Below are 115,343 nucleotides of genomic sequence, written 5' to 3'. Positions count from 1 at the left end.
ATGCTGCCCGAGTCCGGCTGCTCCTTGCCCATCAGCATGCGGAACAGGGTCGACTTACCGGCACCGTTACCCCCGATCACACCGACGATGGCGCCCTTGGGCATGGAGAACGACAGGTTGTCGATCAGCACGCGGTCGCCGTAGCCCTTGGTGACGTTCTTGAACTCGATGACTTTGTCGCCCAGGCGCGGACCGGCCGGGATGTAGATCTCGTTGGTCTCGCTGCGCTTCTGGAACTCTTGGGACTGCATCTCTTCGAAGCGTGCCAGACGAGCCTTGGACTTGGACTGGCGGGCCTTGGCGCCTTTGCGCACCCATTCCAGTTCTTCCTTCATGGCGCGTTCGTGGGCGCTCTGCTGCTTGGATTCCTGCTCCAGGCGCGCCGACTTGGCTTCCAGCCAGCCCGAGTAGTTGCCTTCGTACGGAATACCGGCGCCACGGTCCAGTTCGAGAATCCAGCCTGCAACGTTGTCCAGGAAGTAACGGTCGTGGGTGATCGCCACCACGGTCCCGGGGAAGTCGTGCAGGAAGTGCTCCAGCCAAGCCACCGAGTCGGCATCCAGGTGGTTGGTCGGTTCGTCCAGCAGCAGCATGTCGGGGGCCGACAGCAGCAGGCGGCACAGGGCCACACGGCGCTTCTCACCACCGGACAGGTGCTCGATCTTGGCGTCCCATGGCGGCAGACGCAGGGCGTCGGCGGCGACTTCCAGCTGGCGCTCCAGGTTGTGGCCGTCGGAGGCCTGCAGGATCGCTTCGAGCTTGGCCTGCTCGGCAGCCAGCTTGTCGAAGTCGGCATCCGGCTCGGCGTAGGCGGCGTAGACCTCGTCCAGGCGTGCCTGGGCATCCTTGATCACGCTCACCGCTTCCTCGACGACCTCGCGGACGGTCTTGCTCGCGTCCAGCTGCGGCTCCTGGGGCAGGTAGCCGACATTGATGTCCGGCATCGGACGGGCTTCGCCGTCGAACTCCTTGTCGACGCCGGCCATGATGCGCAGCAGGGTCGACTTGCCCGCGCCGTTGAGGCCGAGCACACCGATCTTCGCGCCGGGGAAGAACGACAGGGAAATGTTCTTCAGGATTTCCCGCTTCGGCGGCACGACCTTGCTCAGCCGATGCATGGTGTAGACGTATTGAGCCAAAACCAAGCCCTCTATCAGAAAGGTAAAGACAACGACCCCGGCATGGGCCAGGGGGATGTGTTTACGGGGTGTCGTTGAACAAAGTGGGCCATTCTACGCCAAGTCGTGGCGTTTCACAGATGGCGGGGCGTCGAATGGGTGCATTGAAGGGCCAGTGCTCTGGCGAGGCCGTTCCCATCCGTACACGGGCTGTGCCGGAGGGAGCGGCCTTGAAGCCGCGACCGAGGGGCGCAGCCTGCGGCCAGGCAAGCTTAGACGTGAGCTTGTTTGGCCTTGCCGCGTGGCAGACGGCAACGGTCGTTCTGCTCGGCCAGGCGCGCAGCCCAGGCGGCCTTGACGCTGAAACCACCGGTGCGTGCCGGCTTGCTCGCACCTTGCTTGGCGGCTGGCTGGGCACCCGGTTTGGCGGCAGGTCTTGCCGAAGGCACAGCCACGGCAACCGACTCGACAACCGGCTCGACGGTCGCCTTGGCCGACTTGCGCAGCTCAGCCAGCGAAGGGCTCTTGCGCACCGCCGCGTTGGCAGCATCTGGCTTTGCCAGCGAACGCTGGCAGGACTTGCAGGATACGTCGTCGGTCACGGCAGTGCTGACCAGGGTCTGACTGCTGCGCCCACAGGCGGAATCGAGGCCATTGGTGGAATAGTGAGTAACCAAAACCGTACATCTCCAGAAGCGTTGACTATGAAGCGGCGCGCATTCTCGCACAGCTTGAAGGGTCTTGCCGAACAGGATGTCGACCATCGGCAGGGGACAGAAGAGTGGCACTTTGCCATAATTCAAGGCATGCTAGTCGGCTTGATGCGCCACTCTATAATAGTGCGCCCGGCGATATGCCCAGGCACGCCCCATGCATGTTCAGCCCCTGCCATCGCCAGCCCAATCGCAGGATCAACGCTTGACCAATCTCACTCAACCGCCCTCCCTGCGCCCTGCTGAAGCTGCCTCGGCTGGCAATCCGCGTGGCTCGCTCAAAGGCGCCCTGGCCTTGTTGGCCCTGGTCCTGCTGGCGTTGCTCCTGTGGCAACTGTTCTCGCAATACCGCCATACCCAAAACGACCTGCACCGCCAGAGCTTGGCAGCGAGCGCCCAGCTAGCCGATCACTTGAGCCTGAGCATGGCCCTGAAGGCCGAACAGGCCGGGAACATTCTGCAACCTTACGTCAACGCCCCGACACCGTCGGCATTGCCTTCGGTGCTGCACGCGGTTCGTGACCGGCTTCCCAACCTGCAACAGCTGGCCTGGCTGGACGACAGCGGCAGGGTGGTGGCCGACAGTCTGGTCGGCAGCCCGGACCGTCAATCGATTGACGAGCTGCTGCAATTGAGTCAAGGCCGCCCGTACTTCTTCAGCAACACTGCAGACAATAACCAGATCTACCTGCTGCTGCGCCAGCCAGACGACCGCGGCTACTGGTTGTTGCGGCTCGCCCCTCGCTACTACCAGCAACTGTCCGAACACCTAAACGGCACGAGCCACCTCCTGTGGCTGCTGGAAAACAGCCGCAGCGGCACGGTTCTGGAGCGGCACGGAGCAGTACCGCCGCCTAGCGAGCCGCTACAAAGCGTGATGCTGGCCTTCATCGACAACAGTGCCTGGCAACTGCGCGGTCTGTTCGACGCCGAGCAGGCACGTGCCGATCTGCTCCCTCCCCTGATCGGAAAGTGCTTGCTGGTGCTGTTCTGCGCCCTGCTGCCGGTGCTGGCCCTGATCAACATGCGTCGCCGCCATCGGGCGCTGCAAGAGGACCGCCGTCGCTACCAGGAAATCTTCGAAGGCACTGGCGTGGCATTGTGCGTGCTCGATCTGTCCAGCCTGCCTGGTCAGCTCGACCGTTACCACCTGCGCAACCATGCCGCCCTCAAGCAGAGCCTGGCCCTGGATGCCAATTTGCGCCGCTCGCTGCTGCAAGAGCTGAAGATCACCGAAATCAACGAAGTCGCACGCCAGCTGCTCAACGTGCATTGCCACGAGGGGGCCTGGCAGCGCCTGATCGACGGTAGCGGCGATGGCCGTGAAAGCGTCGGCATGCAACTGATCGATGCGCTGATCGAACAACGCAGCCTGCTGGAACTGGAAGTGCGCCTGCCCACGTCCACCAGTGGCGAGTTGCACCTTTGGCTGATGGCCCGCCTGCCTCAGCAGCGCCGGGACTACCAGGCAGTGATCCTGAGCATCAGCGACATCACCCGCCGCAAACAGGTCGAGCTGTCCCTGCTCGAACGTGAGAGCTTTTGGTCGGACGTGGTGCGCACCGTTCCCGACCAGTTGTACGTGCAGGATGTGCATAGCCAACGGATCATCTTCAGCAATCGCCACCTCGGCCAGACCCTGGGCTACGACCGCGCAGAACTTGCACAGATGGGGGACCGCTTCTGGGAACTGCTGCTGCATCCGGAGGATGCCGAACACTACGAAACGCTACGCCAGCAGCAGCGTGAGACCGGTCACGGCCAGACCCTGCATTGCCAACTGCGCTTCCGCCACCGTGACGGCGGCTGGCGCTGCTACGAAATCCGCGAGCAGGTCCTGACCCGCGAGGCCAATGGCCAAGTGACACGCATCATCGGGGTGGGCAAGGACGTCACGGTGCAGATCGAAGCCAGTGAATCGCTGCGCGACAGCGAGCAGCGCTACCGCATGCTGGCAGAAAGCATCAGCGATGTGATCTTCTCCACCGACAGCCAGTTGCAACTGAACTATGTCAGCCCGTCGGTGCAGGCGGTGCTGGGCTATCAGGCCGACTGGATCTTCGAGCACGGCTGGCAATCGATCGTCGCCAACCCGGCCCAACTCACGGGCGTCTACACCCTGCTCGAGCGGGTCAGCAAGGCATTGCACGACAGCGAGCAGCTCGCCCAACTGCGCAGCCAGCTGCCCACTCAGTTGTTCCTGTTCGACTGTCTGCGCGCCGATGGCCGCAAGATTCCCATCGAGCTGCGCCTGGTGCTGGTCTGGGACGAGCACGAACACTTCGAAGGTGTGCTCGGTGTCGGGCGTGACATCAGCCAGCAGCGCCGCGCCGAAAAAGACCTGCGCATGGCCGCGACGGTATTCGAGCATTCCACCTCGGCCATCCTCATCACCGACCCTGCCGGCTACATCGTGCAAGCCAACGAAGCATTCAGCCGGGTCAGCGGCTATGCGGTCAGCGAGGTGCTCGATCAACTGCCCGGCATGCTCACGGTCGACGCCCAGCAAGAGGCGCACCTGCGCTATGTGGTCAAGCAACTGCATCAGCGCGGTAGCTGGGAAGGCGAAGTCTGGCTCAAGCGTCGCAACGGCGAGCACTACCCGGCCTGGGTCGGCATTACCGCCGTGCTCGACGACGAGGGCGACCTGGCCAGCTATGTGTGCTTCTTCACCGACATCAGCGAGCGCAAGGCCAGTGAACAGCGCATCCACCGCCTGGCCTACTACGATGCCCTGACCCACCTGCCCAACCGGACCCTGTTCCAGGATCGCCTGTTCACCGCGTTGCAACAGGCCGAGCGCCACAAGTCCTGGGTGGTGTTGATGTTCCTGGACCTGGACCGTTTCAAGCCGATCAACGACTCCCTCGGCCACGCCGCGGGCGATCGCATGCTCAAGGACATGGCCCAGCGCCTGCTGGCTTGCGTCGACGATGACGATACCGTTGCGCGCATGGGCGGCGATGAGTTCACGCTGCTACTGCAACCCAAGGCCAGCCGCGAGATGGCCCTGAACCGCGCTATTCACGTGGCCGAGAACATCCTCGGCAGCCTGGTGCGCCCGTTCGTCCTGGAAAACCGCGAGTTCTTCGTCACTGCCAGTATCGGCATCGCCCTCAGCCCGCAGGATGGCGGTGAACTGAGCCAGTTGATGAAGAACGCCGACACCGCGATGTACCACGCCAAGGAGCGCGGCAAGAACAACTTCCAGTTCTACCAGGCAGACATGAACGCCAGCGCCCTGGAGCGCCTGGAGCTGGAAAGCGATCTGCGCCATGCCCTGGAGCAGAACGAGTTCATCCTCTACTACCAGCCGCAATTCAGCGGAGACGGCAAACGCCTGACCGGAGCCGAGGCCTTGCTGCGCTGGCGTCACCCGCGCCGAGGCCTGGTTCCACCGGGCGACTTCATTCCGGTCATCGAGGAGCTGGGCCTGGTGGTGGACGTCGGCGACTGGGTGCTGCGAGAAGCCAGCCGCCAGCTCAAGGCTTGGCACAAAGCCAAGCTGCGGGTGCCGAAGGTGTCGGTGAACATCTCGGCGCGGCAGTTCTCCGATGGCCAGTTGGGTACGCGCATCGCCACCATCCTCGAGGAGACCGGACTGCCCCCGGCATGCCTGGAGCTGGAACTGACCGAAAGTATCCTGATGCGCGAGGTCAGCGAGGCCATGCAGATTCTCGACAGCCTGAAGAACCTCGGCCTGAGCATCGCGGTCGACGACTTCGGCACCGGCTATTCGTCGCTCAACTACCTGAAGCAGTTCCCCATCGACGTGCTGAAGATCGACCGCACGTTCGTCGATGGCCTGCCGGAAGGCGAGCAGGACGCCCAGATCGCCCGGGCGATCATCGCCATGGCCCACAGCTTGAACCTGGCGGTCATCGCCGAGGGGGTCGAGACTCACGAGCAGTTGGAGTTCCTGCGTGAGCACGACTGCGACGAAGTGCAGGGCTACCTGTTCGGCCGCCCCATGCCAGCTCACCAGTTCGAGGCGCAGTTCAGCCACGAGACGTTGTTCGTGTTCCAGTGAGCGAGGCGGTTCGCAGGTTTACCCACAAAAGCGTCGCTTGACCGCCCCAGGCCAGCCGAAGGCAAAACCGGACTTTCGAGTCAACCTGCACAGGTGCGCAGCCCAGTCAGGGCGCGGGTTGCAACATGAACCCCATTGGTCTGCTACGTGACACCACTTCATATGCCAGTGGCGAATCAATCGGTTAGAATGCCCACCCAATTCAGCCCGATCCTTGAGGACCGCCATGTTCAGCCGTGATTTGACCATTGCCAAGTACGACGCCGAGCTCTTCGAAGCCATGCAGCAAGAAGCTCTGCGCCAGGAAGAGCACATCGAGCTGATCGCTTCGGAAAACTACACAAGCCCCGCCGTCATGGAAGCCCAGGGCTCGGTACTGACCAACAAGTACGCCGAAGGCTATCCAGGCAAGCGCTACTACGGTGGCTGCGAGTACGTCGACGTCGTCGAGCAACTGGCCATCGACCGTGCCAAGCAGCTGTTCGGCGCCGACTACGCCAACGTCCAGCCGCACGCCGGCTCCCAGGCCAACGCAGCCGTCTACCTGGCCCTGCTGTCTGCCGGTGACACCATCCTGGGCATGAGCCTGGCCCACGGTGGCCACCTGACCCACGGCGCCGCCGTGAGCTCCTCCGGCAAGTTGTACAACGCCATCCAGTACGGCATCGACAGCAACGGCCTGATCGACTACGACGAAGTCGAGCGCCTGGCGGTCGAGCACAAGCCGAAGATGATCGTCGCGGGCTTCTCGGCCTACTCGCAGGTCCTGGACTTCGCCCGCTTCCGCGCCATCGCCGACAAGGTCGGTGCCTACCTGTTCGTCGACATGGCCCACGTTGCCGGCCTGGTCGCCGCTGGCGTCTACCCGAACCCTGTTCCGTTCGCTGACGTGGTCACCACCACCACCCACAAGACCCTGCGCGGTCCACGCGGCGGCCTGATCCTCGCTCGCAAGAACGAAGAAATCGAGAAGAAGCTCAACTCGGCTGTCTTCCCAGGCGCCCAGGGCGGCCCGCTGGAGCACGTCATCGCTGCCAAGGCGATCTGCTTCAAGGAGGCACTGCAGCCTGAGTTCAAGGCTTACCAACAGCAGGTCGTGAAGAACGCCCAGGCCATGGCCAGCGTGTTCATCGAACGTGGCTTCGACGTCGTTTCCGGCGGCACCCAGAACCACCTGTTCCTGCTGTCGCTGATCAAGCAGGACATCTCCGGTAAGGACGCCGACGCCGCCCTGGGCAAGGCCTTCATCACCGTCAACAAGAACTCGGTCCCGAACGACCCACGCTCCCCGTTCGTCACCTCGGGCCTGCGTTTCGGCACCCCAGCCGTCACCACCCGTGGCTTCAAGGAAGCTGAGTGCCGCGAGCTGGCCGGCTGGATCTGCGACATCCTCGCCGACCTGAACAACGAAGCGGTGATCGACGCCGTTCGCGAGAAGGTCAAGGCCATCTGCAAGAAGCTGCCGGTGTACGGCAACTGATCGGCAATCGCCTGATGTAAAAAAGCCCGGCCTTGTGCCGGGCTTTTTCATTGTGCGTAAGACGGGCGATGCTTTCGGCTTGCCCAGCGATCAGTTGCGGGCTCAGTTGCTAGCCTTGGCTCAACGCCTCGAACCCCGCCCGGATCTTCTCTTCCGGCAGCTCATCGGCAATGAACACTATCACGCTTTCCCGCTTCTCGCCCTCGGCCCACTCGGCGTCCCAGTCGAAGCCATACAGCTTGAGCACGCCCTGGAACACCAGACGGCGGTCCTCACCGGCGATGTTCAGCACGCCTTTGTAACGCAGCAATTGCTTGCCATGGCTTTCCAGCAGCTCGTTCATGAAGTCGCTGAGGCGGTCGATGTCCAGCGGGGTGTCGGTACGCAGCACGAGGGTCGAAATACGATCCGGGGTCGCGGGCTTGAGCACCGGGCGCAATGCGGGCTTTAGGTTGGCGCCCAGGTCGGTATTGAGGTTGAAGCCGCGCACATCCAGCAACTCGGCCAAATCGATGCGGCCATGCTCGACCACGCGGACCGCGGCACGGCCGTTGATGCGGGACAGGCGCTGCTCCAAAGCTTTCACGCCCTCAGGCTCGACCAGGTCGGTCTTGCTCAGCAGCAGGCGGTCGGCGAAACCGACCTGGGCCTGCGCGATGGCCTGGGTGAGGTGCACCTCGGCGTGCGCGGCATCGACCAGGGTAATGATGCCGTCCAGCAGGTAGCGCTCGCGCAGGTCTTCGTCGATGAAGAAGGTCTGCGCCACCGGAGCCGGGTCAGCCAGCCCCGTGCATTCGATCACCAGGCGGTCGAAAGCGATCTCGCCGGCATCCAGGCGCTCAAGCAGCAAGTACAGAGCCTTGGTCAGGTCGGTGTGGATGGTGCAGCACACGCAGCCGTTGGCCAGGGTCATGACCTGTACCGGCTCGTCACCAAGCAGCTGGCTGTCGATGCCTGCTTCACTGAACTCGTTTTCGATCACAGCGATCTTCATGCCATGTTCGGCCTTGAGCATGTGCTTGAGCAGGGTGGTCTTGCCGGCGCCGAGAAAGCCGGTCAGCACCGTCACGGGAATAGGCGTTTGCACGCGGTCGTCTCCTGAAGCTGATAAGAATTGCGCGAGGCCTCAAGCAATAAACCTGTGGGAGCGGGCTTGCCTGCGAATGCGCCAGTGAACTCACCGACGTTTTCGCGGGTAAACCCGCTCCCACAGGTTCTGCTACTCAATGAGGGGCGTGATGTTCAATGGGAGGCCGGAGCCGACCTCCCAAGGGTTGCGTCAACAGCACTTGGGGCCGGACTTGCCACCGTAACGGGCCTCCTGACGCTCACGGAAGAACGCCTCGTAGCTCATCACCGGTTTGTCCGGGTGCTTGGTCTGCATGTGCTCGACATAGTTGTCGTAGTCAGGCATGCCGACCATCAGGCGGGCTGCCTGCCCTAGGTACTTACCCAGTCGCCCCAGGTCGTTGAACATCACTGCATTCCTCTTCGGTTACGCGTCAGGCAAGGCCTGGAACGGAGTTTCCTTGTCGCTGCGCTCCTTGCGGCCCAGGGCGGCGATGCCGACCTTGATCGCGAAGATCAGCACGCTGAACACCACCACCAGGAACAACACGGTCAGGCCCGCGTTGGTGTAGGCGTTGTAGATCACGTGCTGCATCTGGCCAATGTCCTTGGCCGGCGCCAGCACCTGGCCTGCGTCCAGCGCAACGCTGTACTTGTTGGCCAGGGCCAGGAAGCCCACTGCCGGGTTCGGATCGAACAGCTTGATCAGGCCCGCGGCGGTGGTGCAGATCAGCAGCCAGGCCGCCGGCAGCAGGGTGACCCAGACGTACTGCTGGCGCTTCATCTTGATCAGCACCACGGTGCCGAGCATCAGGGCGATACCGGCCAGCATCTGGTTGGAAATGCCGAACAGCGGCCACAAGGTGTTGATACCACCGAGCGGATCGATCACCCCTTGGTACAGCAGATAGCCCCACAAGGCCACGCAGCCTGCGGTACCCACCAGGTTGGCACCCCACGAGTCGGTACGCTTGAGGGCTGGAACGAAGCTGCCCAGCAGGTCCTGCAGCATGAAGCGACCGGCACGGGTACCGGCGTCCACCGCGGTGAGGATGAACAGCGCCTCGAACAGGATCGCGAAGTGGTACCAGAACGCCATGGTGTTATCGCCCGGCAACACCTGGTGCAGGATCTGGGCGATCCCCACCGCCAGGGTCGGCGCACCACCGGCACGGGCCAGGACAGTGTGCTCGCCGATGTCACGGGCGGTGGCCTCGAGCTGCTCGGGAGTGATCAGGAAGCCCCAACTGCTGACGGTCTGGGCGACCGACGCAACGTCGGCACCGACTACCGCAGCCGGACTGTTCATGGCGAAGTACACACCCGGCTCGATCACCGAGGCGGCGACCATGGCCATGATGGCGACGAACGACTCCATCAGCATGCCGCCGTAGCCGATGTAGCGAGCGTTGACTTCGTTGTCCAGCAGCTTGGGTGTAGTCCCCGAAGAGATCAGCGCATGGAAGCCGGACACCGCGCCACAGGCAATGGTGATGAACAGGAACGGGAACAGGGTGCCCTTCCAGACAGGGCCGGTACCGTCGGTGAACTGGGTCAGGGCCGGCATCTTCAGTTCCGGCGCGATGATCAGGATACCGATGGCCAGGCCCACGATGGTGCCGATCTTGAGGAAAGTCGACAGGTAGTCACGCGGCGCCAGCACCAGCCATACCGGCAGCACGGCAGCCACGAAGCCATAACCGACCAGCATCCAGGTGATCTGCACGCCGGTGAAGGTGAACGCCGGGCCCCAGACCGGATCGGCCGCCACCTGGCCCCCCAGCCAGATCGACAGCAAGAGCAGTACCACGCCGATGATCGAGATCTCGCCGATGCGTCCCGGACGGATGTAGCGCATGTACACGCCCATGAACATCGCGATCGGGATGGTCGCCATCACCGTGAACATGCCCCATGGGCTCTCGGCCAGGGCCTTGACCACGATCAGCGCCAGCACCGCAAGGATGATGATCATGATCAGGAAGCAGCCGAACAGGGCGATGGTGCCGGGGATGCGGCCCATTTCCTCACGGACCATGTCCCCAAGGGACCGGCCGTTACGGCGAGTGGACAGGAACAGGATCATGAAGTCCTGGACCGCACCTGCCAGCACGACGCCTGCAATCAGCCAGAGCGTGCCGGGCAGGTAGCCCATCTGCGCGGCAAGCACCGGACCGACCAAGGGGCCTGCGCCGGCAATGGCCGCGAAGTGGTGACCGAAGAGAATGTGTTTGTTGGTCGGGACGTAGTCCAGGCCATCGTTGTTGAGCACCGCCGGTGTGGCCCGACGGGGATCGAGTTGCATCACCTTGGTGGCGATGAACAGGCTGTAGTAGCGATAGGCGACCAGGTAGATGGCCACTGCCGCGACCACGATCCACAAGGCGTTGATCGCCTCGCCGCGACGCAGGGCGACCACACCCAGCGCGCAGGCTCCTATGACTGCCAGCGCCAGCCACGGAATGTGGCGTAGCAGGCTATTATTGTTGTTCATGGTTTACTTCCAGCTGGTGGATTGGAAAAAGACCGCCCATCGAGTCTAGGGCGTGTCATCGCGCATTGCCACACTTGCTTTGGTCTAGAGCCTTTGCGGCCCGATTCAGGTACCGGTAGGACATACACAATCAACTATAGTCAGGAAGTACCCCCGGAGGGCCTGCCCCATGAGCGAACACGACGAACGCCGCCGTTTCCTGCGCATAGATTTCGACGCCCCCACCGAACTGCGCCAGGGCCTCAAACGCTGGCCGGTAAAGCTGCTCGATCTCTCGCTGAAGGGCCTGTTGATCGAAAGGCCAGAACCCTGGGATGCGGATCTGACCCAGGATTTCGACGCCATCATCCACCTCGACCCGAAAAATCACGTGAGCATGCAGGTCGAATTGCGCCACGAAGAACCCACCCGCCTGGGCTTCGTCTGCCTGTATATCGATATCGACTCGATGACGCATTTGCACCGTCTTGTGGAGCTGAACGTGGCCGACGGCACCGAAATGATGCGCGAGCTGCGCGAACTCATCGAATATTGATATCTCTTAGCCTGCTAACGTTCTAGCCTCAATGTGTTTCCTGTCTACCCAGACAGCTTTCTGTCGGCTGGTGGACAGGATGTACACACCCCTCTAGCACCGCCTCTGACACTTTGGAACACAACCTGCATTCACTTGTAGCGCACGTGGCGGTTACCTGCGTCCGTGCTCCGATCAAAATCTTGTATACAATTCATATGGTATTTGGTTGTAAGAATTGTCTACAGTAGCGGCACAACAATAAACAAGTGAGCCTGCTCCATGACTACGTCCCCTAGCACGTCTCCCACCAAACGTCCCGAAGACGAAAATCTCGGGCTTGGTGCCAACTTGGCTTATGGTCTGCAACACGTATTGACCATGTATGGGGGCATCGTTGCCGTACCCCTGATTCTCGGACAGGCCGCAGGCCTGGCACCTGCGGAAATCGGTATCCTGATCGCCGCATCGTTATTCGCAGGCGGTCTGGCGACCTTGCTGCAGACCCTGGGCCTGCCGTTCTTCGGCTGTCAGCTACCGCTGGTGCAAGGGGTTTCGTTCGCCGGCGTGGCAACCATGGGCGCCATTCTCAGCAGCCAGGACGGCGGCGGTCTTCCAGGTGTACTCGGTGCGGTCATGGCGGCGTCGTTCATCGGCTTCCTGATCACGCCGGTGTTCTCGCGCATCACCAAGTTCTTCCCTCCGCTGGTGACCGGCATCGTCATCACCACCATCGGCCTGACCCTGATGCCCGTCGCCGCACGCTGGGTCATGGGCGGCAACAGTGCCTCGCCGGAGTTCGGCAGCGTGGCCAACATCGGCTTGGCAGCACTGACCTTCGCCATCGTCCTGGTGCTGAGCAAGCTGGGCAGCGCGACCATCTCGCGCCTGTCGATCCTGCTGGCCATGGTCATCGGCACCCTGATTGCCTGGTCGCTGGGCATGACCGACTTCAGCAAAGTCACCGAAGGTCCGATCTTCGCCTTCCCCACCCCGTTCCACTTCGGCATGCCGACCTTCCACATCGCCGCGATCCTGTCGATGTGCATCGTGATCATGGTGACCCTGGTGGAAACCTCGGCAGACATCCTCGCCGTGGGTGAGATCATCGACACCAAGGTCGACTCCAAGCGTCTGGGCAATGGCCTGCGCGCCGACATGGCCTCGAGCATCCTGGCGCCTATCTTCGGCTCCTTCACCCAGAGCGCCTTCGCCCAGAACGTCGGCCTGGTAGCCGTGACCGGGGTCAAGAGCCGCTATGTGGTGGCTACCGGTGGCGTCATCCTGGTGATATTGGGCCTGCTGCCAATCATGGGCCGCATCATCGCTGCGGTACCGACCCCAGTCCTGGGCGGCGCCGGCATCGTATTGTTCGGCACCGTGGCAGCCAGCGGCATCCGCACCCTGTCGACAGTCAGCTACAAGAACAACGTCAACCTGATCATCGTCGCTGCCTCCCTGGGCTTCGGCATGATCCCGATCGCTGCGCCGACCTTCTACCACAACTTCCCGAGCTGGTTCGAAACCATCTTCCACTCCGGCATCAGCTCCGCGGCGATCATGGCGATCTTGCTGAACCTGCTGTTCAACCACCTCAAGACCGGCAACTCGGACCAGCAGTCGGTATTCGCCGCCGCTTACGAACGCACCATCCAGTACTCTGACATCTCCTGCCTGCGTGATGGCGACTACTTTAAAGACGGTAAGCTGTTCGACGCCGACGGCAACGAAGTGCCTGTGATGGAGCTCGATGAACATGGCAACGAGGCGCCCCGGCGCAAAGCGTTAGCCGAGCACTGATCGCCCGCCGAGGTGGTCGAGGGGAGCCGATGCGCATCGTCGGCTCCCCTTTTTCTTTGCGAACAGGCCCGATGTCGCGGTGTGCTCTTCGCGGGTAAACCCGCGATAGGGCCGCCGCGATGTCACTCGAACAATGCATCCAGCGCCTGCTCCAGGCGCGTCACGGCAATGACCTGCAAGCCCGCCGGCGCCTCCTTCGGCGCATTGCCCTTGGGCACGATGGCGCGCTTGAAGCCATGCTTGGCCGCCTCCTTGAGGCGCTCTTGGCCGCTGGGTACCGGACGCACTTCGCCAGACAGGCCGATCTCGCCGAACACCAGCAGCCCATGGGCCAGCGGGCGGTTGCGCAGGCTGGACATCACTGCCGCGAGCAACGCCAGGTCAGAAGCCGTCTCCAGCACCTTCACCCCACCCACTACGTTGAGGAACACGTCCTGGTCATGGGTGGGAATCCCGCCGTGTCGATGCAGGACCGCCAGCAACATGGCCAGGCGGTTCTGGTCCAGGCCCAGGGTGACCCGCCGTGGGTTGGCCAGGTGGCTGTCGTCCACCAGCGCCTGGACTTCCACCAGCATCGGCCGGGTGCCCTCCCAGGTCGCCATCACCACGCTGCCCGGAACTTCCTCCTGGGTGCGGTTGAGGAAGATCGCCGACGGGTTGGAGACCTCCTTGAGCCCACGGTCGGTCATGCCGAACACGCCCAGTTCGTTGACCGCGCCGAAGCGGTTCTTCACCGCCCGCAGCAGACGCAGTCGGCCATCGGATTCGCCCTCGAAATACAGCACGGTATCGACCATGTGCTCCAGCACCCTCGGGCCGGCGAGCGAGCCTTCCTTGGTGACATGGCCCACCAGGAAGATTGCCGTACCGCTTTGCTTGGCATAGCGCACCAGCAAGGCCGTGCTTTCGCGCACCTGGGCAACGCCGCCGGGGGCTGACTGCAACTGTTCGGTGAAGATGGTCTGGATCGAGTCGATGACCATGACCCGGGGTTTTTCCACCCGTGCGGTGGCGATGATCGTCTCGATACAAGTCTCGGTCATCACCTTGAGCTGCTCCTGGGGCAACCCCAGGCGACGCGAACGCATGGCTACCTGCTGCTGGGATTCCTCCCCGGTGACGTACAGGGCCGGCATGCGGGTGGCGATGTTGCACAGGGTCTGCAGAAGGATGGTCGACTTGCCGATGCCCGGATCGCCGCCGATGAGCACTACCGAGCCATCCACCAGGCCCCCGCCCAGCACTCGGTCAAGCTCGGTGCTGCTGGTGGTGAAGCGTGGGATCTCCTCGACGCTGACTTCGGCCAGGGTCTTGATCTGCGCCTGCTGCCCGGCCCAGCCGGTACGCCCGGCCGGGGCTGCGGCGCCACCGCTTTCGATCATGGTCTCGACCAGTGTGTTCCAGGCCCCGCATTCGCCGCATTGGCCAGCCCATTTGGGAAAGGTTGCGCCGCACTCAGTGCAGCCATACAAGCGCTTGGCCTTGGCCATGGGCTCAGTCTCCTGGAAAAAATCGCCATGATAGCCGAGCCGGACGTGTCTCGAATGCGCCGGGAGGCGACAAAACTATTCGCTCTAAGCGAAGTCTGTAATCGCGATGCAACGCATGAAGCGCATTGCTGGCTTACACTGCGATTACCTCTCCATTTGTTACAAGGAATAAACCATGGGCATGCTCAGTGAATTCAAGGCCTTCGCGGTCAAGGGAAATGTCGTCGACATGGCAGTCGGTATCATCATCGGAGCGGCCTTTGGCAAGATCGTATCGTCCTTCGTCGGCGACGTGGTCATGCCACCGCTGGGTCTGTTGATTGGCGGCGTGGACTTCAGCGACCTGGCCGTCACCCTCAAGGCGGCCGAAGGTGACGTGCCGGCGGTAGTGCTGGCGTATGGCAAGTTCATCCAGACGGTGATCGACTTCCTGATCGTTGCCTTCGCCATCTTCATGGGCGTCAAGGCGATCAACCGCCTCAAGCGCGAAGAAGCCGCGGCGCCGAGCGCACCGCCCGTGCCGAGCGCCGAGGAAACTCTGCTGACCGAGATCCGCGACCTGCTCAAGGCGCAGAACCGGCAGTAAGCTGCAAGCTGCAAGCTGCAAGCGAACAGGGTGGATTCCACACTCACTTGCAGCTTGAACCTTGCAGCTTGACGCTTCCAACTACCAGTAATTCTCCACGGCCACCTGCCCCGGCCGCTTGCTCAGGCTCAACTGCAGGTCCCGTGCTTTCAGAGCCTTGCGCGTGTCATCGATCATCTGCGGGTTGCCGCACAGCATGATCCGCGAATGCTCCGGCGACAGCGCCAAGCCCGCCGCCCTTTCCAGCTCACCGTTTTCGATCAGCGTGGTGATCCGCGCATTCAGCGCCCCGGGGTACGCCTCACGAGTGACCACAGGGATGAACTGCAACTTGCCCGCGAACTCGGCAAGATACTCCCGTTGCTCGAGGCCTGCGATCAGATCCAGGTAGGCCAGCTCCTTCGCTTCACGCACCGAGTACACCAGCTTGATGTGCTCGAAACGCTCCCAGGCCTCGAAGTCTTGCAGGATCGACATGAACGGCGCGATACCAGTGCCGGTCGCCAGCAACCACAGGTCGCGACCGCCAACGAAGCGGTCGAGGGTCAGGTAACCGAAGGCCTGGCGGTCGATCAACAAGGTGTCGCCCTCCCCCAGACGGCTCAACTCGCTGGTGAACTCTCCTCCTGGCACGACGATGGAGAAAAAGTCCAGATGCTCGTCATGAGGTGCGCTGACCATCGAGTACGCCCGCCACACCACACTGCCGTCGGCCTTGGTCACGCCCAGTCGGGCGAACTGCCCGGAGCGGAAGCGAAATCCAGGATCGCGAGTGACCCTCAGCGTGAACAGGCTGGGGGTAAGCGGCTGAACGTCAAGCAGTGTCTGGCGGGTGAACTTGTCGGCGCTGGCGGTCATGACGGACTCCATCGAGCAGGTGCGCCCAGTGTCGCGCAAAGCGCCAGGGATGAACACCGATGGTTTGTAGGGCCTCCATCGTACAAGCGGACGACAAAGCCCTGTAGAATCGCGCCTTTGAAGCTCGACGTGGCCTGCGTCGAGCAGATTGGTACCCGAGCCCTACGCCATGCCCCTGCTGACCAGCCCTTTCGCCGAACTCGACCTCATCCGCCAGCCCGAGCAGGCCAACGACCCCTTGCAGGCCTTCGACGCCGCCGACCAGTACCTGCTGGAGCACCTGGCCAGCCAGGCGCCTGCCGCCGATTGCCGGGTACTGGTGCTCAACGACAGCTTCGGCGCGCTGGCCGCCAGCCTGGCAGGCCGTTTGCCGGTAGTCAGCAGCGGCGATTCCCACCTGGGCCGCCTGGCGCTGGAGAAGAACCTGGTGCGCAACGGCAAGCCCTTCGACAGTGTGCCCTTCATTCCCGCCAGCGAGGCCTGGCAAGGCATGTTCGACCGGGTCCTGGTGCGGGTACCCAAGACCCTGGCCCTGCTCGAGGAGCAACTGATCCGCCTGCAAGGCCACCTGGCCCCCGGCGCGGAGGTGATCGCGGGCGCCATGATCAAGCACCTGCCGCGAGCGGCAGGTGACCTGATGGAAAAGTACATCGGCCCGGTCCAGGCATCGCTGGCCCAGAAAAAAGCCCGGCTGCTGACCGCCACCGTTGCCGAGCGCCCGCTCGCCCGCTCACCCTATCCCACCCGTTATCGCCTGGATGCGCCGGCCCTGGAGCTGATCAACCACGCCAATGTGTTCTGCCGCGAAGGGCTGGACATCGGCACGCGCGCCTTCCTTCCACACCTGCCGCACAACCTGGGGCAGGCGCGGGTCGCGGACCTTGGCTGCGGCAATGGCGTGCTTGCGATCGCCAGTGCCCTGGCCAATCCCGAGGCGCATTACACGCTGGTGGACGAGTCGTACATGGCTGTGCAGTCTGCCCGTGAGAATTGGCAGGCGGCGCTGGGTGGGCGGGACGCGGAAATCCGCGCCGCCGACGGTCTGGCGGGGCAGGAAAAACAGTCGCTGGACGTGGTGCTGTGCAACCCGCCGTTCCATCAGCAACAGGTGGTCGGGGACTTTCTAGCCTGGCGCATGTTCCAGCAGGCCCGTGAAGCGTTGGTGGTAGGAGGGGCGCTGTACATCGTCGGCAACCGCCACCTGGGCTATCACAGCAAGCTGGGGCGGTTGTTCAGAGGGGTGGAGCAAGTGGCGGCGACCCCCAAGTTCGTGATCCTCAAGGCACGCAAGTAACCTGATTGGGGCCGCCTTGCGGCCCCAGGGTTCAGTGGGTACTCAATCCAGCCGCACTCATGAACATCCGCATCAGCCAGGCCACCACACCGAGGGCGGCCACGCTGCCCGCCCAGATCAGCACCAGCCAGCCCAGGCGTTGCCACAAGGGCTTCTTCTGTTCAGCCATCATTGCCCGACCTCCTAGTGATAGCCCTGGTCATGGGTCACCTTGCCGCGGAACACGTAGTAGCTCCAGAAGGTGTAGCCCAGGATGAATGGCAGGATGAACAGCGTCCCCACCAACATGAAGCCCTGGCTTTGCGGTGGTGCCGCGGCATCCCAGATGGAAATCGACGGCGGGATGATGTTCGGCCACAAGCTGATGCCAAGGCCGCTGTAACCCAGGAAGATCAGCACCAAGGTCAGCAGGAACGGGGTGTAATGCGCATTGCGCGCCACCGCCCGCAACAGGCCGTAGAAGGTCACCAACACCAGGATCGGCACCGGCATGAACCAAATCAGGTTGGGCATGCTGAACCAGCGGTCGGCGATCTGCGGGTAAGCCAGCGGTGTCCACAGGCTGACGATGCCGATCACCGCGAGCAACACCAGCGCCAGGGGCTTGCCCAGCGTGTGCATCTGCTCTTGCAATGGTCCTTCGGTCTTCATGATCAGCCAGGTGCAGCCGAGCAAGCTATAGGCGACGATCAGCCCCAGCCCAGAGAACAGACTGAATGGGGTCAACCAGTCGAAGGCCCCGCCCGCATAGTGACGATCGACCACCTTGAAGCCTTCGATGAAAGCGCCCAGGGCCACGCCCTGGAAGAAGGTCGCCACCAGCGAGCCCCAGATGAACGCCTTGTCCCAAAGATGACGCTTGTGCGCCGTGGCCTTGAAGCGGAACTCGAACGCCACGCCCCGGAAGATCAACCCAACCAGCATCAGGATCAACGGCAGGTACAGCGCTTCGAGCACCACCGAGTAGGCCATCGGGAAGGCACCGAACAGCCCCGCCCCACCCAGCACCAGCCAGGTCTCGTTGCCGTCCCACACGGGGGCAACGGTGTTCATCATCACATCCCGGTCACGCTCTGCCTTGACGAAGGGGAAGAGCATGCCGATCCCCAGGTCGAAGCCGTCCATCACTACATACATCATCACGCCGAAGATGATGATCACGGCCCAGATCAACGGAAGGTCGATACCCATGGCTCAGTTCCCCTTGCTCAGACTGGCGGAATCGGCCGGATGGCCTTCATCGGCGGCGGACAGCGGCCGCGCCGGCGTACGTTTCTGGCCAGGCCCGCCAGGATTGTGCTCGTCACCCTCGCCAGTCTTCGGCCCTTTGCGCACCAGACGCATCATGTAGCCCAGGCCGGTGCCGAACAGCGCGAAGTAGACAACCACGAAGATCACCAGGGTCAGGCCCAACTGGCCGTAGCTGTGGTTGGAAACCCCATCGGCGGTGCGCATCAGGCCGTAGACCACCCAGGGTTGGCGGCCGATTTCAGTGGTGAACCAGCCCGCCAGCAAGGCGATCAGACCCGAAGGCCCCATCCACAACACCATGTGCAGGAAGGGACGCGAGCTGTACAGCGTGCCGCGCTTGCGCAGCCACAGGCTCCAGAAACCGACGGCGATCATCAGAAGGCCCAGGCCGACCATGATCCGGAACGACCAGAACACGATGGTCGAATTGGGGCGGTCTTCGGGCGGGAACTCCTTCATCGCCGGGACTTGCTTGTCCAGACTATGGGTGAGGATCAGGCTGCCCAGTGCCGGGATCTCGATCTTGAAGTGGGTGGTCTCGGCCTTCATGTCCGGGATGCCGAACAGGATCAACGGTGTCGGCTCGCCAGGCTTGTTCTCCCAGTGACCCTCGATGGCGGCGATCTTCACCGGCTGATGCTTGAGGGTATTCAAGCCATGGAAGTCACCGATCACCGCCTGGATCGGCGCAACGATCAGCGCCATCCACATGGCCATCGACAGCATCTTGCGTACAGCCGGATTGTCACGCCCGCGCAGCAGGTGCCAGGCAGCCGAGGCACCGACGAAGAAGGCCGTGGAGACGAACGCGGCAGTGGCCATGTGCATCAGGCGGAAGGGGAAGGACGGGTTGAAGATCACCGCCAGCCAGTCCACCGGGACCACCCGGCCATCGATGATCTCGTGGCCCTGTGGCGTCTGCATCCAGCTGTTGGACGCCAGGATCCAGAAGGTCGAGACCAGGGTCCCGAGCGCCACCATGACCGTGGAGAAAAAGTGCAGGCCACGGCCGACACGGTTCCAGCCAAACAGCATGACACCCAAGAAGCCCGCCTCGAGGAAGAAGGCAGTGAGCACTTCGTAGGTCAGCAGAGGGCCGGTGATGGAGCCGGCGAAGTCGGAGAAGCGGCTCCAGTTGGTGCCGAACTGATACGCCATGACCAGGCCTGAGACCACGCCCATGCCGAAGTTGACGGCAAAGATCTTGGACCAGAAGTGGTAAAGGTCGCGGTAGGTGTTGTTGCCGGTCCTGAGCCAAAGGCCCTCCAGAACCGCCAGGTAGCTCGCCAGGCCAATGGTGATGGCCGGGAACAGGATGTGAAAGGACACGGTAAACGCAAACTGGATTCGGGCGAGCTCCAAGGCCTCTAAACCGAACATAGTGCTTCCTCTTCAGGTAATCCGGCGTCCGGGCTCGTGGCCCTGACGCCCACTGCCCCCACGGTTATCGAGTGCGCTGTCTTGGAATTGTTCTGTTCGATCGCAGGGATTGCGGCCGATGGCCGGATCGTTGCATTTGGAACGATTGACCCAAATCAACGATTGTTGGGAAGCATAGACCCGAATACACAGGCGAGCCGTGCGGTTGATTGCCGCGTGACCGGTTGTCCCACCGTCTTGAAGGGGTGTGAAAAAGCTGTCTGCCCCGGCAAACAGCAACCATTTGTTACAAACAGGTGATACCCTGCAGCGCCTCCACGTACCGAGGCCAAGGCTCACCGATGTCCGACCCCACCCCGCTTCTGCTCCGCCAGCATCGCCCCTTTTTGGCGTTCTGGCTGGCCCGTGTGTTCACCGCCAGCGGCTTTCAGATGCTCACCGTGGCCATTGGCTGGCACCTCTACCAGTTGACCGGCAATGTGCTGGACTTGGGCTTGGTCGGCCTGGTGGAATTTGCCCCGCGGGTGCTGTTCATGCTGCATACCGGCCACGTCGCCGACCGCTATGACCGGCGCCGTGTCGCCGCCCTGTGCCAAAGCCTGCAGGCGCTGATCGCATTGGCCCTGGCCGTGGGCAGCGCCACCGACAACGTCAGCCGTGAGCTGATCTTCGTGCTGGCCTTCCTGCTCGGTGCCACCCGCTCCTTCGAAATGCCGGCCACCCAGGCCCTGCTGCCCAATGTCGTACCGCCAGGGCTGTTCCCGCGGGCCGTGGCAGCATCGGCATCGGCAACCCAGGCGGCGACCATCGTCGCTCCGGCCGTGGGTGGCTTTCTCTATGCCTTCGGCAGCATCTGGGTGTACGGACCGACCGTGGCGCTCTACGTCATCGCCTGCCTGCTGACCTTGAGCCTCGATGCCCGCCAGCAAGTGGCCCAACGTGGGCGCGCCAGCCTGGAGTCCCTGTTGGCTGGGATCCGCTTCATCCGTAGCCGCCCGGACATCTTCGGAGCGATCTCCCTGGACCTGTTCGCCGTGCTGCTCGGTGGTGCCACAGCCCTGCTGCCGGTGTTCGCCAAGGACATCCTGCTCACCGGCGCCTGGGGCCTGGGCCTGCTGCGCTCGGCGCCGGCGGTGGGGGCGCTGCTGATGTCACTGTGGCTGGCGCGCTTCCCGGTGGAGCGCAAGGTGGGTCTGACGATGTTCACCGCCGTGGGCGTGTTCGGCGTGGCCACCATCGCCTTCGGCCTGTCGACCTCGTTCTGGTTCTCCCTCGCGGTGCTGGTGGTACTGGGTGCGGCGGACATGATCAGCATGGTCATCCGTGGCGCCTTCGTGCAGTTGGAGACGCCGGACGAGATGCGCGGCCGGGTCAGCGCGGTGAACGGCCTGTTCATTGGCGCCTCGAACCAGCTCGGCGAGTTCGAGTCCGGCGTGACGGCCCACTGGTTCGGTACCGTGCCGGCGGTGGTGCTCGGTGGCGTGGGCACGCTGGTGGTGACCGGCACCTGGATGAAGCTGTTCCCGACCTTGGCCAAGCGCGACAGGCTGCACGGTGAGTGATACGGTCCATTCGTGGGTAAACCCGCTCCCTCACGGGTTACGTCGGCTTCTGTCTCGAGGCCCTGCAGGCCCTCTTTAGGAGCGGACTCCCCCGCGAACGGGCCAACGCGGCCAGCGGCCTTCCCACCGGCCATAGGCCCTCGCCCCCCATACTGGTATCATGCGCGGCTTTTTTGTGCCCCACACAAATGCAGGCATCGTCGACGGTCTGTGCTTTGCTGATTGGGGACGATTCAATCGCGGCGCCGGGGGCGCCTTGGGGAGCGGGCATGCTGGACAGGCTGTTTCAACTAAAAGCACACAACACCAACGTGCGCACCGAGATTCTCGCGGGCGTCACCACCTTCCTGGCCATGGCCTACATCCTGTTCGTCAACCCGAGCATCCTCGGCGAGACCGGCATGGACAAGGGCGCGATCTTCGTCGCCACCTGCCTTGCCGCAGCCATCGGCTCGGTGACCATGGGCCTGATCGCCAACTACCCTATCGCCCTGGCACCGGGCATGGGCCTGAACGCGTTCTTCACCTACACCGTGGTCCTGCACATGGGGCACACCTGGCAAGTGGCGCTGGGCGCGGTCTTCCTCTCGGCAGTGCTGTTCTTCCTGTTGTCGATCTTCCGCATCCGCGAATGGATCGTGAACAGCATCCCGCTGCCGCTGCGCTCGGCCATCGCTGCCGGTATCGGCCTGTTCCTGGCGCTGATCGCCCTGCACAACGCCGGCATCGTCGTGGACAACCCGGCCACCCTGGTGGGCCTGGGGGACCTCAAGCAACCTGCACCGATCCTGGCGACCCTGGGCTTCTTCCTGATCGTGGCCCTTGAGGCCATGAAGGTCCGTGGCGCGGTGCTGATCGGCATCCTGGCGGTGACCCTGGCCTCGATCCTGATGGGCGTGACGCCCTTCGGCGGCGTGGTGTCCATGCCGCCATCGCTGGCCCCGACCTTCCTGCAACTGGACATCAAGGGCGCCTTGGACGTCGGCCTGATCAGCGTGATCTTCGCCTTCCTGTTCGTCGACCTGTTCGACAACTCCGGCACATTGATCGGCGTGGCCAAACGCGCCGGCCTTATGGGCAAGGACGGCCACATGCCGAAAATGGGTCGCGCCCTGATCGCCGACAGCACCGCTGCCATGGCCGGCTCGCTGCTGGGCACCTCGACCACCACCAGCTACATCGAATCCGCGGCCGGCGTGAGCGCCGGTGGCCGCACGGGCCTGACCGCAATCGTGGTCGCCATCCTGTTCCTGCTGGCGTTGTTCTTCGCGCCGCTGGCCGGTAGCGTACCGGCCTTCGCCACCGCCCCCGCGCTGCTGTTCGTCGCGGTGCTGATGGCCTCGGGCCTGGCGGAAATAAACTGGGACGACGTCACCGAAGCAGCGCCCGTGGTGGTCACCGCCCTGGCCATGCCGCTGACCTACTCCATCGCCAACGGCATCGCCTTCGGCTTCATCGCCTGGACCGCCATCAAGCTGATCTCCGGTCGCTACCGCGACCTGAACTCGGCATTGGTGATCCTTTCCATCCTGTTCGTCATCAAGCTGGGCTGGTTCAACGCATGAGTGCTGTCTTCGACCCTTCCGCCTATTCCACGCAGCTCGAGGGCAAAGTCGCCCGGCTGCGTGAGCTATTGGCGCCGTTCGGCGCGCCGGAGCCCGCCGTCTTCGATTCGCCGCGCGAGCACTACCGCCTGCGCGCCGAGTTTCGCCTGTGGCGCGAAGAGGGCCAGCGCCACTATGCGATGTTCGCCCCAGGCGAAAAACACAAGGCGATCCTGATCGATGACTTCCCTATCGCGAGCGAACGGATCAACGCATTGATGCCACGCCTGAAGGCCGCCTGGCAGGCCAGCGAGGAACTGGGCAACCGACTGTTCCAAGTGGAGTTCCTCACCACGTTGGCCGGCGACGCCATGATCACGATGTGCTATCACCGCCCGCTCGATGACGCCTGGGAAGTCGCTGCTCGGCAATTGTCCGAGGATCTGGGCGTCAGCATCATCGGCCGCTCCAAGGGCAAGCGCTTGGTCATCGGTCGCGACTATGCCGTGGAAAAACTCAACGTGGCCGGCCGCGTGTTCAGCTATCGCCAGCCAGAAGGCGCTTTCACCCAACCCAACGGCGCGGTGAACCAGAAGATGCTGAGCTGGGCTTACGAGGCTATCGGCGAGCGTGACGATGACCTGCTGGAGCTGTATTGCGGCAACGGCAACTTCACCCTGCCGCTGGCCACCCGCGTGCGCCAGGTGCTGGCCACCGAAATCAGCAAGACCTCGGTCAATGCCGCGCTGAGCAACCTGGATGAGAACGCCGTGGAAAATGTGCGCCTGGTGCGCTTGTCGGCCGAAGAGCTGACCCAGGCACTGAACGAGGTGCGCCCGTTCCGTCGTCTTGAAGGCATCGACCTGAAAAGCTACGACTTCGGCACCGTGTTCGTCGACCCGCCGCGCGCCGGCATGGACCCGGACACCTGCGAGCTGACTCGCCGCTTCGAGCGGATCCTGTACATCTCGTGCAACCCCGAGACGCTGGCAGCCAACATCGCCCAGTTGCAGGACACTCACCGCATCGAGCGCTGCGCGCTGTTCGACCAGTTCCCTTACACCCACCACATGGAAAGCGGCGTACTGCTGGTTCGGCGTTGAGTTTCAGGGCCTGGGGCTGCACTGCAGCCCCAGAGTTCACTCAGAAGTCGAAGAACACCGTCTCCCCTTCCCCCTGAATACGGATATCGAAACGATACGCCGTCTTCCCGTCCACCTCGCAACGCCGAGCGATCAGCGTCTCGCGCCGTTGCGGCTGCTCGATCAGGTTGAGCACCGGGCACTGGGCATTGGCCTGGGCCTCATCGTCGAAATACAACCGGGTGTGCAGGTGGATGTTGATCCCCCGCGCGAACAGGCTGAGGTTGATGTGCGGCGCCATGGGCACCCCGGCGGCATTGTTCACCACGCCTGGCTTGACCGTGTGCAGGGTCCACTCACCGGCATCGAAGGTGGTGGCGGTACGGCCAAAGCTGTTGAAGGCGTTCTCGTGGTGGTACTGGTCCTGGTATTCACCGTTGGCATCGGCCTGCCAGAACTCCAGGAACGAGTCGCGCACCAAGTGCCCATTGCCGTCGTACACATGACCGATCAACAGGATGTGCTCACCTGGCGCGTCAGGCTTGGCCAGGCGATTCCAGATTTCCTGGTCGCGGGTGGGGTTGCCGGCCGCTTCCAGGGCCAGGCCAATGTGCACATAGGGGCCGGCGGTCTGAGAAGGGGTTTCCGGCAGCAGTTCGATAGGCATGACGGGGTCCTCAGCAGTTTTCGAAGTGGGTCTTGCGCTGGCCGCGCAGCACGATGTCGAAGCGATACGCCAGGCAGTCCATGGGGTTGGCGTTGCTCATGTCGAGCTTGGCGATCAGGCGCTGCACCGCGTCGGGGTTGGCGATCGACTTGACGATCGGGCACAGCGGGATCAGCGGGTCGCCTTCGAAGTACAGCTGGGTGATCAAGCGGGTGGCGATCGACGGGCCACTGACCGACACGTGGATGTGCGCCGGGCGCCAGTCGTTGGGGCCATTGCGCCACGGATAAGGCCCTGGCTTGATGGTGCGAAAACTGTAGTAGCCGTCACGGTCGGTCAGGCTGCGGCCGACACCACCGAAGTTCGGGTCCAGCGGCGCCAGGTAGCGGTCATTCTTGTGCCGGTAACGGCCACCGGCGTTGGCTTGCCACATCTCAACCAAGGTGTTGGGCACCGGCTGGCCATACTGGTCGACCACCCGGCCTGCGACGATGATGCGCTCACCGATCGGCAGACCGCCGTGGTTGAAGTTGAGCAACAGATCGTTGTCGTGAGGGCCGAAGCCCAGGTGGGAAAAGTCCGGCCCGGTGCTTTCGCTGATCGACTGCGGGATGCTGACCAGCGCCTGGCGTGGCGAGCGGGCCACGGAGGTTTTGTAGTCAGGCGTGAGGGCTTTGGGGTGCCAGTTGCGATCACGGATCACGAAGCGGCTGGTGTCCTGGGCGGGCATGCCGTGTTCCTCTCTTGGAATTGTCGGGCACCTGTGCGTGGCAGGTGGACATGCAGTTTCAGATAGGTCACGGGGCATGAACATTGAAAACAACGTGACCTTACTTAACCAAATGGTTATGCATCTACAGATTGGCTGACACCCGAAACAGCCCTGAACTAATCTTTGTGCTCATGTTTCAGGCTCCGGAGAACATTACATGGAATGGCGAAAAGGCCGACGCAGCGACAATGTGGTCGATGCCCGAGGTGAAGGCGGTGGCGGCGGCATGCGTTTTGGCGGTGGCAAAGGGCTGGGGCTGGGCGCCATCCTGCTGATCGTCGGCATCGGCTGGATCACAGGGCAAGACCCGCTGCAGATCCTCGGCCAACTCGCCGGCCAGATGGAGCAGCAGCAACAGGCGCCGTCGGGCGCGGGTGGCAAGGCGCCACCGGCCAACGACGAGCAGGCCGAGTTCGTCGCCTCGATCCTGGGCGACACCGAGGATACCTGGAAGGCCTTGTTCGCCCAGGCCGGCAAGCAGTACCGCGATCCCAAACTGGTGCTGTTCAGTGGCCAGGTGAATTCCGCCTGTGGTTTCGCCTCCTCGGCGGTCGGGCCGTTCTACTGTCCGGCAGACCAGCGGGTGTATCTGGACATGACCTTCTTCCGCGAGATGGAAACCCGTTTTGCCGCCGCCGGTGACTTCGCCCAGGCTTATGTGATCGCCCACGAGATCGGCCATCACGTGCAGACCTTGCTGGGCGTCTCGGCCAAGGTCGACGCGGCGCGGCGCAACGGCCAACGCATGGAAGGCGACAACGGCCTGCTGGTGCGCCAGGAATTGCAGGCCGACTGCCTGGCAGGCGTCTGGGCCTACCAGGCGCAAAAGCGCCTGAACTGGCTCGAACCTGGCGATGTGGAAGAAGCCCTGAATGCCGCCAACGCCATCGGCGACGACCGCCTCCAGCAGCAGGGCCAGGGCCGTGTGGTGCCAGACTCCTTCACCCATGGCACCTCGCAGCAGCGGGTGCGCTGGTTCAAGACCGGCTTCTCCAGCGGGGACGTGAACCGCTGCGATACCTTCGGCTCACGCAGCCTCTGACAGACAGGGCCGCCCTGCGGCCCCCTCTCAGGCTTCGCCCTTTCCCACGAACTTCCAGCCATCTTCACCGCTGTAGAAGCTGCCAAAGCCTTCGATAGGCTGCGACGTCGCCGCCTGCCATCTCCAAAACGCAAACGTTTTCAGTAGGTTACAAATCTGCTGAAAAAGCGTTTCAGCTTCGCTCGATCTTGCCGATAACCCCTGGCATGAATCAGCGGGCGCCGATAACAACAATGCCCAGCGATTGGAGATCAAGCGAGCGAAATCAATTTTCTGGAGAGCGTGCCATGAACGGCTGGTTTGCCAATATCAGCGTCAACCTCAAACTCGGATTGGGCTTCGGCCTGGTCCTGCTTCTGACCGGCCTTCTGGCCCTGACCGGCTGGACCAGCCTGGGCAGCCTGATCGACCGCAGCAACTGGATGAGCGACATCACCAAGCTCAACAGTGACCTGACCAACCTTCGCGTGGCGCGCCTGCAGTACATGCTGACCAACGGCGACGACACCTCGGCCGCCAACGTGCTGGACAAGCTCGATGCTTTCGGTGCCCAGCAACAGCATCTGGTCAATACCTTCAAAAGCCCAGAAAACCTCAAGCTGCTGCGCGAGCAGGGCGAGACCATCGCCAAGTACCGGGTCTCGCTGGAGAAGATGCGCAAGGCCTACAAAACCGGCCTCGCCGCGCGAGAAGCCCTGAACCAGAACGCCCGCCAGGCCAGCGAGGCGCTCGCCGCCATCGAGGCCGTCAGCCGCGACGCGTTGGCGCGCACTTCCGGCGACACAGCCACCCTGCAGCAGTTCCTGGCCATCAGCCAGGCCAAGGAACAGCTCGTCCAGCTGCGCCTGGACGTGCGCAGCTATATCGCGGACCTCACCAGCGATGCCGAACAGACCGTCACCCGTCAGGTTGAAAAAACCTTAGTGGAGATCGACAACCTCAAGCGCCACCTGCCTGGGGAGACCGCCCGAATCCAGGCGTTCGAGTCGGCCATGAGCGGCTACCGCGATGCACTGCGTCAGTTCCGCGATGCCAACGCCGAAGTCGGCGTGGCCCGTGCGGAAATGACCGTAGAAGGCGCCGATATCGTCAAACGCAGCGACCAGCTGTACCAGATCCAACTGGACCGTCGCGACAGCGAAAGCGCCCAGGCCCGCAGCCTGCAGACCATCGCCACCTTGCTGGCCCTGCTGGTCGGCGTGCTGGCAGCATTCCTCATCACCCGCCAGATCACCCGCCCCCTGCGCGAGACCTTGGACGTGGTGGAAAAAATCGCCAATGGCGATCTGACCCAGAACCTGCGTGTCACTCGCCGCGATGAACTCGGCGCGCTGCAGCAAGGCATCGCGCGCATGGGCACGACCCTGCGCGAGTTGATCACCGGTATCCGCGATGGCGTCACCCAAATCGCCAGCGCTGCCGAGGAACTGTCGGCGGTGACCGAGCAGACCAGCGCCGGCGCCAACAGCCAGAAAGTCGAGACCGACCAGGTGGCCACCGCCATGCACGAAATGGCGGCCACCGTACAGGAAGTGGCACGCAACGCCGAGCAAGCCTCCCATGCCGCGACTGGCGCCGATCAAGAAGCCCGCGCAGGTGATCGCGTGGTAGGCGAGGCGATCAACCAGATCGAACGCCTGGCCTCGGAAGTGCACCGTTCCACCGAAGCCATGAGCCTGCTGCAGCAGGAAAGCCAGAAGATCGGCAGCGTCATGGACGTGATCAAATCGGTGGCCGAGCAGACCAACCTGCTGGCGCTGAACGCCGCCATCGAAGCCGCACGCGCCGGGGAAGCCGGCCGCGGTTTTGCGGTGGTCGCCGATGAAGTCCGCGGCCTGGCCCAGCGTACCCAGCAGTCCACCGAGGAAATCGAAGGGCTGGTGGCAAGCCTGCAAAATGGCACCCAGCAGGTGGCTGATGTGATGAACGACAGCCGCAGCCTGACCGACAGCAGCGTTGAGCTGGCGCGCAAGGCTGGCGCTTCGCTTGAGAACATCACCCGTACGGTGTCGAACATTCAGTCGATGAACCAACAGATCGCCGCCGCCGCCGAGCAGCAGAGTGCCGTGGCCGAAGAAATCAGCCGCAGCATCCTGAATGTGCGTGATGTGTCGGAGCAGACCGCTACCGCGAGTGACGAGACCGCCGCCTCGAGTGTCGAGCTGGCGCGCCTGGGCGGACATCTGCAGACACTGGTCAGCCAGTTCCGCGTCTGACCTGAGATTCATAGAGCCCTCTTCGCAGGTGAGCCCACTTCCACAGAGGCAGCGGTGTCGTTAGAACAGCGCACCCTGTGGGAGCGGGTTTACCCGCGAATGCGTCAGGCCAGGCAATCTTGCATGACCTGACGCACCATCGGCTTACTTGACGATCATCCCTACCCCTCGCCCACGCGGGTCAGAGGCAGTCTCGAGCTTCTCGCCGGTCACCCGGATCGCCTGGATGTCGCCCATCTCCCAGCCTTGGTCCTCCAGCACATAACCCATTTTCTTCAGCTCATCGGCCACCTGGCCAGTCAGTGGCGCATAGCTGTCGAAATAGATGGTGTCCTTGGGCAGCAGTTGGTGATGCACGCGCTGCGCCGCCACGGCTTTTTCAAGCGGCATGTCGTAGTCGTACAGGTTGTTCATCACCTGGAAGATCGAGGTGAAGATCCGCGAACCACCGGGTGTGCCGAGCACAAGCGCCACCTTGTCGTCACGGGTCACCAGGCTGGGACTCATCGACGACAGCATGCGTTTGCCCGGCTCGATGGCATTGGCATCGCCGCCTACCACGCCGAAGGCGTTGGCTGCGCCCGGCTTGGCGCTGAAGTCGTCCATTTCGTCGTTGAGCAAGAAGCCCGCGCCCTTGACCACCACGCCGCTGCCGTAATCGAGGTTCAGGGTGTAGGTGTTGCTCACCGCATTGCCCTGCTTGTCCACGATGGAGAAGTGCGTGGTCTGGTGCGGCTCCAGGCCCGGCTTGACCTTGTCGGTGTCGGAGATGGCGTTTGGGTTGACCTGGGCGGCGCGCTTGGCGAGGTAGTCCTTGGCGATCAACTGGTCGACCGGCACCTTGGTGAAAGCCGGGTCACCCAGATAGTCGGCACGGTCGGCGAACACACGCTTCTCGATCTCCGAAAGCAGGTGGATGTACTTGGCCGAGTTGTGCGCCACACCCTTGAAGTCCGCCGCGCGGTCTTCTTTGATGCCCAGCAACTGGGCCAGGGCCACACCTCCAGAGCTAGGTGGCGGTGCGGTGTAGACAACATTGCCACGCCAGCTGATCGCCATTGGCTGACGCCACACGGCTTTGTAGTCCTTGAGGTCGGCCTTGGTGATCAGGCCTTTATCGGCCTGCATCTGCGCCACCAGCAAGTCGGCGGTCTTGCCCTGGTAGAACTCGCTGACGCCCTTGTCGGCGATTCGCTCCAAGGTCTGGGCGAGCTCAGGCTGCTTGAACAGCTCACCTACCTTCATGTTGCCGAAGTAGTCGTTGAAGTTGGTGGCGGTCTTGAACATGCCTTGGGCATCGTTGCGGTACTGGTACTGCTTCTGGGCGACCTTGAAACCGTTCTTGGCATAGCCGATGGCGGGGGTCAGCAGTTCGCTCCAGGGCAGCTTGCCGAACTTCTTGTGGGCCTCCCAAAGCCCCATCACCGTACCTGGCACACCAGCGGCTCGGGCTCCGACCAGGCTGAGGTTCTCGATGACCTCGCCTTTTTCGTCGAGGTACATGTTGCGACTGGCCGCCTTGGGCGCCACTTCGCGGTAATCGAGGAAATACGGCTTGCCATCGACGAACAGGGTCATGAAGCCGCCGCCACCGATGTTGCCGGCTTCAGGGTAGGTCACCGCCAGGGTGAAGGCCGTGGCCACGGCGGCATCCACTGCATTACCGCCCTTCTTCAGAATGTCGGCGGCCACCTGTGCGCCATATTGATCGGGCGCGGCCACCGCGCCACCCTCCAGGGTGACCGCAAAGGCGGACGAACAGCTCAGGATCGCGGCCCCGAGGGCCATGGACTGGAACATGACGATACGCATGCGCACTTCCTTGGTGTTGTTTTTGTTGATCAGTCATTAAGGCCGAAGCCGTTCGACTAAGCAAACACCCGGGGAAGATTGCGCCGCCCCTGCACAGGTCCTGTCGTGTTCAGGCAACTCAGCAGGCGTACATCGCCAGCTTCTTCTGAATGAAATCCAGGAAGCATTGGATACGCAGGGCCAACTGGGTATTGCGGTAGTACACCGCATGGATTGGCTGGCGATAACCGTTATTGAACTCGCCCAGCACCACCTGCAAGCGGCCGGTGCGGATGTCCTCATGGGTCATGAAGTGCGAGAGGCTGACAATGCCCTCTCCCGCCAAGGCCAGCTGACGCAAGGTTTCGCCGCTGGAGGCAATCAGACTGGGACGGATCTGCCAGTAATCACCTTGGGCATGGCGCAGCGGCCAGCGATTGAGCGACTCCGGCTGGCTGAAACCGAGCAGGGAATGCGCGTTCAGGTCCTCGACCTTTTCTGGCGTGCCATGGCGCGCCAGGTACTCGGGGCTCGCCAGCACTTGGATCGGGCTGCACCCCAGGGCGCGAGCATGCAGGCTGGAGTCAGCAAGGTCGCCGATGCGGATGGCAACGTCGGTGCTTTGCTCGAGCAGGTCGATGATCAGATCGTCCGTGTTGAGTTCCAGCTCGATGCCAGGGTACTGGCGACGAAACTCACCAATCCACGGCAGGATGGCATGCAGCATGAACGGCGCCGCGGCATTGATGCGCAGACGCCCGGAAGGCGTCTGGTTATGCATCGACAGGTGCTCTTCCATGTCGTCCATTTGCTCGAGGATCTGCCGCGAACGCTCCAGAAAAAAGCGCCCTTCCTCGGTCAGGTCCATGCGCCGGGTGGTGCGGTTGACCAACGTGGTGCCGAGCTTACCCTCGAGCCGTGACAACGTGCGGCTGACAGCCGACGGCGTCTGGCCGATCTGCTCGGCAGCGGCGGAAATCGAGCCGCAGTCGATCACAGCGACGAATACCTGGAGCTCTTCGGATCGGGTTTTCACGTATCAGGCCTGTATCGGAGAATGCCGTGATTGATAGCGGGTGACAGAGATTCATGCAAGGCGCCCATCGCAGTCCAGGGCTGCTTCCGACGCACGTGGAGAGCGCTGACCGAGCCTGCGAGGGGCTGCACCACAGCCTTAGCCCTTCACTGGGCCTTGCCGAACACCTTGTCCAGATGGGCTTCATAGGCTGCCACCGCCGCCGGCACATCCGGACGCTTCATCACGTCCACTGCCAGGAAAGTCGGCAGGCCGGTCATGCCCAGGAACTGGTTGGCCTTGTGGAACGGGAAATACACCGCATCCACACCTTTGCCCTCGAAGAAGTCGCTCGGGTCGTCGAAGGCTTGCTGCGGGGCATTCCAGGTGAGCGAAAGCATGTACTGCTTGCCCTGGATCAGACCGCCGCTGCCGTACTTCTGCGAGGCGTCGGAGCGGGTGCGGCCATCGTTGGCGTACAGGCTGCCGTGGCCTGCGGTGAGACTTCATCGATGTACTGCTTGACGGTCCACGGCGCGCCCATCCACCAGCCGGGCATCTGCCAGATCACGACATCAGCCCAGAGAAACTTGTCGACTTCTTCCTGAACGTCGTAGCCACCATCGATGAAGGTCTGCTTCACGTCGAAACCTGCGCGGTCCAGATGGGCCAGGGCAACCTCGTGCAGGGTCGTGTTGAGACGACCGTCGGAATGGGCGAAGCGTTTGCCGCCGTTGAGCAGAAGAATCTTTTTCATGGGAGCCTCCGATAAGGGGACCCGAGGCTGTCGGCCACCGGTCACGTCAAGTTCGATGGCGGCAGATTAGGCATCCGGGAAGCTGAGAAAAAGCGCTCGATCGGCAAAATACATTTGCGCTCGAATCACGAATTGAACACACATTATTGCTTTAAAATTCTTCCCATCTTTTAACCCACGAGGCCAGTCCATGACCGAGCAATACGCGTTCATTCTCAAAGCTAAGACCCGCCCAGAAAAAGCCGAGGCTTTCGAGCGGTTGTTCCGCGCCTATGTCGAACCGAGCCGCCAGGAGCCGGGCTGCATCGAGTACCACATGCTGCGCGACAAGCAGGATCCCAGCCTGTTCGTGTTCTATGAGGTCTGGGCCAGCAAGGCCGATCTGGATGTGCATTCGGCCCTGCCGCACATGCGCGAATTCTTCGAACAGCGCATGGATTACCTGGAGCGCGATTTCGACATCCAGCTGATCGAGATGCTCAGCCCTTGCTCGGCTAGCCGTTGAGCAACAGGTGCCCGCCCAGCAGCGCCAGGCCGATGAAGAAACAGCGCTTGAACACCTGCGCGCTGATGCGCTGACGCAACCACTGGCCGCCAAGCATCCCCAACAGGGCGGGCACCAACATCAACAGTGATGCGCCAAGCGTCTGTCCGCCGAGGGCATCCTGACCGGCCAGGCCCAAGGCCAGCGCCAGCGTGGACACCGTGAACGACAGGCCCAGGGCCTGGACCATCTCGTCACGCGACAAGCCCAGGCTTTGCAGGTAAGGCACCGCCGGCATCACGAACACGCCCGTCGCCGCCGTCACCAGGCCGGTCACCAGGCCGCACAACGGTCCCAGCCACACTTCCCATGCGGGCCGCACCTTCATCGTTGGCCCCGACAGCCCATATACGGCATACAGCAGCAACGCCCCACCCAGCGCATGAGCGGCCCAAGGTCCACTGTCGATACCCAGCCAAGCACTGCCGATCAGGGTGCCGGCCAGAATCATCAGCAACAACGGGCCCAGGCGACGCAGCAATCCACGCAAATGCCCCCCAGAGGCCAACTGCCAGAGGTTGGTGACGGTGGAAGGAAGGATCAGCAGTGCGGCAGCCTGCGACGGTGCCATAGCCAGACCGAGCAGGCCCATAGCGATGGTCGGAAGGCCCAGGCCAATCACTCCCTTGACCGCACCGGCCAGCAAAAAGGTCATCGCCACCAGCAACCACAATGCCGGGCCCATATCCTGATAAAACGCCAAGAAAGTCTTCATGGCGCCAGAATGACGTCTCGGCGCCTGGCTGAAAATCTGCCATATACTCAGCCAGACTCTTGCCAGGACAGAGGCTGATGCATTTCGACCTGACCGACCTCCAGCTGTTTCGCCACACCGCCGAGTGCGGCAACATCACCGCCGGCGCGCGTCGCAGCCACCTGTCGCTGCCCGCCGCCAGCGCCCGCATCCGCGCCATGGAAGCCTCGCTCGGCATCGCACTGCTGGAGCGCAATCGCCGTGGCATACTGCCCACACCCGCCGGCCAGGCCCTGTTGCAGCATGCCCGGCTGATCAGCCAGCAGGTCGAACGCCTGCAATACGATCTGGCCCAGTACGCCCAAGGCCAATATGGCCAGGTGCGCCTGTTGTGCAACACCGCCGCGCTGACCGAATACCTACCCGAGCTGCTGGCCGCCTATCTGTGTAGCCATCCCGGTGTCAGCGTCGATGTTCAGGAAATGCCGAGTCTGCGCATCGTGCAATCGATCACCCAGGGCATGGCCGACCTGGGCATCATCTCTACCGCCGCACCCAACGAGCACCTGCAGACTCGTCCCTTTCGCGACGATCCGCTGGTGCTGGCGATGCCCATCGCTCATCCCCTGATCGAGCAGGCCGCGCCGACTTTCATCGATAGCCTTGCCCACGGCCATGTCGGGCTGGGTGCCAACAGCGCCCTGGCCCTGCATCTGGAGGAACAAGCCCTGCGGGAAGGGCGGCGCATGCAGGTACGGGTGCGGGCAGAAGGATTCGACGGGGTGATTCGCATGGTTGCCGGCGGCGCCGGGGTAGCGGTGGTGCCGTTGGCATCGGTGCGACGCTGGGAAGGGGTATTGCCACTGCGCTGGATCGCATTGCCCGAGCCTTGGGCCAACCGTCGACTGTTACTGTGCGCCCGGGATTTCGGAGCGTTGCCAGGGTATGCCGCCGCTTTGGTGAAACAACTGGAGGACAGCTGAAACCCGCGCAGGCTGCAACCCCATCACCCCCACCGCGAAATCGAGACTCAACCTACAACCAACCCGGCACGGTCCTGGCGCGCCTGGCCCGGCATCTACGTTAAAACCCTGAGCGAACGCGATCTTTCGTTTCCACGGGATGCCTTCATGAATCGACACGACAATCGCCTGTGTTCCAGTGACGATCTGGAGCGCCTGCTGCAGACGTTCGCACAGCGATATATCCGCAAGACATTCATCTCGCGCTTCATGCATGAAGCGAAGAAAAAACCCGAACAGCTGCACGCCCGGGTTTGCCATAGCCCTGAGCAGCTGTTCCATGGCGGCCTCAGAGGCTCCCCGCAATGCTTGCCTGCCACAGGTGAATTCCTGACATTGGAGAATACGGGCTTCAAGGTCGGTACCTGGGAGCACTGCGAGGCGGACCTTCTGATTTGCTTCGGCGGCCTGGTCATTGCGCAGGGAGGTGCCTGGTTCTGGGCACGCAGCGAACCGACAAGGCAACGGCCGGGCAACGAATACCACGGCATGCCGCACCGTTGAAGGTCATCAACGTCCCCCCTTGCCGCCCACCTGGCTCATTCCTCACAATCGGGTCATGTCGCGCCATGAAAGGGAGTTCAACGTGCCGTCGATCTATCAACTCAAACCCCGTTTCCAGGCCCTGTTGCGCCCTGGCGTAAAGCGCCTGCATGCGCGCGGCGTCACCGCCAATCAAGTCACCGTGGCAGCCGCATTGGTGTCGGTACTGCTGGGCCTGTTGCTGGCCTGGCAGCACGATGTGACCGGGCTGTTCATCCTGGTGCCGGTGTGGATGCTGCTGCGCATGGCCCTCAATGCCGTCGACGGCATGCTGGCGCGGGAGTTCGGCCAGCAATCGAAGCTTGGGGCTTACCTCAACGAGCTGTGCGACGTGGTCGCCGATGCGGCGCTGTACCTACCATTCGCCCTGTTGCCGGGGGTATCACCGGCGCTGGTGGTGCTGGTGGTCGTGAGCGCGGTCATCAGCGAGTACGCCGGCGTGATGGGGCCGCTGGCGGGGGCTTCGCGGCGATACGACGGGCCCATGGGCAAGAGCGACCGGGCCTTCGCCTTTGGTGTGCTGGGCACCGGGATCGCTTTCGGGGTGCTGAGCGCAGCATGGATCGACGGCCTGCTGCTGGTCATCCTCGCACTCTCGCTCTATACCCTCTACAACCGGGTTCGCCAAGGCCTGGCCGAAACTCGCTGACCTCTTCGCCGCCGGACAAGGACCTTCGCCATGCGCCAAGCGCAATCGCTGCACTTCTGCACCCATGATGGCGTCGAGCTGCATTACCGCTATTGGCCCGCCACCCGTAACGAATACCAGCCACGCCGGGCGGTGGTGATGTTCCACCGCGGCCACGAACACGGCGGGCGCATGGCCCATTTGGCCGATGAGCTGGACATGCCCGGCTACGACTTTTTCGCCTGGGACGCCCGGGGCCATGGCCAGTCACCCGGAGCACGTGGCGACAGCCCAGGCTTTGCCACCAGCGTGCGGGACGTGCAGACCTTCATCGAGCATGTCCGCGACAGCCATGGCATCGCCGAGGCGGACATGGTGGTACTGGCCCAGAGCGTGGGGGCGGTGCTGGTGGCGACCTGGGCCCATGACTACGCGCCGAAAGTGCGCTGCCTTGTGCTGGCCTCGCCGGCCTTCAAGGTCAAGCTTTACGTGCCGTTCGCTCGCCCAGGCCTGAAGCTGCTCAAGGCATTGCGCGGCAATTTCTTCGTCAACAGCTACGTCAAGCCACGCCTGCTGACCCACGACCCGGAGCGGGTCATGTCCTACCTGGCCGACCCGCTGATCAGCCGGCCGATCTCGGTGACCATGCTGCTGGGCCTGTATGAAGCGGCCGACCGAGTGGTCGCCGATGCCCAGGCGATCCAGGTGCCGACCCAGATGCTGGTGTCCGGCGCCGACCTTGTGGTCGAACGCAAGCCCCAGGAGCGCTTCTTCGAGCGTCTGGGCAGTGCGCGCAAAGAGATGCATGTTTTGCCGGGCTTTTTCCATGACACCCTCGGCGAGCGCGACCGGGCCCATGCCCTGGCAAGGATCCAGCGCTTCGTTGCGCACTGCTTCGACAGGCCTTTACCGGTGCCCTCGTTGCTCGATGCCGACAAGAGCGGCGCCAGCTGCGCTGAAGCCGAAAGCCTGGCCGCGCCGCTACCTCGCAACTCGCCCCGCGACCTTTACTGGCGGGCCACCCGTGCCGGACTGCGCTTGGGCAAGGGCTTCTCGGAAGGGGTGAAGCTGGGCTTCGACACCGGCTTCGATTCGGGCAGTACCCTGGACTACGTGTATCGCAACCAGCCCAGCGGCAAAGGCAAGCTGGGCGAACTGATCGACCGGAACTACCTCAACGCCATCGGCTGGCGCGGCATCCGCCAGCGCAAGCTGCATGTGGAGGAACTGCTGCGCGAAGCCATCCGCCGCCTGCGCGAGCAGCAGCGCCCGGTACACATCGTCGACATCGCGGCAGGCCACGGTCGTTACATCCTCGAAGCGCTGCAGGAGCAGATGCCCGACTCGATCCTGCTGCGCGACTACAGCGAGCTGAACGTCCAGCAAGGCAGCGCCTTGATCGCCGAGAAGGGCCTGACCGAGGTGGCCCGCTTCGTCCAAGGCGATGCCTTCGACCGCCAGAGCCTGGCCAGTCTCGATCCGCACCCGACCCTGGCAGTGGTGTCTGGTCTGTATGAGCTGTTCGCCAGCAATGACCTGGTGGGCAGTTCCCTGGCGGGCCTGGCCGATGCTGTTCAGCCGGGCGGCTATCTTGTGTACACCGGCCAGCCCTGGCACCCGCAACTGGAGATGATCGCCCGTGCCCTCACCAGCCACCGCGATGGCCAGGCCTGGGTAATGCGTCGGCGCAGCCAGGCGGAGATGGACCAGTTGGTGGAGGCGGCAGGCTTTCGCAAGGTCGCTCAGCGCATCGATGAGTGGGGCATTTTCAGTGTCAGCCTGGCGCAACGGGTGGATTGATGACGCGCGAACCCGGCTTGATCCGCCGAGGCGTGCTCTGGCTGTTGCTGCTGGGGCCGTTCTTCTTTCTCAGCTATGGGCTGGTCAACAACCACACCGCTACCCGCGACGACGTCGGCAGCCTGGTGTTCGGCTGGGAAGGGCAAACGCCACTATGGCCGTGGACGATCGTGCCCTACTGGTCGATCGACCTGCTGTACGGGTTGTCCTTCCTGTTGCCGACCACCCGCCGGGAGATGGACCGCCACGCCCTGGCCCTGCTGACCGCGCAAGTGATCAGCGTCGGCTGCTTCTTGCTGTGGCCACTGCGCTTTACCTTCGAACGCCCAGCGCTGGACGGCCTGTTCGGTTGGCTGTTCGATGTGCTGATGGGGTTCGACAAGCCCTTCAACCAGGCCCCGTCACTGCACATCGCGCTGTTGGTGATCATCTGGACAATGTTTGCCCGTCATGTTCATCGCCAGCCTTGGCGCGGGCTGATGCATGGCTGGATGGCTTTGATCGGGGTATCGGTGCTGACCACCTGGCAGCATCATTTCATCGATCTGCCCACCGGGGCACTGGCGGGACTGGTATGCGTCTGGCTGTGGCCGAGGGAGGGCGAGCTGCCGCTGCGGGCAGCACGCCTGGCCCGTGATCCTCGACGCTGGCGGCTTGCCCTGTATTACGGGGGCGGCGCGCTGTTGTGCGCGGTGCTGGCGCTGCAGTTGGCGGGCGCCTGGCTATGGCTGCTGTGGCCGGCGGTTTCGCTGCTGATGGTGGCGCTGAACTATGCCGTGTTCGGTGCCGGTGGATTCCAGAAAGGCGCGGATGGACGGCTATCCAATGCCGCCACTGGGTTGCTGGCGCCCTATTTGTTAGGGGCCTGGATCAACTCGCGGCTCTGGACCCGCAAACGGCCACAGGCCGATGAGGTGTGCGATGGGGTATTTCTGGGGCGCATTCCCGGAGCCGGCGAGGCCTCCTCATTCAATGCCGCGCTGGACCTGACGGCTGAACTGCCGTGCTATGCCTGTGCCGGCGCTTTCGCGGGTAAACCCGCAAATGGGCCAGGCCAGACAATGCAGATGCCCGCACATTACACCTGCCTGCCCACCCTGGACCTGATCGTCCCGGATGCCAGCTTGCTCAGACAGGCCGCCGAGGCCATCGAATGCCTGCGTCAGCAGGGCCCGGTCCTGGTCTGCTGCGCCCTGGGCTACTCCCGCAGCGCCAGCGCGGTGGCCGCCTGGCTGGTGCACAGTGGCCGTTGCGCCAACGTTACCCAGGCCGAAGCGCTGATCCGCAAAGCCCGACCCTCTGTCGTGTTACATCCAGGCCATCGCATGGCACTCGAACAGCTGGAGGCCCAGCCATGAACCTGCATCTGGTGGCCAGCCTGCTGGGCCGTGGTCGACAGCTCGAATGCTTGTCCGATGGCATCACCCTGTTGGCCCTGGCCTACGGCCTGGCACCCCTGGTGACACACCTGCCCCCGCTGGCCAGTGCGGTGTGCGCGGTGTTGCTGGGGCTGGGGCTGCTGCACAAGTACTGGGCAATCCGCGTAGCCTTGGACGCCGCGCTGTTCGCCCGGCTCGCCAGCAGCGCAGACCTCACCGCCGACACCCAAGCCTTGGATCGCGCCCTGTTTGACTTGAACCTCAAGCCCCACGCCCACGACGCACGCGACTGGCCCTCGCGCAGCCAGGGCGCGCTGGGCCTGCTGCGACGCCAGGCGCTGTGCTTCGCCGCGCAAGTCGTGCTAGCCCTGACTACCCTGCTGATACTCTCTTTCACCGGATAACCACCGCGCCATGTTCGCCGCCTTGACCGCCTTTGCCATCACCTCTGCCGCACGCCTGATCACCGGTGCCCGGGCTCTCTGGCTCGGCTGCACGCCGCACCCCAGGCAACGCCTGTATTTTGCCAACCACAGCAGCCATGGCGACTTCGTGCTGCTCTGGGCCTCGCTGCCCGAACCACTGCGCCGCCGTACACGCCCGGTCGCCGGGGCCGACTATTGGGCCAAGCCGGGCATCCGGGAGTTTCTGATCCGTAACGTGTTCGACGCCGTACTGATCGACCGCCAGCGTGGCGAGTCCAACGACAACCCACTGCAACCGGTGCTCGATGCCTTGGGCCAAGGCGATTCGCTGATCTTCTTCCCTGAAGGCACCCGCAATCTCAGCGATGAGCCACTGCTGCCGTTCAAGAGCGGCCTGTTCCACCTGGCCTCGGCCAACCCTGATATCGAGCTGGTGCCAGTGTGGATCGCCAACCTCAACCGCGTCATGCCCAAGGGCCGCGCCCTGCCCTTGCCGCTGCTGTGCACCTTGAGCTTCGGCGAACCCCTGCACCTGCTGCCTGACGAGAGCAAGCAGGCCTTTCTCGAGCGGGCCCGCCAGGCCCTGCTGAACCTGGCCCCGAAGGATGCCTGAGATGGACGACAACACCCTTTCCCTGTTCGCCGGCATCGGCGCCCTGCTCCTGCTCGCCAGCGTGATCGGCCGTCTACTCAAATGGCGCGCCGGCCCCGCGCCGCACGCAGTGATCGACAACCTCAACGCCCGCATCAACGCCTGGTGGGTGATGGTGCTGGTGATCGGCATCGCTTTCGTGTTCGGCAAGTACGGCGTGATCGCCCTGTTCTACTTCGTCTCGTTCTATGCCCTGCGCGAGTTCATGACCCTCACGCCCACCCGGCGCAGCGATTACCCGGCGTTGGTGGCGGCGTTCTACGTGGCGCTGCCGGTGCAGTACCTGTTGATCGCCATGGACTGGTACGGTTTGTTCAGCATCTTCATCCCGGTGTACCTGTTTCTGTTCCTGCCGATCCTGGCGAGCTTCGGTGGCGACACCACGCGCTTTCTCGAGCGCGCTTCCAAGGTGCAGTGGGGGCTGATGATCGCGGTGTACTGCCTGTCCTCGGTGCCGGCATTGATGACCTTGGACATTCCCGGTTATGAAGGCCGCAACCTGTTGCTGATCGCTTGGCTGATCCTTGTGGTGCAGATCAGCGATGTGTTGCAGTACGTCTGCGGCAAGCTGTTCGGCAAACGCAAGGTGGCGCCTAACCTGTCGCCCTCCAAGACCGTCGAAGGGCTGGCCGGCGGCGTAGCTTTGGCCACCCTGGTGGGCGCCTTGCTGTGCTGGATCACCCCGTTCAACTTCTGGCAGGCAGCGCTGATGGCGCTGACCGTCAATGCCATGGGTTTCTTTGGCGGGCTGGTGATGTCGGCGATCAAGCGCGACCGCGGGGTGAAGGACTGGGGACACATGATCGAAGGCCACGGCGGCATGCTGGACCGCATGGACTCGGTGTGCTTCGCGGCGCCGGTGTTCTTCCACTTCGTACGGTACTGGTGGGCCTAGAAAAATACCCCCAGGGGGTATTCAGAACTGCGGCCTGGGCTTGCCGAATCGCCAAGCCTGCGATGGGCCGCAACGCAGCCCACACTGGTTACTTGAGGTAAGAGCGCAGCAGCGAGGCCACCTTGTCGGCCTCCTCCTGGCGCTGCTCGGCACTCAGGTCATCGGCCACCAGATGCTCGCGGATGTGCCCTTCCATCACCTCGGCCATCAACCCATTCACCGCACCTCGTACGGCGGCGATCTGCTGCAGGATCGCCAAGCAGTCCTTGTCCTGCTCCAACGCGCTTTCCAGGGCTGCGGCTTGGCCCTTGATCTTGCGCACACGGGTCAGCAGTTGCTTCTTGCTCTTGATGGTATGTGCCATAGGGTTCTGCATCACTCTAGGTATACAGGGGTATAGTATATTTCGCCTATCTACCGGAGCATGATAAACCATGGTTGCGCAAACCTCAGACAAGTGGCTGCACAGCCATCAGTTCCATACCGGCAACCTCGGCGCCGAGCGCAAGACACGCCTGGCCGTGTGGCTCACGGCGGTGATGATGGTGGCGGAGATCGCCGGCGGCTGGTACTTCAACTCCATGGCGCTGCTGGCCGACGGCTGGCACATGAGCTCCCATGCCCTGGCCCTGGGGCTCTCACTGCTGGCGTACGCTGCCGCACGGCGCTACGCCCGCGACCGTCGCTTCGCCTTCGGCACGTGGAAGATCGAGATCCTCGGCGGCTACTCCAGCGCTTTGCTTCTGCTGGGCGTAGCCGGGCTCATGGCCTTCCAGTCGGTCGAGCGGCTGCTGACACCTGGGCCGATTCACTATGACCAAGCCATCACCCTTGCGGCACTCGGGCTTGCCGTGAACCTCGCCTGTGCCTGGCTGCTGCGCGACGATCACCATCACGATCACCACCATGGCCATCACCACCACCACCACCACCACCACCACCACCATGACCTGAACCTGCGATCGGCCTACCTGCACGTGATGGCCGACGCCGCGACCTCGGTGCTGGCGATCATTGCCCTGCTGTCCGGCAAGTTCTGGGGCGCCGGCTGGCTCGACCCGGTGATGGGCCTGGTGGGAGCGGTGCTGGTGGCGGTGTGGGCCAAAGGCCTGCTGCGTGACACCGGCCGGGTATTGCTGGACGCCGAGATGGACGCGCCCGTGGTCCAGGAGATCCGCGACGCCGTGGCGCAACTGTCGGTACCGGCCACCCTCACCGACTTGCACGTGTGGCGTGTCGGCAAGGACCAGTACGCCTGCATTCTCAGCCTGGCGGCGACGGGCTGTCTTAGCGCCGACACCGTACGCCAGGCACTGGCGGTCCATGAAGAACTGGCGCACATCACGGTCGAAGTCAACGCAATGGCCAACGCCTGAGGGTGATTGCTATGGTGTGCCCTCAGGAGGCGCACCATGACCGACCCACAACTGCTCGCTGCCCAGCAACTGCTTGCCCAGCACCTTGGCGACGCCTTGCAGGCCATCCACCTGTACGGCTCGGCCGTGGCCGGTGGATTGAGGCCGCACAGCGATCTCGACCTGCTGGTGACTGTGTCCCGACCGCTGTCCGACGCCACACGCCAGGGGTTGATGCGCGCGCTGCTGGATGTTTCCGCACCACCGGGAGCAGACCCCAACCTGCGCGCCCTGGAGGTGACGCTGTTGGTACGCGACGACATCCATCCCTGGCGCTATCCGGCCCGCCGCGAGCTGCAATTCGGTGAGTGGCTGCGAGCATCGCTGCTGGCAGGCGAGGTCGAACCTGCCCAGCTCGACCCGGACCTGGCCATTCTGCTGACCAAGGCCCGCCAGCACAGCCTTTGCCTGGTGGGCGAAGCGGCTGCGAGCTGGTTCGACCCGGTGCCGCCCGCCGACCTGAAACAAGCCTTTGCCGACACCCTGGCCCAATGGAACACGCCCGAGGACTGGACCGGCGACGAGCACACCGTGGTGCTCGCCCTGGCGCGCATCTGGTACAGCCTGGCGACGGGGTCGATCGCAGCCAAGGATGTAGCCGCCCAGTGGTTGCTGGAGCGTTTGCCAGACGCGCACCAACCGGTGCTGGCCAACGCGCGCGCCGCCTACCTGGGTACCGCGCCGGACCTGCTCGCCCAATGGCCGGAACAGGTCAACGCCTTCGTTCTTCATTGCAAGTCGCATATGCCCACATAGCGCATCCAGACACCTGGACGTCGAGCCCAGGCAACTCCAGCGCCTGCGCAGGCCCTATGGTGACGTGTCATTCAGCCACTTACCTGGGAACCTGCCATGTCCGACTTCATTACCGTCCTGCGCGAAACCTGCCCGACCCCGGCCCTGAACGCCACCCCGTGGAAGCGCATCGGCGGCAACCCGCAGACCGTCAACCTGAACGCCTATCTCTCTGCCGATGGCAGCAAGATCATGGGCACCTGGATCTGCACTCCCGGCAAGTTCGAGATCAACTACGAGAAGTGGGAGTTCTGCCACTTCCTCGAAGGCTACGTGATCATCACGCCGGAAGGTGAAGAGCCCAAGCACCTGAAGGCAGGCGACGTGTTCATCATCGAGCCAGGTCTCAAAGGCACCTGGGAAGTGGTCGAGACCGTGCGCAAGTACTTCGTCTTCGCCTGATGCCAAAGCCCTTTCGCAGGGCTTTGAATGGCGCAGCCAGGTCAACACGGCGCGTCCCTGTGGGAACGGGTTTACCCGCGCCCACAGACTGCACCACACCTGAAAAATCGAGCACGAAAAAAATCGCGAGGCAGGTGCCCTTCCCTCTGGTGCGCAGTTACAGAGGGAAGGCCACCTGGCCCGCGATAAAATTCACCTCGCTCGTCAATCCTTCTTGCGATAACTCTCGACGATCGCCGAAAAGTCCTTGCCGCCCTCGCCACGCAGGCTCATGGCCTGATAAAGCTGCTGCGCAACGGCGCCGAGGATCACCGGCTGGTGCGCCAGACGCGCAGCCTCGGTGGCCAGCCCCAGGTCCTTGAGCATCAGCTCGGCGCCAAAGCCGCCGGTGTAGCCGCGCGAAGCCGGGGCGGTCTCGATGATGCCTGGCCAGGGGTTGTAGGTATCCGAACTCCAGCAACGCCCGGTGGAGCTGTTGATGATGCCGGCCAGCACCTTGGTGTCGATGCCCAGCGCATTGCCCAGGGCCATGGCTTCGGACACACCGATCATCGAGATACCCAGCAGAAGGTTGTTGCAGATCTTGGCGATCTGTCCGGTACCCACCTCGCCGCAGTGCACGATGTTGCGCCCCATCTGTTCCAGCACCGGCTTGAGCGTGGCGAACAGCTCGGCGCTGGCACCGACCATGAAGGTCAAGGTACCCGCTGCCGCGCCACCGGTACCACCGGACACCGGCGCATCGCCCATGTCCACGCCCTTGGCCGCTGCGGCTTTGGACACTTCGCGGGCGGTCTGCGGATCGATGGTGCTGCAGTCCACGGTCGGTGTGCCCGGCCGTACACCCGCCAGCACGCCATCGTCACCCAGATAGACACTGCGCACGTGGGCCGCCGCCGGCAGCATGGTGATCACCAGATCACTGCTGGCCGCCGCCTCCTTCGGCGATGCGCTGACCTGCCCGCCCAGTTCGGCGAGCTCGGCCAGCACGGTCTTGTTCAGGTCGAACAGGTTCAGTTGATGCCCGGCCTTGATCAGGTTTCGGGCCATGGGCGCGCCCATGTTGCCCAGGCCGATGAATGCGATACGCATGACGAGCTCCTTAGCGCAGGCTGATGGTGGTGTTCACACCGTCATTGACGCTGTCATCGTCGAACCAGCGGGCGGTGACGGTCTTGGTCTGAGTGTAGAACTGCACCACCTGCTTGCCGTACGGGCCCAGGTCGCCCAGCTTGGAGCCGCGCGAACCTGTGAAACTGAAGAACGGCACCGGCACGGGAATCGGAATGTTGATGCCAACCTGGCCGATGTCGATCTCGCTCTGGAACTTGCGCGCTGCCGCACCGCTCTGGGTGAACAGGCCCGTGCCGTTGCCGAACGGGTTGGCATTGACCAGGGCGATGGCCTCGTCGAGGGTGTCGACTTCCAGGGTCACCAGCACCGGGCCGAAGATTTCCTGGGTGTAGATCTGCATGTCGGTGCGTACCCCAGAGAACAGGGTTGGGCCGACAAAGTTGCCCTGCTCATAGCCCGGCACCTTGACGTCACGCCCGTCCAGTTCGAGCTTGGCGCCTTCTTTGATTCCGCTTTCGATCAGCCCCAGCACGCGCTCCTTGGCACGCTTGGAAACCACCGGGCCGACGTCGGTGCCCGGCTCGCAACCAGCATTGACCTTGAGCTTGCTGGCGGCTTCCCTGATGTCCGGCAGCCATTCGCGGGCCTTGCCTACCAACACCGCCACCGAGGTGGCCATGCAGCGCTGACCGGCCGCGCCGAAAGCAGCACCGACCAGGGCATTGATCGTCTGGGTACGGTTGGCGTCCGGCAGCACCACGGCGTGGTTCTTGGCGCCCATCATCGACTGCACGCGCTTGCCGTGCTGGCTAGCCAGGTTGTACACGTGGGTGCCGACCTCGGTGGAACCGACAAAGGAAATCGCCTTGATGTCCTTGTGGGTGCAGATCGCATCCACCACCTGCTTGCCGCCATGCACCACGTTCAGCACACCGGCCGGTATGCCGGCTTCCAGGGCCAGTTCCACCAGCATCATGGTCGACAGTGGGTCCTGTTCGGACGGCTTGAGCACGAAGGTGTTGCCGCAAACGATGGCCATCGGGAACATCCACAGCGGAATCATCGCCGGGAAGTTGAACGGGGTGATGCCAGCGCATACGCCGATCGGTTGGCGCAGGGTATAGGTGTCCACGCCACCTGCGACGTTTTCGGCGAACTCGCCCATCTGCAGGGTGCCGATCGAGGCCGCGTGCTCGACCACCTCCAGGCCGCGGAAGATATCGCCTTCGGCATCGGCGAGGGTCTTGCCCTGCTCGGCACTGAGGGTCTGGGCGATACGCTTGGTGTGTTCGCGGATCAGCGCCTGCAGCTTGAGCATGATGCGCATACGCGCGCCGATGGGGGTGTCGCGCCAGCTGGCGAAGGCTCGCTGGGCCGCAGCCACGGCGGCGTCGACTTCCTCTACGGTGGCGAACGGCACCCGCGCCAGCACCTGCTGGGTGGCCGGGTTGACGATGTCGCGCCACTCGGTGGTCTTGGACTCGACCCACTGGCCGTCGATCAGCAGCTTGACCTGCTCGACCTTGGCCTGATCGGGGGTATGGGGTGCGTTCATCTGCGCTCTCCTTGGAATTATTGTCGGAACGAGATCGCCAGCGCGCCGAGGCGGGGTGGCGCCGTGGGGCTTTTTTCGAGTATAGATGTGCAAACATCCAACAAGAACGCACAAAAAAACCGGATCATCATGCAAAAAGACCTCACCTCCCTGAGTTCACTGAACTGGGACGATTTGAAGTTCTTTCTTGAAGTGGCGCGCACCCGCAAGGCCAGCAGCGCGGCCAAGCGCCTGGCCGTTGACTACACCACGGTGTCGCGACGCATCAGCTCGCTGGAAGGCGCGCTGGGCACGCTTCTGTTCGAAAAATCCCGGACCAACGGCTTTGTCCTGACCTCTGAGGGTCAACGCCTGCTGGGCTACGCCGAATCGATCGAAAGCACGCTGCACATGGCCTGCGAGCAGGTCTCAGGCTCAGGCGTGGCACTTTCGGGCCATGTTCGCATGGGCTGCACCGAGGGCTTCGGCAGCTTCTTCGTCACTCCGCAACTGAGCCACTTCGTCGATGCCTACCCGGCAATCTCGGTGGACATCCTGCCCCTGCCACACTTCATCAGCCTGTCCAAGCGCGAGGCCGACATCGTCATCGCCTTGGAGCGGCCCGAGCATGGGCCCTATGTGTGCTGCAAGCTGTGCGACTATCGCCTGCGGCTGTACGCGACCCAGGAATACCTGGACAACCACCCGCCAATCCGCCAGGCCGCCGACCTGACCCAGCACCGGTTCATCAGTTATGTGGACGACTTGGCGTTCAGCTCCGAGCTTTTGTACCTGGCCAACCTGATCCCCAATGCCAACGCCCACCTGCGCAGCACCAGCGTGATCGCCCAATACACCGCGGCCTTGCAAGGCCGGGGCCTGGCAATCCTGCCGTGTTTCCTGGCTGCGCAGGATGCACGATTGATCAATCTATTGCCTGAAGAGGTGGAGATCACTCGGCAGTTCTGGATGTACTGCCGGGAGGACCTGCGCAAGTTGAAGCGCATCACCTTGCTGTGGGACTACATTCGCGATGTGACCGAGGCCAACGCGCCGTTGCTGATGGGCAACAGCCGGGAGATGAAGTTCGCGTGATGCCGGATGGGCGCATCTGCGCCCAATTACAGGCGCCAGCGCGTGCCTCAGTAGGACGCTACCACGATCGATACGCGGCGGTTCTCCGTTCGCCCGCTGGCGGTGCGGTTGTCCGCCACCGGCTGGCTGCTGCCCAGGCCAACGGTGCGGATGTTCTGAGGCTGCATGCCGATGCCGATCAGCGCCTGGGCGACGCTCTGCGCACGGCGTTCGGACAACTGCTGGTTATACGCCTCCTTGCCCGAGGCATCGGCATGGCCGTCAACCCTCACCCGCTGGATATCCACCGACAGCAAGGCTTTGCCGATGCGCTCGACGATCGCGCGGCTCTGGCTGTTCAGGCTGTCCAGATCGCTGCCAAACAACACCTTGCCAGAAAGATCGAACGCCCAACCTTCGTCAGTCGGCGCGAAGCCTTCACGCTTGAGCACGGCGATCTGCTCTTCACTCAAACCCTTGGGAACGCTCTGGCAACCGCCGAGCGCCAGCAACGTCAGCAATGCCAATATCAGCGTGGGAAAACGCAGTGCAACGACACGGTGAATCACGGTTCAGCTCCTGTTATCAACGTCAGTGGCCGAATGCTCCGTCTGCGCCACTTGCCAATGGCCACGGCGCATGCGCTTGGCCTGATACATCGCCCCATCGGCGGCATTGAGCAGCCCTGCCGGGTCCAGGCCGTCGTCGGGGAAGTAAGCGATGCCTACGCTCAACGAGGTGGTGATGCTGTTGCCGGTTTCCAGATGAATCGGCAGCTGCATGCTAGCGATGATCTTTTCAGCGATGCGCTCGGCGTCGCCTCGCGACTGCAAGGGCGTCAGCAGCACCGCGAACTCGTCCCCGCCGAGGCGCGCCACCAGGTCGTGTTCGCGCAATTGCGCGCGGATCCGACTGGCCACGCTGATCAGCACCTCATCCCCCGCCGAGTGGCCCAGGCTGTCGTTGATCTGTTTGAAATGGTCGCTGTCGAGGAACATCAGCGCCAGCCGCTCCTGCTGGCGGACGGCATTGCGTAGGCTACGGCTCAGGCGCCCCTCGAAGAATGCTCGATTGGGCAGGCCGGTAAGGCTGTCATGGGTCGCCTGGTGCGCCAGGTTCTCGTTCTCACTGCGCAGGTGACTGTCCCAGGCCTCCAGTTCGTCGAGCAGTGCATTGAAGTCGTTGCCCAGCTCGTTGAGCTCGGCGATCTGCGTTTCGGGTACGCGCCGGTCGAAGGTACGATCGCGGCGGGCGGCGTGAGCCACGCTGGCAAGGCTGCGCAACGGGCGAATGATGTCGCCGAACAGCCGACGCGACAGATAGAGAGCCACCACTGCACTGAGCAACGTGCAGAACACGATCCCCGCCAGGCCACTGAACAGGAAGCGCAGCAAGTTGCCGCCCTGCCCGGACACTTCGATGTGCCCGACCTTCTGTTGCTGATGCATCACCGGCAGCGTGATCGGTTCCTCCAGTAGCGCGCTGGCCACTTCCGCCTCCAGCTGGGCAAACATGCCATCATCGTCACGGTGCCAATGGGCCAGTTGCACGCCTTCGTCATTGAACACCTTGGCATCGGCCACCTCTTCGGTGGCTGCGATCAACGCCAGGGCTTCCTTCGCAGCAGGAGCATCGTCGAACACCACAGCCGCTTCGACGGTGTAGTTGATCGAGCGGGCAATCAGGTGCAGGTTGTGATTGGCATAGACGCGCAAGGCGAGCACACCGAGCAGGGTCAGGGAGACGCCTGCCAACCCTACCGCCAGCAAGGCCAATCCCAGATGGCCGCGGCCAAGTACCGAACGCAGGGTTGGGCGAACGCCAGGCTTGATGCACCTTCTCATGGCTGCACCGCCCGTCGACGAGACAACTGCAACACACTGGGATGGATTCGCACACCGCTGCGAGCGACTGAATCCAGGTTTACGTCAAAGGCCACCTGCTCGTCACTGACCCGCAGGCAAAACAGGCTGCCCACGGTGCAGGGATCGTCCGCCTCGCTGATGCTGAGCACCGGATGGCCGCTGACCGACTGGAACAGCCGCTCCCGCTCACCTTGGTCGAGCTTGCCGATATAAAGTGCGTCGCAGGCGCTGGCGACACGCTGGTCGTTCACCAACAAGCGCCGCACCTGCAAGGGCTGGCCGGAGTTCTGCACATTGCCCTTGATCAGGTCATCGGCGTATTCGGTCGGCCCTACCAGGCACAAACGCAGCGGCACTGGCTCTGCCGGCCAGCGCGCATAGCTGAGAATGCCCAGCACGACTTGGGTCACGGCCTTGGCCCGCTGTTGGACCTGAGCAGCGCTCGCAGGGGTGTCCGCCCGTGCAGGGCCTGCGAGCAGCAAGGCGGCCATCAACAGCGCAAGCGCACGGCCCATCACGCGTCCCCGAGGCGAGACAGCCACCATTTAGGAAATCCCACAAAGTCCCTTCAGATTTGGCGCAACGATAGCACAAGGCCTGCCGCTCAGAAATGTGCGCTACGTCACACTTGCTCGAGCATCAAACCGGAGATCCGTCGCACCCTGCGCGCCACCGCCTCTTCGAAAACGCCGGTGCGCGGCTCGATCAGGCTGAAACAGTGCTTGGCGCGGGTGATACCGGTATAGACCAACTCCTTGGTGAGCACCGGGTTCAATGCATCCGGCAACACCAAGGCCGTATGGCTGAACTCCGAGCCCTGGGACTTGTGCACGGTCATGGCAAACACCGTTTCCACCTCGTTGAGCCGGCTCGGCAACACAAAACGCACCCCGCCTTTGCCATCGTTGCGCGCAAAGGCCACGCGCAGTACCGGCTCGCCCAGATCATCCGGCAGACGCAAGGCAATGCCGATGTCGCCGTTCATCAGGCCCAAGCCATAATCGTTGCGCGTGACCAGCACTGGCCGGCCTTCATACCAGGGTTGCTGGTTGTCGATCAGCCCGGCGTTGCCAAGCACACGCGCCACACGTTCATTCAGACCCGCAACCCCCCAAGGGCCCTTGCGCACTGCGCAGAGCAACTGGAAGTGCTCGAAACTCTGCAGCACCTTGCTGGCCCACTGCTCCCAGCGCGGGTCATCGACGGGTGTGCCAGGGGGCGGACGATGACGACCAATGGCACGCAGATAGCTGCGGTAACCCTGGGGCCCATCGTCGCCACGGCCCAGGCCGTCCAATAGCAAGCGATCAAAAGCCCGGTCCTGTTCACCGCGCAGGGTCAGACCGAACACATCGCTCGGCGGCAGGGTCAGCAAATCACGTGCCTGCTGTGCCTGCTGGCGGTTGACCAGGCGGGCCAGCTGGCCGATGCCGCTGCCTTCGCCGAAACGGCGCGAGTAACGCAACATCACCACCTGCTGGGCCAGCGGATTGCGCTGCGCATCCCCGGGCGTGAGACCACAGCCCTCCAGCGATTGGCCGCCGACTTGCTCCAGCCAGGCCCGGGTAGCCGGGGAATAACAGCCCTCCTCGGCATCGCGACACAAATCACCCAACACCGCGCCGGCCTCGACCGAGGCCAACTGGTCCTTGTCGCCCAACAGCACCAGACGTGCCTTGGGCGGCAAGGCGTCGAGCAGGTTGGCCATCATCTCCAGGTCGATCATCGAGGCTTCGTCGACCACCAACACGTCCAGCGGTAACGGGTTGCCCGTATGGTGGCGGAAGTGCCGGGACCCCGGTCGGCTGCCCAGCAGACGGTGAACGGTGCTGACCTCGGTCGGGATCTGTGCGCGCACCTCACCGCTGACCTTCAGCCGCTCGACCTGCTGGCCGATCGACTCGGTCAAGCGGGCGGCGGCCTTGCCCGTGGGCGCCGCGAGGCGAATGCGCAAAGGGCGCCCCCTCTCCACGGCAGGCGCCTGCAACAACGCCAGCAAACGCACCACGGTGGTGGTCTTGCCGGTGCCAGGGCCGCCGGTGATGATGCTGAACGCCGCCCGCGTGGCCAGCGCACACGCAAGTTTCTGCCAGTCCACCTGCCCTGCCGGGGCGCCGCCTTCGAACAAGTGATCAAGCCGTGCGGGCAGATCCGCCGGCATGGCTTCGCTCTGGGTCAGGCGCTGGCGCAAGGCGTCGTCGATGCGCCGCTCATAGCTCCAGTAGCGGCGCAGATAGAGACGCTGGCCGCTGAGCACCAGCGGCCGGGCACCTTGCCCCGGGCTATTGCCCGCGGCCACCAGAGGGCTGGCGGCAATGCGCTGCAGCCAGGTGTCCAGGGGCAGGCTGGCGAGCAGTTGCGAGGGCAGCAGCAAAGGCCCGGCCAGTGCGTCGCCCTCCGGCGGCAGCGACAAGGCGAAATCAGGCTCGGCGAGGGTCTGCTCCAGATCGAGGCAGACATGACCATGGCCCAACTGATGACTGGCCAGGGCCGCTGCCAGCAACAACAAGGTGTCGCTGCCAGGGGCGCGCTCTTCGAGAAAATTCACGAAGGCACGGTCCAGTGCCCGCAGCCAGCCTCGCTCGACCCAGCGATCGAGCAGCACCAACAGGTCACGGCTCTCGCGCAGGGGCGCCAGAGCCGTCAGTTGTTCGGCATCTACAGGGGTAGGCAAGAGGTCATCGAGGCATCGGCTCATGGCGCGACTCCGGCAAACAGGTCCTGCTGTTCCGGCTCATGGGCACCGCGGAACAACGCATCGAGCGCCTCGATCAGCGCCCGCGGCGGCTTGGCGAAATACAAGCCATGGCCGGCGCTGTCGGCACCACGCAGGAAGATGAACACAGCACCGCCCACATGACGGTCGTAATCGTAGTCCGGCAACCGTGCCCGCAGTTGGCGATGCAGGGCCAGCAGATAGAGCACGTACTGCAGATCGTAGCGATGCTCCAGAATCGCCTGCTCCATGGCCAGGCCGTTGTAGGCCTGGGTGTCCGGACCGAGCCAGTTGGATTTGTAGTCGGCCACGTAGTAACGGCCGTCCAACTCGAATGCCAGGTCGATGAAGCCTTTGAACATGCCGTTGAGCACCGTGGGCAACGCCGCAGGACGCGCCGCTGCGCCATGGGTATGGCGGGCGACCAGATGGTCAAGGCGCACGGCATCCACTTGATGGCTGGCGAACCAGAACTCCATCTCGATCTGATAGTGACGCAGCTCGGCGAGGATCAGGCTCGGGCCGTCGGCGTGCAAGGGAAGCGGCTGGTTCAGCAACTGCCCCAGCCACTGCTCCAAGGCGGGAATCCAGCCGGTCCAGCCCCGGCGGTTACAACGTTCCCCCACGGTGCGCTTGATCAAATCCGGCTTGCCGCTGACCTCGGCGAACCCTTCCCGGCCGGCCCACTCCAGCAGGCCGTGGAGGAAGGTGCCGGGATTCGGCCCGCGAGGGAAGCGGTGAATATCGCCGCCCTCGGCGGGCACCTCACGCAATGCCTGGGTATCGACTATTTCGTCGTCCAGCAATTGCTGGGCTTGGGAACTGTCGGCGCTCAAGGTCTGATCACCGACTCGCAGGGCACTGTAGGAGGCGATCCACCAATGCTCGGCGGCGGCCCGCCGTGGCTTGCGCGCCGGCAACAGCTCGCGCTCGTCACGAGGGGGGTGGTAGCGCTGGGCGTCGGCTTCGGGCAGTACGCTGCATGTGATGTCCGCACTCGAGCCCTGCAACTGCGCAAGCCATTCGCCCAGTTCGCTGGAAGCTGCCAGAGGCAAGCCTGCGCCGAGCAGATAGCCCAGTGCACAGCGGTGCAATTGCGAGGTCTTCTGACTGCCGCGCTTGAGGTCGGCGACACCCAGCCAGCAGGCATACTGTGCACGGGTCAGGGCCACGTAGAGCAGGCGCAGATCTTCGGCCAGGCGTTCATCATCGGCGCGGGCGATCTGTGTTTCGTCGGGTGTCAGGGTGAGGTGGATCCGGCCTTGGCTATCGTGCCAGGTCAGAGGCAGGCGCTGACCATCCACCGGTTTGCTCGTGCAGATGAACGGCAAATAGACCAAGGGGTATTCCAGCCCCTTGGATTTGTGAATGGTCACTACCTTGACCAGTTGCTCGTCGCTTTCAAGGCGCAGGATTTGCTCTTCGCCGGCGTGACCAGCATTGGCCAGGTGTTCGGCCAGGTGGCGGATCAAGGCCTGCTCACCGTCCAACTCACTCGCCGCCTGCTGCAGCAACTCCGCCAGGTGCAGCAAGTTGGTCAGCACCCGCTCGCCGTCGCTGCGGGCCATGAGCATGCGCGGCAGCTGGAAGTCATGCAGCAGGCGGCGCAGCATCGGCAACACGCCCTGACGCTGCCAGGTCTCGCGGTACTGACGAAAACGCATGACCCAACCTTCCCACACGCGCTCGTCCTGGTTCAGGCGGTCCAGATCGGCGAGTGGCAGGTCGAGGGTCAGGCTGGCCAGGGCGCCCTTGAGCAGACGCTCGGAATCCGGCTCGGCACAGGCCTTGAGCCAGACCAACAAGTCATGGGCTTCTTGGGCGGCGAAGACCGAGTCCTTGTCCGACAGATACACGCTGCGTACATCGCGGGCCGCAAGCTCGGCGCGTATCAACTGGGCCTCTCGGCCATCGCGTACGAGGATGGCGATGTCCGACGGCAAGCAGGGGCGAAGCGTGCCCTGGCTGTCGAGCAGTCCGCTCATGCCTTGCTGGCCGCCATTGAGCAGGCCGACGATATGACTGGCGCAACTGGCCGCCAGTTGCTGGCGGTAGAGCGTGCTGGAGACCGGCTCCTCGCTTTGCAGTTGCCAGCATTGCAACGCCGCAGCGGGCTGGCCGTCGATCATCAATCGCTCATCGCGCCCCTTGGCACGGACCTCGACGAAGGGCAAGGGGTTGTCCTGGCCCTCGCGGAACAGGAAGGCGCCGCGCCCCTGGCGGCGCTCTTCGGCCTGGAGAAACACGCGATTGACCGCCGTTACCATCGCCTGGCTGGAACGGTAGTTGGTATCCAGACTGTGCAAGCGCCCTGCCGTGGCGCGGCGGGCGGCCAGGTAGGTGAAAATGTCGGCCCCACGGAAGGCGTAGATCGCCTGCTTGGGATCGCCAATCATGAACAGACCGGTCTCTCTATGGTTCTCGCTGATCCGGTAGATGCGCTCGAAGATGCCGTATTGCACCGGGTCAGTGTCTTGGAACTCGTCGATCAGCGCTACCGGGAACTGCTCGCGAATCAAACCGGCCAGACGCTCGCCAGACTCGCTGGTCAACGCTTGCTCCAAACGCAAGAGCATGTCGTCAAAACCCATCTCGGCGCGCTTGCGCTTCTCCACCTCGAAACGGGCCGACACCCAGGTCGCGGCGTGCTCCAGCAGCCGCGCATCGGGGCTGGCCAGCCCCTGCAATTGCTCACGCAGGCTCTGCATGGCATGCAGGGCGGGATGATCAGGCGGCTCGCCGGACTTCCAGGCTTCTGCCATGCCCGCAGGCGTCAGTCGGGTGAAACCGGTGCCCAAATCCAGCTCAAGTACTTGATCGTCACCGGCCCAGGCCCGCAGCTTGTCGAACCAAGGCTCGAAGAAGCGTGCCTGCAGCTTGCGGCCGTCCGCCAGTTTTCCGGCCACAGCCGCCTGGCAAATCCGGTGCAGTTCATCGGCCCATTGCCCCCAGGGCGCCTTGAGCTGGCACAGCTGCGCGGCCCGCTCGCGCAAGGCCTGCTCGATCAACGCTTGCGGCTGAGCATCATCCACCTCACCGCGCACCCGCCCAAACAATGGGCGGATACGTGGCAGCAACGCGTCGGGGCTGCCCCACTGGTTGCGTACCCAGGCCAGGGCTTCGCCTTGCATGCTGTAACAGAAACGCCGCCAGTAATCGCGCATGACCTGACCCAGCAACTCGCTGTGATCGGTCTCCAGGCTCTGGGTGAACAAGCTTCCGCTGTCGAAGGCGTGCTCGCGCAACATACGCTGGCACCAACCGTGGATGGTCGACACCGCGGCTTCGTCCATCCACTGGACCGCAACGTCGAGGCGACTGGCGCAACGCGCCCACTGCTCGGCGGGATAATCATCGCGCAACATCTGCAGCAGCGGATCAGCTTCGGCCAGCTCACCGCGGAAGAACCGTGCCGCTTCGGCCAGGCGAGCACGGATCCGCTCACGCAACTCTTTGGTGGCAGCGTCGGTGAAGGTCACCACCAGGATCTGTGGCGGCAGCAGCTCACGGCCAAAGCCTTGCTCGCCGCCATGGCCTAGGATCAGGCGCAGGTACAACGCCGATATGGTGAACGTCTTGCCGGTGCCAGCACTGGCCTCGATCAGTTGGCTGCCGTGCAATGGAAAGCTCAGGGCCAAGGGGCGGGCCTGGGTCATGCGGCATTCTCCGGATTGCCCAGGGTCTGCCAGGGCGCTGCGAACAAGGGGCGGTACAGGGTCTCGCACCAACCTTCGAAGGTTTCATCGGCGCACAGCGCGGCGAAGTCAGGGAACTGACGTGCCAAGGCAAGGCTCTCGCCGCGCTCGCCGGTGGTGTTCTGCCCATCGCCCTCGTAGGCGCGGACTGCTGAGGCCAGGGCTTTGTCCGGATCGCTCTGGGCCAACCAGGCGAACGCGGTCTTGGCGGCCACGGGCAGCGGCGCATTCATGGCCGCCTGGCGAGCCACGATCAGGTCGCCCAAAAGCTCCGCCGCCTGGGGCTGCGGCAGCGGGTCGAGCAACAATGTCAGGTCGCTGGCGACCATGGCGGTATGCAATGGATAGCCTGCGGCACAGGCCGCCAGATGTACGACCCAGGCAGGGATCAGGCGATGCCATTTACGGCTATTGCGTCCGGCACTCAGGGTGTTGGGTACGGTGGTGATGCTCAGAAGGCTCAGGTCCTGGGCTTGGTACACCCTCCCCAACCAGCCTTCCAGACGCTGCGTTGCGTGGTCGAAATGAATCGGCAGCGCCCCATCGACCACGGTAGGCCAACGTTGCAGCAACTGGCGATGACGCTGCAGCAGGTCAGGTAGGGGCTGGATCAGCTCGGCCTGGAGGATTTCGCCGAACCCCGCCAGCGGCAGCAGGCCGCAGGCCTGAAGGCGACGAGCCTGGCTCAGCAGCGCGTGATCGGCGTTGTCGGGATCGGCCAGCGCGGCGCCGAGCAGGCTTTCGCTCAGCCCGTAGCGCTGCAAAGCATCGAGCACGAAGGGTTCTTCATCCGGCGTTGGCGTTTCCAAGGCCTCGAAGAACACTTTCAGACGCTGACTGAAGAAGTGCCGCACAGGGTGACGCAGAAAATCCTGCAACTGGGTGAGGCTCAACGCCTCCTCGGCTACATAGGGCGGCAGCGTGTCACGACAGGCCACAGGATCCGTGTCGAGCTGGTGCAATACCTGCCACTCATGGGCGTAGCTGAACAACGCGCTGCCTTTCTGGAAATAACGTTGGCTGAAGGGTTGGAGGGGATGCTCCTGGGTCAGGGCATGCAGCAACTGCTCACCAGGGTTTTCCCGCAGCCCCTCCTTGGCGCCCGCCAGACGCCAACCTGCGGCGAGGTGGTCGCGCAACTGGCCGATCAACACCGATGCGGGACGCTCGCTGTTGTCACGAATGCTGCGCCCGACCCAACTGATATAGAGCTGGTCACGCGCCGAGAGCAGGGCTTCAAGCAACAGGTAACGGTCATCTTCACGGCGGGAGCGATCACCAGGGCGGTAGTCGCTGGCCATCAGATCGAAGTCCAGCGGCGGCTGGGCACGTGGGTAGTCGCCGTCATTCATGCCCAGCAGGCACACCACCCGGAAGGGGATCGCGCGCATGGGCATGAGCGTGCAAAAGTTCACCGAACCTGCCAGGAAACGTTGGGACAACTTGCCTTGGTCCAGCCCCGACAACCAGGCCTCACGAACCACCGTTAGCGGCAACACGTCTTGCAAGCCAACCGCTTCGCACGTGGCCAACCAGGTGTCGCGCAAATCCTGCAGCTGCATCAACAGGAACTCGTCCTGCTCATCCTCGGCGAGGAAGAACACTTGTAGCAGCGCTTGCAGACGCTCGCCCCACTCGCGCGCCGTAGCCGGCTGCGACAAGGCTTCGCATGCCACATCGAGCGCGTCGAGCAGGGCCACGAGCGGGCCGATCAAGGCAGCATCGAGGCCACCGATTTCATCATAGGGCTCGATCTCGTCGAAGCCCTCCCCGACACCGACGGCATACCCTAGCAACATGCGTCGCAGGCCAAACCGCCAGCTGTTCTGCTCCAGGCCTTCAGGCAGTCCCAGGGTCGCACGTTGTTTGGCGCTCAGTCCCCAGCGGATGCCGGCGCCCTCGATCCAGCGATGCAAGGTCGGCAAATCGCTCTGTGCGATGGCAAAGCGCGCACGAAGCGCAGGGACGTCCAGCAGGTCGAGCACTTCGCTGACGGCAAAGCGACTCTCGGGCAACTTGAGCAGATGCTCCAGAGCGATCAGCAGCGGTTCTCGACCACGCTGGCCTTGGTCGGTGAGAGTGAAAGGAATGTAGCGAGGGTCGTTGCGCTCAAGTTGGCCGAAGACCGCGCGGATATGCGGTGCATAGTCGTCGATGGCCGGCAGCATGACGATGACATCACGCGGGCGCAGCGTGGGATCTGCACTGAAGCGGGCCAGCAACTGGTCATGAAGGATCTCCACTTCTCGCTGCGGACTGTGGGCCACATGGAAGCGCACCGAGCGATCCTTGGCGGGATCGACAGGAGCCCACTGCTCGCGGGTTTCGGCCAGTGGGCGCAACTCGAGAATGTCATCCTGCAACTGGCGAAGCAGGCAGTTTGGCTCAGACTCTTGGAAAAGGTCGATGCGACCCTCGCTGAATACACCGCGGTAGCTGCCGGGGTCATCATAACTGTCGAGAAGGTTGATGTAGTCACGGCCCTGCTTGCCCCAGGCAGCCAGTAATGGATGAGCATGCTGATGCAGGCTTTCGTCATCCAATTGCAAGGGGGTGCCGTGCTTGCGCTGCTGACGCTTGTACTGATGACGTAGCAGGTCCTTGTCTGCAACGATATCTGCCCAATGATGGCGGCATGGATTATGCACGCACAGCAGCACCTGACTGAAGCGAGCAAGCCCCGCCAGCGCCTCGAGTGCTTGGGCAGGTAAGGACGAAATGCCGAAAACGATCACCCGTTTCGGCAAGCCGGAGGGCGCTTGGTCCAGGCTGTTGATACGTTCGATGAAACGCTGGTGCACCCCGGCGCGACTCTGCGCCATGCCCGCCTCGCCGACATCCTCGAGCAAAGCTCGCCATAGCTGCGCCTGCCAGCGATTACCGGCGGGTAAGGGCTTGCGTTCGCCACGAGCGCTATTGAGTACATGCTCGCCTACTGCCCAATCCTTGAGCCAGTCGGCGCGATAGACTTGGTATTGGTCGAACAGGTCCGCCAAGCGCTCGGCCAATTGGTAACGCTTGCGCAGATCACCATCGTCCGTGAGGAAACGGCGCAGCGGTTCGAAATGGGGGCGCTCGATCAACTCAGGAAGCAGGCGCATCAAGCGCCAAGTGAGGGGAGCTTTGTCCAGCAACGAAACCTCAGGAATTTCATCGCGCCCCAGAACACGGCGATACAACTGCCACATGAAACTGCCCGGCAACTGGACATCGATAGCAGCCGCAATCCCACATCCGCCTTGATCGCCCTCCTGCGGGTCTTCGGCCAGGGCCAACTTGAGCCATTGGGCGATGCCATTGCTTTGAACCAGCGCGATCTCGTTCTCCAGCGGTGCCAAGGGATAACGACGCATCACACCCACTACCAGATGGCGCAAGTCATCCAGACGGTTGCCTTGAACGATCATGAAACCTGGATGCAGGGAGGATGTGTCGGTCATTGAGCGTCTCAGCCGGGGAGGTTCTGGTAGGGAACCATATCACAGGGGCTGCGCATCGCCCGAGGTGTTGCAGGCCCCATATCGCTGTAGGAAGCGCCTTTCTGGAAAGTACTGATTGGGCTGCCAATATGGCTGCAGAAAAGACAAAACCCCTACCTGCTCACGCAGATAGGGGTTTTGCGAAATGAATCTTGACGATGACCTACTCTCACATGGGGAAGCCCCACACTACCATCGGCGATGCATCGTTTCACTACTGAGTTCGGGATGGGATCAGGTGGTTCCAATGCTCTATGGTCGTCAAGAAATTCTGTTGCCAGACTGTCTTATGACACTCCAGCCAATTCGGATATGTGATCGTTGTGGTTGCGAACTTTCGGTTCTTTCGTCTTCACCACCGCAATCTGCAGAAGCAAATTGCTTGGGTGTTATATGGTCAAGCCTCACGGGCAATTAGTATCGGTTAGCTCAACGCCTCACAGCGCTTACACACCCGACCTATCAACGTCGTAGTCTTCGACGGCCCTTTAGGGGATTCAAGATCCCAGTGAGATCTCATCTTGAGGCAAGTTTCCCGCTTAGATGCTTTCAGCGGTTATCTCTTCCGAACATAGCTACCCGGCAATGCCACTGGCGTGACAACCGGAACACCAGAGGTTCGTCCACTCCGGTCCTCTCGTACTAGGAGCAGCCCCTCTCAAATCTCAAACGTCCACGGCAGATAGGGACCGAACTGTCTCACGACGTTCTAAACCCAGCTCGCGTACCACTTTAAATGGCGAACAGCCATACCCTTGGGACCGGCTTCAGCCCCAGGATGTGATGAGCCGACATCGAGGTGCCAAACACCGCCGTCGATATGAACTCTTGGGCGGTATCAGCCTGTTATCCCCGGAGTACCTTTTATCCGTTGAGCGATGGCCCTTCCATACAGAACCACCGGATCACTAAGACCTACTTTCGTACCTGCTCGACGTGTGGGTCTCGCAGTCAAGCGCGCTTTTGCCTTTATACTCTGCGACCGATTTCCGACCGGTCTGAGCGCACCTTCGTACTCCTCCGTTACTCTTTGGGAGGAGACCGCCCCAGTCAAACTACCCACCATACACTGTCCTCGATCCGGATCACGGACCTGAGTTAGAACCTCAAGGTTGCCAGGGTGGTATTTCAAGGATGGCTCCATGAGAACTGGCGTCCCCACTTCAAAGCCTCCCACCTATCCTACACAAGCAAGCTCAAAGTCCAGTGCAAAGCTATAGTAAAGGTTCACGGGGTCTTTCCGTCTAGCCGCGGATACACTGCATCTTCACAGCGATTTCAATTTCACTGAGTCTCGGGTGGAGACAGCGCCGCCATCGTTACGCCATTCGTGCAGGTCGGAACTTACCCGACAAGGAATTTCGCTACCTTAGGACCGTTATAGTTACGGCCGCCGTTTACCGGGGCTTCGATCAAGAGCTTCGCTTGCGCTAACCCCATCAATTAACCTTCCGGCACCGGGCAGGCGTCACACCCTATACGTCCACTTTCGTGTTTGCAGAGTGCTGTGTTTTTAATAAACAGTCGCAGCGGCCTGGTATCTTCGACCGGCATGGGCTTACGGAGCAAGTCCTTCACCCTCGCCGGCGCACCTTCTCCCGAAGTTACGGTGCCATTTTGCCTAGTTCCTTCACCCGAGTTCTCTCAAGCGCCTTGGTATTCTCTACCCGACCACCTGTGTCGGTTTGGGGTACGGTTCCCAGTTATCTGAAGCTTAGGAGCTTTTCTTGGAAGCATGGCATCAACCACTTCGTCGCCTAAAGGCAACTCGTCATCAGCTCTCGGCCTTGAAATCCCGGATTTGCCTAAGATTTCAGCCTACCACCTTAAACTTGGACAACCAACGCCAAGCTGGCCTAGCCTTCTCCGTCCCTCCATCGCAATAACTGGAAGTACAGGAATATTAACCTGTTTTCCATCGACTACGCTTTTCAGCCTCGCCTTAGGGACCGACTAACCCTGCGTCGATTAACGTTGCGCAGGAAACCTTGGTCTTTCGGCGTGCGAGTTTTTCACTCGCATTGTCGTTACTCATGTCAGCATTCGCACTTCTGATACCTCCAGCAAGCTTCTCAACTCACCTTCACAGGCTTACAGAACGCTCCTCTACCGCATCACCTAAGTGATACCCGTAGCTTCGGTGCATGGTTTGAGCCCCGTTACATCTTCCGCGCAGGCCGACTCGACTAGTGAGCTATTACGCTTTCTTTAAAGGATGGCTGCTTCTAAGCCAACCTCCTAGCTGTCTAAGCCTTCCCACATCGTTTCCCACTTAACCATGACTTTGGGACCTTAGCTGACGGTCTGGGTTGTTTCCCTTTTCACGACGGACGTTAGCACCCGCCGTGTGTCTCCCATGCTCGGCACTTCCAGGTATTCGGAGTTTGCATCGGTTTGGTAAGTCGGGATGACCCCCTAGCCGAAACAGTGCTCTACCCCCTGGAGTGATACATGAGGCGCTACCTAAATAGCTTTCGAGGAGAACCAGCTATCTCCGAGCTTGATTAGCCTTTCACTCCGATCCACAGGTCATCCGCTAACTTTTCAACGGTAGTCGGTTCGGTCCTCCAGTCAGTGTTACCTAACCTTCAACCTGCCCATGGATAGATCGCCCGGTTTCGGGTCTATACCCAGCGACTAAACGCCCTATTAAGACTCGCTTTCGCTACGCCTCCCCTATTCGGTTAAGCTCGCCACTGAATATAAGTCGCTGACCCATTATACAAAAGGTACGCAGTCACCTAACAAAGTAGGCTCCCACTGCTTGTACGCATACGGTTTCAGGTTCTATTTCACTCCCCTCTCCGGGGTTCTTTTCGCCTTTCCCTCACGGTACTGGTTCACTATCGGTCAGTCAGTAGTATTTAGCCTTGGAGGATGGTCCCCCCATGTTCAGACAAAGTTTCTCGTGCTCCGTCCTACTCGATTTCATTGATAAGAGACTTTCGTGTACGGGGCTATCACCCACTATGGCCGCACTTTCCAGAGCGTTCCACTAATCTCAAATCAACTTAAGGGCTGGTCCCCGTTCGCTCGCCACTACTAAGGGAATCTCGGTTGATTTCTTTTCCTCAGGGTACTTAGATGTTTCAGTTCCCCTGGTTCGCCTCTTGCACCTATGGATTCAGTACAAGATACCTAGGTTATCCTAGGTGGGTTCCCCCATTCAGAGATCTCTGGATCACAGTCTGTTTGCCGACTCCCCAAAGCTTATCGCAGGCTACCACGTCTTTCATCGCCTCTGACTGCCAAGGCATCCACCGTATGCGCTTCTTCACTTGACCATATAACCCCAAGCAATCTGGTTATACTGGGCGGTTGCAGGAGCTGAGTGCAACACGGTCATTGAATTGAAACTGGAGCATCATGCCGCATAGCCATGGCCTTCTGCATCACCTCGCCCATAACTTCGATTGGGCATTTGAAGTCGAAGCGCTTACGCGGTCGCATATTCAGTTGCAGCGCAATGGCGTCCAGCTCCTCCTGGCTATGTACCGACAGGTCTGTGCCCTTGGGCAAGTACTGGCGAATCAGGCCGTTGATGTTTTCGTTGCTGCCGCGCTGCCAGGGGCTGTGCGGGTCGCAAAAGTAGATCGCCACGCCGGTTCTTTGGGTGATCTCGGCGTGTCGTGCCATCTCCCGGCCCTGGTCGTAAGTCATGCTCTTGCGCATCTCCAGCGGCATGCTATTGAGCGCGGCGCTGAAGCCTTCCAGCGCCGAAGTCGCCGTCGCGTCGTTCATCTTCACCAACATCAGGTACCCACTGGTGCGTTCCACCAGCGTACCGACGGACGAGGCGTTGGCCTTACCCTTGATGAGGTCGCCTTCCCAATGCCCCGGCATCAGCCTGTCTTCAATCTCCGGCGGGCGCACATGAATACTGACCATCTCGGGGATCTGGCCGCGCCGATCCACGCCACCAGAGCGCGGCCGGCGCGTCGTCTTGCCTTGGCGCAGACAGATGATCAGCTCCTTACGCAGCTCACCCACTGGCAGGGCATAGATCGCGTTGTAGATCGTCTCGCGACAGACGTAGGCATCTCTGAGGCTAGGTATGTTCATGTGGCGCAGCTTGCCGGCAATCTGTTCGGGAGACAAACGCTCACGCAGCATATGAACCACCAGTTCGAAGCGCTCGCTCCCCGGCAGCAGCTTTCGGCTCGGTCGACAGACTTGGCGGCGGGCCTTCATCTGCTCCTGGGCCGCGCGGGCCGAGTAGCTGCCACAGACATCTCGATTGCGGCGCAGCTCTCGACTGATGGTCGAAGGAGACCTATTGATCAGGCGAGCAATCCTGCGCAGGCTGAAGCCCTGGGCGTGGCCGATTTGGATGGTGGCGCGTTCTTCAACGCTGAGTTCGGTATATGACATAGGGGCAGCACCGTACCGGAAAGGTCAGGTGTTGCACTCAGTTTTTGCCGCCGCCCTGTGAAGACGACATTCGCCGAAAATTCGCATGTTGCTCAATAAAGAGCAGAACTCACAAATTTTACCTTAGCCTGATGGCCCACCAGTGAAAGTGGTCATCAGTCTATCTATCACATATCCGAATTTTTAAAGAACGATCTGACAAAAGTCAGAAATCAACATTCACGTTGGAATGCTCATTTCTAAGTTCTGCAGGTAACGGCAAGTGGTGGAGCCAAGCGGGATCGAACCGCTGACCTCCTGCGTGCAAGGCAGGCGCTCTCCCAGCTGAGCTATGGCCCCGTAGTCATCTGCACCAAGCTAATGGTAGGTCTGGGCAGATTTGAACTGCCGACCTCACCCTTATCAGGGGTGCGCTCTAACCAACTGAGCTACAGACCTATAACAGGGTCGCGTTACAGCATCGTCTTCTTCAAAGAATCAAGCAATTCGTGTGGGAGCTCATCAGCAGGCTGATGTCTTCGATTAAGGAGGTGATCCAGCCGCAGGTTCCCCTACGGCTACCTTGTTACGACTTCACCCCAGTCATGAATCACACCGTGGTAACCGTCCCCCCGAAGGTTAGACTAGCTACTTCTGGTGCAACCCACTCCCATGGTGTGACGGGCGGTGTGTACAAGGCCCGGGAACGTATTCACCGCGACATTCTGATTCGCGATTACTAGCGATTCCGACTTCACGCAGTCGAGTTGCAGACTGCGATCCGGACTACGATCGGTTTTGTGAGATTAGCTCCACCTCGCGGCTTGGCAACCCTCTGTACCGACCATTGTAGCACGTGTGTAGCCCAGGCCGTAAGGGCCATGATGACTTGACGTCATCCCCACCTTCCTCCGGTTTGTCACCGGCAGTCTCCTTAGAGTGCCCACCATAACGTGCTGGTAACTAAGGACAAGGGTTGCGCTCGTTACGGGACTTAACCCAACATCTCACGACACGAGCTGACGACAGCCATGCAGCACCTGTGTCAGAGTTCCCGAAGGCACCAATCCATCTCTGGAAAGTTCTCTGCATGTCAAGGCCTGGTAAGGTTCTTCGCGTTGCTTCGAATTAAACCACATGCTCCACCGCTTGTGCGGGCCCCCGTCAATTCATTTGAGTTTTAACCTTGCGGCCGTACTCCCCAGGCGGTCAACTTAATGCGTTAGCTGCGCCACTAAAATCTCAAGGATTCCAACGGCTAGTTGACATCGTTTACGGCGTGGACTACCAGGGTATCTAATCCTGTTTGCTCCCCACGCTTTCGCACCTCAGTGTCAGTATCAGTCCAGGTGGTCGCCTTCGCCACTGGTGTTCCTTCCTATATCTACGCATTTCACCGCTACACAGGAAATTCCACCACCCTCTACCATACTCTAGCTCGCCAGTTTTGGATGCAGTTCCCAGGTTGAGCCCGGGGCTTTCACATCCAACTTAACGAACCACCTACGCGCGCTTTACGCCCAGTAATTCCGATTAACGCTTGCACCCTCTGTATTACCGCGGCTGCTGGCACAGAGTTAGCCGGTGCTTATTCTGTCGGTAACGTCAAAACAGCAAGGTATTAACTTACTGCCCTTCCTCCCAACTTAAAGTGCTTTACAATCCGAAGACCTTCTTCACACACGCGGCATGGCTGGATCAGGCTTTCGCCCATTGTCCAATATTCCCCACTGCTGCCTCCCGTAGGAGTCTGGACCGTGTCTCAGTTCCAGTGTGACTGATCATCCTCTCAGACCAGTTACGGATCGTCGCCTTGGTGAGCCTTTACCTCACCAACTAGCTAATCCGACCTAGGCTCATCTGATAGCGTGAGGTCCGAAGATCCCCCACTTTCTCCCGTAGGACGTATGCGGTATTAGCGCTCCTTTCGGAACGTTGTCCCCCACTACCAGGCAGATTCCTAGGCATTACTCACCCGTCCGCCGCTGAATCAAGGAGCAAGCTCCCGTCATCCGCTCGACTTGCATGTGTTAGGCCTGCCGCCAGCGTTCAATCTGAGCCATGATCAAACTCTTCAGTTCAATACTGCTTGGGTTTTTAAGAAACCCTAAACTTGGCTCAGCAATCTCAAATGACTATGTGATTTCTCGCATGGCCACTTGTGATGCTGATAATCTTGGCGACAATCAGTCCGTACTCACAAGCACCCACACGAATTGCTTGATTCGATTGTTAAAGAGCGATTTGGTTAAGCGCTTTGCTCAACCGAGGCCGCGCATTCTACGCTTTCCTCTAAGTCTGTCAAGCGTTTATTTTGAAGTTTTTTCCGAGAAACCCGTTCAACTTCAACCGCTTAACTCGCTGCGATCTCTCGTAGCGGGAGGCGAATCATACAGCGTTAAAACCTGCTGTCAACTGCCTTTTTCACCGCTGCCGATCAGAAGACCGAAGCCCTTCCGACACTACCTGAAGCGTTCAACTCGTTGATTATCAAGGAGTTTTGCGTTTCGACTGCGTCGGAAGTGGGGCGCATTATAAGGGGATTCGAAACCCCGTCAACACTTATTTTCAAAAAACCTTAATCCGGCTGAAAAGCAAAACGGGGTGGCCTGGCGGCCTCCCCGTTTTGCTTTTGGGCTTGCTCTATCTCTTACAGGCTTGGGAACGCGAACTGCGAAGCCTCATGGCTGGCACGCTGTGGCCAACGCTGGGTGATAGCCTTGCGACGGGTATAGAAGCGCACACCATCCGGGCCATAAGCATGCAGATCGCCGAACAGCGAACGCTTCCAGCCACCGAAGCTATGGTAGGCAACCGGTACCGGCAACGGCACGTTCACCCCTACCATGCCGACTTCGATCTCGTCGCAGAACAGGCGCGCCGCTTCACCGTCACGGGTGAAGATGCAGGTGCCGTTGCCATATTCATGCTCGTTGATCAGTTGCATGGCCTCTTCGAGGCTCTTCACACGTACCACGCACAGCACAGGGCCGAAGATCTCTTCTTTATAGATGCGCATTTCTGGCGTGACGTGGTCGAACAGGGTGCCGCCCACGAAATAGCCATCCTCATGGCCGGTCACGCGCAGACCACGCCCATCGACGACCAACTTGGCACCAGCCGCCACACCGTCATCGATGTAGCCAACCACTTTGTCACGGGCAGCCGCGGTCACCAGCGGGCCCATGTCCAGGCCACAGGAGGTACCGGCGCCGATCTTCAGCGCCTTGATCTGCGGCTCCAGCTTGGCGATCAGCGCATCTGCGACCTGGTCGCCCACGCACACGGCAACCGAGATGGCCATGCAGCGCTCGCCGCAAGAACCATAAGCCGCCCCCATCAGCGCACTGACGGCGTTGTCCAGGTCGGCGTCGGGCATCAGTACCGCGTGGTTCTTGGCGCCGCCCAGAGCCTGGACACGCTTGCCGCGCTTGGTGCCTTCGGCATAGATGTATTCGGCGATCGGCGTCGAACCGACGAAGCTCAAGGCCTTGACCTCTGGCGCTTCAATCAATGCGTCGACCGCTTCCTTGTCGCCATGGACGACATTCAGGATGCCTTTGGGCAGGCCGGCCTCATGCAGCAATTGGGCGATGAACAGGGTCGAGCTCGGGTCACGCTCGGACGGTTTGAGGATGAAGGCGTTGCCACAGACGATGGCCAGCGGGTACATCCACAGCGGCACCATGGCCGGGAAGTTGAACGGGGTGATACCGGCAACGATGCCCAGCGGCTGGAAGTCGGACCATGCGTCGATGTTCGGACCTACGTTGCGGCTGTATTCGCCCTTGAGCAGCTCGGGTGCGGCGCAGGCGAACTCGACGTTCTCGATACCGCGCTTGAGCTCACCCGCAGCGTCTTCCAGGGTCTTGCCGTGCTCTTCGCTGATCAATTGCGAGATACGTGCTTCGTTCTGCTCCAGCAGTTGCTTGAAGCGAAACATCACTTGGGCACGCTTGGCCGGCGGCATATTGCGCCAGGCCGGGAAGGCTGCCTTGGCTGCGTCGATGGCTTCTTGAATGGTTGCGCGGCTGGCCAGTTCGACCTTGCGGGAACTCTCGCCGGTGGACGGGTTGAAGACATCGGCGGTGCGCTCACCCTTGGAAACCAGCTCGCCGTTGATCAGGTGCTGAACGATGCTCATGCAAAACTCCAGATAAAGAAGGTTGATGCAGGCGCATGAACATGCGCCTGCCGTCAGAGTCGGAAGAAATCAGTCGATCTGGTTCAGGGCTTCGCCCACCGCGTCGAACAGGCGATCCAGTTCCTGCGACTGGGTGTTGAAGGTTGGGCCGAACTGCAGCGTGTCGCCGCCGAAGCGGACATAGAAGCCTGCTTTCCACAGTTTCATTGCAGCCTCGTACGGACGCACGATGGCATCGCCGTCACGGGCGGCGATCTGGATGGCGCCGGCCAGTCCATAGTTGCGGATGTCGACGACGTTCTTGGTGCCCTTGATACCGTGCAGCACTTTCTCGAAGTGCGGCGCCAGCTCGGCTGCGGATTGCACCAGGTTTTCCTTCTGCAGCAAGTCCAGCGCAGCGATACCGGCAGCGCAGGCCACAGGATGGGCCGAGTAGGTGTAGCCGTGAGGGAATTCCACGGCGTATTCCGGCGTCGGCTGGTTCATGAAGGTCTGGTAGATCTCGCTGCTGGCGATCACCGCGCCCATCGGGATGGCGCCGTTGGTGACCTGCTTGGCGATGCACATCAGGTCCGGGGTCACGCCGAACGCTTCGGAGCCGGTCATGGCGCCCATACGACCGAAGCCGGTGATCACTTCATCGAAAATCAAAAGAATGTTGTGCTGAGTGCAGATCTCGCGCAGACGCTTGAGATAGCCCTTCGGTGGCGGCAGAACGCCAGCCGAGCCAGCCAACGGTTCGACGATCACGGCGGCAATGTTCGAGGCATCGTGCAGCTCGATCAGCTTGAGCATCTCGTCCGCCAGGGCGATACCGCCCTCTTCCGGCATGCCTTTAGTGAAGGCGTTGCCCGGCAGCACGGTATGAGGCAGGTGGTCGACATCCAGCAATTGGCCGAACAGCTTGCGGTTGCCGTTCACGCCACCGAGGCTGGTACCGGCAATGTTCACGCCGTGATAGCCACGGGCACGGCCGATGATCTTGGTCTTGGTCGCCTGGCCTTTCAGGCGCCAGTAGGCACGCACCATCTTCAGCGCGGTGTCGCAGCACTCGGAACCGGAGTTGGTGAAGAAGACGTGGTTCAGGTCGCCCGGGGTCAGCTCAGTGATTTTCTCCGCCAGCTGGAATGCCAGCGGGTGGCCGAACTGGAAGGCTGGCGAATAGTCCAGCACGCCCATCTGGCGCGAAACGGCCTCGGTGATTTCCTTGCGGGTGTGCCCAGCGCCACAGGTCCACAGGCCAGACAGTGCATCGAACACCTTGCGGCCCTTGTCATCGACCAAGTGGTTGCCTTCGGCCGCCACGATCAGGCGTGGATCGCGCTGGAAGTTGCGGTTGGCGGTGTAGGGCATCCAGTGGGCGTCCAGCTTGAGCTGGCTTGCGATACCGGTGGTGGCGGTTGCGGGCATGTTCATCGGCGGTTCCTCGGAAGACGATTAGGCAACGATGGATGTTGTTGCAGCTAAGTTGTCACGGGACTAACGTAAGAAAAATGCCGCTTTTCTAATCTTTAGATTCATGCAGGCTAAACTTAAGCTCGACAAGATCAACACATACCAATAACCCGCTACTGATCAATTACTTGGTCGATACGCCGGTATCCGTCCGTCAGGGGCCTGGGCAGGCAGATATGCAATGAACGGTTGCAGCTCGCCGACTGATTTATGCACAGGGTTTGGTTAAGGTTGCGCCCCTGACTCACTCCATTGAAGGCTTCCCGTGAAACGCCCACAGCCCCTTGCCCAAGTCAGCGACTTCGATATCCGCCTGCTGAAGATCTACCGCAGCGTCGTGGAATGCGGAGGTTTTTCCGCCGCCGAGAACGTTCTTGGCATCGGCCGCTCGGCGATCAGCCAGCAGATGAACGACCTGGAGCAGCGCCTGGGCCTGCGTCTGTGCCAACGGGGCCGCGCCGGTTTCTCACTGACCGAGGAAGGCCGGGAGGTTTATCACTCGGCCCTGCAACTGCTCAGCGCCCTGGAAACCTTTCGCACCGAGGTCAACGGCCTGCACCAGCATCTGCGCGGCGAGCTGAACATCGGCCTGACCGACAACCTGGTGACTCTGCCGCACATGCGCATTACCCATGCCCTGGCAGAACTCAAGGACCGTGGCCCCGATGTACGCATCCAGATCCGCATGATCGCCCCCAGCCAGGTCGAGCAAGGCGTACTGGACGGCAGCCTGCATGTCGGCGTGGTGCCACAGACCAGCCCGCTTTCGGGTCTGGAGTACCAACCCTTGTACAGCGAACGCTCGCTGCTCTACTGTGCCGTCGGGCACCCGCTGTTCTACGCAGATGATCAGCAGATCGACGACGAACGCCTAAACAGCCAGGACGCCATCGCGCCGACCTTTCGCCTGCCAGCCGATATCCAGGCGCATTACCAGGCGCTGCACTGCACGGCGAGTGCATCGGACCGCGAAGGCATGGCGTTTCTTATCCTCACCGGGCGTTACATCGGCTATCTGCCTGACCACTACGCGATGTTCTGGGTTCAGCAGGGGCGCCTGCGTGCACTCAAGCCCCTCGAGCGCTTCTATGACCTGAGCCTTAGCTGGGTCACACGCAAGGGGCGGCGTCCAAACCTTGTGCTCGAAAGCTTCCTGGAAAGCCTGGCTGCGACACGTTGATGCCTGACTCTGCCGCTAATGCTTGTCAGGTGCTCAGAGGAAGGTAATCTGTCCGGCAGCCGTTGCCACAGACTCGTACGGAATCGTCCATGACCCTTGAAGTTCCCGCGCATCGTCCGCCCCTCTCGGGCAAACCCGCAGGCCGCATTCGCCAGAAGAACGAGCAGGCCATCATCCAGGCCGCCGAAGACGAGTTCGCCCGCCATGGTTTCAAGGGCACCAGCATGAACACCATCGCCCAGAAGGCCGGCCTGCCCAAAGCGAACCTGCATTACTACTTCACCAACAAGCTTGGCCTGTACATCGCCGTGCTGAGCAATATCATCGAGCTGTGGGACAGCACCTTCAACGCCTTGAGCGTCGAGGACGACCCTGCCCAAGCGCTGAGCCACTACATCCGCACGAAGATGGAGTTTTCCCGACGCAACCCGCAGGCCTCGCGGATCTTCGCCATGGAAGTCATCAGTGGCGGAAACTGCCTGAGCGAGTATTTCAGCGCCGATTACCGCGAATGGTTCCGCGGCCGTGCCGCGGTGTTCCAGGCCTGGATGGATGCTGGCAAGATGGACCGCGTCGACCCGGTCCACCTGATCTTTCTGCTCTGGGGCAGCACCCAGCACTACGCCGACTTCGCGACCCAGATCTGCCAGGTCACCGGGCGCAGTCGCCTGACCAAACAGGACATGGAAGACGCCAGCAACAACCTTATCCACATCATTCTCAAAGGCTGCGGCATCACCCCCACAGCCTGACCCGGACTTATGCCTTCTACCCTGCTTGACCTCTGCGAGTTCCGCGAGGAAATCCGCAAGAGCCGCTTCATCACCCTTGCCGGCCCGATCACCAGTGCCGCCGAGGCGATGAGCTTCATCGAACGCCATAGCGACCTGGCAGCGACCCATAACTGCTGGGCCTGGAAGCTCGGAGCCCAGTACCGCAGCAGCGACGACGGTGAACCCGGTGGCACTGCAGGTCGGCCGATCCTGGCCGCCATCGAGGCGCAGGACTGCGACCAGGTCGTGGTGCTGGTGATCCGCTGGTATGGCGGCATCCAGCTGGGCACCGGCGGCTTGGCCCGGGCCTACGGGGGTGGGGCCAATAAATGCCTGCAACAGGCGCCCAAGCGGTTGCTTGTCCAACGCAGCGAGTACCACTGCAGTTGTACCTTCAGTGAACTGGCGCTACTCAAGCTGCGTCTGGCGGAAGTCGACGGTCTGGTATTGGACGAACAGTTCACTGCCAACGGCGTGGACCTACAGGTTGCGGTTGGCGAGGCGCATCTACAGACACTGCAACAACAGTTGGCGGATCTGAGCCGCGGACGCATTCGCCTGGCGCCCTGTGAGTAACCCAAGCACTGCGGTTGCTCACAACTACTGTGGGTCCGCCTGTGGATAAGCTTGGGGCATTCGGTTACAGCCCTTTCACCACAAGGCCTGCAGGGCATTGTTCATATTTTGATCACATTTTCATGACAGCGTCGCAAGCACCTGAATAACAGCAAGTTATCCCCAATTCAGCGATCCCTTTCCCTGATTGAAGCACCTGCAATCACGTGCTGCCTTGCTCACAGATAATGTGGAGGGGATTGTGGATAACCCGTGCATCCCTGGAGCAAACGTCCGGATTCACGGGCCTTCTATCGAATGGTCATTTTTTGTTCAAGTCACGACCGGGCAGCATTCGGTTCGCTGAATTATCCTCAATACCCCCGACTTTCAAAGATCAAGGAGCCCCTCATGTCCACTACCAGAACCGCCCTGATCATCGGCGCCTCCCGCGGGCTGGGCCTGGGCCTGGTGCAACGCCTGCACGAGGACGGCTGGAACATCATCGCCACCGTACGCGACCCGCAAAAGGCCGAGGCCCTGCGCGCCGTGCCTGGCGTGCGCATCGAGACCCTGGAAATGAACGACACCGCCCAGCTCGATGCTCTGCGTCAACGCCTGCAGGGTGAAGTACTGGATCTGCTGTTCATCAACGCCGGGGTCATGGGCCCACTGCCGCAAGACCTGGAAACAGTAGGCACCGCCGCGCTGGGCGAGCTGTTCACGACCAATGCCGTGGCACCGATTCGCGTCGCCCGTCGCCTGGCCGGCCAGGTACGGGAGGGCACTGGCGTGCTGGCCTTCATGAGCTCAATCCTGGGCAGCGTGACCATTCCCGATGGTGGCGAGATCTGCCTGTACAAGGCCAGCAAGGCTGCACTCAATTCGATGATCAACAGCTTCGTGGTCGAGTTGCAGCGTCCGGACCTGTGCGTTCTGGCCATGCACCCGGGCTGGGTGAAGACCGAAATGGGCGGCGAAAATGCCGAAATCGATGTGCTCACCAGTACCCGTGGCATGCTCGATCAGGTCAAGGCGCAAAGCGGCAATGCAGGGCTGCGCTTTATCAATTACAAAGGTGAAGCGCTCGTCTGGTGAATTGAAAGCCGTGTGGCGAGGCAGTAGACTGCGAGCCTCGCCCACGGCGAACCTGGATCAGCAGACAGGGCAACACTGAGCTGGCTAACCTGAACCCACTTTCAGAGGAGCCGGCACCATGCCTGCGACCCGTACCTGGTTGAAATCCCCCCTTGCCATCTTCACTGCCAACGGCACCGACGCCCGTGGCGGCCTGGTCATCGAAGATGGCCGCATCACCGAACTGCTCGCCCTTGGCGAAACACCCAGCAAGCCCTGCGACCAGACCTTCGACGCCCGTGAGCACGTAGTGCTGCCAGGCCTGATCAACACCCATCATCACTTCTATCAGACCCTCACCCGCGCCTGGGGACCGGTGGTCAACCAGCCGCTGTTTCCCTGGCTGAAAACCCTCTACCCGGTCTGGGCACGCCTCACCCCAGCCAAGCTGGAGCTGGCCAGCCAGGTCGCCCTGGCGGAGCTGCTGCTGTCCGGCTGCACCACCGCCGCCGACCATCACTACCTGTTCCCACAGGGCCTGGACAACGCCATCGACGTCCAAGTCGAAGCCGTGCGCAAGCTGGGCATGCGCGCCATGCTGACCCGCGGCTCCATGAGCCTGGGAGAGGCCGACGGTGGCCTGCCGCCACAGCAGACCGTGCAACAGGGCGAAGTGATCCTGGCCGACAGCCAACGACTTATCCACAGCTACCACGAGCGCGGCGATGGCGCACGCATCCAGATCGCGCTGGCACCCTGTTCGCCCTTCTCGGTGACCCCCGAGATCATGCGCGCCAGCGCTGCCCTGGCCGACGAGCTGGACGTGCGCCTGCACACCCACCTGGCCGAAACCCTCGATGAAGAGGACTTCTGCCTGCAGCGCTTCGGCCTGCGTACCGTCGATTACCTGGACAGCGTTGGCTGGCTCGGCCCGCGTACTTGGCTCGCCCATGGCATTCACTTCAACAACGAGGAAATTGCCCGCCTGGGCGAGGCCGGCACCGGCATCTGCCATTGCCCGAGCTCGAACATGCGCCTGGCTTCCGGCATCTGCCCGACCGTGGAACTGGAAGCCGCCGGCGCACCGGTTGGCCTCGGCGTCGACGGTTCGGCCTCCAACGATGCTTCGAACATGATCCTCGAAGCCCGTCAGGCCCTGTACCTGCAGCGCCTGCGCTATGGCGCCGAGCAGATCACCCCCGAGCGAGCCCTGGGCTGGGCGACCCGAGGCTCGGCACGTCTGCTGGGACGTAGCGACATTGGCGAGCTGGCCGTCGGCAAGCAGGCAGATCTGGCGCTGTTCAAGCTCGACGAGCTGCGCTTCTCCGGTAGCCACGATCCACTCTCGGCGCTGCTGCTGTGTGGTGCCGACCGCGCCGACCGGGTCATGGTCGCAGGCCAATGGCGCGTCATCGACGGGCAGATCGAGGGCCTAGATGTACAAGGCCTGATTGCTGACCACCGCCAAGCTGCCGCCCAGCTGATCGCCGGCTGATCCTGCACGGAGGCAGAAGCCCTCAGCCTCGTCATGACACAAGGCAGCCCCACGGGCCCACACGGGATCCTTGGGGCGGCCTTGTGTCATGAGCGGGCTGCGCAGTTGCCGCGCACGCCCTGTAGAATGGCGCGAACCGTACCTGATCGAGACTACACCTATGTATGACTGGCTCAACGCCTTGCCCAAGGCCGAACTGCACATGCACCTGGAGGGCTCGCTGGAGCCGGAACTGCTGTTCGCCCTGGCCGAACGCAACAGGATCGCCCTGCCCTGGGCCGATGTGGAAACCCTGCGCAGCGCCTATGCCTTCAACAACCTGCAGGAATTTCTCGACCTTTATTACCAAGGTGCCGATGTACTGCGAACCGAGCAGGACTTCTACGACCTGACCTGGGCCTACCTGCAACGTTGCAAAGCCCAGAACGTGGTGCATACCGAACCCTTTTTCGACCCGCAGACCCACACCGATCGGGGCATCCCCTTCGAAGTGGTGCTCAATGGCATCAGCCAGGCCCTCAAGGATGGCCGCGAACAGCTGGGCATCGGCAGCGGCCTGATCCTGAGCTTCCTGCGCCACCTCAGCGAAGAGCAAGCACAACAGACCCTCGACCAGGCGCTGCCCTGGCGTGATGCTTTCATCGCCGTGGGCCTGGACAGTTCGGAAAAAGGCCATCCGCCGAGCAAGTTCCAGCGCGTCTTCGACCGCGCCCGCAGCGAAGGCTTCCTGACCGTCGCCCATGCCGGTGAGGAAGGCCCGCCCGAGTACATCTGGGAAGCCCTCGACCTGCTGAAGGTCCAACGCATCGATCATGGTGTACGCGCCATCGAAGACGAACGGCTGATGCAGCGCATCATCGACGAGCAGATCCCGCTGACAGTGTGCCCGCTGTCGAATACCAAGTTATGTGTGTTCGAGCACATGGGTCAGCACAACATTCTCGACATGCTCGAGCGTGGCGTGAAAGTGACGGTGAACTCCGATGATCCGGCCTACTTTGGTGGCTATATCACCGAGAACTTCCATGCCTTGCACACCCACCTGGGCATGACCCAGGATCAAGCCCGACGCCTGGCGCAAAACAGCCTGGACGCCCGCCTGGTTCGATAGCTTGCCCCTCTGGCTGGCCCGCCCGGGCTAGCCCCTAGCCAACCTGCAAGGCTGGCATGCGGGCGATACGGTTGATCTGCTGGACGCCCAGTGGAGAGATCTGCAACGCCCGCGAGCCTTCCTGTTCGCACAGCCAACCCGATTGCAGGAACAGCCTGAACAAAGCGTGGCCCAGGCTGCCTCCCAGGTGCGGCCCCTGATCGCTCCATTCATTGCAGTGACAAATCATGCAGCCGTTCTTCTGACCGGATGCCAACGCCTCGGTGTAAACCCCGACAGCGGCCAATTGGGCCCGGCCTTCGAGGCTGACCCTCGGCTGCTGCTGGGTGCCTTCCAGCCACCCGGCTACGATCAGCCGATGCAGCAGATCGGCCGCCAGCTCTCCCCCGAGATGGTCGCCACAGCGGCGCGCCCGACGCATGGACATGGGCACCTGCAAAGGTGTGGCTTGTGTGTTTCCTTGCCCGCGGCTTTCGAGATGCACACTGGCCAAGGCTTCCACCGCCGCTCCCACCTGCGGCGTGGCGAGACGGAAATACCGCTTGCGGCCACGTGACTCCAGCCTGAGCAGACCCGCCGACGACAACAGCGACAGGTGCGCACAGGCGGACGACGAGGTCAGGCCGGTCATCAGGGCCAACTCATCGGCAGGGCGAGGGACCCCGTCGATCAATGCCCATAACATGGCGCTGCGCTTGGGGTCGGCCATCAGGCCGGCGATCTGGGCGATACTGCTGACTGCTTTCATTTCCAACTCCCTGCATGATCACGTCGGTTCCTATCGGCCAACCGCCAGCGTGGCACCTCTGCCGGAACTGGCAAGAACGGATACGCCGGAGCCCGCAAACGACGCAAGGCGCTCCGGTCGCGCTCGAATCGACGCAGTCTCTTGCCGTTCCCTGGCAGGGAAATCTCTCTCGCTGGTACTGGCCGGGCTAGCCAGTATAAGTCGCTACAGGCCTTGCGCCTGCGCCGGCAGCCGGCGTCCACAGAGCAGAACAGCATTGGGGGGTATCACCCTCGGCCAGGCTTGCGGCGTTGCGCCAGGCTTCGGCCAGAGCGCCATGTAACCGGTGGCCCCATGACAGCGAGCACGCGGTCCCACAGAGGCCGACAGTCTCAGCTCAATGCAGGAAACAATACCGACGCAAACCTTCCTCATGTACGGCAGGCCAAAGCGAAGCTTCCACATGCTACTGAACATTGCCCGAACCGACCGGGCGTCCCCCCGACCAGAGGCACGACCGTCAGTCCGAAGGCCTGCACCAAGCCATGGCACCCGCAAGTGGCAGCGCTAAACTGCATCGGCTCCCGCCCATTGGAGGTATGCCGCGATGAAGATTGTCGTCAGTGCTTCGAACCGCAACCCCAACTGCCCGTGGCAAGTCCGGCTCGATCAGCATGTGGTGAGTTTCCGCAGCGAAGCCGAAGCTCGCTCGTTCGTTGCCACGCTGGAAAGTCGCCTGCAGGCGCCTCACCCCCTCATGCGGGACGCCTGGCCTGCAAGCGCCGAGTCAACATCGCGACACTGACGACCAGCACGCCACACAAGCTGATCACCAAGGCCATGGGCACCGCACTGCCATCGTGCAGCACGCCCACCAGCGCTGCCGCGCCGGCAGCGACGCTGAACTGCGCGCAGCCCATCAAGGCCGAGGCACTACCGGCCCTGGCGCCTTGACCGCTCATGGCGCACGCCGATGCGTTGGGGATGATGCAGCCCAGGCTTGCGATGCACAGGAACAACGGCACCAGCAGTGGCCACAACGACTCCGGCCGCAACGCCGCGACGCACAGCAGCGCCAAGCCCGCCAGTAGGTACAACCACACCGCCCGCGCCAACAGGAATGCCGGGCCGCGCTTGGCCAGCAGACGCGCATTGACCTGGGCCATGAGGATGAAGCCTGCGGCATTGGTGCCGAACAGCCAGCCATAGTGCTCGGCGGGAACGCCATACAGCTTGATGAACACGAAGGGGGAGCCGGCGATGTAGGCGAACATACCGGCAATGGCGATTCCACCGGTCAGAGCGTGCCCCAGGAACACCCGATCACCGAGCAAACGCAGGTACTGGCGCAAGGCACCGGACAGCGGTTGGCGAGGCATGTCCGGCGGCAGGCTTTCCGGCAGCCCCAGGCTCACCGCGAGCAGACAAGCCGCACTGAACAGGCTCAAGGCCAGGAAAATCGACTGCCAGCCCGACACATTGACCAGCACCCCGCCTAGCATCGGTGCCAGGATCGGCGCCAGCCCCATCACCAGCATCAACTGCGAGAACACCTTGGCCGAGGCCACCGGGTCGCACTTGTCGCTGACAATGGCCCGCGACAGTACCATCCCCGCGCAACCGCCCAGGGCCTGGACGAAACGCGCCAGCACCAGCGTCTGGAGGTTCGGTGCATAGGCACAAGCCAGGGAAGCCAGGGTGAACAGAGTGATGCCGAACAGCAGCGGCGTACGTCGGCCGAAGCGATCGGCCACCGGGCCATAGGCCAACTGGCCGAGCGACAGGCCGAGGAAGTAGGCCGCCAGTGTGGTCTGGACGTGCTTCTCGTCGGTGCCGAAGGCTTGCGCCATGGCGGGGAAAGCGGGCAGGTAGAAGTCGATCGCCAGGGGCCCGAACGCACTGAGGGCGCCCAGGATCAACACTATTCGCAGGTTCATCGGGAATCCATAGCTGGCTAAGCAAGTGCGTCAGTCTACCTGCACTGGGCCCGATCAGCTTGAAAACCTTTGTAATAAATGGGGGCGCCATGCACCCCCAGACGATCAGGCTTGCTCAGCCTGGTAACCTTCCTCACGAATCGCCGCCAGGATCTGCTCGGCAGCCAACTGGCTCTGTACGCGCACTTGCTGGCTCGGCAGATCGACCTGCACCTGGGCAGCCGCATCCTGTGCCTGCACCGCTCGGGTTACCGCCTTCACGCAATGGCCGCAGGTCATGCCTTGAACATTGAACACTTGCATCGGGTGTCTCCTTCAGGGGTTTTTCGCAGTCTCGTCCTTACCATCATGGCAAGGTCAAGTATTGCGTTGACCGGCCGGGCTGGAAATCCGCGCGCGGCTCGGCCAAGCTGCGCCTTTGACGATTTGGCAAGCAGGAGATTCTTCATGTTCAGGGCAGCATTGGGCCTGGTTGGATTGCTGGGCACACTGGCCGCGGTGCCGCCAGCCAGCGCCGAAGGCAACTCGGACTACAGCGTGCTGATCATTTCCCGGGAACGCCTGGAAGTGGCCACCAGTTGCGAGATCGGCATCTACCTCAACGACCAGCTCTCCGGGCGTCTGTTCCAGGAGCAGTCCACCTCCTTCAATTTGCCACCCGGCCCGGTGGACGTCCGCCTGCGCCTGTTGCCAGGACAGGTGCCCGGCTGCGCGCCCGGTATCGAAGACCAACGCAGCACACGCCTGAGCCTACAGGCCGGACAGATCAGCAAATACCGCATCGCCATGGGTGCCAATGGGCTGCAGTTGAAGAAGGCCGGCTTGGGGTATTGACCTTCCCCGTGTGGCAAGGTTGATGCTGAAGGCCTGTCCAAGGAGGAGAGCCATGTCCGCATCCACCACGTTCGACCTGCCGATCTCCGGCATGACCTGCGCCAGCTGTGCTGGCCGGGTAGAGCGCGCACTGCGCAAGGTCACCGGCGCTGAACAGGTCAGCGTCAATCTCGCCACCGAACAGGCCAGGGTCCAGGCCCCGGCCGACAGCCTTCCCGCCCTCGTCGACGCAGTTCGAGAGGCCGGTTATGGCGTTCCCACCCGCACTCTCGAACTGCAGATCGTCGGCATGACCTGCGCCAGTTGCGTGGGCCGGGTCGAACGCGCCCTCGCCAAAGTGCCGGGGGTCGAGCAGGTCAACGTCAACCTAGCCAGCGAACGCGCCCACCTCGAAGTCCTCCAGGGGCTCGACGACACCCTACTGATCGATGCCGTGCAAAAGGCAGGCTATAGCGCCAGCCTGCCCCAGGCCGCACGTGACGACCAGGCCGACGCCCAGCGTCGCCTACGCAACGAGCGCCTGGCCGTCGGTGCCGCACTGTTGCTGGCGCTGCCCTTGGTACTGCCCATGATTGTGCAACCCTTCGGTCTGCACTGGATGCTCCCGGCCTGGGTGCAGTTCCTGCTGGCCACGCCTGTCCAGTTCATCCTCGGCGCGCGCTTCTATGTGGCTGCCTGGAAAGCCGTGCGCGCTGGTGCCGGCAACATGGACCTGCTGGTGGCCCTGGGTACCAGCGCGGGCTATGGCCTGAGCCTGTACCAGTGGGCCCAGGCCCCGTCAGGCATGCAGCCGCACCTGTATTTCGAGGCCTCGGCGGTGGTGATCGCTCTGGTGTTGCTGGGTAAGTACCTGGAAAGCCGCGCCAAACGCCAGACTGCCAGCGCCATCCGAGCCCTGGAAGCCCTGCGCCCGGACCGGGCCGTGCGGGTGGTCGACGGCCGAGAGGAAGACGTGCCCATCAACCAGTTGCGCCTGGGGGATCTGGTGCTGGTCAAACCTGGCGAGCGATTCCCGGTCGACGGCGAGGTGCTCGAAGGTAGCAGCCATGCCGATGAAGCCCTGATCAGCGGCGAGAGCCTGCCGGTGCCCAAGCAGCCGGGCGACGCCGTCACCGGCGGCGCGATCAACGGCGAAGGCCGCCTGTTGATCCGTACCCAGGCGCTGGGCACCGAAACCGTGCTGGCCCGGATCATCCGTCTGGTCGAAGATGCCCAGGCGGCCAAAGCGCCGATCCAGAAGCTGGTGGATCGGGTCAGCCAGGTATTCGTTCCGGCGGTGCTGGTGATCGCCTTGATCACCTTGATTGGCTGGTGGCTGGCCGGTGCGCCGCTGGAAACCGCGCTGATCAATGCCGTCGCCGTGCTGGTCATCGCTTGCCCCTGTGCCCTGGGCCTGGCCACGCCTGCGGCGATCATGGCAGGCACCGGTGTCGCCGCCCGCCATGGCATCCTCATCAAGGATGCCGAGGCACTGGAGCGCGCCCACGCGGTCAATCGCGTGGTGTTCGACAAGACCGGCACTCTGACCTCAGGAAGCCCTCGCGTGGTCCATAGCCAAGCCCTCCACGGCGACACCGGCGAACTGTTCCAGCTGGCCGGTGCCTTGCAACGCGGCAGCGAACATCCCTTGGCCAAGGCCGTGCTCGATGCCTGTGCCGAACAGGGCCTGGACGTGCCGCAAGTGGCCGACAGCCAATCGCTCACCGGCCGTGGCATCGCCGGGCGTGTCGGCGAGCGCGAACTGGCCCTGGGCAACCGCCGCCTGCTCGATGAAAGCACCCTGTCGCCTGGCGAACTCGCCACCCAGGCCCAAGCCTGGGAGGCCGAGGGCCGCACGCTGTCGTGGCTGATCGAACGCCAACCGCAACAGCGGGTGCTGGGCCTGTTCGCCTTCGGTGACAGCCTCAAGCCCGGTGCCGGACACGCTATCGAAGCCTTGCATGCGCAACACATCAGCAGCCACCTGCTGACCGGCGACAATCGGGGCAGCGCCAAGGTCGTGGCCGATGCTCTTGGGATCGATGATGTCCATGCCGAAGTGCTGCCCGCAGACAAAGCCGCCACCGTGGCCGCGCTCAAGCGCGACGGGGTGGTGGCGATGGTCGGCGATGGCATCAACGACGCTCCGGCCCTGGCGGCTGCCGACATCGGTATCGCCATGGGTGGCGGCACCGACGTAGCCATGCAAGCCGCCGGCATCACCCTCATGCGCGGCGATCCGCGCCTGGTGCCTGCGGCGCTGGAGATCAGCCGCAAGACCTACGCCAAGATCCGCCAGAACCTGTTCTGGGCCTTCATCTACAACCTGATCGGCATTCCACTGGCCGCGTTCGGCCTGCTCAACCCCGTGCTGGCCGGCGCCGCCATGGCCTTGTCGAGTGTCAGCGTGGTGAGCAACGCTCTGTGGCTCAAGACCTGGAAGCCCACCGACAACGCGCAGGAGCATCCATGAACATCGGCCAGGCCGCCCGCAGCAGCGGGCTCAGCACCAAGATGATCCGTTACTACGAGTCCATCGGCCTGCTCAAGCCGGCCGTGCGCAGCGACAGTGGCTATCGCCTGTACCAACAGGACGATCTGCACACCCTGGCGTTCATCAAGCGCTCGCGTGACCTGGGGTTTTCCCTGGAGGAGGTGGCCAAGCTGCTGACCCTCTGGCAGGACCGCCAGCGCGCCAGCGCAGACGTCAAAGCCCTGGCGATGCAACACATCGAGGCGCTGAACAAGCGGATCGAGGAACTGGTCAGTCTGCGTGACACGCTCAGCGACCTGGCTGCCCACTGTCAGGGCAATGACCGTCCGGACTGCCCGATCCTCAAGGACCTGGCCAACGGCAAGAGCTGCTGCGCCTGATCCTGCTCTGCAGGAGCGGCCCTAGGTCGCTGCTGCAGGCTGGGCGCAAATCATGACCGATCGGTCACAAAACACGATTTTGGCTAATAAATCTGGGCACTCCCCTACAAAAAAGCCGAATGCTGCCGATGTCTAAGACACCTGCCTCAGGTATCGATAAAAACAATCGGGGATCGTGGATGAACATCAAGCAAAAACTGACCTGGGCCTTCGCCATTATCGCGGGCCTGCCCATCGTCCTCGTGGCCACCTTGGTGGTGCTCAACCTGCGCAGTGAAGCCCGTGAAGACTTCCTCGGCAACAGCAGCCGGGAAATCCGCCAAGTCGGCAATGCGATGAACCTGTTCTTCCAGGGCATCGAGCAGAACGTGAACTACATTGCGGCGCAACCGGTGGTCGCAGCGACCGGCAACAACCTGAACAAGTACCTGACCGCCAACCCGACCCGGGAGCTGGGCGAGCAGGACAAACAAGTCTTCGAGTTCATGACCCGCCTGGCCGAGGCCCATCCCAGCTACGCCTACATCTCCTACGGCGTGAGCGACGGCGGCTACGTCGGCTGGCCGAACGACGACACCTTCGCCAACTACGACCCCCGCCAGCGCCCCTGGTACCAGCTGGCCCTGGCCAACCCCGGCAAGACCTTGCGCACTGCACCTTACTACTGGGCATCCGGCGACGTGGTGCAGATCAGTGTGGTACGCGCGGTGGGCAACGCACTGGGCAGCCTGGGCGGCGTCGTGAGTATCGATGTGTCGCTCAATGGACTGACTGATCTGCTCAAGCAGATCAAGCTGGGCGAAACCGGCTACCTGATGTTGGTCGAGAAAAACGGCAACGTGATCGTCGACCCGCGCGACCCCAACCACAACTTCAAGCAACTGGACAGCTTCGGCGACGGCTATGCCACCCTGGCCAAGGCCGACAAGGGCCTGGTCGAAGTAGAGCTGGGCGGCGAACGCTACATGGCCAACATCTATCCCGACGCCCAGACGGGCTGGACCTTCATCGGCCTGATCCGCCACGACGAAGTCATGCAGACCACCACCCGCCTGACCTGGGTGATCGGCACCATCGCCCTGGTCCTGGCCTTGCTGTTCGCAGGTGTCGGCGCGGCCTTCGCCAAACTCATCGTGCGGCCGATCAATAGCGTCAGCAGCGGCCTGGAAGACATCGCCCAGGGCGAAGGCGACCTGACCCGCAGCCTGGAGATCCACGGCCGCGACGAAACCGCGCAACTGGCCAACTGGTTCAACCAGTTCCTCGGCGCCATCCGCAGTTTGATCCAGCACATCGGCGCCGCCGCCGGGCAGATCCTGCATACCTCCAGCAGCTCGACCCGCGTCTCCAGCGACATGAGCGAAGCGGCCAGCCGCCAACGCGAGTCGGTGGACATGGTTTCCACCGCCTTCCACGAAATGGTCGCCACCGCCAACGAAGTGGCCCGCTCCTGCAGCCAGGCGGCGCAGTCGGCCGACAGCGGCCAGCAGCAGGCCCGCGAAGGCCAGCAGCAGATCGACGCGGCGGTGCAAAGCGTGGACCGCCTGAGCCAGGAGATCGAGCAGTCGGCCCAGTCGATCCAGCAACTGGAACGCGACAGCAATGCCATCCAGTCGATTCTCGGCACCATCCGTTCGATCGCTGAACAGACCAACCTGCTGGCCCTGAACGCCGCCATCGAAGCCGCCCGCGCCGGCGAGCAAGGCCGTGGCTTTGCCGTGGTCGCCGACGAAGTCCGCGCCTTGGCTAAGCGCACCGCCGATTCCACTGCCGAGATCGACGGCCTGCTGGGCAACCTCGCCTCGCGCACCGCCGAGGTCGCAGAGCAGATGCACGCAAGCCTCGAGGTCTCGCAGCAGTCGGTCAGCCGCATTGGCCTGGCGCGTGACAGTTTCGGGCAGATCCGCGAGTCGGTGGACATCATTCGCGACATGAACACCCAGATCGCCACTGCCGCCGAAGAGCAACATCAGGTGGCCGAGGACATCAACCGCCACATCAGCCAGATCCACGGCGATGCACAGTTGGTGGCCGAGCTGGCCCAGGCCGCACGTCAGGACTCCGAGAGCCTGGCGGGGCTGTCCAATGAGCTGGATGCACTGGTGCGCAGGTTCCGTACCTGAGTCATGCCCTTAGCGGGTCAATCGGAGCAGCGGTTTCACCTCCGATTGCCCGCGAACGGGCCACGACCTGCGGGCGCTAGAACTGCAACGCCCAGGTGTGGAGCCCAACGGAGCCTAACAGCCAAGGTTCATCGGCTACTGCGCCAGTGGGAGCTGGCGACAGCCTGCGATGGGCTGCACGGCAGCCCCAGCCGCCCCTCACCGCTCGACGATCATCGTCACCCCCTGCCCTCCCGCCGCGCAAATGGAGATCAGTCCTCGGCCCTTACCGGCCGTGGCCAGCAACTTGGCCATGTTCGCCAGGATGCGCCCGCCGGTAGCCGCGAACGGATGCCCTGTCGCCAGGGAGCTGCCTTTGACATTGAGCTTGCTGCGATCGATGGCGCCCAACGGCTGCGCAAGGCCCAGGCGCGTGCGGCAGTACTCCTCATCCTCCCAGGCCTTGAGCGTGCACAGCACCTGGGCGGCGAAGGCCTCGTGAATCTCGTAGTAGTCGAAATCCTGCAGGGTCAGCCCATTACGCGCCAACAACCGAGGTACCGCGTAGACAGGCGCCATCAACAGCCCTTCGTGACCGGTGACGAAATCCACTGCAGCGGTCTCGCCATCCACCACATACGCCAGCACAGGCAAGTCGTGCTCCCTGGCCCATTCTTCGGTGCCCAGCAATACCAGTGAGGCGCCATCGGTCAGCGGTGTGGAGTTGCCGGCCGTCAGGGTGCCCTGCCCGCTGCGGTCGAACGCGGGCTTGAGCTTGGCCAACTGCTCCAAGGTCAGGTCCGCACGCAGGTTGTTGTCCCTAGCCAGGCCCAGGTAAGGCGTGAGCAGGTCCTCATGCCAGCCCTCATCGAACGAGGCCAGCAGACGTTGATGACTGAGCAGGGCCAGCTCGTCCTGCTCGGCACGACCAATCTGCCAGGTCTGCGCCATGCGCTCGCAATGCTCGCCCATCGACAGCCCCGTGCGCGCCTCTTCGATACGCGGCAGTTCAGGTAGAAAGTGCCTGGGACGCAGCTTGAGGAACGGCTTGAGCCGCTCGGGCCAGGTTCTGGCGCTGTTGGCCTGCAACAGGATGCGCCGCAGGCCCGGGCTGACGGCGATCGGGGCGTCCGAGGCGGTGTCCACGCCGCCGGCGATGGCACAGTCGATCTGCCCGAGGGCAATCTTGTTGGCCGACAGCAGCGCCACCTCCAGGCCCGTGCCACAGGCCAGCTGAAGGTCATAGGCCGGTGTCTGTGCCGAAAGCCGTGAGCCCAGCACGCTCTCGCGGGTCAGGCTCATGTCGCGGGCATGTTTGACCACCGCGCCCGCGGCCACCTCGCCCAGGCGCAAGCCATGCAGATGGCAGCGCTCAATGAGGCCCTCGAGCGCGGCGGTGAGCATCGCCTGGTTGCTAGCCTTGGCATAGACGCCGTTGGAGCGGGCAAACGGTATTCGGTTTGCGCCCAGGATCGCGACGCGGCGGGGTGAAACCATGGCGCATGTTCCTTCTGAAACAATTTGATCCGTACAGACTAGGTGTTTTTACCGCAGTCGAACGACCTCGACACAAACTTGGTCCACACTTGCAAGCTTGTCCCCTGGGAGACCCGCACATGAGCGACCGCTATCTCGGCTTTGCCAACTCCAACCTTGGCCGACGCCTCGTCGATGCCTTGGGCCTGCCCCGTCCGGCGCCGCTGGAGCGATGGCAGGCAGGGCGCCTGCGTCCCGTGGAGGGTGCCCTGGTGCTCGGAGGTGGGCCCCTGGCAGTCCAGGTGGAGGCCATCGCTCCACGCCTGACCGACACCCTCTACAGCTTCAACGGCGAAGGGCTGCAGGCGCAGACCTGGGTCGCCGGCCTGGGGCCGAAGCTCAAGGCCGTGGTGTTCGATGCCAGCCATCTGGCCGACAGCGACGATTTGCGCCAATTGCGTGAGTTCTTCCAGCCGCTGCTGCGCAGCTTGGCCCGCTGCGCCCATGTGGTGATCCTCGGGCGCGCGCCCGAAAGCCTCGACGACCCGCAGGCCAGCGTGGCCCAGCGCGCCCTGGAAGGCTTCAGCCGTTCACTGGGCAAGGAACTGCGCGACGGTGCCACCGTGCAGTTGCTGTATGTCGACAAGGCCGCCGAAGACCAGCTCGAAGGCGCCTTGCGCTTCTTCCTGTCGCCCCGCAGTGCCTTCATCAGCGGCCAAGTTCTGCGCCTGGGCCCTTGCGCCAACCACGTCGAGGACTGGACCCGCCCGCTGGCCGGCCGCCGCGCCCTGGTGACCGGTGCCGCCCGAGGGATTGGCGCAGCCATCGCCGAGACCCTGGCCCGCGATGGCGCGGACGTCATCCTGCTGGATGTTCCACAGGCACAAAAAGACCTCGACGCCCTTGCCGCCCGCCTGGGTGGCGAGGCCCTGGCCCTGGACATCTGCGCCAGCGATGCCCCAGCCAAGCTGGTCGAAGCCCTGCCCGACGGCCTCGACATCCTGGTGCACAACGCCGGCATCACCCGCGACAAGACCCTGGCCAACATGACGCCCGAATATTGGGACGCGGTGCTGGCCGTGAACCTCAAGGCCCCGCAAGTCCTGACCCAAGCGTTGTTCGACGCCGGCAAGCTTCACGACGGGGCGCGCATCACCCTGCTCGCCTCGGTCAGCGGCATCGGCGGCAATCGCGGGCAGTCCAATTACGCAGCGAGCAAGGCCGGCCTGATCGGCTTCGCCCAAGCCTGGGCACCCAAGCTGGCCAAGCAGGGCGCCAGCATCAATGCCGTGGCCCCAGGCTTTATCGAAACCCACATGACCGCCGCCATGCCCATGGGCCTGCGCGAAGCCGGACGACGCCTGAGTTCGCTGGGCCAGGGCGGCGTGCCACAGGACGTCGCCGAGGCCATCGCCTGGCTCAGCCAGCCCGGCACGGGCGCGGTCAATGGCCAAGTCCTGCGGGTCTGCGGCCAGGCACTGATGGGGGCATGACAATGACCCGTTCATGGCACGACCTGCACAACCCCGACGCACGCGCCAGCCTTTACCTGCGGGCGTTGCGCAAACGCGGTATCAGCGGCGACCGATTGCCCGAGGCCGGCCTGCGCTGTTTCCTGCGGGTTCAGCCCGACAACCTGGCGGCCTATCGCCGACTGTGCCATTTCGCCGACCACGGCCGCCTGCCGCCGACCTATCCCCACATCATGGCCTTCACCCTGCAGCTCCAGTTGCTCACGGCCCATCGCTTCCCTTTCCCGCTGCTCGGTTTGGTCCACCTGCACAACGAAATCCAGGTCCATCGTCCGCTGGGCGGTATCGATGGCTTGCGCTTTGCGGTCTACGCCGACAACCTGCAGGCCCACGCCAAAGGCGGCACCTTCGATCTGGTCACCGAGGCCGAGGATGGGCTGGGTCTGCTCTGGCGGGAAACCAGCCGGATGCTGGTGCGCGGCCTGCGTTTGGAAGGCCAGGGGGACGAGGTGCAGACCGTCGAACCCGGCAACCTGCCGGAGGTCACCCGGTGGTACGCCGACAGTGGTATTGGCCGGCGCTACGCCAAGGTGTGCGGCGACTACAATCCGATCCACCTGAGCGCCTCCAGCGCCCGCCTGTTCGGCTTCCCCACCGCCATCGCCCATGGCATGTGGACCAAGGCCATGGCGATGGCCGCCTTGCGCGGCCATCTGCCGGCCAGCGGCTATGCCTTCGCGGTAGATTTCCACAAACCCGTGCGCTTGCCTTCGGAGGTGGTGCTCAGTGCCAGCGAAGCCGGGCCGGAAGGCGTGTTGCGCCTGGAGGGTCATGGGGCGCTGGTGCACATGCTCGGGCGCTGGTCCCCGCTCTAGCCCTGGGGCTGCCATGCAGCCCGAGGCGCTTGCTTTGCAGCCAGGCTCATCCGAAGCTATGCGCCATTAGGAGAGCCCAATGAACCTGCAAGAACTGACTGAACGCCTGCACCGGATCCGCGACACCAACGACTGGCGCGGCTTCCACAGCCCCAAGAACCTGGCCATGGCGGCCAGTGTCGAAATGGCTGAACTGGTGGAGATCTTCCAATGGCTGACCGAGGATCAATCGCGCCAGCTTCCCCCTGAAAAACTCGCCCACGCCGGCCAGGAAGTGGGCGATATCGTCCTCTACCTGTTGCTGCTGTGCAGCGAACTGGGGCTGGACATGAACGAAGTGGTGCGTGCCAAGCTGGCTGACAGCGAGAGGCGCTTCGCCAAATGAACGACCGTCATTTCGATGAATTGGCCACCCGTTTCGCCGAGAAGATCTATGGCGGCGCCAAAGGCGCGATCCGCCTCGCGGGCCTTCAGGCCGACCTCGCCGAAGCCCTGCCCGACCGTCCCTTGCGCGTGCTGGACATCGGCGCAGGCTTGGGCCACATGGCCCTGTGGCTGGCCGAACGCGGCCACCACCTGACCCTCGCCGAACCCGCCGCGCCCATGCTCGACGGTGCCCGCGCCCGCTTTGCCGAGGCCGGCCAGGCAGCCACCTTCATCCAGGCGCCCTGGCAGGACCTGCTCGGCCAGCTGACCGAGCCGTTCGACCTGGTGCTGTGCCACGCCGTGCTGGAATGGCTGGCCGAACCCGAGAGCATCCTGCCGGTGCTGCACCAGTTGACCGCTCCTGCCGGCTGGTTGTCCCTGGCGTTCTACAACCGCGACGCGCTGGTCTACCGCAACCTGCTCAAAGGCCATTTCCGCAAGTTGCGCAGCAACCGCCTAGCGGGTGAAAGCCAGAGCCTGACTCCGCAGAAACCGCTTGATCCAAGGGAGCTCAAGGCGCAACTTGAACCCATGTGGCAAGTCGAAAGTGAAAGTGGCGTGCGGGTGTTCTATGACTACATGCCCAAGGACTTCCAGGCCAAGGCCGAGCTGCTCGACCTACTGGAGATGGAGCTCGCACATCGCCGCCACCCCAGCTTCGCTGGGCTTGGCCGCTATCTGCACTGGATCTGCCGACCGCATTGACCCGCTTGCCGGGAGGACCCCATGCCGTACCCGCAACTCTGCCTGGCATTGCTCACCCTGACCCTGGCTGCCTGCCAGGGCAGCAACCCTTATGTCGCCAGTAGCCGGCCATTGCCGCCGGCACCGGCCCAGGCAGCCAACACCTTCGATGCCAGCGCTTATCCTGCACCGCCGCGCGACTATGGCCGCTATCGCAGCTGGCGCTGGCGCGACGGCCAGCCGCCAAGTGCCAATGCCAACGCCGACCCTGCGCAACTGGCCGAGGCGGTCAGCAGCGCCCTCGACCAGCATGGTTTGCGTCCTGCACGCGGCAATGCCGCGGACCTTCTGGTAAGCGCCGATATCCGTCTGGAGCGTCGCCTGCGCCAGGTGCGTGACTACGACTATTACGACCCCTACTACGGCCCGTACCCCTACGGCAGCATCGGCTATGGCGGTTATCGCAATGGCTATGGCGCCTATGGCAGCGTGCCGATCGTGCGCACCTATGAAGTCGAAGTCATGGTGGTGCGCATCGACCTGTTCGACGCGCGCGACGGCCAACCGGTATGGAGCGCCAGCGCCGAGAGTGGCAGCGGCAAGGACTCGCCTCGGGACCGCGAAAACGCTTTGCGCGAGTCAGTGGGCAAGGCGCTGAGCGGCTATCCTCCCAGTTAGTGTCCAACGGAGAACCATCATGTTGCGCCGCCTCGTTCTGTTGTCATTCGCGTTGTTGCTCACCGCCTGCGCCAACAACAACGTCACCCAGGATTTCGACGCCAGCCGTGACTTCGCTGCCTACCGCAGCTGGGCCTGGCAGGAACCGGCGTTGCAGTACCGCCCGGACGACCCACGGATCAAGAGCGACCTGACCGAGCAGCGCATCCGCCAGGCCGTGGCCGACCAGCTCGACCAACGCGGCCTGAGACCGGTGCAGGGCAATGCCCAGGCCGATGTGAAGGTACGCGCCTACCTCATCGTCGAGGAACGCCAGCAGCAGATCACCACCAACTACGGCGGCGCCTGGGGTGGGTACTGGGGAGGTTATTGGGGCGGGCCGATGTACAACGAGACCCGTAGCGTCGACTACAAGGTCGCGACCATCCAGGTGGACATGTTCGACGGTCGTGACGGCAAGCTGGTCTGGCGTGCCAGCGCCGAACAGATCATGAACAACTACCCGCCCGGCCCGGAAGAACGCAACACTGCGATCCAGAAGACCGTCACCCAGGTGATGTCGCACTATCCACCGCGCCGGCAGTAAACAGACGATGCAGTGATGGCACGGGCTTCGCCCGTGTTCGCGGGATAAGCCGCGAACACGGGCCGGCAAGGTCGTCACGATCGACCAAGCAAACACGGCAATTAGCCATCACCTTTACTACACTCCTTTCACCGCCGCCGCGCTGCTTGGCCAGAGGCCTGCAAAGGAGTGCCCGTGGTTCTTCGTTATCCCGCACGCCAACGCGGCGCGATCGGCCTGATGGCCGCGCTCACGCTGGGCCTTGCCCTGCTGTTCATGCTGCTGGTGGTCGACAGCGGCCGGCTTTATCTGGAGCAGCGTAAACTTCAGCGCATCGCCGACATGGCAGCATTGGAGGCGGCTGGCCAACACGCCGTGTGCACCGGCACCGGTCCCCAGGCCCCCACCCTTGCGCGCACCGCCGCCACCCGCAATGGCCATGATCCGAGCAACCCGCTGGTGGCCAGTTGTGGCCATGTGCAAACCGGGGCCGACCACCTGCGCACCTTCACCGTCGATGCCTCGCGCAATGAGGCAATCAGGGTGCAGGTCAGCAACACCGTCCCCACCAGCGTTGCCGCCGGTGTCTTTGCCTTGGTCAAAGGCGATGGTTTGCCCTTGACCAGCACTTTGACTGCCAGCGCCGTGGCCTCAGTGCCCACGCAACCGCAGGCGATGCTGCGAATCCGCAGCACACTGGTGAAGATCGACACCCGCCAGGCGGCGCTGCTCAATGCTCTGCTCGCCCCCCTGGGTGGCAACCTGCAGCTCGACGTTGCCGGCTGGCAGGGCCTGGCCGACACCCAACTCAATCTACTCAAGTACCTGGATCAGTTGGCAGTGGACCTGAACATCAAAGCCGGCGACTACCAGACCCTGCTCGACACGAACGCCAGCGCAACCCAACTGCTGCAAGCCGCCGTGAAAGTCCTGCAGCAAAGTGGCACCGCGGTTGACGTGGTATCGAACCTGGGCAAGGTGGCACTGGCCGGCAGCGGCAGTTCATTGCATCTGGGGGAGCTGGTCGATATCCAGAACGGCACCGCCAAGGCCGGGCTCGATGCTAGCCTTCAGTTGCTTCAGTTGGTCCATGGCATGCTCATGGTCGCAGCCAGCGACAGCGCCGCAGGCATCGACCTCTCGCCCAGCGTGCTTGGCCTGGCCAATGGTCGAGTACGGGTGAAAGTCATAGAGCCACAACAGATTTCCTCGGTGGGTGACCCATCAAAAGATGAGCTCAGGGTGCATACCGCCCAGGTCAAAGTCCTGGTGTCGGTCGATCTGCCGTTGCTGGACAGCGTCGTCGGCCTGGTAAACGCCGTGCTCGACCTGGCGGCCCCCTTGACCAACGTGCTGAACAATCTGCTCAGCCTGAACCTGTTCGGCACCGTGCAATCGCTGACCTGTAGCCTGGGCATTCCGTGCAAGGTCAGCGACATCAAGCTGATGCCGGACAAGCTTCACCTGGATATCGGCCTGGAGATAGGCGAAGCCACCAGCCGCCTCAAGCCGCCGTTGACGAGCAGTTACAGTTGCTCCCCCAAGCGCCTCACTACCCTCACCGACCGCTCCGCCGTGAAGATCTCGGTGGGCAGGTTCGACTCGCCCGACACGTTTTTCGCCCAGGGCACCGCTGCTAACAAGGCCCTGCCTTTGATCGACATCGGCACCAATGTCTGCAGCCGCGTGTTGATCCTACCGCCAGTCTGCGGCACCCGCGTGCCCTTCGCCGGTGGCGGCATCGGCGTGCGTGTCGACAGCAAGGTACTGGGGTACGGCCAGGGCGAACATGACTTGGTCTTCCAAGGCGCGAGCGAACCGCCCGATATTGGTCTCGATCCGCGCTATCAGGCGATGGCGACCGCCAACAGCAATGTGGTGGGCAGCCTCAGCGACACCTTGCTGGGGATTCACCTGGAGGCCTACGAACCCACTGCGAACAGTGGCCTGGGCAAGATCTTGGTGTTGACCGCAGGCCTGCTCGACGGTGTGAAGAGCATCCTCGAACCGCTGATCAAGAACCTGCTCAGCCCGATCATCGATCCGTTGGTGGAAATGCTCCTCAAGATGCTCGGCATCGACCTGGTCAACGCAGAAGTCGGGGCCAACCTCAGTTGTTCCAGCGGCCGCGCTCAGTTGGTGCTGTAAACCGGCAGACACACCCTGAAGCACGCGCCCTCGGCTCCGTTGGCCACGCTCAGGCTGCCTTCCATGGCTTCGATGATGCCATGGCTCACCGACAGTCCTAGCCCGGTGCCGACACCCGCCGGTTTGGTGGTAAAGAACGGCTCGAAAATACGCGCCTGGACCTGCGGGTCGATGCCGCCGCCGTTGTCCTCCACCCACAGGCACAGCTGCCCAGGCTGCAAGGTCTGGCGGATGCTGATCCAGGGCTCGGCGCAACGTTGTTCGAGCAGGGCATCGCGGGCATTGATCATGAGGTTGATCATCACCTGCTCCAGTTGATCCTTGTGCCCCAGCACCTGCGGTTGGTCCTCGGGCGTCTCGATCCGCAGGGAGACGCCCTTGCCGCGCAGGCTTTCCTCGAGCATCGCCGTCGCCTCCTGCACCGCGCTCCAGGCTGCGAAGCGCTGACGCTCGACCTCGGAGCGGCGCCCGAACACGCGCATGTGGTCCACCAGCCGTGCGGTACGCTCGATCTGCGCTTCGATGCGGTGCAACTTATCCTCCAGATAGGCAGGCTCGGCCGTGCCGTTCTCCAGGCGTTTCAGGGCATTGGCCGCCGCCATGCGCATGACGTTCAATGGCTGGTTGATTTCATGCAGCAGGCCGGTGGTCAACTCGCCGAGCGTCGCCATCTTGGCGCCTTGCAGCAGCTGCCGCTGGCTGCGTCGCACTTCGGTGTTGTCACGGCCCACTGCCTGGATCTCCAGCAGCCGCCCCTGCTCATCGAACAGCCCGCGGTCGGCCCAGACCCACCAGGCGTGCTCGCGACCAGGCAACTGCAGGCAGATCTCCGCGCTGCTCATCGGTTGCTCGGGGGTCAGCAGTTGCAGCCGCGCCAGGAACGCTTCGCGCTGCTCCTGCGAGAGCCACTGGCCGAGGTTCATACCCTCCAGTTGCTCCGGCGCGCAGTGCAGGTAGTCGGCCAAGGGTCGGTTGCCGAACACCAGGGCCAGGTCTGGGCGATAACGGCAGATCATCGCCGGAGAGTCCTCTACCAGCACCCGGTAGCGCTCCTCGCTCTGGCGTACCCGGTCGGCGGCCTCGGTGGCCTCGCTGACATCCAGCCACAAGCCGACCACCTCCAGCGGCTGGCCAATATCGTTGCGCAGCAGTCGCGCCTCATCGAGTATCCAGTGGTAGCCACCCCGGCTATCGCGCAGACGGTAGCGGCTACGGGCCTGGCCCTCGCGCAGCAAGGTGCGGGTACGCTCCAGCCACAATGCGCGGTCGTCCGGATGCACGGCCAGGCCCGGCTGGCGGGCCTGTTCGCTGTCCGGCGTCCAGCCCAGCAGCGGCATCAAGCTGGCGCTGAAGAATTCGCTGTGCAACGCACCTTCGGCGTAGCGCTGTATGTAGATCACCGCCGGTGAACTGGCGATCAGGCTTTCCAGGCGTGTGCGCGCCGCGCTCGTCTGCAGCTCCTGCGCCTTGAGCGCACTGATGTCGAGCAGAAAACCGCGCAGCTCGCTGCCCTGCAACCGGCCCACCCAATGCAGCCAGGCCGGATCGCCATGCCCTTGGAGCGCCGGCACACGCACGCTCAGGCTCAAGTCATCGCCCATGCAGGCCTGCTCCAGGGCCAGGCGCGCCGGCTCCCGGTCGGCAGGGTGAAGCCGCGCAAGCCACTGCTCCAGGCTGGGGTGGTGGGGCAGATCAAGACGCGCGGCCAGGGTCGGGTCCAGGTGCAGGCCGTCCTCGCGTGACCAGGCCCACCAACCTGCGCCCAGTTGTTGCTGCAACTGCGCCAGGTAACCGCTCTGCTGTTGCAGCCGGGCATGCCGATAACGGCTGAGCACCGGTTCGATCAAGGCCTGCCACAACAGGTGCGCATCGGCGGGCATCTGCTGCCCGCCGGCACACAGCAGCCAGGCCTGGACCTGCGAGCCTTCAAGGTACGGCAGCACGAACAGCGAAACGCCGCCACACAGGGTCAGCAGTTCTGCAGGCAGCGTGGCGGCTGTCTGAGGTTGCGCCGACAGACCGTCCAGCCAGGATTGCAGGCGGGCGTCGCCCGGCCACGGCCAAGGTGTCTCGTTACCGGCGAAGGTGCGCCAACCCGAAGCCTGCGGCAGCATCAGGCGCACGGCGGGCACATGCCAGTGCTCGGCCAGATGCTGCAATTGCACCGCCACACATTGGGTCAAACGCTCCGCGCTGCACTCGCGCAAGGCGCGGTCGATGTCCTTTGCCAACTGCCACTCGCCTTGATGCTGCCAGGCGTGGGTCCGCTCGAGCAGCAGGTCGCCGATATCGAACAGCTGCAACAACCAGCCATCGCCCTGGCGCATCACCCAGCCACGGGTACACAGGGGATTGCCCGTGGCAGTGCGAAAATCCAGATCCAAGGGTTGCCCCTGCCAATCGGCAGGCTGCCCTTCCAGCACCAGCCAGCTGTGCCGCTCCAGGTAGTCCTGGACCCGGCCACCACCTTTGAAGGGCAACGCCAACAAGGTGCGCAACGGCCCAGACAAGCGCTGCACGCTGCCTTGCCCATCGAGCCACAGTTGCAGGCCAACGGCGGCAGGCGCCTCAGGCTCGGAAACAGCTGGCTGCGTGCCGCCGCGCCAACGGTCGAACAGCCCGGTCACAGTTGCAGACTCGCTTTGGCCTGCAACTGCTCGGGCAAGCGTGGTACTTCACCGATCACAGGCAGCACCAGCAATGGCAACACGCGGGTCAGGCGCTCACGCGGGTATTGAATGGTTACGGTCAACAGCTTCCCGCTCAACTCGACCTTGGCATCCTTGACCGCGCTGAAGCCCAAGGCCGCGGGCATCCAGGACAGCTGCTGGTCGATCGCCTGCTGTGCCACGGCGCTGTAGCTGGCCAAGGCGCTGCCGGGCTCGAGCGCCACGCAGCGGCGCACCGCCTCGCTGGCCGCCTGGTTGAACGACTGCACCATCAGCATCGGCAATGCATAGCTGACCAACCCGTAGAACACCGCGAAAAAAACCATGAAGACTGCGACGAACTCGATGGCAGCCGCACCTTTTTGCCGTCTTGCCAGGCTTGCTTTCATGTTCGCGTCTACCCTGACTATGACACCTGAAACACAGCATAGAACCGTTCAACGAATAGGGATGGCATTTTGCCAATGCAAAGCATTGTTCTCCTGATGTGGCTTGCCTTGTGCACCGAACAAGATATCCGCGAACGGCAGCTCTCCAACGCTCTGACCCTGGGCGTTGCGGCTTGTGCCTTGGTCTGGTTGTTCGCCACCGGGCGCAGCTGGATCGGCGCCGAACCCAGCGATGCCGGTTGGGCACTGGCCATCGTCATGCTGCTCACCCTCCCCGGCTACATGCTTGGCCGCTTCGGCGCTGGCGACGTCAAGCTGATGGGCGCCCTGGCCCTGGCCACCAGCCCCCCGTACGTGCTTGGCACTTTCATCGGCGCCGGCATCACCGTGCTGGCCTGGCTGCTTGGCCGCCGCAGGCTGTGGATCCTGCTCAATCCCAAGGTGAAAAAGCGCCTGCAGAAACTGGCCGAGGAAGTCGGCGACAAACAACCCTTCGCGCCCTATGTGCTGGTGGGTTTTCTGCTGACAGCCGTATGGATTCAGTAACGGCACCAAAAACTATACAAACCTTGTACAAAACCACCAACACCAGCTACCGTCTTTAGCGTTCATGCGCAGGAACAAGGGCCCAGAACGAACAGGGAGTTGATCGTGAACAAACAGCCCAGCACGGTGAAGATTCTGGTCGTCGATGACCAGCCAGAGGTGGTCGAACAGCTGTGTGAATATCTCGAACTTCACGGCTACGCCTGCACCCCGGCCAACAGCGCCATGCAAGGCATTGAGCGCTACCAGGCCGACGAGCAGATCGGCTTGGTCCTGTGCGATCTACACCTCCCCCAGATCGATGGCATCGAGATGGTCCATGCGCTCAAGAAACTCACCGGTCGCCAGCGCGTGTTCGAAGCGATCATGCTGACCGGACAAGCCGAGAAGCAGGACATCATCCGCGCCCTGCGGGAAGGGTTCGCCGATTACTACCAGAAGCCCGTCGACCTGCAGGAGCTGCTCGAAGGCGTGCGACGCCAGGAGCAAGCGCTGCTCGAACGCCAACGCAACATTCATGAACTGGGGCACCTGAACCAACGCTTGCAGGAGCTGGCCGAGTCCATCGATATCCTTTACCAAGACCTGGAGAAAGCCCGCGGCCAAGGCATGCATCGCCGCGCCACGGACCTCGAAGAGCCCGAGGCCGAGCTGCCCCCGGTCTTCGACAAGCTCTCGCCGCGTCAGCTGGAAGTGGCCAGGCTCGTGGGCAAGGGCAAGACCAACTACCAGATCGCCTGTGAGCTCGGGATTACCGAGAACACCGTCAAGCTCTACGTGTCGCAGGTGCTGCGTCTGACCCACATGCACAACCGCACCCAACTGGCCTTGGCGCTGATGCCAGGCGCTTCGCCGCTGAGCCAGCGCTTCTCCACCCACTGAACGGCACAGGCTTGTAGCCTGTTGCCGGCTCGCTCGCCGATGCCCGTTCCCACAGGTAGCGTGCCGCGCTCATGGTCTGCGCAGGACCGGCAGGCGTTGGCTGCGTCAGTTACCGGTGGTGCTCATCGACTGATAGCGGAAGGCATCGGGGATCGGATACTTGTAGCTGTCCAGCCAGCGCTGTAGGGACAACTCCCGCTCCTTCGCGCTCTGCCTCTGGGGTTTCGGCGAGGCCTGCTGGTTGCTCGCCTGCACCCGCAACCAGGCTTCGGCGCCAGTGTCCGGCGGCGGCCGGCGAGGTGGGTCCTCGGCCTGAGCGAGCAGTGGGCAGGAAAGGCAGAGCACAACCATCATTGGCTTGAACATGGCAACGCCTCCTTTGTCTTCAACCCACCGAGCCACGCCCGGTCTCCTTCAACTGCTTGGCCCGCGCCTGGGCCTCGGCGAACTGCTCCGGCTTGAGCCCTAGCCGGGTCACCAGGTCGGCGGCCTGCTGCCAATTGTCCTCGACCAGCGACAGGGTCACCAGGTTGACTGCCGGCAGCGGGTTGTCGTCCTTGAGCTCGATGGCGGTCAGGAACTCGAAGCGCGCCTGTTCATGATCGCCCAGGTTCATCAGCACCACTCCCAGGTCATTGCGCACCTTCTCGTCGGTTGGCGCCAGACGCACCGCCCGCTGCAAGTTGCGCAGCGCCTGTACATCGTCCCCCCGCGCCGAGGCAAGCTGGCCCAGGCCATGCTCGGCTTCGGCCGCCAGGCAGCCGCCGAGCAGGCTGCGGTAAAGCGGTTCGGCTTCGCTGCGCCCAAGCAGGCGCAGCACCTTGGCTTTGCGCAAGCGCACCTGATCGAGGTCGTCCGGCAGTTGCTGCAGGTGCGCATAGCTGGCGTGCGGGCGCCCGTCGTTGAGCATCTCGTCCGCCAGGTTCAGTGCCAGTTGCTGGTCGGCGGTGGGCTTGCCGCAGGACGAGGTGCCCAGCAACCTGGCAAACCCCTCGGGTGGCTGGCCCGCACAGCCTGCCAGCAAAAACAGACCGGTGAACAACAGGATCGCTTTCATCCGACTCTTCCTTCCTCAGAACGCCAGGGCCCGCGTCAGTGCGGTGAAACCCGGTCCGGCCAGGACGATGATCAAGGCCGGGAACAAGAACATCATCATCACCGCCGACATCTTTGCCGACATCTTCGAGACCCGCTCCTGCAGACGCGTCAGGCGCCGATCATCGAGCAAGGTCTTAAGGCCCAGCAGCGACTTCATCGCACCGCTGCCCTGCACCAGCAACTGGCGCAGGATCACGCAGGTGTCGATGAATTCGTCCACCGCCAGCAGGCGTGCGGTCTTTTCCAACTCCGGCCCCAACGCAAGCCCGGAGTCCACGCGTTGCAGGACCAGCCGCAGCTCTTCACTCACATGCGGCACCAACGTGCGGCTCTCGTGGCTCAGCACCCGCAGGGCCTGTTCGACCGCCAAGCCGCTCTCGAACAAAATGCGCAGCAGCGGGATCACCAGGCTCACCTCCTGGGCGATGCGCTGCTGGCGGCGCAATGCGGCCATCGCCAGCAGGCGCTTGGGCAGCAGGTAGCCCACCCCCAGGGCACACAGGGGCAACACCACCCCATGGCCAAAGCCGCCCGACACCAGGCCCTGCTGTAGCAACAGCGTCAGGCCCGCCGCCAACACCGGCAGCCCCAGTTGCACGGCCGCGAACAACGCCCGGTGACGGCTACGACGCCAACCCACTCGCTCCAGCAGGGTCTGGGTTTCGCTGTCCAGGGTCTGCAGACGTCGGCCCAAGGCCGAGTTGCCCAGCCAATGCAGCCAGTCTCCCAGCCGCTCCTCACGGGCCAGCTGGCCTTGCAAACGCCGTGCGATCATCTGCCGGGCGCGGACCTGGCGCAGCGCCTGCAAGCTCAACAGGACAAAGCCTGCGAACAGGCAAAGGGCACAGATCAGCCAGGCCATGGTCACAGGCTCCTCATCATGCGCCACAGCATCAGACACCCCACCGCCTGCAGGGCGAAGGCGAACAGCAACATCATCTGCCCCTGGCTGTCGCGCCACATGGCCATCAGGTAGCCGGGGTTACCCAGCAAGAAGTAGCCAACCATGGTCAGCGGCAAAGCGCCGAGAATCCAGGCGGTGATCCGTGTCTCACCGGTCATGGCCCTGAGCTGGCGAGCCCCTTGCTCACGTTCGCGGATCAGCTTGATCAGGTTCTCCATCAGCTCGCTGGCGTTGCCGCCATAGTGCTGGTTGATGCGCAGCCCCAAGGCGAACAGCCGCAGCTCGTCCTGCTCGTACAGTTCAGCCAGCTCATGCACGGCCTCCTCCAGAGGCACACCCATGCGCACGTTGCGCTGCACACGGCCCATGGCCGAACGCAACGGCTCGCGCGTGCCTTCGATCCCACCGAGCACCGCATCGCTGAGCGTGCGGCCGGCCTTGAGGCTGCGCACGCTGTAGTCCAGCAGCCCAGGCAGTTGTTCGACGATCAGCGCCAGACGGCGGCGACAGCGCCAGCTCAGGTACAGGTAGGCCAGCAGTGGCAGCGCGGTCAGCACCAGCACGGCCGCGACCCAGCCGGCCAACAGCAAGGCCAACGCGACCAGGCCCAGCCAGCCTGTCAACCAAGGGCGCAGGCTGAACTCGCCCTGGGCCAGCCCCGCACGCTGCAACAACGGGTCGAGCCAGTCACGCCGCACCGTGGCGGTTCGCACGCTCTGGTAGGCACGTCCCAAGCGCTGCAGGATGCGCTCCTCGCGGCGTTTGTACTGACCTCGGCGAAACAGCAGCAAGGCCACGCCCAGCAACAAAGGCGCCAGTGCCAGCAGCAGCGGGCCCATCACATCAACCCGTCCTGGCGCAGCTTGGCGCCCGCCGGGTTGGGGGCATCGCGCAAGAAGCCCTCGCCGCCGCGCCGGTCGAGGCGGAACAAGGTATTGGTGACATACACGTCGTCACGCACCCCGACCACCTCCAGCACCTCGCTGACGCAACGCCGGCCATCGGCCAGGCGGGTCAGCTGAATCACCACATCGAGCGCCGCGCACACCATCTGGCGCAGCGTCTTCTCGGCCACCTGGCGCCCCGTCAGCCCCACCAGGGTCTCCAGGCGCAGCAAGGCATCCTGCGCGGTGTTGGCGTGCACCGTGCTCATCGAGCCATCGTGCCCGGTGTTCATCGCGGTGAGCACGTCGAGCACTTCGGCTCCGCGGATCTCGCCGAGCAGGATGCGGTCCGGGCGCATCCGCAAGGCGTTGCGGATCAGCTCGCTGGCCTTGATCTCGCCATGCCCTTCGGCGTTCGGTGGCCGGGTTTCCAGGCGCACCACGTGCGGGTGGTGCAGCTGCAACTCCGCCACGTCTTCGATGGTCACCAGGCGCTCATGGGGAGAGATCATCTGGCTGAGGATGTTGAGCAAGGTGGTCTTGCCCGTGCCCGTGCCGCCGCTGACCAGGATATTGCAGCGCCGAGCCACGGCCCGCTCGAAGAAGTCGAAGATGGCCTGGTCGATGGCACGGGTGGCCAGCAGGTCGGCGCTCTTGAGCATGTCCTGGCGGAACTTGCGGATCGACAGGCAAGGCCCGTCCAGCGCCACCGGCGGGATGATCGCATTGACACGGCTGCCATCGGGCAGGCGGGCGTCGACCATCGGCGAGGATTCATCCAGGCGACGCCCGAGCGGCGCGAGAATGCGCTGCATCACTCGCTCCACGTGATGGGCGTCGATGAAGCGCAGGTCGGTGCGCTGGAGCATCCCGGCCCGCTCGACGAAAACCCGGTGCGGGCCGTTGACCAGGATCTCCGTGACACTGGCATCGCGCAGCAGCACCTCCAGCGGGCCATAACCGGTCAGCTCATCGACCAGCTCCTCGGCCAGGCGCTCGGTCTCGTAGCGCGACAGCGCCAGGTGCAGGCGTGCCACGTAGTCGCCGACCTGCTCCACGACGAACTGGGTGAGCGCAGGCCGCGCGCCTTCGAGCAGGTTGCGGCCGCTGTCTTCGATGGCATCGATGACGAAGCGGTGCAGGGCACGCTTGAGTGCCTGCGGGTCGGCCCCCGCGTGGCGCGGGCCGCCAAAGGGTTCGTCGGCACTCATTTATGGCTCCACAGGCGGCGCAGCCAGGTAGTGGGGGTGGGCTTGGCCAGGTGCTCCGAGCGCCGCGCCAATCGCTCGCCGAGGTAATGCAAGGCCTGGGTCAGGCTCTCCCGGGGGGCCAGCTCGAACAGACTCAGCCCCTGGTTCTTGGCATTCAGGCGCACCTCAGGGCTGTAGGGCAACGCCTTGAGCAAGGTCAGGCCATAGCGCTTGGCCAAAGCATCGGCATCCGGCGCCACGTTGCGCAGGTAGCGGTCCACCAGCAGCACGGCATGGTCGAGCTTGATGCCCCGGTCGCGCCACTGCTCCAGCACCTCCAGGTTGCGCCGGCAGTCGAGGATGTTCTGGTCGGTATAGACGATCAGCTTGTCGCAATGGCTGACGATGGTGCGCAAGGCATCGTTGTCGGCCTGGCCGGTGAGGTTGACCACAATGTGCTGGAAGTGCTGGCGCAGGGCACTGAGCAACATGTACAGCTCGGCCGCGCTGGTCTGTTGCAGCGGATCGTCGCTGTCGGCGTAGGCCAGGATGCGCAGACCGCCCTTGTCACGCGGGAAGGCGCTGTCGATGAGGGTGCCATCGAGCCGACGCAAATGGCGCAGGGCGTCGCCGAAATAGAACGATGCCTCCAACCCGAGCAAAGTCAGGCTGTCCCCCCGCGGCAGGCCAAGGTCGAGCAGCAAGGCTTGCTGGCCGCTCTCCTGCACCACCCGCGCCAGGTGGGTGGTCAGCAATGCGCCATCGGCTGCGGCCTGGGCCCCGTAGAGCACCGTCAGCCCGCCCAGGCTTGGGTTGCTGGTGACCGCCGGCAGCCGCTTGCTCAGGCGCCGCACCAAACCTGCCACTTCGCTGGCGCGCGAGCCGTAGGCGACGAAGTCACGGGCACCGGCGCGCATGGCGTGCAGGACCAGTTGGTTGTCCATGCCATCGCCCAAGGCCACGATGGCCAACATCGGCTTGGCTTCCAGCACACCCTCGATCAGCGCGCACTGATTGATCAACTGCTCGCGGTCCAGGCCAATGAACAGCAGGTTGCTGAAGGTCACGTCGACCAAAGCCAGCAACTCGTCGAGGCTACCGCCACTGGCACCGATCACTTGGCCGAGCGGGGCGAGCGCGCCCTGCAGCCAACGCAGGTCCTCCTCGTTGCGGGTGATGGCCAGGTAGGTCTGGTTCAGGCTCTCGCTCATCGTGATAACCCGCTACGGCCTTCGAAATTGCCGTTTTCCAGGAAAAACAGCTGCCCCCAGCTGGGGTCGTAGGTGCGCAGACGCTCGCCCGGCAGTTCCGGCAAACGGGCATTGGCGGCCAGCGGCTGGACCAGGTGAGGCGTGACGATCATCAGTAGCTCGGTGTCTTCGCGATTGACCGTCGACTGACGGAAGAACGCACCGAGAATGGGCAGGTTGCCAAGGCCCGGGAACTTGTCCACACCCGAGCGGGTGCTGCTGCTGACCAGGCCACTGATGATGAAGCTTTCCCCATCGGCCAGCGAAATGCTGGTGTCGGTACGCCGGACTTTAAGCCCCGGCACCTGGGTGCCGGCGATATTCACCGCGTTGGTGTAATCCAGCTCGCTGACTTCCGGCGCGACCTTCAGGTTAATACGGTCGCGGCTGACCACGGTCGGCGTCAGGGCCAGGCGCACGCCAAACTCTTTGTATTCGATCGACACGCTGTCGCTGCCGGTGCTCGGCACCGGGATAGGGATTTCGCCGCCCGCGAGAAAACTGGCGGTCATGCCACTAAGCACGGTCAGGCTCGGACGGGCCAGGGTGTAGGCGAAGCCGCTGGTTTCCAGCGCATTGATCGCCGCCAGAAAGCGGCTGCTGCCACCGCCCCAGACAATGTTGAACACGTTGTCGTCGAGCGGAATCAACGGCCGGGCGATCGGCACAGCGCCAGGTGTGACGCGGGTCCCAGGCACAGTACCCGGTGAGCCGATCAGGCTGTTGTTCGATCCTTTGAAGAACAGCCGCGCCCCGGCTTCCTTGTATTTGTTGCGCTGCACTTCGACGAAGCGGATATCGGCCTGCACTTGGCTGGGCAATTGAGGGTCCTGGGAAGGCAGCATCGTGTCTTCGGCCATGTCCGCGCTGGCCCGGCCTTTGACGAACAGCATGGCCCGGTGGGGGGCCGGTGCACAGGCGGTCCACAGCATCAGGCTGGTATTGCCTGCCCCGACCGCCGTCAGCAACACGGCGCGCTCGCCGCTGGCCTGGACATCGGCGACCTTGGGCTCGCCCACCGCCACCCGGCTGATGGCCACCGGCAGGCGCAGCTCCTGTTGCAGGCCTTGGTCCATCTCGATCACCGACGGCAGTTGGCTGAATGCAGCGCAGCCTTTGTCGGCCGCCTGGGCCATCGGCAGCAACGTCACCATCGTCAGGGCAGGGCACAACTGTCTGAGTATCCGCTCGATACTACGCATGGCGGCGTCCTTGCTAGGTCACGGAGTCTTTGAGGTATCGGCAGCCTGGGCGCCACGGATGATCTGCATGCCCGAGATGCCGCTGCCAGGCGCCACCGTCTTGGCAATCGGCACCTGCGACAGCTGACTGAAACGATAGAGGTCACGGTTGGCGTTTTCCACCTGGGCACTGGCTTCGGTGCCGGCCCAGTAGCGGGCCAGGCGTTGTTCGTCGGCGCTGCGCACCGCCAGACGCAAGGTCCCTGTCTGGGCCGCCAGCATCAGTCGGCTGGCCAGCGCTTCAGGCACGGCCAGTGCCACGGTGCGGGCCGTGCTACCCGGTTGATCGCGACGGGCCTTCTGCTCCTCCTGGGTCTGTGCCGGCCGGCCATCATTGGCCAAGCCCATCTGCTCGCCGACGCTGAGCACGCGCAGTGCAGGCAACACCACCTGCGCGGAAGACTGGGGATTGTTGTTTTCCTCTCGCAGAAACAACAGCACATCCACGTAGTCGCCCGGACGAAGCTGCCCGGCGGCACCGATCACATCGTCCACCGCCACGGCCACGGCCCGCTCGTGTGGGCGGATCATCCGCGCCAGCGGACCACCTGCCTGGAAACTGTCTTCGGCAAGCCAGCTGCCTGCCGCCAAAGGGCGCATGCTGCTACGCCCGACAACCTGCTCGATTCGCTGGAATGCCCCTGCCGGCACTACCTGCAGGCGCTCGAGCAACAGATCGTCTGGGGTCAAGGGGGTATTGGCAGCAACGTCGCGGCGCAGCACGACAATCTGTGAGCGCACAGGCTCCTCTGCCTTGGCCGGGGTCGGCGCGGCAGGCGCAGCCACGGGAGCCATCACCGGGGCCGGTTGCTCGACGGGCACCGAGGGGCGACTAAGAACCAGCCCCCAGTACCCAGCCACCAACGCGGCGACCAGGAAAAAACCGGCGAGCATCATGGTCAAGCGACTACTCATATCCGCTATCCCCTTACGCCGTTTGCGCATTTAGCTGATGGCAAAAAGAAACTATTTCGCTATTGCAACGTAGTCCAAATGCCACAAATTGCCATGAGAAACAGGTGCTTTTTGATGCCACTAAATTGACACCTCGGCAAAACAGAAACTTAGCGCGGCTATTCGAAACTCATACTTTTGGATTAATCCGTTGTTACATTTGCAGCTTCCAATCGCTTGGCGAATTCTGTGATGGCAAAGGGGTATCACCGAGGGGATTCCCCGCCATCAGCGCTCGAACGCGCGAGGAGTTGCACCATGTCGCTCAAACGCATCCTTCTTCACTGCAAACAGTTCATCCAACGCAAGGACGGCGCCTCCGGTATCGAATACGCGGTGATCGCCGCCATGGTGGCAGTCGTGCTGGCGGGGTTCGTCCCGGGCGTGTCCAACAATGTCAAATCGGTCATGGATAAGATCCAGGCTGCCATCACTACAGGAACCAGTGGCACGACTGGCGGCAGCAGTGGAGGAAGCTCTACGACTGGTGGTACTTAACGATCAAGATGGCAGCAACGATTTTGGAACCCATTCGAAAGGAGCCGGCCATGTCACTCTCTTCCTTGCGTCAACAGATCCTGCTGGTAGACGACGAGGAAGAGGCCCTGCTCGAACTCGCCGAACTGCTGGAGAACGAAGGTTTCATCTGCCTGACCGCCACCTCGGTCAAAGGCGCCCTGCTCCAGCTCACCCGCCACCCGGACGTGGCCCTGGTCATCACCGACCTGCGTATGCCCGAGGAAAGCGGTATCGGCCTGATCAAACGCCTGCGCGACCACACGGCCCGCCAGCATCTGCCGGTGATCGTCATGTCCGGTCACGCCGACATGGAAGACATCAGCGACCTGCTACGCCTTCAGGTACTGGACCTGTTCCGCAAGCCCATCTATCACGCACGCCTGCTGGAGACGCTGGAGAATTTGTTCCCCAAGCCGCGGATGCAGGTCGTGTGCTGACCCCTGGGGACGCTCGCGCCCCATCGCAGGCCTCGCCAGCGCCCAAGAGACCACGCAGTGGTAGGGCTCGCTCTGCTAAGCGCCACTCACCCTCACAGGGAAACACTTAGATTCACCATGATCCTCGGACTGCGATCCAGGCTGTCCTGCGCCACATCCGCCAGGGGCTTGGCCAGTTCCACGGCCAGGTTGTAAAAGCGCCTATCCCCTATGCGCACTCCCAACGCCGCCGAGGCCAGTCGTGCCCGCTCCAGGTCGCGCCCGTTCGACCACGCCCGGGCGGCATCGAGCGCCAGATAGGGCTGCAGCAACCGTACCCAAGCGCCGTCGCGGTAGACGCTGTAGTCCAGCTCGTAGGCCAATCCCCAGCCCTTGTCGCCCGAGGCCTGGTCGGCCGGGTAGCCGCGGCCGAAGTGCTGGCCACCGAACAGCAGGCGTTCGCTGTCGGGCAGGTCGTTGCCGCTCCAGTACACCGCGCCGGACACCACACCCTGCCAGTCACGCGCCAACGCATCGCGCTGCAAACCAGACAGGCGCAGGCGCAAGAAATCCACATCGCGGGCGCTGTCACTGCGAGCGCCGAACAGATCCAGGCCTTGGTGCACGCCGGCACTGACTCTACGCAACCGACCGTCCTCGACCTTGCGCCAGTCCCCTTCGAAGGACACCGCCCGAGCATAGGTGTCACTGTCGTCCTGGCGCGCTGGGTCGGCCGTGCGCCAGTCGACGTGATCGGCCGTGGTGTAGAACTGCCCGACCACATCCAGCCACTCGTCGGGTTTGACGATCAGGGCTTGGCTGACGCCGATGGCAAGGCGCTCGCTATCCCAACGCTGGCGCAGGTTCTCACCGTCATCCAAGGGCACAAAGGTGCGCGGCTCGCTGCGAAAGCGGGACGCCGAAAGCAGCAGCCGGCTGCCCTCGGCGTCCAGGTATTGGCTGTAGTCGAGTCGGTAGTAATGGGCCTCGTCGTCACCAGGCGGCAGCAGGACGCGGGCGCTCAACTGCTCGGCGAAACGGGTCTGGGCCTGGCTGTCGAACGCCATCAGCGCTTGCGCGGACGTGCGACTACCCTCGGCCAGGGTCAACCTGGCGCCAAAGGGTTTGCGCCCGACATGGACGATCAGGCGCATGGCGCCATCGCGCCACCCGGCGGGCTGCAGTTCGGCCTCGACGCTCACACCAGGCATGCGACCGATCAGGCCGGTATAGCGCTCGAAGGATTCTCGCGTCAGTGGCCGCTCGGCCTTGAGCTTGTCGAGGACTTGCTCCAGGTAGCCGACCGCGGGCCCGATCTCCCCGTGCACCTGGGTTTCGCCGATATAGCCCTCCTCCAACACCACGTGGACACGGCCATCAGCGAAGTCCTGAGGCGGCAGGTAGGCCCGCGATAGCAGGTAGCCATCGCGCCGATAACGCTCGGTCAGGCGGTCGGTCACTGCGATGAGTTCAGCCAGGGTCACCTGATGGCCGACCACGTGCTGGTAGTGCTCGCGCAATTCGCTCAGCAGGTACACCGTACCGCCTTCGAAGCGCACCTTGCGGACTGCCACAGACGTGTTCAGCGGCCATGCAGGCGCTGTTTTCTCCGCGGCCGGCATGCGCACCCCCGCCGGAAGAGGACGATAGGTATCGATCGGCAGGTTGGCGGTGGGCAGGCGTCGTTCGACCTCATTGCCGTCGAGCACGCTCGGCAGCGACCCGGCATGGCAAACACAGGCCCCGGACACCATCAGCAGCGTAACGACCAGAGGACGCATAGGACGCTCCATGACCCCGCGAAGACCGGGCGCAACAGGACCGCCCTGTGGTTCAAGCGTAGGTGCTGGCCTCACGATCGTCGAACGGCCGAAGCGAGCGGCGCGGTGGTCGCTATTGGCTGACCTGAAACTCTACCCGCGCGGTCTCGCCACTTTCGTCCAGCGCGCTGAGTTCGATGCGCCCGGTCTTTTCGAAGCGCACCAGCAGACTGTCCTGGTCGCGGGTCTCGCCCAAGGGCTGTCCATTGAGGAACCACCAGCGCTGACCGCTGCCGCCCAAGGCCGAAACCGGCACCTGCAGCGGTTCGCGACTGGTTGCCGGGCGTCGCAGGGTGTCGCCGGGGCGCACACCGACGATCGACAGCGGCGGCGCGCTCACCGGCACTTGGGGCGGACAGCTAGGGTCCACCGCCGGCAGGCGCGCGGCGCGGCGCTCGATGCGGGGCAGCCACGGCTCCAGCGGCGCCGGCCACAACGCCACCTCCTGCGCCTTGGCGCCGCTGCAACTGGCATCGACGCGCAAACCACGCCCATTGACCCAAACCGTCTCGCGCAACCCAAGCCCCAGCGGCTGATCGGCCGCTTGCAGGGTCGGCGGCGTAGTGCCGTCCAATGTCCAGGCGAAGCGCTGGCGACGGCAGTTGGGGTCCAGGCGGTTCATGGGCTGGCCCAATGGCCAACAGATGGCGGCCACACCGACGCTCGCCGGCACCCGCTCGGCCGGCACATTGATCCCCCGCTGGCTGTCACGGTTGCTGAGCAGGTCGTGGACTTGCAGCATCAGCGGCGCCGCCGAAGCCAAGCCGAACTGTCCCGGCACCGGCGTGCCGTCGGGTCGGCCGATCCACACACCGATCAGGTAGCGCGGCCCCACGCCCACCGACCAGGCGTCACGAAAACCGTAGCTGGTGCCGGTCTTCCAGGCCAACTGCGGGCGCTGTACCAGCTCAGCGTGAAGATCACGGTCCGGCCGGGCCTGGCCGCTCAAGATACGCCGGACGATCCAGGCCGAACCAGGCGACAGCAGCTGCCGCTCGACCAGCGGATCCTGAGGTTGCAGGCGTACCCGCGCGCTCTTCCCTTCACGGGCCAGGGCCGCGTAGCCACCCACCAGGTCCTCCAGACGGCTGCCCGCTCCGCCGAGGATCAGCGACAGGTTCGGTTCGGCGAGCGGCGGCAGTACCAGCGGCATGCCACCCATGCGCATCTGCGCGGCGAAACGCTTTGGTCCGTAAGCCTCGAGCAACTGCACTGCCGGCAGATTCAGCGACAGGGCCAGGGCGGAACTGGCCGAAACCGGGCCCGTGAAGCCCATGGAGAAATTACCAGGCCGGTAGTCGCCATAACGACGTGGCACGTCCTGCAACAAGGATTCTGAGTGGATAAGCCCATCGTCCATGGCCATGGCGTAGAGGAACGGTTTGAGCGTCGAGCCGGGTGATCGCAAGGCCTGGACCATGTCGACATGACCGAAGCGGCGCTCATCGGCTAGGTCGATGGAGCCGAGGTAGGCGCGCACGGCCATGGTTTGCGCCTCCACCACCAGCAGCGCCGCTGAGGTGCGCTCGGGCAGCCGTGCACGCCAGCCCAACAGCAGGTCCTCCAGGCGACGTTGCAAGGCCGCATCGAGGGTAGTGCGAATCAGCGGTGGGCTGTTGGCGCTGTTCAGACGCCGGGCCAGCAAGGGGGCCAGGGCCGGCTCCTGGCGAGGCGCCAGCAGCAAGGGTTCTTCCTGCGCCTCGCTCACCCGCTGCGCCGGCCATACCTGGTACTCGGCCAAGCGCTCCAGCACCTTGTCGCGGGCCCGCTGGGCACGCTCGGGGTGGCGATCCGGGCGCAGCCGGCTGGGCGCCTGGGGCAGCACCGCCAGCAGCGCTGCCTCGGCAGGCGTGAGGTGCATCGGCGACTTGCCAAGGTAAGCCCAGCTGGCGGCGGCCACCCCTTGCAGGGTGCCGCCGAACGGGGCGCGGTTGAGGTAGAGCTGAAGGATCTCACGCTTGGACAGGTGCCACTCCAACTGCGCCGTACGCCACAGCTGACGCAGCTTGCCCGACAGGGTGCGTTCGTGAGGGTCGAGCAGGCGTGCGACCTGCATCGACAGCGTGCTGCCGCCCGACACCACCCGGCCACCACGCAGGTTCAGCCAGGCTGCACGCGCCAGCGCCAGCGGGTTGACCCCGGGATGGCTATAGAACCAACGGTCCTCGTAGGTCAGCAGCGCTTCCAGGTACAACGGCGAGACCTCCTCGGGGCTCACCGGATACCGCCACACTCCGTCGGCATCGGCAAAACGCCACAGGGGCGTGCCATCCTCGGCAAGCACCACTCGCGCCAGGTCATCGCCCGGCATGGGCAACGGCCACAAGCGATCGGCCAGCCACAACAGCGCCACGACCAGCACACTGGCGATGCCGATACCACGCACGACCCTTGCGGTGCGGGTGCGCAGGCACGCTACCATTGGCATCGGGAACCGACCTGCCCAAGTGATGGCCAAAGGCTAGGGAACGGCACCCGCGCCGATTCGTTCATCAGGAAGCAACTATGCATGTAGAAGGTTTTTTCGAGTGGCTGGGCCAAGCACTGGGTTCGTTGATCCGTTTCATCGTCGACGGCCTTAGCGGGTTGTTCAACCTGCTGGCCAACGCCGGCAGCAGTTTCATCGACGGCTTGGCGCGCAACCTGGGCATGGACACCTCGCTGGTCAGCATCCTGGCGCTCATCGTCGGCCTGATGCTGCTGTACTCGGCCGTCCGCGCCTTCATGCGCGCCTCGATCATCCTCGGGATCATCTGGGCGTTGCTGGGCCTGTGGGTGTTGAGCTGGATCGTTCATTAGAGCTGCAAGCTGCAAGCAAGCGTGGCTCACACCACCTGCTTTTACTTACCGCTTGCCGCTCGAAGCTCCAAGAGCCCTCAGCGCCCTCTCACGATCATCTCTCCCTGCCCTTCCCCAACCGCCTGCAGGTTAGGCCGGTACATCGACTCCACCTGCGGTGGGGGAATGCGATAGGTCCCCGGCGTCACTGCCCGGGCCAGGTACAGCAGATGGCTGGTGCCGTAGCCATCGAGCTTGAGCGCGGCCACATAGCGGTCGTCGCGATACTCCTGGTGCACCAGGCTGGCATTCTGCATCGACTCGCGCCACTGCTTCACCGCGCTGCTGGCGTTGTCCAGGCTGGCGGCGCTCTGGGCCAGGTTCTGGTTCTCCAGCTCCAGGCCCGCCGGCAGCAGGTCCACCACCAAGGCGTCCGGCACCGCGGTGGAGGCCTTGAGCGCCAGGTGCACCAGCACCAACTCGCCGCTGCGTAGGCTGCGCACATCCAGCGGCTGGCCGTTCATGCCCAGGTACTCACGGCGGATCTCCATACCGTTGCCCCCTGCAGGCGGGGCCTGGCGCGGGTAGCCGGAGAGGGTCAGCTGCTGGTAGAGGGTCTCGCTGCCCTGGTTCTGCACGGTCAGCGGCGACATCAGCAAGGGGCCTTCGAGCTTCATGCCCGATTCAGCGTTGTTGAACTCGCGGATCTCTCCGGCGCTGTCCAGGCGTGCCTGCCACTGGCCTTCCGGCTTGCCCAGCAGGCCACGACCGGCCAGGTACAAGGCGTTGCGCTCCTGGGTCGACAGCCAGCGGTTGGCCGCCAACTCATCGGACAGCGCGAACAGGCGCTGGTCGACCTGGTTGGCGGCCAGGTTGTTCTCCTGCAGCAAGGCCAGGATCAGTGCCTGGTCTCGAAGGGTGCTGCCGTAATCGGCCATCCAGCCATCGCTGCGCTTCACGCCAAGGCCCGCCTGCAAGGCTTGCTGGGCACGCGGCTTGTCACCCATCTTGTCCAGCGCCACCGCCAACTGCACCAGTGGCAAGCCGGAGCGCGCATCGCTGCGGCGCTCGAACAGGCCACGCAGGGCACCGAGCGGCGCCTGCTGGTTGCGCGCGAGCACCAGCGCGGCATAGGCCTGCACGGCAAAGCGGGTGTGGTCGGCGTTCTGGCTGTAGTCCACCTCGATCAGGTTGCGCTCCTGCACATAGCGCAGCAGGCGTTCATTGGCTTTCTTCAGGGCCTCGGCCGGTACACCGAAGCCTTGCTCGCGGGCGCGCAGCAGGAAGTCGGTGACGTAGGCGGTGAGCCAATATTCCTCTTCGCTGTCCGAGCTCCACAGGCCGAAGCTGCCGTTGTAGCGCTGCATGCCCAGCAGGTGCTCGATGCCCATCTCGATCTTGCGCTTGCGCACGTCGGCCGGCTCGCCCTTGATACCCAAGCGCTTGAGGCTTTCGGCATCGGCGTAGAGCGAAGGGTACAGGCCGCTGGTGGTCTGCTCCAGGCAGCCGTAGGGGTAGGCCTCCAGGGCGCGAATCTGTTCGGCCAGGTTCAGCGGTGGGCGGCTGGACAGCGCCAGGCTGGCTTCCAGGCCCACGGTCTCGAAGGCCGCGAGGTCGCCTTCAGGCAAGGTCCAGGGCTGGTCCTTGAGCGCCACGCGGTAGTGCTTGAGCATCGCCGGATAGGCGGGGCGCATGCCAAGCGTCCACTGGCGCTCGAAGGCTGGGGTCGGCTCGCCAGGCAACTGCAGGCCGTTGACCCGCACCTGCACTTTGCCTTGGCCCAGGCCACCCTGGGCCTGCACCGGGATCATCAAGGTCTTGCGCTGGCCCTCGGCCAGGCTGACGCTCTGCTGGCCTTCGCCGGCCAGGGCCAACTGGCCCTCGGCGCTCACCTGCACGTTCAGTTGCTGGGCGCGGCCGGACAGGTTGGCCAGGTCCAGCGCCAGGCTGGTGTGATCGCCACCGGCCAAAAAGCGCGGCGCCGAGAGTTCGGCGATCAGCGGTGCGGCGACGACCGTCTTGCCTTCGGCCATGCCGAAGTGCTCGTCGGTCCAGGCCTGGGCCATCAGGCGCAGCTCACCGTTGAAGTCCGGAATCTCGACAGTCGCCTCGCCCTCGCCTTGTTCATTGAGCGTTACCGGAAGGCTTTGCTGGGCAACGATGGTGACCGTGGTGTTGGGGCGTTTGCCGCCCTTGGCCATGGCCGCGTCGCCGCCGAATGCCAGGCTCGCCAGACGGCCCTGCCCGGCCTCGATCAGCTGGCCGTAGATATCCAATTGGTCGGCACCGTAGGCCTTGCGGCCGAACAGGCTGGCGAACGGGTCCGGGGTCTTGAAATCGGTGATGTTGAGGATGCCCACGTCCACCGCCGACAACAGCACATGCACCTGTTTCGGCACGCTGCCATCGGCGTTGGCGGCCTTGAATTTCACGGTCAGCGGTTGCTTGGGGCGCATCTTCTGCGGGGCCTGCAAGGTCAAAGCGAGCTTGCGTTCGGCACGGTCCAGCGGCAGATGCAGTACACCCACGGCGCGCTTTGGCGTGGCGTTGGCCTTGCGTTCGCCGGGGCGGATCACCAGGGCGCTGATGTACAGGTCGTGACGCGCCCACTTTTCATCCAGCTGCACGTCGAAGGTCTTGCCCTCGGCGGGCACGTCGATCTCCTGCCACCACAGCGGGCCATCGCTGGATTCGATCATCAGATAACCGCTGCCAGCAGCAGGTGGGGTGACCGTGACCTTGGCGGTGGCCCCGTCGGCATAGGACGGTTTGTCCAAGGCCAGCTTGACCTGGTCCGGACGCACCGCGCCACCTTCGGCGTTGTCCTGGGCCCGGTAGCCCGCCCAGAAGCGCACGCTGGAGACCAGCCCTGTCTGCGGGTCTTCTACCTCGACCCGGTACGGGCCCCACTCCACCTGGAAGTTCAGCTTGGCGGTGCCGCCAGCCTTCACGCTGACGGTCTCCTCGCTCTGGGTGAGGAATTTCTCGTTGTAGTTGTAGCTCCAGCCGTCGCTCTGGGAGTAGTTCCAGTAATAGTCGCGACGCTCGCGCACCAGACGCACCTTGAGGTCTTCGGCGGCAAGCTTGTGACCTTCGCGATCGGCCACCAGCACTTCGAATTCCACGGGACCGTCGCTGTCGGTTTCCTCGCCCTCGAACAGGCCACGCAGGCCCGGCAGGCGTTCGGCCGGCCAGATCGGCTGCTCCAGGCGGCGGGTGATCGGCCGTCCGCCAGACTCCTGGAGGCTGGCCTGGACAGTCAGTTGCAACGGCGAACGGGCCTCGGCCCAGCGGCTTTCGATATCCAGGGTGGCCTTGCCGGCGTTGTCGAGGGTCACCTCGTCCAGCTCCAGGTCTTGGTTGAGTTCGGTCTCGGTGACCGAACCGAACTGATAGTTCGGCAGCGCCGGCACGGCTTCGCGCAGAGGGCGTACATAGGCCTGGCCGCTCAGACGGTTGCCGGCGGCAGGCGCGCCGTAGAGGTAACGGCCATTGACCTGGATGCGCGCGGTTTCGTCAGGCGACAGCGGCGCGCTGCTGCCCTTGAGCTCCAGGGCCAGGCGCTCTGGGAGGAAATCCTCGACCAGGAATTCATAGACCTGCTTACGCCCGCCCCCCAGGTCGAGCAGCAGTTGCCAGCGTCCGGTCGGGGCTTCGGTGGCCAGTTGCAGTTGGTATTGGAACAAACCGTTGCTGTCGGCCTCCCAGACGAACTTGCGGCTGACCTGCTCATCCGGCCGACGCACCTCGACCGTCACCGGTTGCGCCTTGACCGGCTTGCCGTCCTGATCGCGCAGCAAGCCGTTGAGCAACACCGTCTCGCCCGGGCGATACAGGTCGCGCGGACCGAAAATGAAGAACTGCAGCGGATTGGCCTGAGGGCCTGTGATGTCGAACTCGGCCAGGTCCAGGGCGGCGGTGTTCAGGCGTAGCAGCGTGGTGTTTACACCCTGGGTGGCGATCAGCGTGTCGGCCTTGGCAGTGATCGGCAGTTGTGCGTGGCCCTCGCCGTCGGTTTCGGCCTGGGCCAGCAGCTTGCCCTTGTCATCGTGCAACTCGAGAGTGACGCCCTTGAGCGCCTTGCCGCCTTCCAGGGCCTGGGCGAATACGTCCAGGCGATCCCGGTAGCGATGGGCGGAGACGCCGATGTCGCTCAAAGTGAATAGCGTCGCCGGCTGGGAATAATCATAGGTGCCCGAGGCGCGCATCACCGCCAGGTACACGCCCGGCTCCTGCAGCGGCTTGATCCCGGCGATCGGCAGCAGCACAGTCTCGCGGGTGTTGCGCGCAGGGTTGAGGTCGAAGCGGCCGCTGTAGACCAGGTCGGCCATGTCCAGGGTTTCCTTGGACTGGTAGTAGTACAGGCTGCTGTTGCGACCCCAGTTGACCAGGAAGCTGGAGAGCATGTCCGGCTTGATGCGGAAAAATTCCACATCGACCTTGTCGACGTTCAGGGCGATCACCGGCAGGCCTTCGGCCAGGCGGGTGGGCAACAGCGAGCCGCGACTGGCGAAGCCCACGGTCGGCTGCATGTCGCGGGTTTCCAGACGGGTCACCGACTCCTGCTCCAGACGCTTGTCGTTGACCGCCAGCAGGCCCTTGTCGACCGTCAAGACCAGCTTTCGCTGCGGCTCCAGATGACGCAGGCGCAGTTCCATCTGGTTGTCCGAAAGCTCCCAGGCGCCGTCGATCTTGCCTTTGACGGTATCGACCAGGTGGACCTTGGAGGCGAAGTCCTGATTGGCGTCCAAGGGAGCGGAGAAGCTGACCGAGAGGGTACTGGCACCATCGAGTTGGACTTCCGAGACGTCCAGCACGGTCAGCTCGCGGTCGGCGTAGCGCTTGGCCAGGACGGCCGGGTCTTCGCGCTTGGGCGCCGGGGTGGCGGCAGGCGCCGACGCAGCCGGCTTGTCGGCAGGAGCCGGAGCATCCTTCGACGAGGAATCACAAGCACTGAGCAGCGCCAGCGCGCAGGCCAGCAACAATCCTTTGTTGAGCATGGAAAGAGAACTCTTGGGCAGCGTGTCGATAAGGGCGCAACTATAGCGCAATGGTTGGCCACGTACCTGCCATGAGCGTGCAACTGAGACCCTGTTCGCGCACAGCCTTGGCCTGCCCGCTACAATGGCGCCACTCTCCAAGCGGCCCTTCAGCCCAAGGTTTCACATGTCCGCACTGTCCACCGACTGGCACGACCGCCGTACCCACCGCAAGGTCTGGGCGCTGGCCGCGCCGATGATCCTGTCCAACATCTCGGTACCACTGGTGGCCCTGGTCGACAGCACCGTGATCGGCCACCTGCCCCATGCCCATCAATTGGGCGCAGTGGCGGTGGGGTCGACCTTGTTCACCTTCATGGTCGGACTGATGGGTTTCCTGCGCATGGGCTCTACCGGGTTCGCCGCCCAGGCTGCAGGACGCTCCGATGGAGCCGCTTTACGCCAGGTACTGGTGCAAGGATTACTGCTGGCCCTGGCCTTCGCACTGCTGATCGGCCTGCTGGCGATTCCTTTCAGCCAATTGGCGTTGCAGGCGATGCAACCGAGCGCGGCGCTGCACCAGTCCACCGAGGATTTCTTCCATACCCGTCTGCTAGGCCTGCCGGCGGCGCTGGCCAGCTACGCCCTGGTCGGCTGGTTCCTGGGCACGCAGAACGCCCGGGCGCCCATGGCGATCCTGCTGACCACCAACGTGCTGAACATCGTCCTTAACCTGTGGTTCGTTCTTGGCC

General features: G+C 63.2%; 92 protein-coding genes, 2 tRNA genes, 3 rRNA genes and 3 pseudogenes (2 of these 100 cut by a window edge). 50 read left to right on the top strand and 50 right to left on the bottom strand.

Annotation, left to right across the window (positions count from 1 at the left end; all coding sequences use genetic code 11):
• Positions 1–1,139: the 5' portion of an energy-dependent translational throttle protein EttA gene (gene ettA, locus J5X93_RS03620; RefSeq protein ID WP_043208442.1), read on the bottom strand. 529 nt of this gene lie to the left of the window's left edge; the window shows 1,139 of its 1,668 coding nt (coding positions 1–1,139); the start codon lies at positions 1,137–1,139; its stop codon lies beyond the left edge, outside the window.
• A gap of 251 nt (positions 1,140–1,390) precedes the next feature.
• The gene (locus tag J5X93_RS03615; protein ID WP_043208440.1) at positions 1,391–1,795 is read right to left on the bottom strand and encodes a hypothetical protein; all 405 of its coding nucleotides are present in this window, start codon (positions 1,793–1,795) and stop codon (positions 1,391–1,393) included.
• A 241-nt stretch (positions 1,796–2,036) separates the two neighbouring features.
• Between J5X93_RS03615 and J5X93_RS03610 the strand changes: the two genes are divergently transcribed.
• Together J5X93_RS03610 and glyA are read left to right on the top strand one after the other, a co-directional pair.
• Positions 2,037–5,861: a sensor domain-containing protein gene (locus J5X93_RS03610; RefSeq protein ID WP_090345317.1), complete on the top strand. Its 3,825-nt coding sequence runs from the start codon at positions 2,037–2,039 to the stop codon at positions 5,859–5,861.
• A 226-nt stretch (positions 5,862–6,087) separates the two neighbouring features.
• Positions 6,088–7,341 (top strand): serine hydroxymethyltransferase, encoded by a 1,254-nt coding sequence (gene glyA, locus J5X93_RS03605; protein ID WP_043208438.1) that lies wholly within the window; start codon positions 6,088–6,090, stop codon positions 7,339–7,341.
• A gap of 109 nt (positions 7,342–7,450) precedes the next feature.
• Here the strand turns inward: glyA and yjiA are convergent, their stop codons facing one another.
• The 3 genes from yjiA to J5X93_RS03590 all read right to left on the bottom strand — a co-directional run bounded on the left by yjiA (position 7,451) and on the right by J5X93_RS03590 (position 10,903).
• Complete coding sequence (gene yjiA / locus J5X93_RS03600; protein ID WP_250034437.1) at positions 7,451–8,428, bottom strand: GTPase; 978 nt, start codon at positions 8,426–8,428, stop codon at positions 7,451–7,453.
• 192 nt (positions 8,429–8,620) lie between these two features.
• A complete protein-coding gene (locus J5X93_RS03595) occupies positions 8,621–8,818 on the bottom strand; it encodes a YbdD/YjiX family protein (RefSeq protein ID WP_008094130.1) in 198 nt (65 codons plus the stop codon).
• Positions 8,819–8,836: 18 nt separating this feature from the next.
• Positions 8,837–10,903 (bottom strand): carbon starvation CstA family protein, encoded by a 2,067-nt coding sequence (locus tag J5X93_RS03590; protein WP_043208433.1) that lies wholly within the window; start codon positions 10,901–10,903, stop codon positions 8,837–8,839.
• A 169-nt stretch (positions 10,904–11,072) separates the two neighbouring features.
• On the opposite strand from J5X93_RS03590, the gene J5X93_RS03585 reads away from it, so the two are divergent.
• Together J5X93_RS03585 and J5X93_RS03580 are read left to right on the top strand one after the other, a co-directional pair.
• Positions 11,073–11,438 (top strand): PilZ domain-containing protein, encoded by a 366-nt coding sequence (locus J5X93_RS03585; RefSeq protein WP_043208430.1) that lies wholly within the window; start codon positions 11,073–11,075, stop codon positions 11,436–11,438.
• 261 nt (positions 11,439–11,699) lie between these two features.
• Positions 11,700–13,217: a nucleobase:cation symporter-2 family protein gene (locus J5X93_RS03580; protein WP_043208427.1), complete on the top strand. Its 1,518-nt coding sequence runs from the start codon at positions 11,700–11,702 to the stop codon at positions 13,215–13,217.
• A gap of 122 nt (positions 13,218–13,339) precedes the next feature.
• Here J5X93_RS03580 and radA read toward each other — a convergent pair whose 3' ends face one another.
• Positions 13,340–14,707, bottom strand: a complete 1,368-nt coding sequence (gene radA, locus J5X93_RS03575; protein ID WP_043208425.1) for a DNA repair protein RadA — start codon at positions 14,705–14,707, stop codon at positions 13,340–13,342.
• A 175-nt stretch (positions 14,708–14,882) separates the two neighbouring features.
• On the opposite strand from radA, the gene mscL reads away from it, so the two are divergent.
• Positions 14,883–15,293 carry a large-conductance mechanosensitive channel protein MscL gene (mscL, locus tag J5X93_RS03570; protein WP_043208423.1) on the top strand — a complete coding sequence of 137 codons (411 nt, stop codon included), beginning with the start codon at positions 14,883–14,885 and terminating at the stop codon, positions 15,291–15,293.
• Positions 15,294–15,374: 81 nt separating this feature from the next.
• Here the strand turns inward: mscL and J5X93_RS03565 are convergent, their stop codons facing one another.
• Positions 15,375–16,151: a ferredoxin--NADP reductase gene (locus J5X93_RS03565; protein WP_090345155.1), complete on the bottom strand. Its 777-nt coding sequence runs from the start codon at positions 16,149–16,151 to the stop codon at positions 15,375–15,377.
• 169 nt (positions 16,152–16,320) lie between these two features.
• On the opposite strand from J5X93_RS03565, the gene J5X93_RS03560 reads away from it, so the two are divergent.
• Complete coding sequence (locus J5X93_RS03560) at positions 16,321–17,445, top strand: methyltransferase (RefSeq protein WP_043208421.1); 1,125 nt, start codon at positions 16,321–16,323, stop codon at positions 17,443–17,445.
• Between the two features lie 31 nt (positions 17,446–17,476).
• Here the strand turns inward: J5X93_RS03560 and J5X93_RS03555 are convergent, their stop codons facing one another.
• The 3 genes from J5X93_RS03555 to J5X93_RS03545 are packed head-to-tail and all read right to left on the bottom strand — an operon-like array spanning position 17,477 to position 20,076.
• A complete protein-coding gene (locus tag J5X93_RS03555; RefSeq protein WP_043208419.1) occupies positions 17,477–17,617 on the bottom strand; it encodes a DUF2474 domain-containing protein in 141 nt (46 codons plus the stop codon).
• A gap of 11 nt (positions 17,618–17,628) precedes the next feature.
• Positions 17,629–18,636: a cytochrome d ubiquinol oxidase subunit II gene (gene cydB, locus J5X93_RS03550; RefSeq protein WP_043208417.1), complete on the bottom strand. Its 1,008-nt coding sequence runs from the start codon at positions 18,634–18,636 to the stop codon at positions 17,629–17,631.
• A gap of 3 nt (positions 18,637–18,639) precedes the next feature.
• Positions 18,640–20,076: a cytochrome ubiquinol oxidase subunit I gene (locus J5X93_RS03545; protein WP_090345150.1), complete on the bottom strand. Its 1,437-nt coding sequence runs from the start codon at positions 20,074–20,076 to the stop codon at positions 18,640–18,642.
• Positions 20,077–20,417: 341 nt separating this feature from the next.
• Here J5X93_RS03545 and J5X93_RS03540 point away from each other — a divergent pair, with 341 nt between their 5' ends.
• From J5X93_RS03540 to trmA, 3 genes are all read left to right on the top strand, one after another.
• Complete coding sequence (locus J5X93_RS03540) at positions 20,418–21,638, top strand: MFS transporter (RefSeq protein WP_090345148.1); 1,221 nt, start codon at positions 20,418–20,420, stop codon at positions 21,636–21,638.
• A 269-nt stretch (positions 21,639–21,907) separates the two neighbouring features.
• Complete coding sequence (locus tag J5X93_RS03535) at positions 21,908–23,203, top strand: NCS2 family permease (RefSeq protein ID WP_043208412.1); 1,296 nt, start codon at positions 21,908–21,910, stop codon at positions 23,201–23,203.
• On the top strand, positions 23,200–24,285 hold the full coding sequence (gene trmA / locus J5X93_RS03530; protein WP_043208411.1) for a tRNA (uridine(54)-C5)-methyltransferase TrmA: 1,086 nt from the start codon (positions 23,200–23,202) through the stop codon (positions 24,283–24,285). The genes J5X93_RS03535 and trmA overlap by 4 nt, the downstream gene beginning before the upstream one ends.
• Positions 24,286–24,325: 40 nt before the next feature.
• On the opposite strand, the gene pcaG is transcribed toward trmA, so the two are convergent.
• Positions 24,326–24,931: a protocatechuate 3,4-dioxygenase subunit alpha gene (gene pcaG / locus J5X93_RS03525; RefSeq protein ID WP_043208409.1), complete on the bottom strand. Its 606-nt coding sequence runs from the start codon at positions 24,929–24,931 to the stop codon at positions 24,326–24,328.
• Between the two features lie 10 nt (positions 24,932–24,941).
• Positions 24,942–25,661 carry a protocatechuate 3,4-dioxygenase subunit beta gene (pcaH, locus tag J5X93_RS03520; protein WP_070576805.1) on the bottom strand — a complete coding sequence of 240 codons (720 nt, stop codon included), beginning with the start codon at positions 25,659–25,661 and terminating at the stop codon, positions 24,942–24,944.
• Positions 25,662–25,860: 199 nt separating this feature from the next.
• Here pcaH and ypfJ point away from each other — a divergent pair, with 199 nt between their 5' ends.
• From ypfJ to J5X93_RS28435, 3 genes and pseudogenes are all read left to right on the top strand, one after another.
• Positions 25,861–26,745 carry a KPN_02809 family neutral zinc metallopeptidase gene (gene ypfJ, locus J5X93_RS03515; protein WP_090345142.1) on the top strand — a complete coding sequence of 295 codons (885 nt, stop codon included), beginning with the start codon at positions 25,861–25,863 and terminating at the stop codon, positions 26,743–26,745.
• Positions 26,746–26,951: 206 nt separating this feature from the next.
• Positions 26,952–28,106, top strand: a pseudogene (locus J5X93_RS28440) (methyl-accepting chemotaxis protein); the annotation flags it as partial.
• Complete coding sequence (locus J5X93_RS28435) at positions 28,098–28,961, top strand: methyl-accepting chemotaxis protein (RefSeq protein WP_371906718.1); 864 nt, start codon at positions 28,098–28,100, stop codon at positions 28,959–28,961. The pseudogene J5X93_RS28440 and the gene J5X93_RS28435, both read left to right, overlap by 9 nt.
• A gap of 144 nt (positions 28,962–29,105) precedes the next feature.
• On the opposite strand, the gene ggt is transcribed toward J5X93_RS28435, so the two are convergent.
• From ggt to mdaB, 3 genes and pseudogenes are all read right to left on the bottom strand, one after another.
• Positions 29,106–30,773 carry a gamma-glutamyltransferase gene (ggt, locus tag J5X93_RS03505; RefSeq protein ID WP_043208402.1) on the bottom strand — a complete coding sequence of 556 codons (1,668 nt, stop codon included), beginning with the start codon at positions 30,771–30,773 and terminating at the stop codon, positions 29,106–29,108.
• Positions 30,774–30,891: 118 nt separating this feature from the next.
• A complete protein-coding gene (locus J5X93_RS03500; RefSeq protein WP_043208400.1) occupies positions 30,892–31,788 on the bottom strand; it encodes a LysR family transcriptional regulator in 897 nt (298 codons plus the stop codon).
• A 146-nt stretch (positions 31,789–31,934) separates the two neighbouring features.
• A pseudogene (mdaB, locus tag J5X93_RS03495) lies at positions 31,935–32,524 on the bottom strand (NADPH:quinone oxidoreductase MdaB).
• Between the two features lie 190 nt (positions 32,525–32,714).
• On the opposite strand from mdaB, the gene J5X93_RS03490 reads away from it, so the two are divergent.
• Entirely contained in the window at positions 32,715–33,029 is a 315-nt protein-coding gene (locus J5X93_RS03490; protein WP_043208396.1) for a putative quinol monooxygenase, read from the top strand.
• Here the strand turns inward: J5X93_RS03490 and J5X93_RS03485 are convergent.
• Positions 33,019–33,783: a sulfite exporter TauE/SafE family protein gene (locus tag J5X93_RS03485; protein WP_043208394.1), complete on the bottom strand. Its 765-nt coding sequence runs from the start codon at positions 33,781–33,783 to the stop codon at positions 33,019–33,021. The genes J5X93_RS03490 and J5X93_RS03485 overlap by 11 nt on opposite strands.
• A gap of 77 nt (positions 33,784–33,860) precedes the next feature.
• On the opposite strand from J5X93_RS03485, the gene J5X93_RS03480 reads away from it, so the two are divergent.
• The 8 genes from J5X93_RS03480 (at position 33,861) to J5X93_RS03445 (ending at position 41,106) form a co-directional block, all read left to right on the top strand.
• Positions 33,861–34,745, top strand: coding sequence for a LysR substrate-binding domain-containing protein (locus J5X93_RS03480; RefSeq protein ID WP_250034435.1), 885 nt, complete (start codon positions 33,861–33,863; stop codon positions 34,743–34,745).
• A gap of 147 nt (positions 34,746–34,892) precedes the next feature.
• Positions 34,893–35,288 (top strand): hypothetical protein, encoded by a 396-nt coding sequence (locus J5X93_RS03475; protein WP_250034434.1) that lies wholly within the window; start codon positions 34,893–34,895, stop codon positions 35,286–35,288.
• Positions 35,289–35,370: 82 nt separating this feature from the next.
• Positions 35,371–35,976 (top strand): CDP-alcohol phosphatidyltransferase family protein, encoded by a 606-nt coding sequence (locus tag J5X93_RS03470; protein ID WP_043208388.1) that lies wholly within the window; start codon positions 35,371–35,373, stop codon positions 35,974–35,976.
• Between the two features lie 30 nt (positions 35,977–36,006).
• Positions 36,007–37,755, top strand: coding sequence for a bifunctional alpha/beta hydrolase/class I SAM-dependent methyltransferase (locus J5X93_RS03465; RefSeq protein ID WP_250034433.1), 1,749 nt, complete (start codon positions 36,007–36,009; stop codon positions 37,753–37,755).
• Positions 37,755–39,113, top strand: coding sequence for a phosphatase PAP2/dual specificity phosphatase family protein (locus J5X93_RS03460; RefSeq protein WP_043208385.1), 1,359 nt, complete (start codon positions 37,755–37,757; stop codon positions 39,111–39,113). The genes J5X93_RS03465 and J5X93_RS03460 overlap by 1 nt, the downstream gene beginning before the upstream one ends.
• Positions 39,110–39,538: a hypothetical protein gene (locus tag J5X93_RS03455; protein WP_043208383.1), complete on the top strand. Its 429-nt coding sequence runs from the start codon at positions 39,110–39,112 to the stop codon at positions 39,536–39,538. Before J5X93_RS03460 ends, J5X93_RS03455 begins: the two co-directional genes overlap by 4 nt.
• A 10-nt stretch (positions 39,539–39,548) precedes the next feature.
• Positions 39,549–40,172: a lysophospholipid acyltransferase family protein gene (locus tag J5X93_RS03450; RefSeq protein ID WP_043208380.1), complete on the top strand. Its 624-nt coding sequence runs from the start codon at positions 39,549–39,551 to the stop codon at positions 40,170–40,172.
• A gap of 1 nt (position 40,173) precedes the next feature.
• Entirely contained in the window at positions 40,174–41,106 is a 933-nt protein-coding gene (locus J5X93_RS03445; protein ID WP_102081189.1) for a phosphatidate cytidylyltransferase, read from the top strand.
• Between the two features lie 88 nt (positions 41,107–41,194).
• Here J5X93_RS03445 and J5X93_RS03440 read toward each other — a convergent pair whose 3' ends face one another.
• The gene (locus J5X93_RS03440; RefSeq protein ID WP_043208377.1) at positions 41,195–41,470 is read right to left on the bottom strand and encodes a metal/formaldehyde-sensitive transcriptional repressor; all 276 of its coding nucleotides are present in this window, start codon (positions 41,468–41,470) and stop codon (positions 41,195–41,197) included.
• Between the two features lie 70 nt (positions 41,471–41,540).
• On the opposite strand from J5X93_RS03440, the gene dmeF reads away from it, so the two are divergent.
• The 3 genes from dmeF to J5X93_RS03425 all read left to right on the top strand — a co-directional run bounded on the left by dmeF (position 41,541) and on the right by J5X93_RS03425 (position 43,718).
• A complete protein-coding gene (gene dmeF, locus J5X93_RS03435; protein ID WP_250034431.1) occupies positions 41,541–42,482 on the top strand; it encodes a CDF family Co(II)/Ni(II) efflux transporter DmeF in 942 nt (313 codons plus the stop codon).
• A gap of 36 nt (positions 42,483–42,518) precedes the next feature.
• The gene (locus J5X93_RS03430) at positions 42,519–43,277 is read left to right on the top strand and encodes an aminoglycoside adenylyltransferase family protein (protein ID WP_090345119.1); all 759 of its coding nucleotides are present in this window, start codon (positions 42,519–42,521) and stop codon (positions 43,275–43,277) included.
• Between the two features lie 96 nt (positions 43,278–43,373).
• Positions 43,374–43,718 carry a cupin domain-containing protein gene (locus J5X93_RS03425; protein WP_043215260.1) on the top strand — a complete coding sequence of 115 codons (345 nt, stop codon included), beginning with the start codon at positions 43,374–43,376 and terminating at the stop codon, positions 43,716–43,718.
• A gap of 204 nt (positions 43,719–43,922) precedes the next feature.
• Here the strand turns inward: J5X93_RS03425 and mmsB are convergent, their stop codons facing one another.
• Both mmsB and J5X93_RS03415 read right to left on the bottom strand, forming a co-directional pair.
• Positions 43,923–44,810, bottom strand: a complete 888-nt coding sequence (mmsB, locus tag J5X93_RS03420) for a 3-hydroxyisobutyrate dehydrogenase (RefSeq protein WP_043215258.1) — start codon at positions 44,808–44,810, stop codon at positions 43,923–43,925.
• A 10-nt stretch (positions 44,811–44,820) separates the two neighbouring features.
• The gene (locus J5X93_RS03415) at positions 44,821–46,347 is read right to left on the bottom strand and encodes a CoA-acylating methylmalonate-semialdehyde dehydrogenase (RefSeq protein ID WP_250034429.1); all 1,527 of its coding nucleotides are present in this window, start codon (positions 46,345–46,347) and stop codon (positions 44,821–44,823) included.
• 129 nt (positions 46,348–46,476) lie between these two features.
• Between J5X93_RS03415 and J5X93_RS03410 the strand changes: the two genes are divergently transcribed.
• Positions 46,477–47,421, top strand: a complete 945-nt coding sequence (locus tag J5X93_RS03410; protein ID WP_102081186.1) for a LysR family transcriptional regulator — start codon at positions 46,477–46,479, stop codon at positions 47,419–47,421.
• Between the two features lie 47 nt (positions 47,422–47,468).
• On the opposite strand, the gene yfiB is transcribed toward J5X93_RS03410, so the two are convergent.
• The 14 genes from yfiB to aptA all read right to left on the bottom strand — a co-directional run bounded on the left by yfiB (position 47,469) and on the right by aptA (position 69,065).
• Positions 47,469–47,969, bottom strand: a complete 501-nt coding sequence (gene yfiB / locus J5X93_RS03405) for an outer membrane lipoprotein YfiB (protein ID WP_102081185.1) — start codon at positions 47,967–47,969, stop codon at positions 47,469–47,471.
• 3 nt (positions 47,970–47,972) lie between these two features.
• Positions 47,973–49,244 carry a diguanylate cyclase DgcN/YfiN gene (gene dgcN, locus J5X93_RS03400; protein ID WP_043215249.1) on the bottom strand — a complete coding sequence of 424 codons (1,272 nt, stop codon included), beginning with the start codon at positions 49,242–49,244 and terminating at the stop codon, positions 47,973–47,975.
• Positions 49,241–49,780, bottom strand: a complete 540-nt coding sequence (gene yfiR / locus J5X93_RS03395; RefSeq protein WP_232111639.1) for a regulatory sequestration protein YfiR — start codon at positions 49,778–49,780, stop codon at positions 49,241–49,243. The genes dgcN and yfiR overlap by 4 nt, the downstream gene beginning before the upstream one ends.
• Before the next feature lie 107 nt (positions 49,781–49,887).
• Positions 49,888–51,963 carry an exodeoxyribonuclease V subunit alpha gene (recD, locus tag J5X93_RS03390; RefSeq protein ID WP_197853205.1) on the bottom strand — a complete coding sequence of 692 codons (2,076 nt, stop codon included), beginning with the start codon at positions 51,961–51,963 and terminating at the stop codon, positions 49,888–49,890.
• The gene (gene recB / locus J5X93_RS03385; protein WP_250034427.1) at positions 51,960–55,637 is read right to left on the bottom strand and encodes an exodeoxyribonuclease V subunit beta; all 3,678 of its coding nucleotides are present in this window, start codon (positions 55,635–55,637) and stop codon (positions 51,960–51,962) included. Before recB ends, recD begins: the two co-directional genes overlap by 4 nt.
• Positions 55,634–59,116 carry an exodeoxyribonuclease V subunit gamma gene (gene recC / locus J5X93_RS03380; RefSeq protein WP_182817112.1) on the bottom strand — a complete coding sequence of 1,161 codons (3,483 nt, stop codon included), beginning with the start codon at positions 59,114–59,116 and terminating at the stop codon, positions 55,634–55,636. Before recC ends, recB begins: the two co-directional genes overlap by 4 nt.
• Before the next feature lie 189 nt (positions 59,117–59,305).
• Positions 59,306–59,421, bottom strand: a 5S ribosomal RNA gene (gene rrf / locus J5X93_RS03375).
• A 127-nt stretch (positions 59,422–59,548) separates the two neighbouring features.
• A 23S ribosomal RNA gene (locus tag J5X93_RS03370) occupies positions 59,549–62,439 on the bottom strand.
• Between the two features lie 58 nt (positions 62,440–62,497).
• Positions 62,498–63,526: an IS30-like element ISPsp8 family transposase gene (locus J5X93_RS03365; protein ID WP_050161940.1), complete on the bottom strand. Its 1,029-nt coding sequence runs from the start codon at positions 63,524–63,526 to the stop codon at positions 62,498–62,500.
• 263 nt (positions 63,527–63,789) lie between these two features.
• Positions 63,790–63,865, bottom strand: a tRNA-Ala gene (locus J5X93_RS03360).
• Between the two features lie 22 nt (positions 63,866–63,887).
• Positions 63,888–63,964: transfer RNA gene (locus J5X93_RS03355), tRNA-Ile, on the bottom strand.
• A gap of 85 nt (positions 63,965–64,049) precedes the next feature.
• A 16S ribosomal RNA gene (locus tag J5X93_RS03350) occupies positions 64,050–65,586 on the bottom strand.
• Together the 16S, 23S and 5S rRNA genes with 2 tRNA genes alongside form the textbook arrangement of a ribosomal RNA operon.
• 569 nt (positions 65,587–66,155) lie before the next feature.
• The gene (locus J5X93_RS03345; RefSeq protein WP_043207811.1) at positions 66,156–67,649 is read right to left on the bottom strand and encodes a CoA-acylating methylmalonate-semialdehyde dehydrogenase; all 1,494 of its coding nucleotides are present in this window, start codon (positions 67,647–67,649) and stop codon (positions 66,156–66,158) included.
• A gap of 69 nt (positions 67,650–67,718) precedes the next feature.
• Positions 67,719–69,065: an omega-aminotransferase AptA gene (gene aptA / locus J5X93_RS03340; protein ID WP_250034425.1), complete on the bottom strand. Its 1,347-nt coding sequence runs from the start codon at positions 69,063–69,065 to the stop codon at positions 67,719–67,721.
• A gap of 304 nt (positions 69,066–69,369) precedes the next feature.
• Here aptA and J5X93_RS03335 point away from each other — a divergent pair, with 304 nt between their 5' ends.
• From J5X93_RS03335 to J5X93_RS03310, 6 genes are all read left to right on the top strand, one after another.
• Positions 69,370–70,284, top strand: coding sequence for a LysR family transcriptional regulator (locus J5X93_RS03335; RefSeq protein ID WP_043207816.1), 915 nt, complete (start codon positions 69,370–69,372; stop codon positions 70,282–70,284).
• Positions 70,285–70,373: 89 nt separating this feature from the next.
• Positions 70,374–71,036 carry a TetR/AcrR family transcriptional regulator gene (locus tag J5X93_RS03330; RefSeq protein WP_043207817.1) on the top strand — a complete coding sequence of 221 codons (663 nt, stop codon included), beginning with the start codon at positions 70,374–70,376 and terminating at the stop codon, positions 71,034–71,036.
• Positions 71,037–71,045: 9 nt separating this feature from the next.
• A complete protein-coding gene (locus tag J5X93_RS03325) occupies positions 71,046–71,633 on the top strand; it encodes an IMPACT family protein (RefSeq protein ID WP_043207819.1) in 588 nt (195 codons plus the stop codon).
• Positions 71,634–72,023: 390 nt separating this feature from the next.
• A complete protein-coding gene (locus J5X93_RS03320) occupies positions 72,024–72,710 on the top strand; it encodes an SDR family oxidoreductase (RefSeq protein WP_250034423.1) in 687 nt (228 codons plus the stop codon).
• Between the two features lie 118 nt (positions 72,711–72,828).
• On the top strand, positions 72,829–74,184 hold the full coding sequence (locus J5X93_RS03315; protein ID WP_043207822.1) for an 8-oxoguanine deaminase: 1,356 nt from the start codon (positions 72,829–72,831) through the stop codon (positions 74,182–74,184).
• Between the two features lie 160 nt (positions 74,185–74,344).
• A complete protein-coding gene (locus J5X93_RS03310; RefSeq protein ID WP_102081251.1) occupies positions 74,345–75,295 on the top strand; it encodes an adenosine deaminase in 951 nt (316 codons plus the stop codon).
• Between the two features lie 34 nt (positions 75,296–75,329).
• Here the strand turns inward: J5X93_RS03310 and J5X93_RS03305 are convergent, their stop codons facing one another.
• Entirely contained in the window at positions 75,330–76,043 is a 714-nt protein-coding gene (locus tag J5X93_RS03305) for an ArsR/SmtB family transcription factor (RefSeq protein WP_043207826.1), read from the bottom strand.
• A 586-nt stretch (positions 76,044–76,629) separates the two neighbouring features.
• Here J5X93_RS03305 and J5X93_RS03300 point away from each other — a divergent pair.
• Complete coding sequence (locus J5X93_RS03300) at positions 76,630–76,827, top strand: hypothetical protein (RefSeq protein WP_080642059.1); 198 nt, start codon at positions 76,630–76,632, stop codon at positions 76,825–76,827.
• Here the strand turns inward: J5X93_RS03300 and J5X93_RS03295 are convergent.
• The gene (locus J5X93_RS03295) at positions 76,778–77,959 is read right to left on the bottom strand and encodes a multidrug effflux MFS transporter (RefSeq protein WP_043207828.1); all 1,182 of its coding nucleotides are present in this window, start codon (positions 77,957–77,959) and stop codon (positions 76,778–76,780) included. The two genes, J5X93_RS03300 and J5X93_RS03295, sit on opposite strands and share 50 nt — an antisense overlap.
• 105 nt (positions 77,960–78,064) lie before the next feature.
• Positions 78,065–78,262 carry a heavy-metal-associated domain-containing protein gene (locus J5X93_RS03290; protein WP_070572655.1) on the bottom strand — a complete coding sequence of 66 codons (198 nt, stop codon included), beginning with the start codon at positions 78,260–78,262 and terminating at the stop codon, positions 78,065–78,067.
• 144 nt (positions 78,263–78,406) lie between these two features.
• On the opposite strand from J5X93_RS03290, the gene J5X93_RS03285 reads away from it, so the two are divergent.
• The 5 genes and pseudogenes from J5X93_RS03285 to J5X93_RS28425 all read left to right on the top strand — a co-directional run bounded on the left by J5X93_RS03285 (position 78,407) and on the right by J5X93_RS28425 (position 83,769).
• Complete coding sequence (locus J5X93_RS03285) at positions 78,407–78,793, top strand: hypothetical protein (RefSeq protein WP_102081253.1); 387 nt, start codon at positions 78,407–78,409, stop codon at positions 78,791–78,793.
• A gap of 52 nt (positions 78,794–78,845) precedes the next feature.
• Complete coding sequence (locus J5X93_RS03280; protein ID WP_090343080.1) at positions 78,846–81,245, top strand: heavy metal translocating P-type ATPase; 2,400 nt, start codon at positions 78,846–78,848, stop codon at positions 81,243–81,245.
• Positions 81,242–81,646, top strand: a complete 405-nt coding sequence (cueR, locus tag J5X93_RS03275; RefSeq protein WP_043207839.1) for a Cu(I)-responsive transcriptional regulator — start codon at positions 81,242–81,244, stop codon at positions 81,644–81,646. The genes J5X93_RS03280 and cueR overlap by 4 nt, the downstream gene beginning before the upstream one ends.
• A gap of 119 nt (positions 81,647–81,765) precedes the next feature.
• Positions 81,766–82,911: pseudogene (locus tag J5X93_RS28430) on the top strand (cache domain-containing sensor histidine kinase); the annotation flags it as partial.
• Positions 82,912–83,001: 90 nt separating this feature from the next.
• Positions 83,002–83,769: a methyl-accepting chemotaxis protein gene (locus tag J5X93_RS28425; protein ID WP_372240773.1), complete on the top strand. Its 768-nt coding sequence runs from the start codon at positions 83,002–83,004 to the stop codon at positions 83,767–83,769.
• Positions 83,770–83,967: 198 nt separating this feature from the next.
• Here the strand turns inward: J5X93_RS28425 and J5X93_RS03265 are convergent, their stop codons facing one another.
• Positions 83,968–85,245, bottom strand: coding sequence for an acetyl-CoA C-acetyltransferase (locus J5X93_RS03265; RefSeq protein WP_043207842.1), 1,278 nt, complete (start codon positions 85,243–85,245; stop codon positions 83,968–83,970).
• Between the two features lie 119 nt (positions 85,246–85,364).
• On the opposite strand from J5X93_RS03265, the gene J5X93_RS03260 reads away from it, so the two are divergent.
• The 7 genes from J5X93_RS03260 to J5X93_RS03230 all read left to right on the top strand — a co-directional run bounded on the left by J5X93_RS03260 (position 85,365) and on the right by J5X93_RS03230 (position 92,072).
• Entirely contained in the window at positions 85,365–86,717 is a 1,353-nt protein-coding gene (locus tag J5X93_RS03260) for a 3-oxoacyl-ACP reductase (RefSeq protein ID WP_043207844.1), read from the top strand.
• A gap of 2 nt (positions 86,718–86,719) precedes the next feature.
• Positions 86,720–87,571: a MaoC family dehydratase gene (locus tag J5X93_RS03255; RefSeq protein ID WP_250034421.1), complete on the top strand. Its 852-nt coding sequence runs from the start codon at positions 86,720–86,722 to the stop codon at positions 87,569–87,571.
• A gap of 79 nt (positions 87,572–87,650) precedes the next feature.
• Positions 87,651–87,956 (top strand): MazG-like family protein, encoded by a 306-nt coding sequence (locus J5X93_RS03250; protein ID WP_043207849.1) that lies wholly within the window; start codon positions 87,651–87,653, stop codon positions 87,954–87,956.
• The gene (locus J5X93_RS03245; RefSeq protein ID WP_250034419.1) at positions 87,953–88,702 is read left to right on the top strand and encodes a methyltransferase domain-containing protein; all 750 of its coding nucleotides are present in this window, start codon (positions 87,953–87,955) and stop codon (positions 88,700–88,702) included. Before J5X93_RS03250 ends, J5X93_RS03245 begins: the two co-directional genes overlap by 4 nt.
• A gap of 21 nt (positions 88,703–88,723) precedes the next feature.
• A complete protein-coding gene (locus J5X93_RS03240; protein WP_043207854.1) occupies positions 88,724–89,359 on the top strand; it encodes a DUF4136 domain-containing protein in 636 nt (211 codons plus the stop codon).
• A gap of 19 nt (positions 89,360–89,378) precedes the next feature.
• A complete protein-coding gene (locus J5X93_RS03235) occupies positions 89,379–89,945 on the top strand; it encodes a DUF4136 domain-containing protein (protein ID WP_070572672.1) in 567 nt (188 codons plus the stop codon).
• Positions 89,946–90,119: 174 nt separating this feature from the next.
• Positions 90,120–92,072 (top strand): pilus assembly protein TadG-related protein, encoded by a 1,953-nt coding sequence (locus tag J5X93_RS03230; RefSeq protein WP_043207857.1) that lies wholly within the window; start codon positions 90,120–90,122, stop codon positions 92,070–92,072.
• Here the strand turns inward: J5X93_RS03230 and J5X93_RS03225 are convergent.
• The gene (locus tag J5X93_RS03225) at positions 92,057–94,699 is read right to left on the bottom strand and encodes a PAS domain-containing sensor histidine kinase (RefSeq protein ID WP_043207859.1); all 2,643 of its coding nucleotides are present in this window, start codon (positions 94,697–94,699) and stop codon (positions 92,057–92,059) included. The two genes, J5X93_RS03230 and J5X93_RS03225, sit on opposite strands and share 16 nt — an antisense overlap.
• Positions 94,696–95,130, bottom strand: a complete 435-nt coding sequence (locus J5X93_RS03220) for a TadE/TadG family type IV pilus assembly protein (RefSeq protein WP_043207861.1) — start codon at positions 95,128–95,130, stop codon at positions 94,696–94,698. The genes J5X93_RS03225 and J5X93_RS03220 overlap by 4 nt, the downstream gene beginning before the upstream one ends.
• Before the next feature lie 75 nt (positions 95,131–95,205).
• Between J5X93_RS03220 and J5X93_RS03215 the strand changes: the two genes are divergently transcribed.
• On the top strand, positions 95,206–95,676 hold the full coding sequence (locus tag J5X93_RS03215) for an A24 family peptidase (RefSeq protein ID WP_043207863.1): 471 nt from the start codon (positions 95,206–95,208) through the stop codon (positions 95,674–95,676).
• Positions 95,677–95,781: 105 nt separating this feature from the next.
• A complete protein-coding gene (locus J5X93_RS03210; protein WP_043207980.1) occupies positions 95,782–96,558 on the top strand; it encodes a response regulator transcription factor in 777 nt (258 codons plus the stop codon).
• Between the two features lie 105 nt (positions 96,559–96,663).
• Here the strand turns inward: J5X93_RS03210 and J5X93_RS03205 are convergent, their stop codons facing one another.
• The 8 genes from J5X93_RS03205 to cpaB are packed head-to-tail and all read right to left on the bottom strand — an operon-like array spanning position 96,664 to position 104,040.
• Positions 96,664–96,924 (bottom strand): DUF3613 domain-containing protein, encoded by a 261-nt coding sequence (locus J5X93_RS03205; protein ID WP_090343093.1) that lies wholly within the window; start codon positions 96,922–96,924, stop codon positions 96,664–96,666.
• A gap of 19 nt (positions 96,925–96,943) precedes the next feature.
• Complete coding sequence (locus tag J5X93_RS03200) at positions 96,944–97,615, bottom strand: tetratricopeptide repeat protein (RefSeq protein ID WP_090343096.1); 672 nt, start codon at positions 97,613–97,615, stop codon at positions 96,944–96,946.
• A gap of 15 nt (positions 97,616–97,630) precedes the next feature.
• Positions 97,631–98,518, bottom strand: coding sequence for a type II secretion system F family protein (locus tag J5X93_RS03195; RefSeq protein WP_090343098.1), 888 nt, complete (start codon positions 98,516–98,518; stop codon positions 97,631–97,633).
• 2 nt (positions 98,519–98,520) lie between these two features.
• A complete protein-coding gene (locus J5X93_RS03190) occupies positions 98,521–99,402 on the bottom strand; it encodes a type II secretion system F family protein (RefSeq protein WP_043207872.1) in 882 nt (293 codons plus the stop codon).
• Positions 99,399–100,655: a TadA family conjugal transfer-associated ATPase gene (locus J5X93_RS03185; RefSeq protein WP_250034416.1), complete on the bottom strand. Its 1,257-nt coding sequence runs from the start codon at positions 100,653–100,655 to the stop codon at positions 99,399–99,401. Before J5X93_RS03185 ends, J5X93_RS03190 begins: the two co-directional genes overlap by 4 nt.
• Positions 100,652–101,845: a CpaE/TadZ family protein gene (locus J5X93_RS03180; RefSeq protein ID WP_043207875.1), complete on the bottom strand. Its 1,194-nt coding sequence runs from the start codon at positions 101,843–101,845 to the stop codon at positions 100,652–100,654. The genes J5X93_RS03185 and J5X93_RS03180 overlap by 4 nt, the downstream gene beginning before the upstream one ends.
• Positions 101,842–103,086, bottom strand: coding sequence for a type II and III secretion system protein family protein (locus J5X93_RS03175; RefSeq protein ID WP_043207876.1), 1,245 nt, complete (start codon positions 103,084–103,086; stop codon positions 101,842–101,844). The genes J5X93_RS03180 and J5X93_RS03175 overlap by 4 nt, the downstream gene beginning before the upstream one ends.
• A gap of 18 nt (positions 103,087–103,104) precedes the next feature.
• Positions 103,105–104,040 carry a Flp pilus assembly protein CpaB gene (gene cpaB, locus J5X93_RS03170; protein ID WP_102081259.1) on the bottom strand — a complete coding sequence of 312 codons (936 nt, stop codon included), beginning with the start codon at positions 104,038–104,040 and terminating at the stop codon, positions 103,105–103,107.
• Between the two features lie 297 nt (positions 104,041–104,337).
• Between cpaB and J5X93_RS03165 the strand changes: the two genes are divergently transcribed.
• Both J5X93_RS03165 and J5X93_RS03160 read left to right on the top strand, forming a co-directional pair.
• A complete protein-coding gene (locus tag J5X93_RS03165; protein ID WP_090343104.1) occupies positions 104,338–104,577 on the top strand; it encodes a Flp family type IVb pilin in 240 nt (79 codons plus the stop codon).
• 50 nt (positions 104,578–104,627) lie between these two features.
• Entirely contained in the window at positions 104,628–105,035 is a 408-nt protein-coding gene (locus J5X93_RS03160) for a response regulator (RefSeq protein WP_043207882.1), read from the top strand.
• A gap of 92 nt (positions 105,036–105,127) precedes the next feature.
• On the opposite strand, the gene J5X93_RS03155 is transcribed toward J5X93_RS03160, so the two are convergent.
• Both J5X93_RS03155 and pbpC read right to left on the bottom strand, forming a co-directional pair.
• Positions 105,128–106,795: a ShlB/FhaC/HecB family hemolysin secretion/activation protein gene (locus tag J5X93_RS03155; RefSeq protein WP_250034414.1), complete on the bottom strand. Its 1,668-nt coding sequence runs from the start codon at positions 106,793–106,795 to the stop codon at positions 105,128–105,130.
• A gap of 112 nt (positions 106,796–106,907) precedes the next feature.
• Entirely contained in the window at positions 106,908–109,262 is a 2,355-nt protein-coding gene (gene pbpC / locus J5X93_RS03150) for a peptidoglycan glycosyltransferase PbpC (protein ID WP_090343112.1), read from the bottom strand.
• A gap of 77 nt (positions 109,263–109,339) precedes the next feature.
• Here pbpC and J5X93_RS03145 point away from each other — a divergent pair, with 77 nt between their 5' ends.
• Positions 109,340–109,633: a hypothetical protein gene (locus tag J5X93_RS03145; RefSeq protein WP_043207888.1), complete on the top strand. Its 294-nt coding sequence runs from the start codon at positions 109,340–109,342 to the stop codon at positions 109,631–109,633.
• Between the two features lie 77 nt (positions 109,634–109,710).
• Here the strand turns inward: J5X93_RS03145 and J5X93_RS03140 are convergent, their stop codons facing one another.
• Positions 109,711–114,612, bottom strand: a complete 4,902-nt coding sequence (locus J5X93_RS03140; RefSeq protein WP_250034412.1) for an alpha-2-macroglobulin family protein — start codon at positions 114,610–114,612, stop codon at positions 109,711–109,713.
• A 166-nt stretch (positions 114,613–114,778) separates the two neighbouring features.
• On the opposite strand from J5X93_RS03140, the gene J5X93_RS03135 reads away from it, so the two are divergent.
• On the top strand, positions 114,779–115,343 hold the beginning of the coding sequence (locus J5X93_RS03135; RefSeq protein WP_250034410.1) for an MATE family efflux transporter. Its footprint extends 773 nt past the window's final position; the window shows 565 of its 1,338 coding nt (coding positions 1–565); its start codon is at positions 114,779–114,781; its stop codon lies beyond the right edge, outside the window.

Origin of the sequence: Pseudomonas sp. BYT-1 (genome assembly GCF_023611805.1) — a bacterium.
GTDB classification, from domain to species: Bacteria; Pseudomonadota; Gammaproteobacteria; order Pseudomonadales; family Pseudomonadaceae; genus Aquipseudomonas; species Aquipseudomonas guariconensis.
Note: the sequence above shows the minus strand (reverse complement) of the source record. Positions and strands in the feature narration are given on the sequence as shown.

Bases quoted from the DNA above. Each gene is read 5' to 3' on its own strand.
- glyA (WP_043208438.1), top strand. From the start codon at position 6,088: ATGTTCAGCCGTGATTTGACCATTGCCAAGTACGACGCCGAGCTCTTC.
- J5X93_RS03595 (WP_008094130.1), bottom strand. From the start codon at position 8,818: ATGTTCAACGACCTGGGGCGACTGGGTAAGTACCTAGGGCAGGCAGCC.
- J5X93_RS03590 (WP_043208433.1), bottom strand. From the start codon at position 10,903: ATGAACAACAATAATAGCCTGCTACGCCACATTCCGTGGCTGGCGCTG.
- J5X93_RS03585 (WP_043208430.1), top strand. From the start codon at position 11,073: ATGAGCGAACACGACGAACGCCGCCGTTTCCTGCGCATAGATTTCGAC.
- J5X93_RS03580 (WP_043208427.1), top strand. From the start codon at position 11,700: ATGACTACGTCCCCTAGCACGTCTCCCACCAAACGTCCCGAAGACGAA.
- radA (WP_043208425.1), bottom strand. From the start codon at position 14,707: ATGGCCAAGGCCAAGCGCTTGTATGGCTGCACTGAGTGCGGCGCAACC.
- mscL (WP_043208423.1), top strand. From the start codon at position 14,883: ATGGGCATGCTCAGTGAATTCAAGGCCTTCGCGGTCAAGGGAAATGTC.
- J5X93_RS03565 (WP_090345155.1), bottom strand. From the start codon at position 16,151: ATGACCGCCAGCGCCGACAAGTTCACCCGCCAGACACTGCTTGACGTT.
- J5X93_RS03560 (WP_043208421.1), top strand. From the start codon at position 16,321: ATGCCCCTGCTGACCAGCCCTTTCGCCGAACTCGACCTCATCCGCCAG.
- J5X93_RS03555 (WP_043208419.1), bottom strand. From the start codon at position 17,617: ATGATGGCTGAACAGAAGAAGCCCTTGTGGCAACGCCTGGGCTGGCTG.
- cydB (WP_043208417.1), bottom strand. From the start codon at position 18,636: ATGGGTATCGACCTTCCGTTGATCTGGGCCGTGATCATCATCTTCGGC.
- J5X93_RS03545 (WP_090345150.1), bottom strand. From the start codon at position 20,076: ATGTTCGGTTTAGAGGCCTTGGAGCTCGCCCGAATCCAGTTTGCGTTT.
- J5X93_RS03540 (WP_090345148.1), top strand. From the start codon at position 20,418: ATGTCCGACCCCACCCCGCTTCTGCTCCGCCAGCATCGCCCCTTTTTG.
- J5X93_RS03535 (WP_043208412.1), top strand. From the start codon at position 21,908: ATGCTGGACAGGCTGTTTCAACTAAAAGCACACAACACCAACGTGCGC.
- trmA (WP_043208411.1), top strand. From the start codon at position 23,200: ATGAGTGCTGTCTTCGACCCTTCCGCCTATTCCACGCAGCTCGAGGGC.
- pcaG (WP_043208409.1), bottom strand. From the start codon at position 24,931: ATGCCTATCGAACTGCTGCCGGAAACCCCTTCTCAGACCGCCGGCCCC.
- pcaH (WP_070576805.1), bottom strand. From the start codon at position 25,661: ATGCCCGCCCAGGACACCAGCCGCTTCGTGATCCGTGATCGCAACTGG.
- ypfJ (WP_090345142.1), top strand. From the start codon at position 25,861: ATGGAATGGCGAAAAGGCCGACGCAGCGACAATGTGGTCGATGCCCGA.
- J5X93_RS28435 (WP_371906718.1), top strand. From the start codon at position 28,098: ATGGGCACGACCCTGCGCGAGTTGATCACCGGTATCCGCGATGGCGTC.
- ggt (WP_043208402.1), bottom strand. From the start codon at position 30,773: ATGCGTATCGTCATGTTCCAGTCCATGGCCCTCGGGGCCGCGATCCTG.
- J5X93_RS03490 (WP_043208396.1), top strand. From the start codon at position 32,715: ATGACCGAGCAATACGCGTTCATTCTCAAAGCTAAGACCCGCCCAGAA.
- J5X93_RS03485 (WP_043208394.1), bottom strand. From the start codon at position 33,783: ATGAAGACTTTCTTGGCGTTTTATCAGGATATGGGCCCGGCATTGTGG.
- J5X93_RS03480 (WP_250034435.1), top strand. From the start codon at position 33,861: ATGCATTTCGACCTGACCGACCTCCAGCTGTTTCGCCACACCGCCGAG.
- J5X93_RS03475 (WP_250034434.1), top strand. From the start codon at position 34,893: ATGAATCGACACGACAATCGCCTGTGTTCCAGTGACGATCTGGAGCGC.
- J5X93_RS03465 (WP_250034433.1), top strand. From the start codon at position 36,007: ATGCGCCAAGCGCAATCGCTGCACTTCTGCACCCATGATGGCGTCGAG.
- J5X93_RS03460 (WP_043208385.1), top strand. From the start codon at position 37,755: ATGACGCGCGAACCCGGCTTGATCCGCCGAGGCGTGCTCTGGCTGTTG.
- J5X93_RS03455 (WP_043208383.1), top strand. From the start codon at position 39,110: ATGAACCTGCATCTGGTGGCCAGCCTGCTGGGCCGTGGTCGACAGCTC.
- J5X93_RS03450 (WP_043208380.1), top strand. From the start codon at position 39,549: ATGTTCGCCGCCTTGACCGCCTTTGCCATCACCTCTGCCGCACGCCTG.
- J5X93_RS03445 (WP_102081189.1), top strand. From the start codon at position 40,174: ATGGACGACAACACCCTTTCCCTGTTCGCCGGCATCGGCGCCCTGCTC.
- J5X93_RS03440 (WP_043208377.1), bottom strand. From the start codon at position 41,470: ATGGCACATACCATCAAGAGCAAGAAGCAACTGCTGACCCGTGTGCGC.
- dmeF (WP_250034431.1), top strand. From the start codon at position 41,541: ATGGTTGCGCAAACCTCAGACAAGTGGCTGCACAGCCATCAGTTCCAT.
- J5X93_RS03430 (WP_090345119.1), top strand. From the start codon at position 42,519: ATGACCGACCCACAACTGCTCGCTGCCCAGCAACTGCTTGCCCAGCAC.
- J5X93_RS03425 (WP_043215260.1), top strand. From the start codon at position 43,374: ATGTCCGACTTCATTACCGTCCTGCGCGAAACCTGCCCGACCCCGGCC.
- mmsB (WP_043215258.1), bottom strand. From the start codon at position 44,810: ATGCGTATCGCATTCATCGGCCTGGGCAACATGGGCGCGCCCATGGCC.
- J5X93_RS03415 (WP_250034429.1), bottom strand. From the start codon at position 46,347: ATGAACGCACCCCATACCCCCGATCAGGCCAAGGTCGAGCAGGTCAAG.
- J5X93_RS03410 (WP_102081186.1), top strand. From the start codon at position 46,477: ATGCAAAAAGACCTCACCTCCCTGAGTTCACTGAACTGGGACGATTTG.
- dgcN (WP_043215249.1), bottom strand. From the start codon at position 49,244: ATGAGAAGGTGCATCAAGCCTGGCGTTCGCCCAACCCTGCGTTCGGTA.
- yfiR (WP_232111639.1), bottom strand. From the start codon at position 49,780: ATGGGCCGTGCGCTTGCGCTGTTGATGGCCGCCTTGCTGCTCGCAGGC.
- recD (WP_197853205.1), bottom strand. From the start codon at position 51,963: ATGAGCCGATGCCTCGATGACCTCTTGCCTACCCCTGTAGATGCCGAA.
- recB (WP_250034427.1), bottom strand. From the start codon at position 55,637: ATGACCCAGGCCCGCCCCTTGGCCCTGAGCTTTCCATTGCACGGCAGC.
- recC (WP_182817112.1), bottom strand. From the start codon at position 59,116: ATGACCGACACATCCTCCCTGCATCCAGGTTTCATGATCGTTCAAGGC.
- J5X93_RS03365 (WP_050161940.1), bottom strand. From the start codon at position 63,526: ATGTCATATACCGAACTCAGCGTTGAAGAACGCGCCACCATCCAAATC.
- J5X93_RS03345 (WP_043207811.1), bottom strand. From the start codon at position 67,649: ATGAGCATCGTTCAGCACCTGATCAACGGCGAGCTGGTTTCCAAGGGT.
- aptA (WP_250034425.1), bottom strand. From the start codon at position 69,065: ATGAACATGCCCGCAACCGCCACCACCGGTATCGCAAGCCAGCTCAAG.
- J5X93_RS03330 (WP_043207817.1), top strand. From the start codon at position 70,374: ATGACCCTTGAAGTTCCCGCGCATCGTCCGCCCCTCTCGGGCAAACCC.
- J5X93_RS03325 (WP_043207819.1), top strand. From the start codon at position 71,046: ATGCCTTCTACCCTGCTTGACCTCTGCGAGTTCCGCGAGGAAATCCGC.
- J5X93_RS03320 (WP_250034423.1), top strand. From the start codon at position 72,024: ATGTCCACTACCAGAACCGCCCTGATCATCGGCGCCTCCCGCGGGCTG.
- J5X93_RS03315 (WP_043207822.1), top strand. From the start codon at position 72,829: ATGCCTGCGACCCGTACCTGGTTGAAATCCCCCCTTGCCATCTTCACT.
- J5X93_RS03310 (WP_102081251.1), top strand. From the start codon at position 74,345: ATGTATGACTGGCTCAACGCCTTGCCCAAGGCCGAACTGCACATGCAC.
- J5X93_RS03305 (WP_043207826.1), bottom strand. From the start codon at position 76,043: ATGAAAGCAGTCAGCAGTATCGCCCAGATCGCCGGCCTGATGGCCGAC.
- J5X93_RS03300 (WP_080642059.1), top strand. From the start codon at position 76,630: ATGAAGATTGTCGTCAGTGCTTCGAACCGCAACCCCAACTGCCCGTGG.
- J5X93_RS03295 (WP_043207828.1), bottom strand. From the start codon at position 77,959: ATGAACCTGCGAATAGTGTTGATCCTGGGCGCCCTCAGTGCGTTCGGG.
- J5X93_RS03290 (WP_070572655.1), bottom strand. From the start codon at position 78,262: ATGCAAGTGTTCAATGTTCAAGGCATGACCTGCGGCCATTGCGTGAAG.
- J5X93_RS03285 (WP_102081253.1), top strand. From the start codon at position 78,407: ATGTTCAGGGCAGCATTGGGCCTGGTTGGATTGCTGGGCACACTGGCC.
- J5X93_RS03280 (WP_090343080.1), top strand. From the start codon at position 78,846: ATGTCCGCATCCACCACGTTCGACCTGCCGATCTCCGGCATGACCTGC.
- cueR (WP_043207839.1), top strand. From the start codon at position 81,242: ATGAACATCGGCCAGGCCGCCCGCAGCAGCGGGCTCAGCACCAAGATG.
- J5X93_RS28425 (WP_372240773.1), top strand. From the start codon at position 83,002: ATGAGCGAAGCGGCCAGCCGCCAACGCGAGTCGGTGGACATGGTTTCC.
- J5X93_RS03265 (WP_043207842.1), bottom strand. From the start codon at position 85,245: ATGGTTTCACCCCGCCGCGTCGCGATCCTGGGCGCAAACCGAATACCG.
- J5X93_RS03260 (WP_043207844.1), top strand. From the start codon at position 85,365: ATGAGCGACCGCTATCTCGGCTTTGCCAACTCCAACCTTGGCCGACGC.
- J5X93_RS03255 (WP_250034421.1), top strand. From the start codon at position 86,720: ATGACCCGTTCATGGCACGACCTGCACAACCCCGACGCACGCGCCAGC.
- J5X93_RS03250 (WP_043207849.1), top strand. From the start codon at position 87,651: ATGAACCTGCAAGAACTGACTGAACGCCTGCACCGGATCCGCGACACC.
- J5X93_RS03245 (WP_250034419.1), top strand. From the start codon at position 87,953: ATGAACGACCGTCATTTCGATGAATTGGCCACCCGTTTCGCCGAGAAG.
- J5X93_RS03240 (WP_043207854.1), top strand. From the start codon at position 88,724: ATGCCGTACCCGCAACTCTGCCTGGCATTGCTCACCCTGACCCTGGCT.
- J5X93_RS03235 (WP_070572672.1), top strand. From the start codon at position 89,379: ATGTTGCGCCGCCTCGTTCTGTTGTCATTCGCGTTGTTGCTCACCGCC.
- J5X93_RS03220 (WP_043207861.1), bottom strand. From the start codon at position 95,130: ATGAAAGCAAGCCTGGCAAGACGGCAAAAAGGTGCGGCTGCCATCGAG.
- J5X93_RS03215 (WP_043207863.1), top strand. From the start codon at position 95,206: ATGCAAAGCATTGTTCTCCTGATGTGGCTTGCCTTGTGCACCGAACAA.
- J5X93_RS03205 (WP_090343093.1), bottom strand. From the start codon at position 96,924: ATGTTCAAGCCAATGATGGTTGTGCTCTGCCTTTCCTGCCCACTGCTC.
- J5X93_RS03200 (WP_090343096.1), bottom strand. From the start codon at position 97,615: ATGAAAGCGATCCTGTTGTTCACCGGTCTGTTTTTGCTGGCAGGCTGT.
- J5X93_RS03195 (WP_090343098.1), bottom strand. From the start codon at position 98,518: ATGGCCTGGCTGATCTGTGCCCTTTGCCTGTTCGCAGGCTTTGTCCTG.
- J5X93_RS03185 (WP_250034416.1), bottom strand. From the start codon at position 100,655: ATGAGTGCCGACGAACCCTTTGGCGGCCCGCGCCACGCGGGGGCCGAC.
- J5X93_RS03180 (WP_043207875.1), bottom strand. From the start codon at position 101,845: ATGAGCGAGAGCCTGAACCAGACCTACCTGGCCATCACCCGCAACGAG.
- J5X93_RS03175 (WP_043207876.1), bottom strand. From the start codon at position 103,086: ATGCGTAGTATCGAGCGGATACTCAGACAGTTGTGCCCTGCCCTGACG.
- cpaB (WP_102081259.1), bottom strand. From the start codon at position 104,040: ATGAGTAGTCGCTTGACCATGATGCTCGCCGGTTTTTTCCTGGTCGCC.
- J5X93_RS03165 (WP_090343104.1), top strand. From the start codon at position 104,338: ATGTCGCTCAAACGCATCCTTCTTCACTGCAAACAGTTCATCCAACGC.
- J5X93_RS03160 (WP_043207882.1), top strand. From the start codon at position 104,628: ATGTCACTCTCTTCCTTGCGTCAACAGATCCTGCTGGTAGACGACGAG.
- J5X93_RS03155 (WP_250034414.1), bottom strand. From the start codon at position 106,795: ATGCGTCCTCTGGTCGTTACGCTGCTGATGGTGTCCGGGGCCTGTGTT.
- pbpC (WP_090343112.1), bottom strand. From the start codon at position 109,262: ATGCCAATGGTAGCGTGCCTGCGCACCCGCACCGCAAGGGTCGTGCGT.
- J5X93_RS03145 (WP_043207888.1), top strand. From the start codon at position 109,340: ATGCATGTAGAAGGTTTTTTCGAGTGGCTGGGCCAAGCACTGGGTTCG.
- J5X93_RS03140 (WP_250034412.1), bottom strand. From the start codon at position 114,612: ATGCTCAACAAAGGATTGTTGCTGGCCTGCGCGCTGGCGCTGCTCAGT.